This window comes from Bacillus cereus group sp. MG4, from assembly GCF_040460055.1.
Lineage (GTDB): Bacteria > Bacillota > Bacilli > Bacillales > Bacillaceae_G > Bacillus_A > Bacillus_A wiedmannii.
Genome location: NZ_JARVGZ010000001.1, coordinates 3,106,042 through 3,221,384, shown reverse-complemented (window position 1 = coordinate 3,221,384; position 115,343 = coordinate 3,106,042). Strand labels below are relative to the sequence as shown.

Here is a 115,343-nt window from a genome sequence, read left to right as displayed (position 1 = left end):
AGTCTTTTTGCTACGGCAATTAATAGAAGGTCTCCTACCCTATGACCGAGGGTATCATTAATAACCTTAAAGCGGTCTAGGTCGAGAAACATAACAGCAAAAGGCCTTTTTGATATTTCGGATCGAGCAATTGCTTGTTCTACATATTGATGAAATGCACGGCGATTTGCAAGCTCTGTTAAAGTATCATGATATGCTAGAAAATTAATTTGTTCTTGTTGTTGTTTGCTTTCCGTAATATCTTTAATCATTAAATAAACACCAGAAATATGATCCTTTAAAAAGATAGGAACTGCTGTAACATGCAAGTAGTAAATATCCCTATTTTTATGATATGCCCGTACTTCTAAAGAAATAGATTTCCCCTTTTTTACCCGATGAAAGGCACTAATGATTTCTTCCAAATCTTCTTCATACATAAGTGAATAGTAAGGTTGATTTAATAATTCATTCGTTTGATAACCGAGCAAAGTAGTACCAGCGTTATTCACTTTGAGAAAATTACCGTACAAATCTAAGGTGAAGATTGGATCTGGATGATGCTCATATAAAGATTTAAACATCTGTTGGTTATGATATAGTTCATTTTTTTGTTCTACTAAATCTTCTGTACGTAGTTCAATTTGTATTTCGAGTTCCGAGTTGAATTGCATTTGGGCTAGTAATAATATTTTATTTTGTTTTCGAACTAAACTATGGCGTATGAGAACGAAGGAGAAAGTTATTATAAGCCCGATTACTACAATAGGTGCAAAAACATATTCAACTAGTATAAAAACAATAAGCATTACTACAGAAATATAAGGTAATGACAATCTGATCGATTCCCCAAGTTTAGGTGTTAATAGTACTTGCTCTTGTCTTTCAGGTTCTTTTGTATGCAGAATACAGGCGATTGCTACTAGTACTAAAGTTACTTGATAGAGAGGAGTAACTGTAAACATAGAATACTCGGGTGTGAAGTATTTAATATAAGCATAAATCGCATCTGTAGTAGCATATAAAATTAAAGCACTGCCAAGAAGCGCACCAACTTTTTTGGATAATAAGGATAATGGCTTGAATAACAGATTGATTCCTATGAGAAGAAAGAGCAAATCGGCCATTGGATAGGTAAGTTGAACAAATATGTCGATATAGGATGTTGAAGAAACGTGAATGGTGCGTTCAATAAGTAAGTAGTAACTTAAAGTGAATTGTGCTGTAACAATAATACAAATATCACATATCATAAAAAGCTTTTCTAATAAATCGCGGTTATAGATGATTTCATATAGAAAGGCAAATGCAAAGCTAATTAAAAAAAGTAAGTAAAAAAAATCGGACGGATCAACGAATGTATAGTAGTCCTTTAAAATTAAACGTTGATAGGCAACGACCATATCACCAATGAAATAAGAGAGGGTTCCAACAGATAAAATGGTCCAAAATAAACGAGGTAACCCTTCTTTCCTATTTGAAAAATAAAGTATATAACTACAAGCGATAATATCAATGAATAAGGTACTCATTCCAATTAATATTTGAAAAGGAAATGAGTATTCATATAGAAAAGGCATTGCCACGTAATGAATCGCTATAGATAACAATATAATGCTTATCAGAATACTTACATGTGTTTGTTTTTTCATTTATCTCACCCACGGTATATACATATAAATTCCTCTTTTTATTTTTTATTGTTTCTTGAAACATATATATAATTTCTATACTTATTTTACACAGGTTTAGCGAGTTATAAAAATAGATTTTAATAATTCTCGTTTCGGTCCCCAATATATCGACATAGGAATTTGAAGTTTGCTATAATGATTAAAATAGTTGCATTATTTAGAAAAATTTAAAAATAATAATTACTGCAACTAGGACATATTGTTTACTAAGTGAACTTGTTCTTAATTCAGGAGGGAGGGTTTCACAATGGCAAGTGTATATGAAAATAGTTATATGATCGTTTTGATTTTCTTGCTATTAGGTATATTGCTGCCGGTAGTGGCTCTTACATTAGGAAAGATGCTGCGTCCAAACAAACCAAGTGCAGCGAAAGCGACGACGTATGAGAGTGGGATTGAGCCTTTTCATGATGCAAATATTCGGTTTCATGCTCGTTATTATATTTTTGCTTTATTGTTTGTCATCTTTGATGTAGAAACTTTATTTTTATATCCATGGGCTGTTGCATATGACAAGCTCGGTTTATTTGCACTGATTGAAATGCTCATCTTTGTTGTAATGTTGCTAGTTGGATTAGCGTATGCTTGGAAAAAGAAGGTGTTACAATGGTTATAAATTTTGAGGAATTACATCCAAATGAGCGGGCGGAATTAGAACGAAATATCTTTTTTTCTACATTGGAGCAGTTAAAAGGATGGGCACGAAGCAATTCTTTATGGCCGATGACATTCGGACTGGCATGCTGTGCAATTGAAATGATGGGAGTAGGTTCATCACATTACGATTTAGATCGATTTGGGTCATTTTTTCGGACATCGCCAAGGCAATCGGACGTTATGATTGTGTCGGGAACAGTAACGAAGAAGATGGCTCCTATTGTTCGGCGTTTATATGATCAAATGCCCGAACCAAAATGGGTGATTGCAATGGGATCTTGTGCGACAGCAGGTGGCCCATATGTAAATTCATACGCTGTTGTGAAAGGTGTGGATCAAATTGTACCAGTGGATGTGTATATTCCTGGTTGTCCACCCAATCCTGCTGCTTTAATTTATGGAATTAATAAATTGAAAGAAAAAATTCGTTACGAGGCAAAGACGGGAAAGCAGGTGACGAATAAATGAGTGATCCAAATAAAGACCTAGAGGATTTGAAAAGAGAAGCGGCTAGGCATGCGAAAGAAGAGGCGAGAAAGCGTCTCGTTGCGAAACATGATGCGGAAATAAGTAAACTTGAGGAAGAAAATCGAGAAAAAGAGAAAGCGCTACCAAAAAGTAATGGTATGACTGTGGAAGAAGTAAAACGACGTGCAGCAGCCGCCGCAAAAGCAAAAGCGGCAGCGTTAGCGAAGCAAAAAAGAGAAGGAACCGAAGAAGTAACGGAAGAAGAAAAGGCCAAAGCGAAAGCGAAGGCAGCAGCGGCGGCAAAAACAAAAGCGGCAGCATTAGCGAAGCAAAAAAGAGAAGGAACCGAAGAAGTAACGGAAGAAGAAAGGGCCAAAGCGAAGGCGAAGGCAGTAGCGGTGGCAAAAGCAAAAGCGGCAGCATTAGCGAAGCAAAAAAGAGAAGGAACCGAAGAAGTAACGGAAGAAGAAAAGGCCAAAGCGAAAGCGAAGGCAGCAGCGGTGGCAAAAGCAAAAGCGGCAGCATTAGCGAAGCAAAAAAGAGAAGGAACCGAAGAAGTAACGGAAGAAGAAAGGGCCAAAGCGAAGGCGAAGGCAGCCGCCGCCGCAAAAGCAAAAGTGGCAGCATTAGCAAAGCAAAAAAGAGAAGGAACCGAAGAAGTAACGGAAGAAGAAAAGGCAAAAGCGAAGGCGAGGGCCGTGGCGGTAGCAAAGGCAAAGGCAGCGGCTTTAGCGAAGCAGAAGGCCTCGCTAGGTGATGGGAAATCGGGAGATGAAAAGGCGAAGGCAAAAGCGGCAGCAAGGGCGAAGACAAAGGGCGCTGAAGGTAAAGCGGAAGAGGAGCCGAAACAGGGAGAGCCATCCGTGAATCAGCCGTATTTAAATCAGTATGTTGAAGTTATTAAGGGGAAAATTGGAGAGGATACGTTAGTAGATTCCTACATTAATAAACTTTCAAAAGACGTGCCAACTCTTGTGGTGGAGCCCTCAAAATATTATGAAGTAATGGAGTTACTGCGATTCCATGAGGGACTTGCTTTTGATTATATGTCAGAGCTACATGCGACGGATTTTGTGACACATATGGAAGTGTATGTTCATTTATTTTCATATGGAAAGAAACAGTCAGTAGCGGTGAAGGTGAAGTTGGATAGGGAAGCACCAGAAGTAGAGTCGGTTGCAGCGCTTTGGAAAGGAGCGGACTGGCCAGAGCGAGAAGCGTATGATTTGCTCGGCATTGTATTTAAGGGACATCCGAATTTATCACGTATTTTAATGCCTGATGATTGGATAGGGTATCCGCTTCGGAAAGATTATGAACCGTATGATGTGGAGGTGTAGCTTATGATCCGTACGGAAGAAATGCTTTTGAATGTAGGGCCTCAGCATCCGAGTACGCATGGTGTGTTCAGGCTTGTTATTAAGATTGACGGGGAAATTATTAAAGAAGCTACACCAGTTATTGGATATTTGCATCGCGGGACCGAAAAGATTGCCGAGAGCTTACAGTATACGCAAATTATCCCTTATACAGATCGAATGGACTATTTATCGGCCATGACGAATAATTACGTCATTTGCCATGCTGTAGAGACGATGATGGGGCTTGAAATCCCGGAGCGGGCCGAATACTTACGAGTACTTGCAATGGAGCTTGGAAGGATTGCGAGCCACCTCGTTTGGTGGGGGACAAATCTTCTTGATATAGGAGCGGTCAGCCCGTTTTTATACGCTTTTCGTGAACGAGAGATGATTATAAATTTATTAAACGAATTATGCGGTGCCCGTCTTACTTTTAACTATATGAGAGTCGGGGGTGTAAAGTGGGATGCGCCGGACGGTTGGATTGAAAAAGTGGAAGAGTTTGTTCCGTATATGCGAGAACAATTGGCAGGTTATCATGATCTCGTTAGCGGTAATGAGATTTTCTTAAATCGCGTAAAAGGCGTTGGTATATATAGCGCGGAAGAAGCGATTTCGTATTCTTTAAGCGGAGCGAATTTGCGGTGTACCGGAGTAAACTGGGATCTTCGCAAGGATGAACCGTACTCCATTTATGATCGTTTTGATTTCGATATTCCTGTTGGGAGTGTGGGAGATGCTTGGGATCGTTACGTTTGCCGCATGCAAGAGATTGAGGAGTCATTAAAAATTGTTGAGCAAGCTGTCCAGCAGTTCCCGAAAGACGGAGCTGTGCTAGCGAAAGTGCCGAAAATCATTAAGGCGCCTAAAGGGGAAGCGTTCGTCCGTATAGAATCGCCGCGAGGAGAGATTGGTTGCTATATTGCTAGTGATGGAAAGAAAGAGCCGTATCGCTTGAAGTTTCGCAGGCCGTCTTTTTACAATTTGCAAATTTTACCGAAGTTATTGAAAGGTGAAAACATCGCCAATTTAATTACGATTTTAGGTGGAGTTGATATTGTACTTGGGGAGGTTGATGGCTAATGATTGAAACGCTCTTACAATCACCTTCAAGCTGGACGAATTTCTTCATTTTTTTCGGATTAGCGGTGCTTCTATTATTTGCAGTCCTTGGCTTCGTTACATATGGTATTTTGGCAGAACGGAAAGTAATGGGTTTTATGCAAGGGCGGATTGGACCAAACCAAGTTGGGGGCCGGTTCGGTTTACTGCAAACGGTAGCTGATGTTTTAAAACTATTATTGAAAGAAGATAGTATTCCGAAAGCGGCAGATAAAACGTTGTTTATATTAGCGCCTGTCATTGCATTCGCACCGGCATTTATGGTGCTTGCAGTCATCCCGTTTACTGATAAATTTCAGTTCGCGGATATTGGCGTAGGCTTACTGTATTACATTGCTGTTTCTGGCATTACGACGATTGGTGTCGTAACCGGAGGATGGGCATCAAATAATAAATATTCCCTTTTAGGAGGGATGCGTGCGGCGGCGCAAATGATTTCTTATGAAATTCCGCTCGTAATGAGTGTAATTGGTGTCGTTTTGTTAGCTGGTAGCCTGAATTTAAATGAAATTGTAGCGGCACAGGAGAATGTTTGGTACATTTTCGTGCAGCCAATCGGTTTCGTCGTTTTCTTAATCGCGGCGGTAGCAGAGTTAAATAGGACGCCGTTTGATTTACCAGAAGCAGAATCGGAACTTGTTTCTGGATATCATACGGAATACTCAGGGTTTCGATGGGCGTTTTTCATGCTTTCAGAGTACGTATATTTCTTCGGAATGTCATCTTTAATTACAGTGCTCTTTTTAGGCGGATGGAATCCAGTTATGTTCCTTGGATTTATCCCAGGAGCTGTATGGTTTGCTTTGAAATTTAGCAGTGTAGTCTTTCTATTAATTTGGTTCCGCGTTACGTTTCCGCGTATAAGAGGTGACCAGTTAATGGAGTTTGGCTGGAAAGTATTATTGCCAATTGCACTTGCGAATATTTTCTTAACGGCATTGATTAAGGAGTTATTCTTCTAATCTATGAGGGGGGTGCCAGTAAGAGATGAAAGGACTATTTAAAGGATTAAAATATACATTAAGCAATTTGAGTAAGAAGAAGGTGACCTACGATTATCCGAATCAACCGTTGCCGTTGCCAGACCGCTTTCGAGGTATTCAAAAGTTTTATCCGGAAAAGTGTATTGTTTGTAACCAATGCTCCAACATTTGTCCGACAGACTGTATTCAGTTAACAGGAAAAAAACATCCGGATCCTACGAAAAAAGGAAAAATTATTGACACGTACGATATTAATTTTGAAATTTGTATTCTGTGTGATTTATGTACAGAAGTTTGTCCGACAGAGGCGATTGTTATGACAAATAACTTTGAGCTCGCGGAATATTCACGTGATGATTTATTTAAAAATTTGCAGTGGCTTGACGAAAACGACGAAAACGTCAGGAAGGAGAATAAAGCATGAATGGCGAGTTTGTAGCATTCTTTATACTATCCTTGTCTGCAATTATCGGCGGTGTTCTTATGTTGAACTTAACGAAAGTCATGCATATGATGCTAGCTCTCGTTCTGACATTTCTTAGTATCGCAGGTTTGTACTTTCTTTTATCGGCCGAATTTATCGGAGTTGCACAAATTTTACTTTACTCCGGTGCGATTACAATTATTATGATTTTTGGCATTATGTTAACGCAACATAACGCAGAAAATGAATCGCGTCTTACTCTTCGAAAATGGATTATCTTCTTTGCGGTTGTAGCATTTGGGGCAGTTATGTATTTCGCTGTTAACAATATTGATTTTGCAAATGAAAGCACACAAGGAAGTTTACCTCTCCATGAAAAAAACACACTTCAAATCGGTACACTTCTCTATTCGAAATATATTATTCCATTTGAGTTAACCTCAGTCATTTTACTTGTAGCACTTGTTGGCGCGATTATACTTGCGAAGAAGGATGAGAAAGAGGAGGATTCCAATGAGTAGCGTTCCAGCTTCTGCATATTTAACGCTTGCGATTATTTTGTTTTGCATCGGTTTGTTTGGAGCTTTAACGAAGCGAAATACAGTGATTGTATTAGTTTGTATTGAATTAATGCTTAACGCGGCCAATTTAAATTTAGTCGCGTTTAGTAAATTAGGTTTGTTCCCAAATTTAACAGGGCAAATTTTCTCTCTGTTTACGATGGCTGTAGCAGCAGCGGAGGCGGCGGTAGGACTCGCCATTTTAATTGCCTTGTATCGTAATCGTAAGACGGTTCATGTAGATGAAATGGATACGCTCAAAGGATAACATTGTGACCGAAAAGGGGGAAGGAAACAATGATCGATTATGCATGGCTCATACCGCTTTTCCCGCTTGTTTCGTTTTTTTTATTACTTATATTCGGGAAGAAAATTAGAGAAGGAAGCAGTGTACTTAGTATTTTCCTCGTCTTTCTCTCCTTTATATTTGCGGTACTTGTATTAATAGAACGGTTTTCGAAAGTAGGATTGAAGCATAAGTGGGTATGGCTTAGAACGGGAGATATTGATATATCATTTGGCTTTGAAGTGACTGCATTAGGGGCTTTAATGCTGTTTATCGTTACACTTGTGAGTTTACTTGTACATGTGTATTCGAAAGGTTATATGAAAGGTGATGAAAGATTACCAACCTTTTATGCCTATTTAGGGCTCTTCACATTTGCGATGCTCGGGCTCGTTATATCACCGAATTTATTACAGCTTTATATATTTTGGGAGTTAGTCGGCCTTGGTTCATTTTTACTCATCGGTTTTTATTTCTTTAAAGAAGAAGCGAAGGCTGCTGCGAAAAAGGCTTTTATTATGACTCGTATTGGAGATGTCGGTTTATTTATAGGGATGATCTTACTTTTTTGGCACGCGGGTAGTTTTGAATATGACGCAATATTTAGGGCGATTCGTACGGGTGATCTTACCCCTACGATGATTACAATAACAGCGATATTAATTTTTATCGGGGCGATGGGGAAGTCAGGTCAGTTCCCGCTTCATACGTGGTTACCAGATGCGATGGAAGGGCCGACGCCTGTTTCGGCACTTATTCATGCGGCGACGATGGTCGCAGCTGGCGTATATTTAGTGGCGACGATGTTTCCGCTATTTTCAGCAAGTGCGGTGGCGATGCAGACGGTGGCAATCGTTGGAGCTTTCACTGCGATCTTTGCGGCTTCTATCGGTCTTGTACAAACGGACATAAAGAGAGTGCTTGCTTATTCTACGGTTAGCCAGCTAGGTTATATGATGCTCGCATTAGGATCTGCTGGTTATGTAGCTGGTGTTTTCCATTTAACGACACACGCCTTTTTTAAAGCGCTACTATTTTTGGCAGCAGGAAGCGTCATTCATGCAGTGCATACGCAAGACATTAATAAAATGGGTGGTTTACAGAAGAAGATGAAAGTAACGGGTGCACTATTTTTAATCGGTACACTTGCAATTAGTGGGGTTCCGCTCCTTTCTGGTTTCTTTAGTAAAGATGAAATTTTAGCGGTGACTTGGATGAATGGCAATTACGTTTTATTCATATTAGCAGTAATTGCAGCGTTCTTAACAGCATTCTACATGTTCCGGCTCTACTTCCTTGTCTTTACTGGGGAAGCAAAGACAAAGGAAGATGTGCATGAATCGCCCCGCATTATGACGTATCCGATGATCGTTCTCGGGGTCCTTGCAGTAGTGGCAGGTTATATAAATACACCGTGGTTTGGGACGTTTCTCGGGGATTGGCTTACGAAAGATGTAGCATTTAAAGCGCGAGAGGCACATGGACCAGTTTGGATTATGATTGTTGCGACGCTCGTTTCCTTGGCTGGGATTGCTCTTGCATATTTCATATATGGCAAGAAATTTATTTCTAGAGATTGGGCTGGGGGCGATGGAACACCTCTTTATAACCTTTTGAAAGAAAAATATTATGTGGATGAACTATACAATATGACGGTGCTCCCTATTACGAAGGGAATCGCTCATGTGCTTCGCTTATTTGAGGTGTATGTAGTCGAAGGAATTGCCGTTTTAATAGGGAGTCTAGTTAAAGGGATAAGCGGACTCGGTTCTAGACTCCAAAACGGAAATGTACAAGTGTACGGCACTGTAACAGCTGTTTCGCTTGCAGTACTCGTCATTATTTTGCTCTATACGGGAGGGGATTTACGATGAATGATTTGTTATTAACGTTCTTCATTTTTTCCCCGCTTTTAGGAATTCTTTTACTTGTATTAACGCCGAAAAAAGAATCGCGTACTGTGCGAGCGCTTGGTTTATTTGGGACGGCGCTTCCATTTGGAATCGCTATCGTCCTCGCTTGTACATATGCTTCTGGAAAGAGTTTGTCGCTATTTGATGAAAAAGTGAAATGGATTAAATTTGGGGATTTTGCAGCGGTGGATAAAAGATGGTTTTCCATTTATTACGAGCTCGGCATTGATGGTTTATCGCTCGTTATGATGGTGCTGACAGCCCTTCTAGCGATGCTTGCAGCAATTGCGGCATTTACTATTAAAAGAAACTTGAAAGCCTTTTATATGCTGCTACTCATGTTAGAAATAGGGATGCTCGGCGTCTTCGCTGCTCAAAATTTAATGTTGTTCTTTATCTTCTTTGAAATTACGTTGCCGCCAATGTTTTTATTAATTGGAAAGTGGGGGAAATTGTCGAGTGAAAAGGCTGCTTATAGTTATTTAATATATAACGGTATTGGTTCCGCTATTTTACTCATCGTTTTCTCAGTTTTATTTGCAAAAACAGGTACAACAAATATTACAGAGCTTAAAGAAATATTAACGAGCGTAGGTGCTGGGGGAGGAATGGCTGTCTCAAGTAGCTTACAGTTCGGATTGTTTCTTGCCATAATGATTGCCTTTGCGATTAAACTACCCGTTTTCCCGTTACATCGCTGGATGGTCAATGTGCATATTGAAGCGCATCCGGCTGTAGTTATGCTTCACGCGGGCGTTTTACTGAAGATTGGGGCATACGGTATGATTCGTTTCGGAAAGGGGCTATTCCCGGAATACTTTCGCGAGTTTGCAACGCTTATTGCGATTTTAGGAGTCATCAATTTATTGTACGGAGCCTTCTTAGCGCTCATTCAAACGGATTTTCGGAAGGTGCTTGCTTACTCTAGTATTTCGCATATGGGCATCGTATTAATGGGCCTTGCGGCGTTAAATGCACCAGGTATACAAGGGGCACTATTCCAAGTTGTCTCTCACGGTTTAATTGCAGCCTTACTCTTCTTCTTACTGGGCGTTATAGAACAGCGCTTTGGAACGTCGGATATTACAGCGCTTGGCGGACTCGCAAAAAGTGTCCCGGTACTTAGCGGATTCTTCTTAGCAGGAGGAATGGCATCGCTTGGATTGCCAGGAATGTCTGGATTTGTTAGCGAGTTTCTTGCCTTTCTCGGTTTATTCCAAGGGGAGCCAGTCATTGCTGCAGTCGGTGTGCTCGGCATCATTTTAACCGCTGTATACGTATTAAGAGCAACGCTTCAAGTAACTTTTGGTAAGAAAGAGTGGGAGGCGAAAGCTGATATACAGGGATGGGAGTATGTCCCTATATTGCTACTTATCTTCTGCATTATTGCAATTGGAGTAATGCCAGAAATACTAGGGGATCCGCTTCAAAATACATTGAAAACATTGGGGGTGAAGTAGGATGGATATGAATACGTTACTTAGCTTATCATGGCATCTCATGGTGCCAGAATTCATTATTCTCGGAGCAGCCATCCTTCTTTCCATATGTGATTTATTTTTTAAGCTGAACCATAGATATGTAGCGCTTAGTGCAATCGCAGCCGTCATATTAGCAATCGTGTCGTTAATCACGCTATACGGTGAACCGACAGGAGATATTTTAAATGGATCGTTTGTGTTAGATGGGTTTTCAAAAGGGTTTAAAACGTTGTTATTAGGCGGAGCGGCCCTCATCTTATGCACCGCCATGAGCGATGATAAGAAGAATCCAATTGAAGATAAGGGAGAATATTATTACTTATTTTTAATGGCACTTCTTGGGGCTATGTTTATGGCTTCTAGTATCGACTTCATTACACTTTTCGTCGGTTTAGAATTGCTTTCACTTTCTTCATATATTTTAGTAGGAATACGAAAAAGGAACCGTGCGTCAAACGAGGCGGCCATGAAATATGTCATTAACGGAGGTATTGGCACGGCAATTACGCTCTTTGGAATGAGTTATTTATACGGTATTACAGGATCAACTAATATCGTGGATATGCAAAAAGTATTCGCAGGGGAGCTTGCTGGTGGTATTCAGTTATTGTTAGCTCTCGCATTTCTACTATTACTCGTTGGACTCTCGTTTAAAATTGCGACAGTGCCGTTTCATATGTGGGCACCAGATGTGTATGAGGGAGCGGCTACACCTGTTACTGCTTTTCTCGGGACGATTTCTAAAATTGCTGGATTCTTACTCATTATTCGTCTGTTTCTCATGGTTTTTGCAAGTATATCGGTGCAAGGAGACATGCAATCTTTATACGGACGTATGAGCATATACATTGCAGTACTAGCGAGTATTACGATGATTATTGGAAACGTAGTAGCGTTAAAGCAATATAACGTAAAACGCCTATTTGCTTATTCGGGAATCGCACATGCGGGGTATTTACTCGTTCCGCTTGTAGCATTATCACCATTTACGATGGATAGCATGTGGTTTTACATGCTTGCGTATATGCTTATGAATATAGGCGCATTTGCAATTATTCACGGCTTAATCTTACAAAGTAACAAAGAAAACATTACCATTTTTACCGGATTATATAAGCGATCGCCATTTACAGCGATAGTGATGACGATTTTTATATTATCGTTGGCCGGGATACCAGGAACAGCTGGTTTCATCGGGAAAATTAACATCTTTTTAGGTGCAATGCATGTAGAGCCAGCTCATTACGTACTAGCTTCTATTATGATGGGGACGACAGTCATCTCATTCGTATATTATTTCCGTATTCTACAGCAAATGTTTTTCCGGACGGGAGGAGTGGAAGAGAAAATTCGTTTGCCATTAAATATAAAGGTTGTTATGAGCCTTTGTGCAATCTCGATTGTAATACTAGGGATTATGCCGATGATTGGATACAATTTCTTTTATGAATATTTTCCATTAATGAAGGATTTCTTCTTCTTAGGGAACGTGGTACAATAGTGAAAATAAAAGGTGTGGAGTTGTTACTCTGCGCTTTTTATTTTGTGTGAATTACAATTGAAAATGCATGTAGGTATATGTTTTTTGAGAGCAAATTATGATGTGAAATGTAAGATGCTTATTTGTATTTGAAAAAGTGTGGCGCCTACTTATTATGGTATCGTTTTTATAGTATTTCGTAAGTAGTAGCTGGGTAAAAAGGGGTCGATTTTTTGGCACATCTTTTAGGGCAACAAGCACTGATTGCCATTGTTTCGCATTTATTGTTTATTACCATTACGTGGTGGGCCTTACAAGGTGTTCACATTGAGCGTTTAATGAAGTCTGGAAAGGTGATGCAGACGCGAGTGTTACTCATCCTAATTACAATTGCAATTGGGACATCTGTAAGTAACTTTTTCCTTGATTATTTAGGCTATTCAAAGAGTTTAACGTATTTAGTAAAGTAAGTGTATAGAACCTCATATCTCCGTTAACAATGGGGATAGGAGGGGATGAAATTGAAGCTTAAAGCCATTCTTATTGTTGTGATAAGTGTTGTTTTATTTTTGGTTGGATATAGAGAGATGAAACCGATCAGCGATGAACAGAAAATGGAGAGCATGATTGCAACTTTAGAGAAAAATGATGCTAAAGTAGAGAAGTGGTCATGGTTAGCGCGAGAAACAAAAACAATTTCTAATATACATATGTTTCAAAAGTTGTTAAACGATGTGAAGGACAAGGCGAATATTCAAAAGTGGGAATTAGAGCAATCTCCAGATGGATATAAAGCTACATCCTATAAAAAGTTTTCTTCTTATGAAGAACGAGTAGTAGTAACATGGAGTAAGGAAAATACTAAAGAAAACACTTTCATTATTTTTGAAGTAAGCGGGGCGAAATGGGACCCGAAGTACATTCAGAAAACAAATAAAATTTTTAGTGAAAAACCTATAATTTACACTTGTGTTCAAGGTGTACTGAATGATAAGATTGAAGGTGTTTTGCAAAATAAAACCAATCAGTTTTTGAAAGATCTTTCAGCAAGAGCGATCGAACAGATAGAAGAAAGAGCATTTGTATCAGTCTCCGCATACAATAGAAAGTGGGATGACGCTCTTTCAACAAATAGAGAGAAAATAAATGTGCAAATAGCAATACGTTCTACAGACAACAAAGATACAATTGTGGTTGGCACACCGATCATAACTTCTGAGTATTGAGTGAATAGATACTGAAAAAAGGACACGGAGGGGAATAATTTGGAAAAGATCATCGTCCGTGGCGGAAAGCGGTTAAACGGCACAGTGCGTGTTGAGGGCGCAAAAAATGCTGTATTACCTATAATCGCTGCAGCCCTATTAGCGAGTGATGGAAAGAATGTACTATCTGAAGTACCAGTTTTGTCTGATGTATACACAATTAATGAGGTATTACGTCATTTAAATGCTGAAGTCGTATTTGAAAATAACCAAGTAACAATCGATGCTTCTAAAGAACTAAACATTGAAGCACCATTTGAATATGTACGTAAAATGCGTGCATCTGTTCAAGTAATGGGACCATTACTTGCACGTAACGGCCGTGCTCGTATTGCACTTCCTGGTGGATGTGCAATTGGTTCACGTCCAATTGACCAACATTTAAAAGGCTTCGAAGCAATGGGAGCAAAAGTACAGGTTGGTAATGGTTTTGTTGAGGCATACGTTGAGGGAGAACTAAAAGGAGCTAAAATTTATTTAGACTTCCCAAGCGTGGGCGCAACAGAAAACATTATGTCTGCAGCTACATTAGCAAAAGGGACAACAATCCTTGAAAACGCAGCGAAAGAACCAGAAATCGTTGACTTAGCTAACTTCTTAAATGCGATGGGAGCGAAAGTACGCGGAGCTGGAACTGGAACGATTCGTATCGAAGGCGTTGATAAATTATATGGTGGAAACCACTCTATTATTCCTGACCGTATTGAAGCGGGAACATTCATGGTTGCAGCGGCAATTACTGGTGGAGACATCTTAATTGAAAATGCTGTACCTGAACATTTACGCTCAATTACAGCGAAAATGGAAGAAATGGGTGTTAAAGTTATTGAGGAAAATGAAGGTGTACGTGTTATCGGCCCAGATAAGTTAAAAGCGGTTGATATTAAAACTATGCCTCACCCAGGTTTCCCAACAGACATGCAATCACAAATGATGGCATTATTACTACAAGCTGATGGAACAAGTATGATTACAGAAACGGTATTCGAAAACCGCTTTATGCACGTTGAAGAATTCCGTCGTATGAATGCTGATATTAAAATCGAAGGTCGTTCTGTTATTATGAACGGTCCAAATAGCTTACAAGGTGCTGAAGTAGGCGCAACTGACTTACGTGCTGCTGCTGCATTAATCTTAGCTGGTTTAGTATCTGAAGGTTACACTCGTGTAACTGAGTTAAAGCATCTTGACCGTGGTTATGTAGATTTCCATAAGAAATTAGCTGCATTAGGTGCAACTATTGAACGTGTAAACGAAAAAGTAGAAGAAGTGAAAGAACAAGAAGTTTCTGATCTTCACGCTTAATTGAAATAGTCTCTACGTCTTTTGACGTAGGGACTATTTTTTTGGGTTATTACTGTTATAGTCAATAAATTCTATACTTATGCACGTACCAGTAAAAATATTTAGAAAATTTTCGTTTTAGCTGGTTCCCCTTAAGTATGTTCTAAAAGAAAGAGTTGTTCCATAAGAATGAATGGAGTAAAGCTTTTGGATATTGGGGGAAATAAGATGAAATTTTCAAAGCCACTTTTTATCACAGTAGCGCTTCTAATAGCGCTCGTTATCATTGTACCTGCTGCTCTTGTTATTCCGTTTGCGAAAGCAAAAGTAGGAGAAAAAGCAGCTTCTAAAACTCCTCCAGCGATAGAAAGTATACCAGCTCCAGGGAAAGTGGATACAGCGGTTCAAGTTGCTGTATATCGTGATCAGCAAAAGAAGGTAGAAACATTACCTATGGAGGAGTATGTGACCGGTGTAGTAGCTTCTGAGATGAATGCCAGCTTTGAAATAGAGGCGCTAAAGGCGCAGGCATTAGCAGCGAGAACATTTGTGGTACAGCGTATGCTAAGCGGAGGTAAGAAAAACAATGCGGACGTGACCGATACGGTGAAAGATCAAGTGTACAAAAGTAAAGAAGAATTGAAGAAACAATGGGGCAATAACTACGAAAATAATTTGAAGAAAATCGAAGAAGCCGTTTCGAAAACCGCAGGACAAGTTTTAACGTATGATGGAAAACCAATCTCAGCATCCTTCTTCTCAACGAGTAATGGCCGGACAGAAAATGCAGCTGATTATTGGGGAAATGATTATCCGTATTTAAAGAGCGTAGATAGTCCGTGGGATCAAGCCTCTCCAAAATTTACGAGCGAGCAAACCTTTACAGTAGCTGACTTTCAAAAGCGTCTCGGTGTGAAGGTGTTGGCAGACGGGAAGGTTGGGAATATTAAAGATCTTACGGAAGGAAAGCGAGTAAAAGATGTAGCATTTCAAGGGAAAACATTAACAGGAAAGCAAGTTCGTGAAAAGTTAGATTTACGCTCTTCTGACTTCACATGGAAACAAGAAGGGGATAAAATCGTCGTTACAACGAAGGGATTCGGTCACGGCGTTGGCATGAGCCAATACGGAGCAAATGGCATGGCAGCGGAAGGTAAGAAATATACAGATATCGTTGCTCATTATTATAAAGGTGTCGAAATAAAGTCGATGAATGATTATGAAGGAAAGTTAATGGTGAAGAAGTAGGGGAAAAAGAAACCGTTCCAAGAGGTATATTGGGACGGTTTTCTTTTGTTAGTAGATAGGTTCCTTGTCGAATCGTTGATATATTAAAAAAATCGTCAATGTTCAGCGATGACAGAACTCTGTTTAAAGGGCCCATGGATCACTGGAAGCTATTATAAGGATGAACGTACAGAAGAATCAATGAAAGACGGTTGGCTCTATGCAGGAGACATTGTCACGGTTGATTCGGAAGGATGTATTAAGATTGCTGATCGTACGAAAGACTGAATTAAAAGTGGAGGCGAATGGATTTCTTCCGTAGATTTAGAAAATGCCTTAATGTCGCAAGATAAAGTGTTAGAAGCATCTGTTGTGGCGGTGCCGCATGAAAAATTAGAGAAGAAGGCTATCCTTTCATTTGGATAGCCTTCTTTTTATGATACTTCATAAAATATCTAAATCTTCCATTAACTGTTTGGTATAATAGGATAAAAAGTATTTGGGGGAGACAGAATGGCGTTACTCGAGTTGAGACAATTAGGGAAGACGAACCAGTTACCGGCAGTTGAACTGAAGGTTGAGAAGGGACAATGTGTTGTTTTGCAATGTAATAACCATACAGCGAAAGTGTTGCACCGCATTATTATTGGTGAGGAAGAAGCTTCAACTGGCAACGTGCTGTTTGAGGGAGAATCGATTGGAAAGAAAAAGTATTCTCACATCGGTTTTTGTTTTTTGAAAGATGAAGCATACGACCGTTTGAAGGTAAAGGAATACTTTAAGTTCTTAATAGGGCTTTATGAATCAAAAATGAGTACGGAAGAAGTAGTGCAATATGTCGGCCTCTTAGATAAGTTAAACGTTAAAATAGAAAAACTATCATTTTCAGAGAAACGTCGCCTTCATATCGGGCGTGTTATGATTCATAATCCAGACTTAGTTATTTTGGAAGAGCCAGAGCAAAATGTAGATACAGAGAGTACGATTATTATTCGAAAAGCAATCATGAAAATGAAAGAGCAAGGAAAGGCAATCTTTATTACGTCATCTTTCTTATCGGACGCCCTTTCGTTAACAGAAGATGTATACATATTAAACAATGATGGTGTGAAGAAAATAGAAATCGAACAAGAAGAAATTGAAGAGGTGGATGAAGAAAAGGTTGTTCAAATGATTCCGCAAATGAAACTTGAAAGAATTCCAGCGAAAGTGAACGATAAAATCATTTTACTTGATCCGATGGAAATTCATTTTATTGAAACGCAAAACGGAGTGACACATATCCATGTGCGCGAAGGTGATTTCGTATGTGCATTAACATTAAGTGAATTAGAAACGAGATTAACAGGTTTTGGTTTCTTTAGATGTCATCGCTCGTACCTTGTGAATTTACAACGAGTACGAGAAGTGATTACTTGGACTCGTAATAGCTTTAGTTTAATTTTGGATGACGAAAGAAAAAGTTCAATTCCGCTTTCGAAAGGACGAATGGATGAATTAAAAGGTGTAATTGGGCTATAAAATTCGCTCCAATAAGCTCAAAATATGATTCATTCACCGGTAAAAATACTCCTTTTACCGGTATTTTACTGCGTAACCCTTTTGTTTTTCATATGATTGAGTCAAGAAAAGCGAAACAAACAAACGAAAAGCGCTAAAGCGACTTTCATCTATAAAAGAAAAAACAAAGGGGATGACGAGATGACATTGGCAATTGAAATGAAAGATGTAATGAAAAGTTTCAACGAAAAAACGGCACTTCGAAATGTAAATATTGAGGTGAAGCAAGGAGAGATTTTCGGATTCCTCGGACCGAGTGGATCTGGTAAAACAACAACAGTAAAGATTTTAACTTCTCAATTACTTCATAGCGTTGGAACGGTAAGAGTATTAGGGAAAGATATTACAGGGCCAAGCAACATCGATTACAAACGAATTGGTATTTTAACAGACAACAGTGGCTTATATGAAAGACTTAGCATTTATGATAACTTACTATTATTTTGTGACTTATACGATTGTAAAAAGGAACGAATCGATGAAGTGCTAGCGCAAGTGAATCTATTAGATGATAAAAAAACATTAGTAAAGAAATTATCAAAAGGAATGAAGCAGCGCGTCACATTAGCTAGAGCAATTCTTCATAAACCAGATATCCTCTTCTTAGACGAACCAACATCTGCACTTGATCCAGTAAACGTACAAAACATTCATAAAATCTTAAAAGACTTAAATAAAGAAGGAACGACGATTTTCTTAACGACTCACAATATGGAAGAGGCAGAGACACTTTGTAACCGCATAGCCTTTCTGTGCGGCGGAGAAATTGTAGCGCTTGATACACCGGAAAACCTTCGCTTACAATACGCGAAAGATCAAATACAAGTCGTATTAAAAGATAAGCAAAAAGAAGTCGTGCAAAAAGATGAATTAGGTGCAAAACGCATTTCAGAATGGATGAAAAAGGGCGAATTACTATCGATTCATTCACATGAACCAACGCTAGGTGATATCTTTATTGAAGTTACTGGGAGGGGATTATAATGACATTTTCAATGAGACGATTTTCAGCTATTTTTCGGAAAGAGGTACAGGATATTAAAGCAAATGCATCTGTACTCGTAATGGCAGCACTGCCACTTGTATTTTCTTTTGTTTATCAACAGATGGATGGACCGAAAGAACAAATCGCTAATATGGTAACTTTAATGGCCTTAACAATGGTAGGAAGCTTTGTTCAAGCAGCTTTAATTGCGGAAGAAAAAGAAAAGCACACACTACGTGTGATGATGTTGTCACCAGCATCATCGTTAGAAGTATTATTAGGGAAAAGCGCATTAACAGGTCTTATTACATTTGTAATTTGTATTAGTAACTTTGCTATTTTAGGGGTAATGAAGGGGAATATGGTTTTAATCGTTCTATTTTTACTTGCTAGTATATTTTTCTTCCTTATGTTAGGTACGGCGATTGGGTTAATAGCTAAAACAACGGCGTCAACATCAGTAGTAGGTATGCCGATTCTATTTATTTTTCTTCTAGCTCCAATGTTAGGTGGATTTATTAAAAGTGAGTTTGTAAAAAAGGCAATCGATTTTCTTCCAACGAAACATCTTGCAGATGCAATGCCGGAGCTATTGGCTGGAAAAGGTTTTTCAACTGTTAGTGGCGATTTAATAAATATTATAATTTGGTGCGTGCTTTCAATTATTCTTTGCATTGTAGTTTACAAAAAGAAACAAATGGACTAAAAACTGAGCCGAAACGCTCAGTTTTTTCTATTTTCTATCATTTCCTCGGAAATTTTACAATTCCTATACATATTTTTACAGATTTTGTCGAAAAGTAATTGGTTATACGTTGTATAGGATACGTGAATATTGTTCAAAATGATTGCTGAGGTGATGATGGAATGCGAGGAAGAAATAATAAAAAGTCGCAAAAGGTAGTACATTTATTTCAAAAAAGATGGGTGTTTCCGGCACTATACATTGCTTGTGCAGCGGTAATTTTAATGGTTGCGCTATGGTTCCAAGGAGCTAATCCGAAGAAGACTCCGAACCAAGATCAAGCAACACCGTATACACAATCGGAAGATCCAGCAGTACCAGTAACGAAATCTTCAGAAGTAGTGAAAATGCCAGCAGCCGCGAATGCGGAAGTAGTCGTACAGAAGAAATTCTATGAAGATGCAGCAACTGAGGCGGAACAAGAAAAAGCACTTGTCTTTTATAACAACACATATTCCCCGAACAAAGGAATTGACATTGCTGCGAAGAATGGAAAAGAATTCAATGTTACAGCTGCTTTAAGTGGTACAGTAACGAAAGCTGAAAAAGATTCACTTCTTGGTTATGTTGTAACAGTTGATAGTGGAAATGGTGTAGCAGCTTCTTATCAAAGCTTAGGCAGTGTGAAAGTAGAAAAAGGTGCACGAGTTGTACAAGGTGAAGTATTAGGAAAATCCGGTCTAAGTGCAATGAATAAAGAAGCAGGTTCTCACGTTCACTTTGAAGTACGTAAGGACAACGTGGCTGTGAACCCTGAGCGCTACTTAAATAAGTCAGTAGCAGAAATTAAAGCTGATGCAGGTGCTGCAAAGGCAACGAACGCTTCTGGTAAAAAAGCTGAAGACAAATCTCAAAAAGAAGAGAAGTCAACGAGCACGAAACCAGAAAATAAAACAGAAGACAAGTCTCAAAAAGAAGAGAAATCAACAAGCGGTTCGACTAGTGACAAAAAAGAAGAGCCGAAGAAAGAAGAAAAATCAACAAATGGTTCTACAGAATCATCTAACAGTTCTTCTTCACAAGAATAAGAAAGTGAAAAAATCAGTTCTCACTAGGAGAGCTGATTTTTTTACTTTTACCCCGCATTAACGGGCAGTAAGACCCCTATTTCAAAATTCAGTGAAAGCTAAGAAGTTAGGTTAGGGGCAACTGCCCGTTAAAGCCCGATTGGTGAAGGCTAATAATCAGTGGGGGTGTCCCCCACTGATTAAAGTTTCACTTTATATAAAAATACTCAATTTCGAGAAAAAAGTTGCAATAACAAGGAAAAATGACGAGATTCTCGAATATATATTACAAAAGGGAGGGGATACTGTGTCATTTTTGTTTGTTCTGTCGACTGCTATTATTTTATTGTTTGTTTTATTCACTTTATATTATTATATTGCCAGTAAGAAAGAGGTTCCCCACCATCAATTGTTAGAAGAAGAATTGGAACGAGAAGAATGACACCTTATATACAAGGTGTCATTTTTTTTCGTCAAAATAGTCAATGTTAACGTATTTCTCACAAAAAAACGTAATTTTTCTTAACTTAGTCCGCAAAAATAGTGAACATGTAGCATATATCAGTAGTGCGGGCAATACAATGGTATAAACCAAAGCAAAGAGAGTGTTTGAGGTGAGAAATCGTGAATCATTTCATTATAAATCCAAGAATGTTTAACGCTTACAAACAGCACTCACACTTACTTCTTAGTCGTATGCAGCGAGGCTCATTTCACACTTCTCACATCCAATTTAGGGAGGCGAGTGGTGTGCACGATTACATCAAAGAGAGAACTATCAAGATTGGTAAGTATATCGTGGAGACAAGAAAGACAGTGCGTGTCATTGCAAAGGAATTTGGGGTATCAAAGAGTACAGTCCATAAAGATTTAACGGAACGTCTACCAGAAATTAATCCAGAGCTCGCAAATGAAGTGAAAGAAATTCTTGATTATCATAAGTCTATTCGTCATTTAAGAGGCGGAGAAGCAACAAAGCAAAAGTATAGAAAAGAAGATGTAGAAAAGCCGGTCCGTCAATAAATATGCGATCGCAAACATTCCGTTTCAATTCGGTAATATTTTTCAGAAGAATTCTTTTTGCGAATATTACGTTTCTGTTAAATTTATGATAAAATCAGAAATTAGGTGTAAAAGAATTCGGGTGTAACCTGATTTTGAATATCGAGGAGGAAATGACGGGAATGTTTGCGCGAGATATCGGAATTGACCTAGGTACGGCTAATGTATTAATTCATGTTAAAGGCAAAGGTATTGTATTAAATGAGCCATCTGTTGTGGCAATTGATCGTAACACAGGTAAAGTATTAGCAGTAGGTGAAGAAGCAAGAAGTATGGTGGGACGTACACCTGGTAATATTGTAGCAATTCGTCCGCTTAAAGATGGTGTAATCGCAGATTTCGAAATTACAGAAGCAATGTTAAAGTATTTCATTAACAAATTGGACGTGAAAAGCTTCTTTTCAAAACCTCGCATTTTAATTTGCTGTCCAACAAATATCACATCAGTAGAACAAAAAGCAATTCGTGAGGCTGCTGAACGTTCAGGTGGTAAAACAGTATTTTTAGAAGAAGAACCAAAAGTAGCCGCAGTTGGTGCTGGTATGGAAATCTTCCAACCAAGCGGTAACATGGTTGTTGATATTGGTGGAGGTACAACGGATATCGCTGTACTATCTATGGGTGATATTGTTACCTCTTCCTCTATCAAAATGGCTGGCGATAAGTTTGATATGGAGATCTTAAACTACGTTAAACGTAAGTATAAGCTATTAATTGGAGAACGTACTTCAGAAAATATTAAAATTAAAGTTGGTACAGTATTCCCAGGTGCACGTAGCGAAGAGCTTGAAATTCGCGGACGTGACATGGTAACGGGCTTACCACGTACAATTACAGTATGCTCTGAAGAAATTACAGAAGCACTAAAAGAAGACGCGGCTATCATTGTACAAGCTGCAAAAGGCGTACTAGAGCGCACGCCACCAGAACTATCTGCGGACATTATCGACCGCGGTGTTATTCTAACAGGCGGTGGAGCTTTACTACACGGTATCGACATGCTTCTAGCAGAAGAACTAAAAGTACCAGTATTAATTGCTGAAAACCCAATGCAATGTGTTGCGGTTGGTACAGGTATTATGTTAGAGAATATCGATAAATTACCAAAGCGTGCTTTACGATAAAGTGAAACTTTAATAAGTGGGGGCATCCCCCGCTTATTATTAGCTCGCAAAAGGCGGGGAAGATGAGAAGAACTAAGGTATTAACCGTAGTTCTTTTTTGTTTTTTTATTCTTTCATTTTTTTATTTTATTTTGATTTATTGAGAAAATAGAAGAAAAATAAAGAAAAACGAAGGAAATAGGTAAAATATTCATATATATGGTTAAATTTAATATTTCCTTATTTGAAAACGTTTATAATATAATGAGTCGAATACGACATTAAGGCAAATCATGTTCAAATACATATTGCCTTTCCCTAATTTGGGCATACACTCTTTTCTACCTCCGTGTCAGTTGCAAGTATTTGCAGCTATTTTAAGAGAATAGAGTGTGTGCATTTTTTTATATATAAAGCTGAAAAGATATTAAAGTTTCACTTTATAATGACAAACAATAAACAAAATGGGATAATAAACAATATGTCCAAGTGGTAAGACCAATATTACAAAAGGGGCGATTGTTATATGCTAAATATAGAACAAATTAAAGAAATCATTCCTCACCGCTATCCATTTTTACTTGTTGATAAAATATTAGAAGTAGATGAAGGAAAAAGAGCGGTTGGAATTAAAAATGTATCCGCAAACGAAGAATTCTTTAACGGGCACTTCCCTGACTATGCAGTTATGCCCGGTGTACTTATTGTAGAAGCGTTAGCGCAAGTCGGCGCTGTTGCTGTATTAAAGAAAGAAGAAAACCGCGGAAGACTTGCTTTCTTCGCTGGTATCGACAATTGTCGTTTCAAAAAACAAGTACGTCCAGGTGATCAACTTCGTCTAGAAGTAGAAATGACACGTGTACGTGGTCCAATCGGAAAAGGAAAAGCAATTGCAACAGTAGATGGTGAAGTTGCATGTGAAGCTGAAATTACATTTGCGATTGGTGATAAAAAAGAATAACAGAAATAAAAAATCTCCTTGTGAAAATGCAAGGGGATTTTTTTATTTCCACTATATATCGGTATAATCACTAAAATACAAACTAGTCAGAAAATTACTTGTATATGGAAGGTAATTGCCATATAATTACTTTATTGTTTATACGAAAAATAGGATGAATGATAAGGATAGAAAAGAAGTAAAGCCATTGTCATATTGTTAAGGCGTTTATATAAGACAAAGTAGAATGTTAGTGATTATGATGAGATGTAGGGAAATCAGCAATATAAAATATTAATTAGACGTATGAAATCGAGCATAGAGAGAAAAAGGGGAAATGTCGCATTTCAAAAAAGGAGATTATGAATATGTTCGGAAGAAAGAAAAGAAAACCATTACGACAATTAATTACACATAAAGAGCCTAAATCACGTGTTGCAGAACAATACCGCAACATTCGTACAAATATTGAATTTACATCTGTAGATAATCATGTTCGTTCTATTATTGTTACCTCGGCAGATCCAGGTGACGGAAAAACAACAACAATCGCAAACTTAGCAGTTGTTTTCGGCCAACAAGGAAAGAAAGTTTTATTAATCGGAGCTGACTTGCGCAAGCCGACGATTCAAAACTTATTTGCCATTCATGATTCAAATGGGTTAACGAACCTATTATCAGGACAAGCGAAACTAATGCAATGCATTCAAAAAACAGATGTAGAGAATGTATACTTAATGGCAGCAGGTCCAATCCCGCCAAACCCAGCTGAATTACTAGGTAGCCGGGGAATGGACGAGCTATTGCTGGAAGCATATAACATGTTTGATATTATTTTAATCGACACACCACCCGTTCTTGCGGTTACCGATGCACAAATACTAGCGAATAAATGCGATGGAATCGTACTTGTCGTACGCAGTGAAAAAACAGAAAAAGAAAAAATCGTAAAAGCGAAGCAAATATTAGACAAAGCGTCTGGTAAATTACTTGGTGTCGTCCTAAACGATAAAAGAACAGAAAAAGAACAATATGGATATTATTAGAAAATAGTGTATAGAATAATAAATTTACAAGCCGATAAATAATTTTATTGGCTTTTTTGAATTTTTGTAAAATTTAGCATTGCATTATATAAAAAGCATAATATAATGGAAATTTTGGAAAATCGATGGAATGTGTTGTCATATTTAAGATTATTTTGTAAGATTATATGTGCTTGATGTGAATAAATGTAGAACTAAATTATTCAAAATAAAAAATGTAAGATTTATATGTTATAATTTTTCTTATGTGCAAATTTTAGAAAGTTGGAGGAACTTATGGAAGAAACAATTAGTTTGAAAGAGTTATTTCATATTTTAAAAAAACGTTTAGCAATGATCCTCGTAATCGCCTTTGGTGCAGCTATTGTAAGTGCTATCATTAGCTTCTTCTTTATGACACCAATCTATCAATCTTCGACGCAAATTCTTGTTAACCAGAAGAAACAAGAGGGATCGATGTTTCAAGCTGGTGAAGTTCAAACGAATATTCAATTAACGAATACATATAAGGTTATTATTAAAAGTCCAGTAATCTTAGAGCAAGTAAATGAAAAATTAAATTTAAATATGACAGCGCAAGCATTAACGAAGAAGGTTAATGTTGCGAATGAAAAAGATTCACAAGTCATTTCTGTAACAGCTGAGGATAAAGATCCAAAAGTAGCTCGTGATATTGCTAATGCTACTGCAGATGTATTTAAAGGTGAAGTTGCAAAAATTATGAACGTGGATAACGTAACAGTACTATCTAAAGCAGAAGTTGCAGAAAATCAATCTCCAATTAAACCACGTCCAATGTTAAATATAGCAATTGCTTTCGTTGTTGGTTTAATGGCTTCAGTTGGTCTTGCATTCTTACTAGAATATTTAGATAACACAGTGAAAAAAGAAGAAGATGTAGAAAACTTACTTGGTTTACCAGTGTTAGGCATTGTAGCTCGTATGGATGAAGAAACAATGAACGTGAAATCACACGCTCCATCATCAAGAAAAGTGAGGGGACAAACAATTGGCTCTTAATTTATTTAAAAAGAAAAAAAATCATCGTCAACGTCGTCAATTAATTGCTCATCAACAACCGAAATCACCAATTTCAGAACAATATCGTAATATTCGAACGAATGTTGAGTTTGCATCTGTTGATACGAATTTACATTCGTTAATGGTGACGTCTGCGAACCCAAGTGAAGGGAAAACAACGACAACAGCAAATATGGCAGTCGTGTTTGCCCAACAAGGAAAGAAAGTATTATTAATTGATGCAGATATGCGTAAACCAGCGATGCATCAAATGTTTCAAGTCGATAATATTTTCGGATTAACGAACGTATTAACACATAGTGAACGTTTAGAAAAATGTTTACAAACGACTTCAGTTGATAATTTACACTTTTTAGCTTGTGGTCCAATCCCACCAAATCCAGCAGAACTGTTAGGTTCGAAATCAATGCAAGAACTGCTTGCGCAAGCGTATAGTATGTACGATTTGGTTATTTTCGATTTACCACCAATTTTAGCTGTAACTGACGCGCAAATTATGGCGAATGTATGTGATGCTTCTATTCTTGTCGTTCGCAGTGAATCGACAGAGAAGGAAACAGCAGTAAAAGCAAAAGGTTTATTAGAATCGGCAAAAGGTAAATTGTTAGGCGTTGTCTTGAACGATCGTGAACGTGAGCAGGGCTTATATTATTACTACGGTGCAAACTAATTAAAAGAGTGAGATATGACAAGAACATATCTCCTTTTTTCCCTTGAATATGAGATGTCTCATATTCAAGGGAAAAAAGATTTATATGAGAGGGAGGATGAAACAAATGATAGATTTACATTGTCACATTTTACCTGGTATCGATGACGGTGCACAAACAGTAACAGACAGTTTAGCAATGGCACAACAAGCTGTGGCAGAAGGAATACATACGATTGTCGCAACACCGCACCATCAAAATGGAAAATATGTAAATGAGCGTACTTCTATTATTCATCAAGTGAAGCAATTAAATGATGAATTGCAACAATATGAAATCCCACTGAAAGTTTTACCAGGGCAAGAGGTCAGGTTATACGGTGATTTATTAGAAGATTATGAAGCTGGTAAAATTGTTACTTTAAATGAAACAAACAAATACATATTCATTGAATTTCCATCTAATCATGTACCTCGTTATGCAGAACAACTATTTTATGAACTACGTGTAAAAGGAATGATTCCAATTATCGTTCATCCTGAACGTAATGCCGAGTTAATCGAGCGGCCAGATAAGTTATATAACCTTGTCAATAAAGGTGCATTAACGCAAGTAACGGCAAGCAGTTTATTAGGGAAGTTTGGCAAAAAAATCAAAAAGTTTTCCTTGCAGCTTGTGGAACATAATTTAACTCATATGATCGCATCAGATGCACATAACACAACGTCAAGAGGATTTTATCTAGCAGAAAGCTATGAACTAATTGAGAAAGAATTTGGCGTAAGTGTTATGAATGATTTAAGAGAGAATCCGTATTTAATAATTAGCGGAAAAGCAATTTATAAAGAAGATCCAGAACAAATCCGTCGTAAAAAGTTGTTCGGTATTTTTTAAATAAAGAACTGGTGATGTCTCCTAACCGTTATCAACGGAGGCACTCGGTCGTGCTGTGGGTAGAAATTTTTATTTCGAACCTACCTTAGACGCTTGTCGTCGGGAGTATGGCGTGAGGATGGGTTGGATGCCCATAATTTATTTATGATAGAAACTCTACCTATGGAGTTATAAGAATGACTCTATAGGTAGGGTTTTTGTTATTGTTACATACAAATAAAAGGATGTAGGGGGACTACAATTGAAAAAAGTAAGAAAAGCAATTATTCCAGCCGCTGGTCTTGGAACAAGATTTTTACCAGCGACAAAGGCAATGCCGAAAGAAATGTTACCGATCGTCGATAAACCGACAATTCAATACATAATAGAAGAAGCAATAGAATCAGGAATTGAAGATATTATTATTGTTACTGGAAAAGGAAAGCGCGCGATTGAGGATCATTTTGATCATTCATTCGAACTAGAACAAAACCTTTTAGAAAAAGGAAAGTACGAAATGCTTGAAAAGGTACAAGCTTCTTCAAGAATTAATATTCATTATATAAGACAAAAAGAGCCAAAGGGGCTTGGGCATGCAGTATGGTGTGCACGTAAGTTTATTGGAAATGAACCATTTGCGGTATTACTTGGTGATGATATTGTACAAGCAGAAACGCCATGTTTACGTCAATTAATGGATCAATATGAAGGTACACAGTCGTCAGTTATTGGTGTACAAACAGTACCTGAAAATGAAACACATCGTTACGGTATTATCGATCCAGTTGAACAAAATGACCGTCGTTATCAAGTACGTCAATTTGTGGAAAAGCCAGCGCAAGGTACAGCACCATCAAATTTAGCAATTATGGGTCGTTACGTATTAACGCCAGAAATTTTTACATTCCTTGAGAATCAACAAACGGGTGCTGGTGGAGAGATTCAGTTGACAGATGCAATTCAACGTTTAAATGAAATTCAACGTGTATTTGCTTATGATTTTGAAGGAACTCGTTATGATGTAGGGGAGAAATTTGGGTTTATTAAGACTACAATTGAAATGGCTTTAAAGCATGAAGAGTTAAAAGAAGAATTGATGAATTATATGAATGAACTTGTAAAAAAAGAAAAAATGTAGGTATAAAGTGGGGTGGAAAGGTAGTGTCCTTGACTAAAGTATCGAGTGAAAGTGTAGAAAGAAAAGAAATGCTTGGTGATGAAAATATAAATCAAAAATGGTCATATATATTTATGAAGCGTTTAATAGACATAGTCGGTTCATTTTGTGGAATTATTCTCCTGTTACCTGTATTTATTATTGTTGCTATATGTATTAAGTTAGAAGACCCAAAAGGTCCTGTGTTTTTTAAACAAATGCGTGTTGGAAAAGATGAAAAGGGTTTTGGAATGTATAAATTTCGCTCGATGGTAACTGATGCGGAAGAGAAGTTACAGGATTTATTGCAACATAATGAAGTATCGGGTGCCATGTTTAAAATGAAAGATGATCCACGCGTAACAAAGATTGGAAAATTTATTCGTAAAACGAGTATTGATGAATTACCACAATTGATTAATGTTTTAAAGGGAGAAATGAGCCTAGTAGGTCCGAGGCCACCTTTATTAAGAGAAGTTAAAACGTATACTGCTTATGATAAGCAAAGATTGAAAGTTATTCCGGGATGTACGGGACTTTGGCAAGTTAGTGGAAGAAGCAATATTGGATTTAGAGAGATGGTAGAATTAGATTTATACTACATTCAATATAGAAGTATTTTATTTGATTTTAAAATTATTTTAAAAACAGTGTTTGTTCTTTTTGGATCCAAAGATGCATTTTAAAAAAATATAAATTACTTAGACTAGGTGAGAAAATGTCGGTTTATAAAAATACAATGTGGTCATTTCTTAGTATTGTAGGGGTACAAATTATTAATATCCTTACTAATATAATATTGGCGAGGGTGCTAGCTCCAGAATATTTTGGGGTATTAGGGATGGCCATGGTTTTTGCGGGAATTGCCTTTGTTATACAAGAAGCAGGATTAAGCTCCTATCTAATATATAATAAAAGCAACTCTAATAAATTAGTATATTCTACGTTTTGGATGAATGTATTGGTCTCTGCTATTTTAACAGCGCTCATTTGGGGCATGTCTCCCCATATTGCTAATTTATACAAAAGTGATCAAGTAGAAGAAGTATTAAAGTATGTTTGTATAGGTATTGGTTTGGGGGCCATTGGAAGTACCTCAAGAGCGTTATTAATGAAGGAAAATAATTTTAAAAAGATTACTGTAATAGATTTGATAGCTGAAATAGTATCCAGTATATGTGCAGTAATATTTGCTATATACATAGATGGGATATTAGCGGTATCTACTAAGTATATTTTGAGACCAATGATTCAATCTATACTATCCCTTATTTATAAGCCATTATCTATAAAGACCCTCTTTGCGGTAGATCTAAATGAAAGTAAGAAAATTATTTCATATAGTTCTAATGTATTAGGATCTCAGTTATTTATGTATGCCAATAATAATATTGATTATTTTCTGGTAGGTACATACCTTGGGAAGATTCAACTTGGTCTATATACTTTAGCTTTCCAATGGGGATCAATAGCTCGATATTACTTATCAAGTGCTATTATGAGAGTAATGTTTCCAGAAGTCTCGAAGTTGCAGCATAATTTAGTAAAAGTTAAAAATATGTACCTTGATATTATCTCAAAGCTGGCATTAATAACCCTACCATTATGTATAGGTTTAGCGCTTGTCTCATATGAATTTATTTATGTACTATACGGACAAAATTGGTTAGAGACAGTACGTGTTCTACAAGTGTTACTAGTTGCGGGGGGAATTGCTTCAATTACAGTTGTTGGTGGTCCAGTATTAAGAGGCATTGGTAAACCACAAGTTGAGATGAAAATAAGTATATTATCATTCTGTTCTTTTAGTTTGTTATTAATGATATTCATAAGATATGGCTTAGTAGCTGTAGCTTATACTGAACTATTAAGGGTATTAATAGTTGAATCAATAAGAGTATTGGCATTAAAGAAGTACTTGAAAATAGAAATAGGGGAACTAGTGAGAAAGTTAATTCCAACTGTAAAGGCACTATTAATTATGGTACTTGTTATAGTTATATTTGATTACCTCATTGTAATTCCAAATGTTTATATTAGTTTTATCTCTAAGATATTATTAGGAATGATATCTTATGGAGGGGCCATTTATATTTTTAACAAGAATGAAATAGAAGGTTTATTACATAAAATAAAATTCAAAGGTGTTAAGAATGAAAAAAATATTAATTGTTAATAGCTATTATGCACCTAACATCTTAGGTGGTGCGGAGATTTCTACCCAATTATTAGCAGAGGACTTGAAAAAGGAGTATAAGGTATGTATTTTAACAACTGGAGCTCAGAAGTCAGGAATCATTAAAGATGAAAAGAATGGTGTAGAAATTTTCAGGATACCATGCATGAATTTATATTGGCCTGGTGAAAAGAAAAAGAGAGGGAACTTAAAAAAGTTAGGTTGGCATTTTATAAATGCTTTTAATTTATCGCAATATAAACTTTTAGAAAAATTATTAGTTGAAATTCAACCGGATATAATGCACACTCAAAATTTAAATGGGATTGGAACTTACATATGGAGAATTGCTAAACAATTAAATATCCCTACAGTTCATACAACAAGAGATTATGCATTGTTTGAACCTGTGAATAATCAATTCGTTAATAAGGTATTATTACATTTTAATAGAGTGCGAAGTAAGTATGTTGATTGTGTTGTAGGAATATCACAATTTATTTTAGACGAACATAAACAGCGGGGGTTATTTTTAAATTCTGTGGAAAGTACAATTCATAATATTGTTAACGCAAAACGTTATGAAAGAAAATTGAGGAGAGAAGGAGAACCGCTAGTAATTGGTTATTTTGGACAATTAACAAAGGTAAAGGGAATAGATTTATTAGTAAAAGCGGTTAGTTTGCTTCCTGCAGAAGTAGTAAAAGAGTTTGTGGTATGTGGAACCGGAGAATTGGAAGGAATGTTATGGGACATTTCTCAAAGTGACAGTCGAATTATTTTAAAAGGAAAAGTATCTTTAGAAGAAGTAAATAAGCAAATGGCAAATATAGACTTAACCGTTGTTCCATCTATATGGGAAGAGCCTTTTGGTCGAGTAATTATTGAATCTTATAATCAAGGAACTCCTGTACTTGCGAGCAAGGTGGGGGGAATTAAGGAAATAGTTCAAGAGCCAAAATATTTAATTGATCCCATAGATATTACTAATATTATGAATTTAATAATAGAATTTCAGAAGACTAATAAATGTACCATCGAAGAGGAAATAATTTCTAGTTTTAAAATAGCAGAAAACTATAAAAGGAATATTCATTTATATTTAGATCAATATAAAAAATTAATCTAGTACTTTATATTTTATACTAGGAGCGGTTACTTTTGGAATGTAGAAAACTAACAATTTTAGATAGGTATTTTAGAGCCTGGGCTCTTGTTATTCCAGTTACCTCAGTTTTAGTAGTTCCAGGAATTCAAGGGACCATACCAGGGTATATTTTTTCTTTTCTTTTGATATTTGTATTATTAGTATGTAAGTTGGATAGTAGTAAAATCAATACATTTAAAGATATGTTTGTATTTACTTATATTTTTATTATCATGATATTAATTTCACAACTTATAAATGGTACTATAAATATCCCAAGTTTAGAGAGAGTAATCTTAGTAAATAAATTGGATATTAATACAGAAATTTTCAGGGGTTCTCTTTTTACACAATCCCTATATTTAATACCGTGCATAATACTATTTTGCTTTATTAAAAATTATTACAGTAAGGATTGGGATAAGTATATTTTTTGGGGAATTGGAATTTATGCCATATTTGGTCTGTACGAATTTTTTTACTATATTATATTTAATGACTTCGGGGATTTTTTAACAAATAGAAACTTTGGAGAGCATGAGACTATTAGGTTAGGAAATCAATTAATGACAGTTGCAGGTTTTACATTTCAGCGAATAAATGGGCTGGCATTAGAACCGTCAATGTTTGCATTTACGATCTTACCATTTTGGATTTATTCTATACACACTAAGAGAAAAAGGCTGTCTTTGATTCTTTTGGGTTCATTATTATTGACAGCATCAACAACAGCTTTTATAGGGATAATCTTATATTATTGCTATGCAATTTTAAAATCTAATCAATTAAGAAATTTCTTTATTTTTACGTTCGGATTATTGGTTATATTGTTATTTTGGGATTATGTATACGCTATCCTGGATAAGACAATATTCCAAAAAATGTTTATGAAAACTGAATCGGGAATAGACCGAAGTAACTTCTTTATGGAGCATCTATCCTATTTTCAAGACAGTAGCTTTTTAACAAAGCTATTTGGAATCGGGTTTGGATATGTTCGATCTACAGATTTTTTCACTACTATATTGGTTAATAATGGTATAGTGGGATTTTGTTTGTTTAGCCTATTATTTGCATATCCATTATTTACTTTAAAGAACTCTTATAAAAATATGGGTATAAAGATGGCCCTTGTAGTTATTTACACTACTATGATGGTATCTATTCCCGAGTTTTCATTCCTCTCTATTTGGTTATTTTTGGGGATAGCTTACAAAGAAGTATTCAATCAAAACAAGGTATATATAGAATCTAATATTGAGAAAAATAAACGTAATAAAATGGAGGAATTAAAATGAATATCGCAGTTGTAGGTACAGGTTACGTAGGTTTAGTAACAGGTGTTTGTCTATCGGAGATTAATCATCAAGTTATATGTATAGATACAGACGAAGAGAAAATAAAAAAAATGCAATCTGGTATTTCACCAATATATGAACCAGGTTTAGATGAGTTAATGCAAAAAAATATAAAAAAAGGTACTTTGCATTTTACAAATAATCATCAAAGAGGCTTTGCGGATGCTGAAGTTATATTTATTGCTGTAGGTACTCCCCAAATGCCAGATGGTTCTGCTAATTTAGCATTTATTGAGGCTGTTGCCAAATCTATTGCTAAATATGTTAGTCACGATATTATTGTAGTTACAAAAAGTACAGTTCCTGTTGGAACAAATGATTTTGTGAAGAAAATAATTTTAGAGAATTTGCAGCATAATGTAACTGTTAAAGTAGCATCCAATCCTGAGTTTTTACGTGAGGGGTCAGCTATACAAGATACATTTCAAGGGGATCGTATTGTTATTGGGACAGAAGATCAAGAAACTGCAAATATCTTAGAGGATATGTATAAAGGATTTAATTTACCAGTATTTAAAACAGATATTTATAGTTCGGAAATGATTAAATATGCATCTAATGCTTTCTTGGCTACAAAGATTAGTTTTATTAATGAAATTTCCAATATTTGCGAGAAGTTGGGTGCAAATGTTGAAGATGTTGCAAGTGGAATGGGATTTGATCATCGAATTGGACGTGCGTTTTTAAATGCAGGTATAGGATATGGGGGATCATGTTTTCCAAAAGATACTCATGCCTTAGTACAAATTGCTGGTGGAGTAGAACACGATTTCACGTTGTTGAAATCTGTTATAGATGTAAATAATAATCAGCAGAGCTTAATGGTAGAAAAAATTAAATATAGATTAGGAAATTTAAAAGGTCTGAAGATAGCTATGCTAGGTTTAGCGTTTAAGCCAAATACGGATGATATGCGTGAAGCAGCTTCTATTGTGATTTCCAATCATTTGGTAGAAGAAGGGGCTAATATCTATGCATACGATCCAATTGCTATAGAAAAAGCTAAAGCTATCTTACCAAGTAACATAGTATATACAACTTCTCTTGATGAGTGCTTAGAAGCAGTAGATGTAACTGTGATTGTTACGGAATGGGATGAGTTCAAAGCTATGGATTTAAACAAGTTTAAAGGATTAGTTAAAACACCATTGTTATTTGATGGAAGAAATTGCTTTGATTTAGATGAAATGAAAAAAAAAGGTATTGAATATCATTCAGTAGGAAGACCTATAATTCACAATATTAATAATAATAAAGAAAAAAGTTTAGTTTAAAATAATACTCATAGTGTAGAGCTTAGGGACAAGGTATATCAAAATTATTCCTTATCTCTAAGCTTTAAATTTTATTAAAGGTGAGGATTTAATGAGAAAAATATATATCAATGGTAGATTTTTAACCCAAAAGACCACAGGGGTACAGCGAGTTGCAGAAGAGATTGTAAAAGAGATAGATAATTTGTTAGAAGATAAAGAGCTATCAAAGGAATTCAATTTTATTATTTTAACACCTAAAAATGTTATAAAAAATATAAAACTTAAAAGGATTAAAGTTCAACAAGTTGGCTTACTTAAAGGACATCTGTGGGAACAGTTAGAATTACCGATTTATAGCAGAGGGGATATATTAATCAATTTCTGTAATACGGGGCCGCTATTCAAGCGAGAACAAGTGGTATTTATACATGATGCAGCAATTTATTCAAAACCTGAGGGTTTTTCAAAAAAATTTGTTGCGTGGTATAAAATGGTATATAAATTGGTGTCTAAATTTTCGAGGGGAATTATTACAGTTTCTAATTTTTCAAAAGAAGAGTTAATAAGTAATTTACCCAATATCGCTTCTAAAATTCGAGTAATTAAAATAGGTGTTGATCATATTGAGAAGGTCGAAAAAGATGAAGAGATTTTAAAAAAGTTTAATTTAGAAAAAGATAATTTTATGTTGGCTGTAGGGAGTTTGCATCCCAATAAAAACTTCAAGGCTATCTTATCTGCATTGGATCATATGCAGAACTTTACTGGTCAAGTAGTCATTGCTGGTGGAATAGATAAGAAGGTAATTTCAGAAGAGACATCTGGATTTGGTGGGAATATAACATATGTAGGATATGTTACGGATGAAGAGTTATGTGGTTTGTATTCTAATGCAAAAGTTTTTATTTTTCCATCAATCTATGAAGGATTTGGATTACCACCAATAGAGGCAATGAGATTAGGTTGCCCTGTTGTTGCCTCTAATGTAGCTTCAATTCCCGAAGTGTGTAAGGATGGGGCTGTTTACTTTAATCCTATAGAAACTAGTGAATTAGTAGAAAAAATAAAGGTATTTTATAATAATCAAATAGATAAAAATGAATTAACTACTAAAGCTCTAGAAATAGCAAAAGATTATACATGGAAAAAAACTGCTGTAGAATTAATAGATACATTAAGAGAAAAATAATTGATTTGAGGTGTTTTAAGTGAAAATAGCAATAATATCCACTCTAATGTTTGATACATCAATTGGTGGAGTGGAAAACCATTTGCGTTTTATGTCGAAAGAGTTTCAAAAACTAGGGCACGAAATTAAAATATTTAAACCAGTTTGGAAACATGAGTACATTAACAGTAATCGAGTGGTAGATGGAGTTGAAATCGAATATATTAATATGGGAAAAATGCCAGTAGATTTTAGAAAATTTAGTGGTGGAAAAATATTGAAGTATTTGCCGGGTTTCCTAAATAAATCTATGTACATGCTTTCATATAAGAAAGTAGTAACATCTATTTCAAAGTATAGCCCTGATTTAGTGTGGCAGCATGATTTTTCAGCTAATTTACTTTCTACTAAAAGGTTAAGTAAAAAATATCCGACAGTGTTAACGAATCACACAGGGGAGTATTTAATGATTCAAAATAATTCTATACTCTCTAAGACTTTACCTAGGTTGTTAAAGCATTACTCTGCAGTTATTGGGCCTAGCATTGAATTAACGCCTAAAACCCATAAGTTCTCAGCAACAATTCACAATGGAGTGGATACGGAACAATTTTATCCTTTAGCTGTCGAAGAGAAGGATCTTTTAAAAAAGGAAACGCTAAAAGAAGCAGATGGTAAATTTGTTATATTCTGTCCAAGACGTTGGGCCCCAACTAAAGGAATTTATTATTTGGCGGAAGCTATTAGAAGAATTGATAAGCACCCTGATGTAGCTGAAAAAATAGTGGTTGCATTTGCGGGAAGTGATTATGAAGGATACCCTTTATATGCAGATGAAGTTAATGAAGTTTTGAAGCATGTACAAAATGTGCAGATAGAAAAATTAGGTAATGTAGCTGTATATGATATGATTAAATACTATCAAATGAGTGATTTAGTCATTATTCCATCTTTAATGGAAGCAGTGAGTTTATCAGCAGTAGAATCTATGGCGTGTGGGACACCGGTTTTAAGTACAAATGTTGGTGGCATGCCAGAATTAATTAATGATAATATTGATGGCTTTTTAGTTAATGCTAAATCATCAGATGAAATTGCTGATAAGATTCTTGAATTATACAATAATAAAGAAACTTTAAATGAAGTATCAAAAAATTGTTATCAAAAAGTATTAGAAAAGTATGATTGGAGTGCAATTGCAAAGGAAACTGAACATGTTTTAAAGCAGACTCTATAATAAAAGGGTGAGTATGAATGAAGTTAGTGTTACTATCAGGTGGATCTGGAAAGCGCCTTTGGCCATTATCGAACGATTCACGCTCTAAACAATTTTTAAAAGTACTTAAAAGTGAAAAGAATGAAATGCAATCTATGGTTCAAAGGGTATGGGAACAATTAAAAAGCTTAGGGATTGAAAATGATGCAGTTATTGCTACAAGTAAATCTCAAGTAGATATGATCAATAGCCAGCTAGGAAATGATGTACCCATTATCATCGAGCCCGAACGCCGTGATACATTCCCGGCAATCGCTCTTGCTGCTTCATATCTATATTCTAAAGAGCACGTTGATTTGGATGAGGTTGTAGGTGTATTACCTGTAGATCCATACGTAGAAAATAGTTTCTTTGAAAGGCTATTGGATTTAGAAAAGGCACTAAACTCTTCAAACGCAGATCTAGGTTTAATGGGGGTTACTCCTACATATCCGTCTGAAAAATATGGTTATATTGTTCCAAATATAGAGAAAAGTATAGAGGGATTTATTCGGGTAAGTCACTTTAAAGAAAAGCCAGCCACTGCCGAAGCGGAAGAGCTACTAAAACAAAATGCTCTTTGGAACAGCGGTGTATTTGCATTTAAATTAGATAAAATTATTTCCCTATTAGATCAAAAAGGGCTTCCTGTTCAATATGATGTGTTAGTTCAACAATATGCAAGTTTACCAAAGATAAGTTTTGACTATGAAGTAGTAGAGAAAACGGAAAATATTATTGCACTTCCTTATAGTGGTTCGTGGAAAGATCTTGGAACTTGGAATACCCTTACAGAAGAAATGGGGACGAACATCCTCGGTAAGGGAAATATGGGGATTGAATGTGAACAAAACCATATTATTAATGAGCTAGATATCCCAGTTTCTGTATTAGGTCTTTCTAACATAATTGTAGCTGCTAGCCCTGATGGTATTTTAGTTTCAGAAAAAGATGCAAGCCCTCGAGTGAAAGAATTAGTGGGGGATTGGGATCAAAGACCAATGTATGAAGAGCGACGTTGGGGTTGGTACCGTGTACTAGATCACACTAAATATGATGATGGAAACGAAGTATTAACGAAGCGTATTGGTATTACAGCTAGTAAAAATTTAAGCTATCAATATCATAATAATAGAAGTGAAGTTTGGACAGTTGTAAAAGGTGAAGGTATTTTTGTATTAGATGAAGAAATACGAGTTGTTCGCCCTGGGGATGTGTTGGAAATTCAGCCGAGACAGAAACATGCGATTAAAGCTGTTACAGATTTGGAGTTTATCGAGGTGCAATCAGGAAGTGAATTAATTGAGGAAGATATTGTTCGGATTTATATGCAATGGAACGAGATAGAAGAAGCTTGTTATTTAAAAAAGTAAAAATTAGTAGTAAGTGCAACTAGAGGTGGAGTTATTTTGTATAAAGAACCATTATTTTTTCAACCAGTGTTACAGGAACGGATTTGGGGAGGAGAATCTTTAAAAGGATTTAATTATGATTTACCCTCAAAAACGACTGGTGAGTGCTGGGGGGTTTCCGCTCATTCAAACGGACCAAGTGCTGTAAAGAGTGGTAAATATAAAGGTTTAACATTAAAGCAATTATGGGATGAACATAGAACGTTATTCGGGAACTATCAAGCTGAACAGTTCCCTTTATTAACTAAAATTTTGGATGCAAAAAAAGATTTATCTGTACAAGTACATCCTAATGATGAATTTGCAAATATCCACGAAAATGGTGAGTTAGGGAAAACAGAATGTTGGTATATTATTGATTGTAAAAAAAATGCTGAAATGGTGTATGGACATACTGCTCAAACTAAAGAAGAATTTAAAGACATGATTAAAAATAACGAATGGAATCAATTACTACGTCGAATACCAATTAAGTCTGGAGATTTTTTCTATGTACCAAGTGGAACCATCCATGCATTATGTGAAGGTACATTAGTATTGGAGACGCAGCAAAGTTCAGATACGACATATCGTGTGTATGATTATGATCGTGTTGATGGTGATGGGAATCAGCGAGAATTACATGTTGAAAAATCAATTGCTGTATCAATAATTCCTCATGAGGATTATAAAGTCTATCCGGAAATTGAAAAAGAGAATGGTGCTATTGTTACTAAATATGTACAAGAAAAGTATTTTTCAATTTATAAATGGGAAATTCGAATAGAAGCATCTTTTCAACAGAATCAACCATTCCAATTAGCTAGTGTAATTGAAGGTGAAGGGATGTTAAGAACCGCAAATGGAGAATTTAGTATAAAAAAAGGAGACCACTTTATTCTTCCTGCTGGAATTGAAAACTTTGTTATAAAAGGAAATGTGACTTTAATTGTCTCTCATCCGTAGAATAGGTCATATTAATTTTGTGATTTAACTTTATCATTTAGTATTATTGCTATAATATAATGAAGAAGTCTTAGTATTTTATTTGTAATTATAAGCAAAGAGGGTATAGAAATGAAAAAGAAAATTTTATTTTGGATTCTCGGTATAATAGGAGTGCTCATTATTGGTGGTGGAGCGTATGCTTACCATGTTTATTCTAATGTATCTAACACGTTAGATGCAGTTCATAAGCCTCTAGACCGTGATAAATCAGATAAACGTTCAGAAAAAGTTGATGTGGCTGATAAAAAGCCTATTTCTATTCTAATGATGGGTGTAGATCAACGTGATGAAGATCAAGGGCGTTCGGATTCTTTAATGCTATTTACGCTAAATCCAGCTAAAAAATCAATGAAAATTACAAGTATTCCACGTGATTCCTATACAGAGATTGTAGGAAAAGGTAAGAAAGATAAGATTAATCATGCATATGCTTTTGGTGGAATTAATATGTCGGTAAAAACAGTAGAGAACTTTTTGAATGTTCCTGTTGATCATTATATTGAAGTTAATATGGAAGGATTTAAAGATATTGTTGATGCTGTTGGTGGAGTAGATATTAATAATGATATGGACTTTACAATTGACGGTGTTCATTATGCAAAAGGTGATTTGCATTTAAATGGTGAGAAAGCCTTGTTATATTCTAGAATGAGATACCAAGATACTCGCGGTGATTTCGGCCGACAAATGCGCCAACGTCAAGTTATCCAAGCTGTAATTAAAAAAGGTGCAAGTGTATCCTCTTTAGCAAGTTACGGTGATGTGTTAAAAGCGATTGAGAAAAACGTTAAAACAAGTTTAACTCAGGATCAAATGTTTGATATTCAAAAGAACTATAAAGATTGCATGCAGGACAGTGAAGAAATCCAAATCCCAGGTGACGGTCATAAAGCCGCTGATGGTATTTGGTACTACTATGTTCCAGATGCAGCGAAACAAGATATTACGAATAAGTTAAGAGCGCATCTTGAAGTGACTAAGTAATATGTAATAACCCAACTCCTTTGGTAGGAGTTGGGTTTATTTTTGCGTGAATTTATATTAGTATTATATATTGTGAGATTAATAGATGAGGTGAATCGATGAATAAGAAAGCAGTACTTGTCCTAGTTATTTTTGTATTGTTTGTCGCTTCAGTTGTGAGCGGTAAATTGTACTGGAATAAGAAGATTGCGAATGCGACGGGACAGACGAGTGAAGTAACGAAAACGAAGTCTGAAGTGAAAGATAGCGGAGCGAAGAAAGCAGAGAAAAAACAAGATGCGAAGTCATCTTTTAATGAAGCATATGCGAAGAATTTACCAGATGAAGTGAAAGAGAAGTTAAAGAAAGCTGCTGAGGATAAAAAGTCAGTAAATCTTGTTATTGTTGGTGATGAAGCTTCTTCATCTGAAAAAGATGCTTGGGCAGCTAAGTTAACGGCTAATTTAGAAACTGCTTACGGTAAAGGGTTATGGAATGTGACAGTAAAGGAATATAAGGGTGAAAGTACGGACGAGTTAATCACAAATAAACGTGATAAAGAGATTGCGAAAGAAAATCCAGATGTGATTTTATTCGAGCCACCGTTTATTACTGACAATGGTAAAACTGGTAATGGAAACTCTGTTGCGAGTACACAGAAGTTTGTGCAAGCACTTTCTACTAGTGCAAAGGGTGCTACGATTATGATTCAACCACCAAACCCAGTGTATGGTGCGAAGAATTATCCGAAGGCGATTGAGGCGTTAAAGCAATTTGCGACGCAAAATGGTTATACATATGTGGATCATTGGGGAGCATGGCCTGATGCATCAACGAAGGCTATTTTGTCATACTTAACAGAAGAGTTCGGTTTCCCAAGTGCTAAAGGCCATGAAGTTTGGGCACAATATGTAACGGATTATTTCGTTGCTAAGTAATAAAGGTACACAAAAGGTATACGAGCAATCGTATACCTTTTATAATTAAGAGAGTGAATAAGAAATCCTAATATATGTAGGAGGACGACAATGAACTCAATTCTAATCTGCGGCGGAGCTGGTTATATCGGTTCTCACGCTATGAAAAAATTAGTAGACGAAGGTTTATCTGTAGTAGTAGTAGATAACTTACAAACTGGTCATGAGGATGCAATTACGGAAGGTGCGAAGTTTTATAATGGAGATCTTCGTGATAAAGCATTTTTAAGAGATGTTTTTAAACAAGAGAGTATTGAGGCGGTTATGCATTTCGCGGCTGATTCTTTAGTTGGAGTTAGTATGGAGAAGCCTCTTCAATATTACAATAACAATGTGTATGGTGCACTTTGCTTATTAGAGGTAATGGATGAGTTTAAGGTAGATAAGTTTATTTTCTCTTCTACTGCGGCAACGTATGGTGAGGTAGATGTAGACCTTATTACTGAGGAAACGATGACAAATCCAACGAATACGTATGGAGAAACGAAGTTAGCAATCGAGAAGATGCTTCATTGGTATAGCCAAGCTTCTAATTTACGTTATAAGATCTTCAGATACTTTAACGTGGCTGGTGCAACTCCAAATGGTATTATTGGGGAAGATCACCGTCCAGAGACACATTTAATTCCTCTTGTACTGCAAGTGGCGTTAGGTCAACGTGAGAAGATTATGATGTTTGGTGAGGATTATAATACACCAGATGGTACTTGTATCCGTGATTATATTCATGTTGAAGATTTAGTGGCAGCTCACTTCTTAGGACTTAAGGACCTACAGAACGGCGGAGAGAGTGATTTCTATAACTTAGGAAATGGTAATGGTTTCAGCGTGAAAGAAATCGTTGATGCAGTTCGTGAAGTTACAAATCATGAAATTCCAGCTGAAGTAGCGCCACGTCGTGCAGGAGATCCAGCACGTTTAGTTGCTTCTTCTCAGAAAGCGAAAGAGAAGTTAGGATGGGATCCTCAGTATGTAAATGTGAAGACAATCATTGAGCATGCTTGGAATTGGCATCAGAAGAAACCTAATGGGTATGAAAAGTAATAATGTTTTAAACCTCAAAAAGTAGTTTTTAACTACTCTTTGAGGTTTTTTGTTTATGTAAAAATGAACAAATTCCAAACGATAAAATCCCCTAATTCAGAAATTCACTAATATGTTATGATAAATGCACTAAGTTAGTAACATATTGGGTACAAAGGATAGAAGAAACAGGTGAAGCAGATGAATAAAAGGCAACAGGAAGTTTTACAAGTTTTATTATCTGAGTCTAATGAGTATTTGTTAGTGCAGGAGCTTGCTGATAGGATTGGTTGTTCGGAGAAGACGATTCGTAATGACTTTAAGGTGATTGAGGAATATGTAGAGAAGTATTCAGATGCACTTCTTATTCGGAGACCGGGTTTAGGTGTCTGTTTAGAAATTACGGATTATGATAAGTCCAGTTTGTTCAATAAATTGTATGCTGTAAAACAGGATATAGGCTATGCATCAGACGAGGAGAGATTGTTGCAAATTACGTATAGCTTGTTAATGAATATTAAACCAGTTACAGTGCAGGAGCTTGCTGAGCAGTATTTCGTTAATAGAGCTGCAGTTAAGAAAGATTTAGATAGAATTGAAAAGTGGCTTGAGGAACTGGGATTAGAGTTAATTTTAAAGCAGAGGGTAGGCTTAACGGTAGAAGGCGATGAGAGAAATAAGAGAAAAGCATTAGCCAAACTATCAGATTTAATTCATAATCGAGAATTAATGAATCAATTTATTAAAGAGCAGTTTTTGTATCATGAAATTGAATTTGTAATGACTGAATTGAAAGCGTTACAAAAAAGATACGCTATATTTTTTACAGATGATACGTTAGAAAATCTTTTATTACATACGTTAATTATGGTGCGGAGGATGAAGTTAAAACAACCAATTTCAATGTCTACAGATGATTTAAACATTGTGCGAGAGACGAAAGAGTATGGATGGACATTAGACTTTTTAACAAGGTTAGAGTTTGTATTTACGGTTCATTTTTCTGAAGAAGAGATAGCCTATTTAGCCATTCATATTTTAGGTGGGAAATTTCGCTATCAAGATGAATGGGAGAAAAGTAAGCTAAATGTGAGTAGCCCCGTGCTTTCACAAGTTGTATCGCATTTAATAGATAGTATGTCTAAGTTGAATGAAATTGATTTCGATAGGGATACATTTTTAGTAGAGGGATTACAGATGCATCTGTACACGACATTAAATCGTTTGCAATATAATCTTTCTGTTTCAAATCCGATGCTTCATGAAATTAAGCGAATGTATCCGTATATGTTTGATATGTTAATTCATGAGCTGGATGATATTAATCAATCATTAAGTTTACAAATCCCTGAGGAAGAGGCAGCCTATCTTACTTTGCATTTTCAGGCGGCAATGGAGCGTTTGAATGATAAAAAGGTATCAAAAAATGTGATTATTGTTTGTCATATGGGGATAGGGATGTCGCAATTATTACGGACAAAAATTGAAAGGAAATTCCGGCATGTCCATGTGATGGATTGTATCGCAAAGTCCGATTTGGAAGAATACTTAATGAAAAATAAAAAGGTAGAGCTTATTATTTCTACGATAGATCTTCCACAGTTAAAGATTCCTCATTGTGTTGTATCTCCTTTATTAGAGCGGAGTGAAGAAAGTAAGTTAGAGGATTTTATGAAGAAATTAGATGAACTGCCATCTAACGAAAATAAGGACTTTGTGTTATTGGATTACACAACTCCTTTTTTAGTTTTTTTACAAAAGGAAGTAGAGCATCGTTATGAATTAATTGAAAGATTGGCGAAATCTCTTTATGAAAAGGGATATGTAGAGAAAGAGTATATTGAAAGTGCGATTGCTAGAGATAGAATGTCAGCAACGACAATTGGTGCAGGAGTCGCCATCCCGCACGGAAGTCCTAAGTTAATTAAACAATCCGCAATTGCAGTGGCTACGCTTAAGGAGCCGCTAGGCTGGGGAGTAGAGAAGGTATCGCTCGTATTTATGTTAGCAGTTAAAAGTGATGGTAAGGAAGTTACGAAACAGTTATTTCATGAGTTGTCTTTTATAAGTGAACAGCCGGTTTTTGTTCAGAAGCTTATTAAGGAAAAGAATATAATGAAGTTTTTATCTTATTTAAGATATGAATAGGTAAGGCGAGAAGCCTTACTTTTTTATTTGCTTCGGTAAAATAATGTTTTTTCCGGAGGTTACGGTAAAAAAGAAAACTTTTATGAATCAAATATTGATATATAGTATTTGTAGGCGCTTACATAAGGGTTGAGGAGGATTAAAATGAAAGTACTAGCGATTACATCGTGTCCGAATGGGATTGCCCATACATATATGGCTGCAGAAAACTTGCAAAAAGCAGCGGATAAATTAGGAATTCAAATGAAAGTTGAAACACAAGGCGGTATAGGGGTTGAAAATGAACTTACTGAGCAGGAGATTCATGAAGCGGATGGCATCATTATAGCTGCAGATCGTGCTGTAAATAAAGATAGATTCATAGGTAAAAAGTTATTAGTCGTAGGAGTTAAAGATGGTATACGTAAACCAGAGGAGCTCATTCAAAAAGTAGTAGATGGTAATGTTCCTATTTATCATTCAGATGTGAAAGAGGCTGGAGATGACTTACAAGGGAAAAAGCAAAACCCTATATACCGTCATTTAATGAATGGTGTATCATTTATGGTTCCTTTCATTGTTGTAGGAGGATTATTAATTGCAATCGCATTGACACTGGGCGGCGAAAAAACTCCTGGTGGTTTAGTAATACCAGAAGGTTCTTTTTGGAAAACAATTGAGCAGATAGGTGGAGCTTCATTTGCATTTATGGTTCCAATTTTAGCTGGTTATATTGCATACAGTATAGCTGATAAACCTGGGCTTGTTCCTGGTATGATTGGCGGATATATTGCAGCAACGGGAAGTTTTTATGGTAGTGAGAGTGGAGCTGGTTTCCTAGGTGGCATTATCGCAGGTTTCTTAGCTGGTTATGTTGCTTTAGGAATTAAAAAATTAAAGGTACCAAAAGCGATTCAACCAATTATGCCAATTATTATTATTCCGGTATTTACATCACTTATTGTTGGTTTAGCATTTGTATTTATTATCGGTGCTCCTGTAGCACAAGTATTTGAATCATTAACAGCTTGGTTAGCTGGTATGCAAGGTTCAAGTTCAATTCTTTTAGCATTAATCTTAGGTGCAATGATTTCATTTGATATGGGTGGTCCAGTAAATAAAGTGGCATTCTTATTTGGTTCCGCAATGATTGGAGAAGGAAATTATGAAATTATGGGACCGATTGCAGCAGCGATTTGTATTCCACCAATCGGGATGGGACTTGCTACGTTTATAGGAAAGAGAAAGTTCCAAGAAGCTGAAAAGGAAATGGGGAAAGCCTCATTTACGATGGGCTTATTCGGTATTACAGAAGGAGCTATTCCTTTTGCGGCACAGGATCCATTACGTGTTATTCCAAGTATTATGGCGGGGTCTATGACAGGTGCAGTTATTGCAATGATTGGTAACGTAGGAGATAGAGTAGCACATGGTGGACCGATCGTTGCGGTACTAGGAGCGGTAGATAACGTATTTATGTTCTTTGTTGCTATTATTGCAGGTTCTATTGTTACAGCGGTTATTGTAAATGTATTAAAGAAAGATATTTCAAAACCTGAAGAAACACAGGAATTAAAAGAAATGAAAGAAGTGTCAGCAACTAAGGAAGTAACGGAAGTTCAAGAACAAGAAATAGAACAGAAAGCTGAAAAAGTTGAAATTCAGAAGTTAACAGATATAACGAGTTTGGAGCTAATTGATGTTAATTTAGCAGGAGAGACACGTGACGATATTATTGATGAAATGATTGGGAAATTAAATACTGTAGGTGCTTTACATTCTGATTCTGAGTTTAAGCAAGCTATTATGAGTCGCGAAGCAGAGAGTAGTACAGGTATTGGAATGAATATTGCGATTCCTCATGGAAAGTCGGATGCAGTAAAAAAACCGAGTGTTGTATTTGGGATTAAACAATCGGGGGTAGACTGGAACAGTTTAGACGGAACGGATGCAAAGTTAGTATTTATGATTGCAGTTCCAAAAGAGAGTGAAGGAAATGAACACTTGAAGATTCTTCAAATGCTTTCACGAAAACTTATGGATGATAGTTATAGAGAGAGATTAATATCTGTCCAAACGAAAGAAGAAGCACATAAATTATTAGATGACATCGTATAAAATGGAGGATTTTAATCATGACAGAACCGTTATTTTTTGCACCCATTTTTAAAGAAAGAATTTGGGGTGGTACGAAATTAACTTCTTTCGGATATGAAATACCATCAGAACAAACGGGAGAATGTTGGGCTTTTGCTGCGCATCAAAATGGACAAAGTGTAGTTAAAAATGGAAAGTATAAAGGCTTGTCTTTAGGACAATTGTGGAATAATCATCGAGAATTATTCGGGGATATTGAGGGGGATCGCTTCCCTCTTCTTACAAAAATTTTGGATGCAAATCGCGACCTATCTGTTCAAGTGCATCCGAATGATGAATATGCACGTATAAATGAAAATGGTGAGCTAGGAAAGACTGAATGCTGGTATGTCATCGATTGCAAAGAAGGTGCTGAGATTATTTATGGGCATCATGCAAAGACAAAGGATGAACTAGTAAATTTGGTTGAACAAGAAGAGTGGGACAAGCTATTACAACGTGTAAAAGTGAAACCGGGTGATTTCTTCTTTGTTCCAAGCGGCACGGTTCATGCAATTGGTGAAGGTATTTTAATATTAGAAACGCAACAAAACTCCGATACTACTTATCGATTATATGATTATAATAGAAGAGATTCAGAGGGGGAATTGCGTGAACTTCATCTTGAGAAAAGTATGGAAGTAATAGAAACACCATTTGTTTCAAAACAACAAGTTGTACAATATGAAGAAGTAGAAGATTTACATGTAACAAAACTTATTGAGTGCTCTTATTTTTCAGTGAGAAAATGGGAGTTAGACGGGACGGTTAACTTAACACAAAATAGTCCATTTCTTCTCTTAAGTGTAATAAATGGAGAAGGAGAGTTAATACATGGGACTGAAAATTATCAATTTGAACAAGGGGATCACCTCATATTACCAAGTGATTTTGGGGAATATAGAGTTGTAGGGCGTGCTGAATTTATTATTGCGAGCGTGTAAGCGGAAAATATAAGTGGAGAGGGTATCGTCGACAAAATATGTTCGACAATACCCTCTCTTTTTTTGTATGATTTTTGCTATACTAAACTGTACTATAATACGAGATGGAAGGAGGAGAATAATGAAAATACTTGTAGTTGATGATGAATCGAGTATTCGTAATTTGATTCGGATGCAGTTGGAGATGGAAGGATATGAAGTGCTCACGGCGGCTGATGGAAGAGAAGCTTTAGCGAAATGGAATGAAGGGCCGGATGTATTAATTTTGGATGTTATGCTTCCAGATACAGATGGGTATGAGTTGCTTCGCTTGTTCCGTGAGAAGAACAGGGATATTCCAGTGCTCATGTTAACTGCAAAGAGTCAGATGAATGATAAATTGCTTGGTCTGCAGCTTGGTGCGGATGATTATGTGACGAAGCCATTTAATTATGCGGAGCTTATTCTTCGGATTAAGAATATGACGCGGCGTGTGAAGAAGGCAGAGGTAACGGTAAGTCATGAAGTGATTGGGGCAGGAGAGATAACGATTTGTCCTAAGGAAAGAAAGGTACATGTTAGTGGACAAGAAATTCAGTTAACGTACCGAGAGTTTAATTTATGTCAGTTGTTTGTTTCCAATCCGCAGCGTGTATTTATGAGAGATGAGTTACTTGAGAAAGTATGGGGGTTTGAGTATATCGGAAATACGAGAGCGGTTGATATTATGGTGCAAAGACTGCGGAAGAAGCTAGGGAATAGCGGGGAATATATTAAGACAATTTATGGCGTTGGCTATAAACTAGATTGTTAAGTGGTGATGGTATGTCTTTAAAAAGAAATATGGTGTTTGGAATAGTGGGACTGTTAATCCCGATTTTTGTTCTTTTGTACGCAGTTGTTTATATTACGTTAGAAAAGAATATGTATCATAACGCGGCAAATTCTTTAGAAAAGTTAAGTGTAGAAGCACAAATTTATACGATGAATTATTTAGAGAAGGAAGCAGAGGTCGAGACACTCGGTCCGAATTCACTTTTAATTGCTTCGTATTTAGCGAAGCGTATGGATGTCCGTGTACAGATGATTGGAAAGAATGGAGATGTTGTTGCGGATACGCAAAAGGGAGCACTTCTTCATCGGAACATTGATATTGAGAGCTCTTTGAAGGGGAAGAAGTCTTATGTTTTTGAAGAGGGAGATCCAGCTCCAATTCTTTTGTTTTCAAGCCCAGTTTATTATGGAAACGATGTCATCGGAAGTGTTCGTTTTATAAATGAGTTAACGGGTGAGAAGGAAGTTTTAACAAATGTCGGTTGGACGTTCTTAATGACGTCTCTTTGTCTAGTAGCTGCGGGTATTTTCTTTGCAATTCGTTTGGCAAAGTCTCTTCATAAGCCGATTGATCAGTTAAGACAAATGGCAAAGCGGCTTGCGAATGGGGATTATAAAAGCAAGATTGAGCTAAATGAATATGTGGAAATTGCTCAGCTTTCAGCATCTTTTAATGCGATGGCTGATGGAATTGAACTGCATATTAAGCAATTGAAAGAGGAGAAAGAGAAGCAGAAAGATTTCTTAGACCGCATTACGCATGAGCTAAAAACACCGTTAACGGCGATTATTGGCTATGTGGATTTAATTCCGAAGTTAAAGGCGAAGGAAGATGTAAAAGAGAGCCTGCGATATGTGGCTGTAGAGAGTGAGCGTTTATTATCACTTGTGGAGGAATTACTTAAGTCTTCAAAGTACGGGACGAGTACGTTTGAAGTATCACCTACAGTTGTGAACATAAAGGAATTAGCAGAAGAAGCAGTTTCAATTGTGAAACCTCGCCTGCAGAATTTCGAGATTGAAGTGATAAATGAGTTAACAGATGTACATGTTGTTGCAGATTTCGATAAGACGAAACAGATTTTCTTAAACGTGCTTGATAATGCGATAAAATATAGCGATGCTACACAAATTCGTATGAATGTAATTGTAAATGAACGCGAGGCAAAGGTTTTTGTTCATGATGATGGCATTGGTATAGATGAAGGTGTGCTTGCAGAGTGGAATGAAGCACCAGAAGGTAAAGTCCTTCCTTCTAGTTACGGGAATGGTTACGGTTTGTATATTTGCCAGGAGATTATGAATCAGCAGGGCGGAAGTATGCGGATTGAGAGTAGTGAAGAGATTGGTACTACAATATTTATTACATTTTTGCTTCCGAGACGGATGGAAGACATAAAAAACTTGAAAGCGGTTAAATGATACATTTATGAAACAATTATGCGGTATTTTCGAAACAACGTTTTTTTATCTTGGAGGTAGGCAGAAATGAAAAGGCTATCATTTCAAATTCTTATGTTTGTCCTTTGTATAATTGTTTCTCTTATTTTGTTTTATGTGATGGAGAAGCAAATATATAATCGAATCACAATAGTGAATGACAAACAAACTGTTTTACAAAGGGTGAATGAATCCCTGCCTACTGAAATGAAGGTTAGGCATGAAAAGTGGGGAGAAATTGTTATAACGGATGAAGTTCGTTTGCATACGATTGTTTCATTCTTTGACCGAATTCAAATAGAACCGAGAGAAGCTAAGAATCAAGAACAAGTATTTACTGGAGAAGTAACGTACTTGAATGGAAATAAACGTACTTTTGCAGTAGGTGACTTGTTCCAGTACGGGGCTGATATGTACGGAAAGAATGGTACGGATCCAATGATTTCAGCATTTCAAACGTATTTGTTAAGCCTGTATTACACACCAGACCGTATTATTGATTTTTTTGCGTCAGCGCAGGATGTCATAGTACGCCAAGGTGATGTAGAACGTAAGATGAATCTTACGCACATACTTGATTCGATTCGGTACGCAAAGCAAATTACAGATTATGGAGAAATACAGAAATTATTACAATCACAGAATGAACCGATTGCTTATATTACCGCTTATAAAACAGGGAAGCGTATAAAGAATGAGCGGGAAGACATTCTTACTATTTCTGTATATCCATCGTACTTTGTTGTGCAATATCTCGGCGATAATAATGGGAATGTCATGTATATGAAAAGCTCCCTCGCAAATTTATTTGTAAAGGAGAATGTGTCATGAGAAAGATAGCCTTTTTCTTCTTTTTGCTAGTAATTGGAGGAGCGATGTCTAGTTGCTCTCGAGATACAACCTCTATTAAATATAATAAAAGTGGTCTCCCTGTTTTGGATGATCGTCATCTTGTTGCGTATGTAGCAGCTCGTGAGGAAGTTGGTGAAGCTTTGCTTTCATCATTTTGTAAACCACGCGGCTGTACGTATGAATTTATTCGTCTTTCGACAGAAGAGCTTCTTCGGAGGGTAGAAGAGGAAGCTGGAAATCCGAAAGCAGATATTATTATTGGCGGTACGGTAGACGCGCATCAAATGATGAAGCAAAAAAATCTATCTATTCCTGTTATGAGTCAGCATGCGAACCGTATTTCAAAAACTGTTAAAGATAAAGACGGTTATTGGTACGGTTATGAAGTGGAGAAGCTGGCAATTGCGATCAATAAAGAGCGGTGGAATGAAGAAATAGCGCCGCTCGGACTTCCTTATCCATCAAGGTGGCAAGATTTATTAAATCCAGTATATAAGGGAAAGATTGTAATGCCAGATCCAAATGTCTCAGGAACAGCATATACGTTTTTTCAATCACTTATTGATACTGTAGGTGAAGTGGAAGCGAAGGAATATGTGAAGAACCTTGCAGGGCAAGTTGGTGAAGTAACAGTGAATGGTTACATACCAGTGGAACTTGTTGCAAGCGGTGAGTATATGATAGGCATCAATTTCATGGGAGATCAGAGAATGCTTCAAAAACGAGGCTTTCCAATTGTAAGTCTTGTACCTGAGCAAACAGGGTTATCTGTTAATGCGATTTCGAAACTAAAACGTGCACCGAATGGTATTATTGCGGATTTATTTATTGATTATTGTTTATCAGAAGAAGCGGGTCACATTTTAGAAAAAGTTTCGTTTGGCGTACCAACGATGTTTGCGAAGAATGAGAAAGAAATAGAAGGACAGCCGGTTAGAAGAACAAACCAAAATATATCAAATAGCGGAATAATCGAGATATGGAATAGACAGCGTCTCTCTCAGAAGTGAGAAAAGGAGACGAAAGAATATGTTTAAATGGCTTAAGCCAGCACCTGCAATTGAGAGATTGCCAGCAGATATGATTGATCGAGTATACAAATTATTACGTATTCGTGTATTGATGGGAATTTCAGTTGGGTATGCTGCTTATTATTTAGTTCGTAGTAACTTTACGTTATCAAGTACGTATTTAGTACAAGAATATGGATTTAGTACAGCTGAAATTGGACTACTAGGTTCAATCATGGCAATTGTTTATGGATTTAGTAAGTTCTTTATGGGGAACTTGTCAGATAAGGCTTTCGCCCAGCGCTTTATCGCAGTCGGTTTATTCTTATCAGGGCTTGTAAATATTTGTTTCGGTTTTGCATCGTCATTTGGAATGATTGTTACACTACTTGTTCTAAATGGTATTGTACAAGGTATGGGAGCACCACCTTGTAGTATCGTTATGACGAAATGGTTCTCGAAGAAAGAACGTGGTACGAAAACAGGTATTTGGAATATTTCACATAACGTTGGCGGAATGCTTGTGCCACCACTTGTCGGAATTGGTGTAGCTATTTTTGGTGAAAATCATTGGCAAGGCGGCGTGTTTATTTTCCCAGCGATTATCGCAATGGTAATTTCAGTTCTTGTTTGGATTAATGCGAAGGATACACCAGAATCAGAAGGTCTTCCTCCAATTGATGAGTATCGTAATGACTATGAAAATCTTGAAAAAGCAGATAATGCTAACAAGATGTCACCAAAAGAAATTTTAATGAAGTATGTAGTGAAAAATAAATTTGTATGGTTCTTATGTATTGCAAATGCATTTGTGTATTTAATTCGCTTCGGTGTTATTAACTGGGTTCCACTTTATTTAACGACAGTTAAAGGTTTCTCAAAAAATGAAGCACATGCAGCATACGCAATCTTTGAAGGTATGGCAATTCCAAGTTCATTAATCGTTGGTCTTTTAAGTGATAAATTATTTAAAGGAAAACGTATGCCATTATGTATCATTAGTATGGTTGGAGTTGTTATTGGTACGTTTGTATATTGGCAAGCAACTAGCATACTTGTTGTAAGTATTGCAGTTTCTATTATCGGGTGTTTAATTTATGTACCACAGTTCTTAATCGGTTTAAGTGCGATGGAATTAGTACCGAAATTTGCAGTAGGTACGACAGTTGGTATGTGTGGTCTGTTCGGTTATGTAGGAGGAAGTCTTGTAGCAAACGCAGCAATTGGTGTTATTGTTGATCGTTCTGGCTGGGACGGTTGCTTCATCTTACTATTAACAGGTGCAATTTTATCAACAATCTTCTTGTTCATCGTTCAACGTGGACATGAGGGGAAAAAAACTAAAGTAGCGTAATATTTTGTTTGAAAAGCTATCCAATTATCATTTTGGATGGCTTTTTTTATATTAATATAATCTTTCCTTAAATCTATCTTAAAAGACAATATGTCATATTTCTAATCATTGGAATTTTTGTTACAATATAAATGGATGTGTAAAACTTTGTAAAAAGAATGTAATAATATGTAATCTGTTTTCAGAAAGTTTTATACAATTTTTATATTAAACTACTAAGTTATAAAAGGAGCGAGAATATGTTACAAAATACGGTTCGTACTCCAAACAAGAAGAAGAAATGGATTATTATCGGGGTTATTGCACTAATTGTTATTGTAGCGGCAGTTAATATTTTTATTATGCAAGGCAAGAAGAAGGGGGCATCAACAACGGCTGATGCTGTAAGTTTTGAGAAAGTGACAGAGCGTAAGCTGAATAATACGAAGTTAGTTTCTGGTCAGGTTAAGCCTGGGAATATTGAAAGTTTCTATGCGGATCCGGCCAAAGGAAAAGTGAAAGATATTGAGGTAAAAGAGGGACAAGAGGTAGAGAAAGGTACGAAGTTATTCTCTTATGATAATGAAGAGATTAATCTTCAAATGAAGCAAGCTGAGCTTGATCAGAAGATGGCAGATATGCGTTATGATCAAGGGAAAAAGAAGATTGATTCGCTCAAGAAAGAAATTAAGAAGGTGAAAGATAGCGGAGCTGGGAAAGAAGTAACAGATCCGATGGAAGAGCAAGTAAGTGAGTTAGAGATGGCGCAAAAGACAACTGATCTTGAGAAAGAAAAAGGGAAGTTGCAGAAAGAAGAGTTAAGTAAAAAGCAGAAAGAGCTTACAATTTATAGTAATTTTGCTGGTGTTGTTCAAAAGTTAGATAAAGATGCGGCGCAAAGTTCATCTCAAGCGTTAGGTGGACAAGGGAAGGCATTTTTACAAGTTGCTTCTAAAGACCCGTTCCAAGTTCAAGGGACGTTAACTGAGCTTCAAAAGTCACAAATTCAACCAGATCAAAAATTTACTGTAACTGCGAAAGCGAATAATAAGAAGAAGTGGACAGGTAAAATTACAGAGGTAAGTGAATTCCCAACGAGTGTAGAGATGGGTCAAGCTGGTGGTGTAGGTGAAGCAACTCAAAATATGTCCCAATATACATATAAAGCAAGTCTTGATAGTCAAGACGGTTTATCTCCAGGTTACCATGTTTCATTACAAGTAAACTTAGAGAATAAGACGATGATTGCTGTTCCAACTAAGAGCATTGTAGAAAAAGACGATGATGCATTTGTTTATGTTGAGGATAAAGGAAAGCTTCGTAAACAAAATGTGAAAAAAGGTTCTACTGATGGAGACTGGACAGAAATTACTGAAGGCGTAACAGTGGGGCAAAAGGTGGTTAAAAATCCTTCCGACAACGTGTATGACGGAATGGAAGTGAAAGAGAAATGATTACGCTAAATAATATTGCTAAAACGTATTATCAAGGAAAGTTGGCAGTGCCGATTTTGCATGGTATTAGTTTAACGATTCAGAGTGGTGAGTTTGTTTCGATTATGGGGCCTTCTGGTTCTGGTAAGTCAACGCTTATGAACATTATTGGTTGTTTAGATCGTCCAACAGAAGGCGAATATATGCTGAATGATGTGAATATCTTAACAGCAGACGAGTCAAAGCTTGCTTTAATTCGTAATGAATATATCGGCTTTGTGTTCCAGCATTTTAATTTACTACCACGTCTTTCAGCGGTGGAAAATGTTGAACTTCCGCTCGTATATGGTGGCGTGAAGAAAGCAGAACGTCGTAAGCGTGCTTTAGAGGCGTTAGGTAAAGTTGGATTAGCAGACCGCGTACATCATTTACCGAATGAATTATCAGGTGGACAGAAGCAACGTGTAGCGATTGCAAGGGCAATTGCGAATAACCCAACGTTCATTATGGCCGATGAGCCGACTGGTGCACTAGATACGAAGTCTGGTGAGCAAGTTATGGATATTTTTACGAACCTTAATGCAGAAGGTACGACAATTGTTATGGTTACGCATGAAGAGGAAGTAGCGGCTTATTCGTCTCGCCGCATTGTACTGCGAGACGGGAAAGTTACAGAAGATAGAAGGTGTGCAGTATGAGTTTACTAGATAGTATGAAAATTGCCTTATCGTCTATTTTGGCTCATAAACTACGCTCGGCTTTGACGATGCTTGGGATTATTATCGGTGTAGGCTCTATTATTACCGTCGTTGCGATTGGGCAAGGCGGGGAAGCTGCATTGAAATCTCAATTTGTTGGGTCAGGTAATCAAACGGTTCCGATTCATTATAGTGCTGATATGAATGATCCTTTTGGTATGGGGATGGTAGAAGCACCGAAAATAACTGAAGAAGATATTTTTGAAATTAAAAAAATTCCAGAAATCGCACATGTTGTAACAACAAATTCAAGTATGGAACCACTTGATATTGAAGATAAAGTAGAAATGGTGAGTATTACTGGATTAGACAGTGAGTATTTTTCAGTAAATAAAGTAAAGTTGTTAAAGGGACGTTCTTTACAAGAATCAGATGTGGATCAAGGTAATAACGTTGTCATGATTAGTAAACAAATGGAAGGAAAGGTGTTTAAGGATGCCAATCCAGTCGGTAAAATTATTGAAATGAAGGGTCAACCGATGCAAATTATCGGTGTCTACAAATCAGATAACGAGTTTATGGGAATGGGGCCATCAGAAGCACTAATTCCAATTTCATTATGGCCGACACTGTATGGAAAAGATGAGATTCAAAATATTTCTGTTCAAGCAAAAAATGTAGATAACTTAGAAAAAGCAGGTAAAAAAGCTGCAGATGTCTTAAACAGTCGTAAACCGAGTGATGCAACTGGTAAGTACGAAGTTATGAATTTAAAAGAACTTCAAGAAGGTATTTCAAAGATGACCGGTATTATGACAATGATTATCGGCGGTATCGCTGGTATTTCACTAGTCGTTGGTGGTATTGGTGTTATGAACATTATGCTCGTATCTGTAACAGAACGTACGCGCGAAATTGGAGTACGTAAAGCGCTTGGAGCGACGCGTAGTAAAATTTTATTACAGTTTTTAATTGAAGCAGTCATGTTAACGCTTCTAGGTGGCTTAATCGGAATTGGTCTTGGGTATGGCGGGGCATATATCGTTTCCACATTTGCGAAGTGGCCACCGCTCGTTTCATGGGAAGTTGTCGTTGGAGGAGTGCTATTCTCTATGACACTTGGTATTGTTTTCGGATTAATTCCAGCAAACAAAGCTGCGAAATTAGATCCAATTGAAGCATTACGTTATGAGTAATTAATAGTGTAGTAGAACTACACATTACAGTTCTAGTGGGCGGTTCGTAGCCTCTATGTGAGGAAGTGAACCGCCCGTTAGAACGGGTTATATAAATAGAAGGAGGCGTTATAATGGAAGCTAATGTGAATACGCAAAAAGCTGGCGGCGAGAAGCCATCATTGTTCGGAATGATTACTTCTCCTGGTTTACAGTTTGAGAGAATGAAGACGACTGAGAAAGTTTGGGGTATGTTCTTCATAGTGGCGCTATTACAAGGACTTGTGGGTGGTTTAAATTCGTATATTACGTATATATCACCTGAGATGATTGAAATGCAAAAGAAATTAGGTGGTGCACTTGCAGAGCAGGGATCGCTTGTATCAAATGTAATTTCTAGTACGATATGGGGAATAGTAGGTGTTATGATTGCAACATTAGTTGTTGCAGCTATTTATAAAGTGTTTATGATGTTTTACGGGAATGATACTTCTTATAAAAAAATAGTAATGATTATTGTATACGCGGATATTATTGTTATTATTGGTGGACTCATTAATGGTATTATAGCTTTAATTTTAGGTGCTGCACCAACTGCGTATACAAGTTTAGGTCCGTTATTTGAGAAAGGCTCACTTGCATATGGAATCGCTAATTCAATTGAAGTGTTCTATTTATGGAATTTAGTTTTAATTTGGTTAGGATTACAAGTTACAGCAGGATTAAGTAAAGTGAAAGCAGCTATTCCAATTATCGTTTTATTCATTATTAAGGCTGTATTCTTAGCTGCGATTGTTGTATTGATGGCAAAGTTTTTACCAGGTTTGCCGGTATAATATGATTAGACTAAAAGGTGGCTCTCCCGAGAGTCACCTTTTTTATTTTTACCCTTATTTCAAATACGACCAACAGAATTTGAAATTCTACTTCGTGTAATTTCAAATTTCGGCGGTAGTATTTGAAATTACTCACAGTGAAATCGCTTCTTTATTTTTATATTGTGGAGGTACCGGCGGAATAACAAAGAGGTATACCTTTTAGAAGTGGGTACTGTGTGAAACCAGCAACTTTTAAAGAGGCAGTTGTGTTGTATGAAGGAATGATTGTAAACCAAATAAAGAAGTTAGGTATTTATCAAGATCATGAAGAGTATCATCAATGTGGTTTAATTGGTCTTTGGCATGCGTATGAAAGGTATGATGCGGAGAAAGGAAGTTTTCCTGCATATGCAGTTGTAACGGTGCGTGGTTATATATTGGAGAGGTTGAAGAAAGAGTCCGCGCTGCAAGAAAGGAATGTTTACGTAGGTGAATATGAGGAGATTTTTTCGGTTGAAGATGTTGGAATGAGAGCAAAGGATTTTATGAGTGTATTAGATGAGAAGGAGAAGTATATTATTTTCGAACGTTTTTTTGTAGGGAAGACGATGGGGGAGATCGCTAACGAGATGGAAATGACTTATTATCAAGTGAGGTGGGTGTATCGGCAAGCACTTGAGAAAATGCGAAATAGTTTAAGAGAATAAATATGATTATAAGAATGGAAGGCAATGGATATTGCTTTCCATTCTACTTATTCTGTTAAGGTAGTAAATGTAATAAGAGGTTTTTAAATTGTAGTGAATCTTGCATGTTCATACGTGATAATACGTATCCAGCTTTTAATAATTGCTGTTTTAACTTATGGGGACTGATATGTATTGTTGTAATAGTGCCATTTGAGAAATGAATGTTAGCTTTTTTAATCTTTTTGAAAAATTCTATGTCATCTATATGGTTATAAAATAGCCATATACAGTTTGGAGAAGAAGGAGATTCTGTCGGGAAAGCACAAATATATTCTCGATGATTAATTGGAATTGGGACATTTTGTTTAAATTTAAAGTTTGTTTGGACTGCATTACGTCTACCTTGATAAGTAGAGTGAATATTGGTTAGACAAGATTGCTTGATGAGTTGGAGAGCAGTTTGACAGGAGTAAAGATGGTTCCCGCTACTGTCGATAATTTTGGTACGATAATAAGGGTGCTTGTAAGGTTCCAACATCATTGTAGAATTAGAAATAATAATATCATTTTCTTCATTCATAAATTTGATTCCTCCCTTATAAATGATAGTAATACCAAATATAATTATATACGAATTAAGTAAATTAATTATTAATATTCTGTTTCATATTGTAAATTTTGACTATTCGTTTACAATCAATAGATGTTAGTCTTTCTAATTTGCATCGCTTGTACATATATATGAAAATAGAAAAGAGTAGGCGGTGAGATAGTATGAAGAAAAAGTATATTATTATGGCTCTAGTTGTCGTGCTTCTAGTATATTTAGCAAATAGTAATCCGAGTAAAGGTGAATATACAGACTGGGCAGCGAAGCAGTTTATGAAACGTAATGATGTAAGTAAGAAGCTAGACGAAGTTCAAAAGGAAAATGAAGAGGGTCTCCTTGGCGATTTAGCATCGGCTGGTAAGAAGTTGGCGAAAAAATATGTTGAGCCACAAGTTGGATTATTAATCGAGAATTATACAAAGCGAAATGATTATATTTTCTTCTCAACATATACGACCGAGTTTGATATAGGCGGAGAACACTATAAATATGTATGCGTCGGTTTTTCAAAAATCTTTATTCCGATTGAAATGCCGAAGAAAAAAGACGAATCTGCAAAATGATGCAGATTCGTCTTTTTATTTATAAGTTAATTGGAACTTCAGATACATTCTTTTCTACGAGATGGGCTCCTTTTTTTCTGGTATTTTCATTAATTGATGAAAATACAGATGAGGCAAGGATGGTATCCATTACTTGATTTACGACTTGTGCATCGACGGGTGTGATAGGTTTTTCGACAGAAAAAACAACTGTTTTTCCATCTTCTTTCGTGAAAATTAATTCTAGTACTTGCATACGTTATTTCCTCCTTTTTATTTATCGTGTTATATGCGGGTAGGGCGATCGGTGTAATCAGCGGGGGATGCCCGCCACTGATTAAAGTTCCACCTTATAGGGTAGAAAGATCTGATGTGCTAACAAGTTGTATAGCGTGAAGCGGTGATGCTTGTAAAGAAGCAAGAGCACGTGCTACGTTTTGTACTTGCTCTAAGTTTGCGTTTGTTTTAACACGCTTAAATTGTTTTTGCTTAAAAGCTGTTTTTCCGTTCTTATCTAATCCACTGTTTAAGACAAGACGTAAAGTTAAGTCCGTTACGATTGTTTCGACTGCCATGTTTATCACCCCCTTTCACTTTATAAATAGGGTGTGAATGTCATGTTTTGGCGTGAAATTTATTCTTTTTTTTGGTACGCTTAAAAGACTAAGAGAGGGGTTTCGGAAGAATGAATCGTAAATGGTTATTTTGGATTCCTGTTTTACTATGGATGGGGTTGATTTTCTATTCCTCGGCACAACCATATAAAAAGCAGGATATGCGTTCGGATATTGAACAATATGTAAATGTTGAGTTTGTGGAAGAGCATTTTTCGTGGGTATCTATCGATTATGGTGGTGGTACACCTGTTAGCATTGCAAATAAAGGTGTAGGCGGATTTATTGAGTTTTTCCTTCGTAAAGGTGCTCATTTTATGGTGTTCTTTATGCTCGGTTCATTGACGTATTATGCTTTTCATCGATCGGGTTATTCGAGAAAAAGGTGCTTCCTATACGCTCTTCTATTCGTTGCGGGATATGCAACATTTGATGAAATTCATCAATGGACTACGGGAGATCGTACACCGATGTGGCAAGATTCATTACTGGATACGTGCGGCGGATTAACAGGAATTATAATAAGCAATTGGTTTTGGAGTAGAAAAAGGAGCTAATCTTTTGAGATTAGCTCCTTTTGTTTATACACCAAGTAATTCTTTTAGTTCATCTGTAGATAGTTCGGTCATCCAACTATCGGTTGTAATGACGGCATTGTTTAAGGATTGTTTTCTTTCTAACATTTCATCAATTTTCTCTTCGAGTGTCCCCGTTGTAATAAGTTTATGAACGTGAACGAAGCGTTTTTGACCAATACGATATGCGCGGTCTGTTGCTTGGTTTTCTACAGCTGGATTCCACCAACGGTCGTAGTGAATGACATGGTTGGCAGCGGTTAAGTTTAAGCCAGTTCCACCTGCTTTTAACGATAAGATGAAAATGTCATACGTTCCGTTTTGGAACTGCTCGATCATTTTGTCACGTTCCTTCTTCGGTACACTACCGTTTAAGAAGAGGACGCGCTGACCGAAATGTTCTTCTAACACATTTTTTAGCATGTTCCCCATACCGATGTATTGTGTGAAGATTAAACAACTTTCATTTTGATCTTTTATATTTTCAATTAGTTCCATTAGCGTGCTCGTTTTCATGGAACGTTCGATGATGTCTTTTGGTTCTGTTTCTTTTAAATAAAGAGCAGGATGGTTACAAATTTGTTTAAGTTTGTTCAGCATGAGTAATATAAATCCGCGTCTTTCAATCCCGCTTAATCCTTCTACATTTTGCAATGTATCTTGAACAAGTTGTTCATATAAGGAAGCTTGTTCACCAGTAAGTGGACAGTACGCTTTCTGTTCTTGTTTATCAGGCAAGTTTAATGCGACGGTTTGATCTTTCTTCGTACGACGCAGTAAAAACGGCGAGATAAAACGTTGAACTTGTTGGATTTTTCCTTCGTCACGGTCCTTTTCAATTGGTGAGACGAAGCGGCGCTGGAATTGTCCTAAGCTGCCGAGATATCCATGATTAATGAAGTCAAAAATAGACCAAAGCTCGGCAAGTCGGTTTTCCATCGGTGTACCGGTTAAAGCGATTTTGTGATTTGCTGGCAAGTTTCGTACTGCTTTCGACTGTTTCGTATGTGGGTTTTTAATATTTTGTGCTTCATCCAAAATAACAGCATCCCAGCATAACGTACTAAGTTCTTCTTCATCAAGCTGAGCTAATGCATAAGATGTTAATACAACATCTGCTGATTGAAGGAAGTCTTTAAATGATTCGCCTTTCGCTCGGTTACTTCCATAATGTAACTGAACACGTAAATTTGGTGCGAAACGCTCAAATTCTTTTTGCCAATTTCCAAGAACAGATGTCGGTGCCACGATTAAAGCAGGGCCTGTTTGGAGATTGTTCTCTTTTATATATAGTAAGTAAGTGATCGTTTGAATGCTTTTTCCAAGTCCCATGTCGTCAGCTAATAATGCTCCGAATCCAAGCGTTCTTAAATATAATAACCACTCAACGCCATGTTGTTGATACGGACGGAGTGTTGCGTTTAGTGCAGAAGGGACATCTACTTTTGGAATATCTCCAATGTGCAATAGTTTTTGGAATAGCTCTTCATAATATCCATCTAGCTCGATTTCAATATCGGTAAATGGACTATCTTCTTCTACAATTTCTGTTTCAGCAGTGTTTGATAAATGTTGCTGAAGGACATCTTTCATTTCTAGTCCATATTTATCGGCACGGTTCATAAGCTTTCGTACTTCTTCAATAAAGGCTGGATCCAGTCTCATCCATTGACCATTTATATTGAATAACCGTTTGTTTTGTTCAACGAGTTCGAAAAATTCGCTTTCGGATAAATCAATGCCGTTTGTTGAAATGCGCCAGTCAAAGTTAACGAGTGTATTCATGCCGAAGAAAGATTGCGTTTGCGTGGCATTTTGCTTCAGTTGCACACGTAATTTTGGTTTTGTCGCTTTTAAATTTTGCCACCAGGATGGCAGTAAAATCGTAATACCTGCAGCGAGTAATTCGTTACTTGCTTCTGTTAAGAAGTTCCACGCTTCTGTTTCAAGGAGCTCACTTCGGAATGTATCGCCTTCTTTTAACCACGGTACGAGCTTACTGAATCCTTCTTGTGTTTCAAGAATACGTTCTTCATAATCGTGCCATCGTTTTGGCAAAGAATCGATACTTTCATATACATATATGCGATGTGCCCCACGCTTTGGTGTAACAATCGTCTCAAGCTTCCACATTTCAAATTCTTCTTGCGGCTCTTGTAGCCGTAGTCCGATTGTAAAGGGAAGGTCATCTTCAATGTAACCAATTTTTCGAAGCCAATCTTCTTCATGTAGTGCTGCATCCAATTGTCTTTTCGTAAAGTCGTAATGTTCATAAAGTCTCTTGGCATCTTCCCATCCATCGTTTGAACGATTATCTTGTAATATGCTTTCATTTACCGCGGCCGAGAAAAGAGATGCCAATGTGTCATCTTCGATTGGGGTATTTTGCACTTTCCAAGATGGTTGCTGAGACCAACGCTCCATATCAGGTACGAAGCTACCGCTTGTGAAGGCATCCCATAATTCGTTCGCATCTTTCGTAAGTGCTGTAATAGGGCCATTCATTTGAATATGTGCAAAGGAGTTCATCGGTTTATTAGCGATGTATTCAAATGCTTGTGCGTTTGTTAGCATAACACCTTGTTTTCCTTCAAAGGTCGCTTCTTTTAGAAACGTGCCGTAGAAGGAAGTGGAGTGCCACGTAAATGCATTTCGTTTCCAACTTGTTACGGATAATGGAGTACCGCTGTCATTTTCTCCCCAAAGGAACCAACCTTGACTAACGTGCTGGAGCCTAATTGTTACTTCAGTTTGATTGATCATCGATTAATTTTCCTTTCCGTAATTCCTCTTGTAGTGCACGCAGACGTGAATGTAGGTTTGCGATGTGAATAATGAAAGCATCCCATTCATCAGTGCGCTTTAATCGTTTATATAATGTACGTAATTTCTTTAAGTAACGAACTGCACGTCTATATGATTTGCGGTTTCGCTCTTCAATGGCCTCGGTAGCAGCAAGGTGATAAAGAGGAAGGGCTGCTTCTGGTGCTTCCTTTTCAATATCTTTCAGCGGCTCTTTCAAAAGTTCAATTGCTTCAAACCCATGTAAGAGCTGAAGTTCTGCCCATGTACGATATTGCTTTTTCGCGAGTACGTATTGCTCATAGTTTGCAAAACTATATGGTAGTAGCTCTTGCAAAATCATTTCGAGTCCGGCTTGTTCATTTGTATGGGTTGCATACGTTTCATACATGATGACAAATAAGCGAACGATATCTTTTATGAAAATCGTATTTTCGTGCTCATGTATCGTTTTCTTCACTTGTTTATACGTAAAGGAAAGCCAGTTTTTCGCACGATCCCACTGCATTGTATTTAATAGCTCTTCTAACCAATAGAAGTACAGACTTACAACAGAAGCAGGCTGTTTTTTTAGTAAGTCCATCGCTAATAGGTCTTCGTCATTTAAAAAGAGTAGGTGAGAAGATGCTAATGCTTTGGAAAGTGGATTGATTTTCGTATCGATTCGCTTTTCTTCTTGCAGTTTCTCTTTATTGTGTAAGAGTTCACTCCATATGTGACGATAAATAAAAAATCTTTCTTGCGTATAGGCATCGGTGGAGAAGAATACTTCGTGAACGAGACGAGCTGTTTCTTGCAAAATTGCTTCAGACTCTGAAGGAATCGCTTCTGATTGTAAGTCCCGAACGATGGATTCCACTTTATCTACAAATAAGCGAACGACGTTAACAGGCTGGTGATACGAATACGTTTTATTTGCTTCGAAGTCCTGAATTTCTTCTAATAATTTTTGAAAGCAATAAAGCGCTGCGTGTAGCCTGAACAACTCATGTATCGCAACGATACGCGGAGCTTTCCGCTCGAGTTTCGTATAGAAGTCTGTAAAAATACTCATAAGAAAATACATTTGTTTATAAGTAAGCCGAGCTTGTTCTTTTTTAAATGATTCATATTCGTTGTCAAAATACGATTGCCAACTTTTATAATCCGTTTCTTCAAACGCTGATGATTGCAATACTTGTCTTGCAGTTCGAATAGGAGGAAGGGAAGGTTTCGTATTATTTTTAAATAAAGTTAATACATCTCCTACTTGCCCGAAACTAGATGCTGCAGATAGTAAAACAGCGAGCATATGCTCACATTGCGTTGGTGCAAAGCAATCGCAATAGCTTTCAGCGACGTTACGAATCGGGATATGGACGCTATATACGCTGCCTGCAGCATCTACAGTTCCTGATAGCGTATAACCATCAAAGTCAACGTTGTAGACAACACCACTACGATATAGGTGCCGAGCTGTAGCGACATGTTCCTGATCAGCTGTTTGCTGTGGATCTAGTCCTTGAACGAACTCATTCGCAATCATCATAATTTCATCTTTCGTAATTGAGTGTTGCAGCATAATATTCCTCCGTACACATATTTCTTTCCTTTACCATTATAAACAAAAAATGCTCAAAACAGAAAAAATGAAATTTGGATTATCATATTGTAACTGTGAATGGAGATGGAAAGGTGTTTTTCAATATTTTTGAACGGCATCTTTTTTGTAGTTTACTTCTCTTGTCAATCTTTGTCGGTAAATCGATATTTTGTGTCGAACCGTTAATATATTTTTCTCTACTCTTGTTTACGAAGGGAAAATAAAAAGGATATCACTTAGCCGAAAAAATCCGACGAGGTGATATCCTTTTTTACAATTATGAGCGCGTTTCCTTTAATATCGCTTGCACATATGGATCATGTAATATTTGTTCTATAATTGGTAACATGTTTTGTTCGAATGGAATATCGATAGGAAATGGCTTTTGTGAGCCGGGTTTGATTCCATATTGGACAATTTTGTAATGTGTATTTTCTTCAAAGCTGAGCACAATTAATTTATATCGATTGTCATCGCCAGCGAGTGAAAAGTCAATGGAAGTAGCGTCGTATGTTACTTCATCTTTATATATATACGGTTTTGGTGTACCGATCCAGTCTACTTTTGCTTGTACATTCATGAACATAACCTCCTTATAGTTATTATAAAAAAATAAAAGCCAGCTCTCAACAAAGAGAACCGGCTTTAGCAGTCATTGGTTATTTTAAAATTTTCACTTTAACAGTTTTGCGTCCCCATTTTTGAGCAGCGCTATCTGATCCAAGTAGAATGTCGATACGGTTACCTTTAATTGCACCGCCAGTATCTCCAGCGATAGCTTCTCCGTAACCTTCAACCCATACTTTAGATCCTAATGGAATTACTTTCGGGTCAACAGCGATCATTTTCATGTTTGGGTTCGCTGTTAAGTCATGACCCATTGCAGTTAATACACGGCCACCGTATGTGCCACCGTTTTCGCTTGGGTGAGCTGTATATGCTGTAGCTACAACTGTTAACTCACGACCACCAGAAGGTTCGCTAGTCTCAGCAGCTTTCACAGCAGGCTTAGCAGCTGGTTTTGCTTGTGCTGCAGGTGCTTGCGCTTTAGCTGGTGCTACAGTTTTAGCAGGAGCAGGTTGTTCTTGTTTCTCGATAACAGGTGCTGTACCTGTTAAGAAAGGAACGTGAACATAAGCTGTTTTCCCGTTATATTCAAATTGTAACCACTCATTTTGTACTTGGTTCGTTGTTTCGATCATATCGTCTTTCTTCAACGTTCCAAGAATTTCTGAGTTTGTGTTCGCTTCAGCACGTACGTTTAATACGTTAGCTGTTACGTAGTAGATGCTTTTTGTAAACTCTGTACTTACGAATGCGTCTTTACCATCTAAAGTGATTTTTGACCATCCGTTCTCTGTATTTTGAACATCTATTTTATTCCCGTTTAGTAATTTACCGACAACTTTTGATTCCGTAGTAGGGTTTTCGCGTACATTTAGTACGTCTGTTGTTACAACAGTTTCTGCATTAGCAGATGATGTGAAAATCCCAAGACCAAAAACTGCTGCTGTTGCTATTCCAATTAATTTTTTCATGATAGCCTCCATTGCGTTTGTTTTCGTGTCCTCATTATAGCAACAGATTTTTTCGGATTTGAGGAAAACACACAATTACAAACCATTCGTAATCAGTCGTTAACATCCTGTAATATAGCAAAAAATATAAGAAAGCGTTTTTCATTCTATATGATTAGTAGGTTTCTACTTATATTCAAAATATTTAATACAACATATTGTTTTCGGCGTAAATAAAAACATTACAGGAGTATTACATAATGTTTACTAAACAGTTACATTCCTTGAGTATTTTACCGTTTTATGGGTAATATAGTTATATAAACATAAACATTTCGTTTGTGAAACTATAAACACGTGCTATATACTAGCAAAAAAACCGCATAATTGTTACAAACAGAAAGGGTTGCAAGGAAGAAAAATGCCCTTTTTTACATCTGTAACACATCCTTTTTTGGGAAAACACATTCCCATCCGCATTTTTCTCGCACAATTTGACAGCAGTATTTCGATCTTATAGCTCTTGCAGAGTAAAAAGATTATACGGAAGGTAAGGCTGTCCATAAGAATTCTAGTTGGTGAAGGTGAAAGTAAGAAAATCACCGTAAAATTATAGTTTTCTATCCGATTTTACATATCGGAATTTATGTTATTTACAAAAGTGAAACCTACGAAGGGGGATTTGATGAGGAAACTGACAAAAACATTCATCGTTTCATTAACATTATGTATTGCATTTACAATTTGGGGGATTATTCCCGAATCTATTATTGGAAAAGGTAGCCTAGGAAATGTAACGACTGCGATTCAAACGGCATTGGTTAGTAAGTTTGGATGGTTCTATATTATTTCTGTTTCTATTATTTTAGGGGTGTCTATCTTTTTAATTGTTTCGAAATACGGTTCTATTCGTTTAGGTAAAGATGATGATGAACCTGATTATAGTTATATGACATGGTTTGCTATGCTATTTAGCGCTGGTATGGGTATCGGTTTAGTTTTCTGGGGCGTTGCTGAACCATTAAACCATTTGTACGCACCTCCGTTTGGAGAAGGTGCAACTGAGGAAAGTGCACGTCTTGCATTACGTTTTTCATTTTTCCATTGGGGATTACATCCGTGGGGACTATATGCATTTGTAGCGCTGTGTATTGCTTACTTTACTTTTAGAAAAGGAAAAGCAAGTACAATTAGTGCGACAGTAGGCCCGTTATTCAAAAGCGGGGAACATGGACGTATTGCTCATTCATTTGATGTGTTAGCTGTTTTCGCAACTGTGTTTGGTGTCGCAACATCATTAGGTCTTGGTGCGAAACAAATTGCTGGTGGTGTTAGTTATTTAACATCTATCCCAAATTCATTGCCGACACAGTTAGTTATTATTGCAATCGTAACCGTGTTATTTATGTTATCTGCGCAAACAGGTCTTGATAAAGGAATTAAATATTTAAGTAATGCGAATATTATTTTGGCGTTTGCACTTATGATTATTGTATTATTTGCAGGTCCAACAAACTTTATTATGAATTACTTCACTTCAACAATCGGTTCTTATATTCAGGAATTGCCAAGCATGAGCTTCCGCTTAAGTCCATTAGATGAAGGTGGAAACCAATGGATTCAGTCGTGGACAATCTTCTATTGGGCATGGTGGATTGCATGGTCACCATTTGTAGGTACGTTTATTGCCCGTGTTTCACGAGGACGTACGATTCGTGAGTTTGTTATCGGTGTGTTACTCGTACCGACTGTAATCGGTGCGCTTTGGTTCTCTGTTTTCGGCGGGACTGGTATTCATATGGAGCTGTTTGGTGATGCACATATCTTTGAAAAAGTGAAAGAGATGGGAACAGAAGTAGGATTATTTGCTATGTTCGATCAGATGGGAAGCTTTGGATCAGCCTTATCAGTATTAGGTATTCTACTTATTGCAACATTCTTCATTACATCAGCAGATTCTGCGACATTTGTTTTAGGAATGTTAACGACACATGGTAGTTTAAATCCGCCGAACCGCATTAAAATGATTTGGGGTATCGTTTTAGCAGCGATAGCTTCTACTTTATTATATGTTGGTGGATTAGAAGCACTGCAAACGGCAGCTATCATTGCGGCATTCCCATTCGTTTTCGTTATCTTCTTTATGATGGCGGCATTATTTAAAGAGTTACAAAAAGAAGGACGTATGAAGCGTCATTAATAATAGAAGAAAAAAGAGCTGATTATATATCAGCTCTTTTTTATATAGAAGGAATTTTAACTGCAAGTCAGGGAAATAAAATACTTTACTATGTAAGTAGTATGCCTTTTATACGAAGATAAATCGATAAATTTCGACAATGTTCGATATCTTGCGGATTCTATTTGTATTTTTGACAAAAAATTGTCGGAAATGTGTTGTCACGTTTATGTATATGTGCTATATTATTTCCTGTAAGCGATTTCAAATAGTTTTAAAGCGCATTCAAGGGGGACATCTAGAATAATGAAACGTTACGAAAGAAAGTGGAAGCATATTTGTTTGAAACGTGTGGCACATCGTAGTGTCCAAGAAAGCACGGAACCTAAGACTGAAACGCGCAAAGAACAGCAAGAGAAGCAATTGGTTCTACAAAAATAGCAATCACTTTTTCGTATATAAATGAAGGTCAATCGTTCGTTGGGGGATGGACGTGAAATTACTTTCAGCTAAGGGGTATTGTCTGATATATATAATTTATACGGCAATAAATCAGCACAGAGCATACGGCGCTCTGTGCTGATTTTTATTTTGTAAATAAAAATCAGTGGGAGAACTCCCACTGATTAAAGTTTTACTTTTCTTTTTTGAATCGAACTGTTTTATCCCAGCCAATGACTTGTTTCTTGCTCTTTGCACGTAAGTATAAAATTAAGCTGCGAATGAATAAGTACGTAAAGAGCTGTGCGTACGTAAAGTACATGATAACACTAATAAAAATATTAGTTGGTGTAAAGGTTCGTTCCACACTCTGGGCACTAAATAATTGAGAAACATATGTAATATATGCGACATACCACATAAATAGTAGCGGAATGCTATATTGAATTTGGAATATCCCGAGTAACCCAATTACAAACCAAACGTTCGAGATGATTAAGAATAGCCAAAATACAACATACACTAAAACTTGTTGTAAGGAATGGACGAGAAGTTTTCCTTTAAAGAAACTTAAGGAAGAAAACATTTTTTCTAAAATGTACAAGTTCCCTTGGAGCCAACGTGTACGCTGCTTAATAAGGATTTTTAAATGCTCAGGTTCTTGTTCCCATGTAATCGATTCTGGAACGATTGGTAAGAGATAGCCTTTTTGTGTAATTCGTAATGTTAATTCAGCGTCTTCTGCAATTGCATACGGGTCATAACCGCCAAGTTCTTCTAATGCAGAGCGACGAAGAAGCATATTTGTTCCTGTTAGTGAACCTGTTTGGAATAGTAACCAGCGTCCTGATTGCATAAGGAGCTGGAAGATTTGAAATTCTAATGAAATCATTCGTGTTAGCCAGTTTCTGTTTTCATTTACAGTACGAACGTGACCAACAGCTCCAACAGCATCCTCGGTTGTTTCAGCGTGTTCTACAAGCATTCGCAGTGCATGTGGTTCAGGCTGGTTATCTGCATCATACACACAGAAGTATTCACCATCTGAAATACTAAGACCATAGTTTAATACACGCGATTTCCCTTTTGGTTCACCCGCCGGAACACGAATGTGACGGATATGAGCATAAGCTTTGTCAAAATCGTCACCAATTTCAGGTGTCTCATCTTGAGAGTTATCGTTTAATAAATAAACAGTTAGTTTACCTGGATATTCAATCTTTGCCATCGCCTCTAAAGTATCTTTAATAACGACCCCTTCATTGTGGGCTGGTATTAAAATGTCGACGCTTGGATAATGTTCTAGCGTACGATCTTTTCGTTTACTATTTCGGTGAACTAAACCTGCGAGTGTTAAGAAAGAATAGTAAACAAGTAAGGCAGAGAATAGAAAGGCTGTAAAGATAAGTATATACTTAATCGAAAATGTGATGCTAATCCAAAAAACGAGTACGCAAAACAGAAGGAATAAAAGCAGTATAACGAGTGTCATCATAATAACGTCTTTCCTTTGTTCCCAATTTGCTCGCGTGAAATTTGTATATCTTGGATCGCTTCAGCAGCAAGCCATTGCTCCATTTTTGGCTTTAGACGGTTCATTACAATGTCAGCACCGGCTTCATTTGTGTTTTGTAATAAAATAACTAGCTTATTATTATCGTATTCAGCAGCAAGATCAAAGTCATCTCTTATCGTTTCAACTAATAATGAAGCTACACGGTTCATAACACTTTCCTTTGTATATTTACTAAAGGAATTGAAATCAAAGTAAATAATAACACCTGTTTCATTACGACGATTCATTGCAGTGATTAATAATGCTTGTCGTCTTTCGAATTCTTGTCTTGTTAATAATTTTGATTCTCCAATGTATTGTTCTAATATTCTCACACGTTCGGTTAATTCTTTATTTTCATGAATAACCTTCTTTAATAAATGAGTGGAGATATATATGATGAAGAAGTTTGCTGCCATTAGGAAGTGAGTAATAATGTATTCCCATTGTTCCGATGTACTCCATAAGTAAAGCCATGCTTGGTAGAACAGATAGAATACCGAAGTAATGGTTCCTAATATAAAAAGAACAAATGCAGTTTTATCAGTTAATAATAGAAATAGTACATTAACAATTACATATATAATTGTAAAAATGAGAGCATGCTCATATTGCGTTACATGTACAGTTGTAAAATAAAATAAAATTTGTAAAATCCACATAGAGAGGACTTTATAGAAGTTATTTTTCACAAAACTTTCCTCCTTAAAGGTAATTCATGCAAGGATACTTGTAGTATGCACAATTATTAAGAAATAGACCGGATGACTAGGTTATTTTGGAGAGCAACAACAAGTAGTATCTCTATTTTGCAAGAAAAAATAAACAGACTTACTAATTATTGTATCATAATGTTCTTATATTTAAGCATAAAGTATTTAATATATACCAAAAAAATATACAACATATAATAAAAAGTCCCCTCTTTAGAAAGAGGAGACTTTGCGTCATTTTATAGGAACATCATACCTGCAACTGCTGCATTTAAGAAGTTTGCTAATGTACCAGCGATAACTGCTTTAATCCCTAACTGTGCAATTTGTTTACGGCGAGTAGGAGCTAACGTTCCTGTTACACCTAATTGAATTGCGATAGAAGAGAAGTTTGCGAATCCACAGATTGCGAATGTTAAAATTAAATTTGTTTTTGCAGAGAACTCTGCCATGTGTGGTCCTAAGTTTGCGTATGCAACGAATTCGTTGATTGCAAGTTTTTGACCGATAAAGCTTGCTGCTTGTATAGCTTCACCAGGAGAAACACCGATTAAGATTGCAAATGGTGATAGTAAGTAGCCGAAGATTAAATCAAGGCTCAGTTTAATATCGAACCAAGAACCAACCCATCCTAATAAGCCATTTAATAAAGCGATTAATGCGATGAAAGCCATTAACATTGCTGCTACGTTAATAACAAGTTGCATACCTTCAGATGCACCACGTGCCGCTGCGTCAATAACGTTTGCATCTTCACGTTCTGTAGAAAGTTCAACGTTATTATCTACTTTTTCTGTTTCTGGCATAATTAATTTCGCAATTAATAAACTTGATGGAGCTGCCATAATTGCTGCTGCTAATAAGTGTTCTAACGGAATACCCATTGCTGCATAGCCGACAAGAACTGATCCGGCAACAGCTGTCATACCGCTTACCATAATAGTGAAGAATTCACTATTTGTTAAACGTGCTAAGTAAGGTTTAATTAAGATTGGAGCTTCAGTTTGTCCTAAAAATACAGTTGTTACTGAGTTTAAACTTTCTGCTTTAGAAGTTCCAAGAAGTTTACTTAATGCGCCACCAACGACACTAACAAATCTCTGCATAATACCGAAATGATATAAGATTGCAACTAATGAACTAATAAATACGATTGGAAGTAGTGCTTGAATGAAGAAAACAAATCCCCAAGGGCCTTTTGCGTTGACTAAATCCCCAGCAACGAACTTAATTCCCTCGTAAGAAAAATTAATTAATCCTTGAACGCCATCTGCAGCGTATTTTAAACCTGCTTTTCCGGCATCCCATCGTAATACGATAAATGAAAATGACATTTGTAATGCTAGCGCGATTAAAATTGTGCGCCAATTAATAGCTTTGCGGTTGGAAGATAGTAAGAAAGCAATTGCTAATACTCCAATCACGCCGCCAATTCCCCATAAAAGATTCATGCAGTGTATGCTCCTTCCTCATAGTAAAAAAAGTGTATAAACCAGTTGTCTATACGTTTACGAATATAACATCTTAAGTAACTTATCATAATGGACATCGGAGGTCAAACGTCTAACGAAAAGTTTAAATAAAAAGAAAATTCTTTAAAAAAACACATATAAAATGATTAAACATGAAATAGGTTATGTTTTTTATGTAAAAATATACATTATGATAACGTTATGGAGTGTTTTTGTAGAATATAGTGTATGAAATAGGGAAATGGATACATTATTTTTTCGGGGATATAGGTGACATATATTAAAAAGAGCCTTCTAGTAATCTAGAAGGCTCTAAAAATATAACTTAAGGTGCTTTTGTGTATCCTAAGAAATGGCTCTTCCAATAAGAGTTACTTAGTGAAGCGATTGCTACACCTTTATCTCCGGCTTGGATAAATGATCCGCCTCCAAGGTAAATACCCATATGAGAAGGACCTGCTTTATAAGTATCTTTGAAATAAATTAAGTCACCTGGTTGTGGACTTGAAGTTTGTGGTAGGCTACTCCAATATCCTGCAACACTTTGACGACTAATGTTATGACCAAATTTCTTAAATACGTGGTAGATGTAACCACTACAGTCAACACCAGTAGCAGAAGTACCGCCCCAAACGTACGGTACGCCTTGCATTCCTTTTGCATATGCAAGTATGGAAGAACTGTCGCCGCTATTATTGCCTGTATTATTGTTGTTATTGTTTTGATTGTTATTTTGGTTGTTGTTAGGCTTATTATCTACTGCGCCACCAACTGGTGTTTTAGAAAGGTAACGTGTTCCGATGTAACCAGTTTGACCGTTGTAGTTAATTTTGCTCCATCCAGAGTTTTCAGAGATTACTTGAACCTTCTGTCCTTGTGGAAGTGCCCCTATGATTCTATAATTTGTACCTTCGCCGCTACGTACGTTTAAGGCAGAAGCATTAATGTAGTAGTTGCCAATTGCACCTTGATCAGGTTGTTTTGGCTGTTCAGGAGTAGCAGTGCCACCTTTAACGAATTTTACAAACTCGCTACTAACGAAACCTGTTTTTCCTTGATAGTTTACTTTAAACCAACCGTTTTCAGATCCAACTACGTTTAATGTAGTACCATTTAACACGCCACCAATTACACTATGGTAAGCAGCAGGGCCTGTACGAACGCGTAGAGATGTTGCGTTAACAACGTAAGTACCACCAGTTTGAACGGTTACATTATTATTTTGTTCTTGTTTGTTACCTTGTGTAACGTTGTCGCTAGAACCGCCTTTTGTTACGTAGTCTTTGCTTACGTAAGCAGCTTGTCCAGCGTAATTGATTTTGAACCAATCTTGAACTTCGCCAACAACTTGTACGACTTGTCCTTTTGTAACAGACCCTACAGTTGTGTGAGAAGTGCTAGGACCTGTACGAACACGAAGGGAAGATACATTTACTGTATAATTTCCGCTTGCTGGTTTTACAGATTCTTGGTTGTTATTATTCGTATTGTTGTTTGAAGAACCTGCATTAGAAGAAACACCAGATACGAATTCGCCACTTACATAGCCAACTTGTCCATTATGGTTGATTTTCACCCAACCATTTTCTTGACCAATTACGTTTAATGCTTGTCCTTCATATACACGTCCTGAAACAGAACTAGAAGTGTTAGGAGCGGTACGTACACGTAATACATCAGCAGTAACTTTATTTTTTCCACCTGTTGTACTTACATTGGAATTGCTTGCACCATTTTTTGATACAAATTCACCGCTAACAAAGCCTGTTTTTCCATTAATGTTAATTTTGAACCAACCATTTTCTTCGCCAATCACGTTTAGTGATTGACCGTTATAAACGCGAGAGATGATGTCGTGAGAAGTACTTGATCCTGCACGAACATGTAATACGCTAGCATTTACCGTATAAGATGAGCTGTTTGATGCAGAAGCTTGGACAGTTGTAGCAGCTTTTTGTGTATTTTGTTCAGGGGCAGCTTGAACACTATCAAGTGTAGGTGCTGCGCCTCCTGCTACAGACACTGCCGCAAGACCGGCAAGGTATTTTTTCATAATTTGTCGATTCCTTTCTGTCTGTAATGTAGTGAAGAAATATTTACCAACTGTTAAAAATTCTAAAGAGCATGTCGATTACTGTCAAGACTTATGCGGGAATCTGAATATGACAAAAAGATTACAAGAAAAAATCAAGGCATAAATTACACCTTGATTTCCATTTAAATACATATATTGAATGTAGAAAGGTTAGAAATTATTCGTATTTAAGAAGATGACATATTGGATTGTAACAAGCTTTGAGAAAAGGATTTTTGTAGCATTTTTGTGATAGGGCCAACTTGACCATCTTGGATGGCAGTTCCATCAAGGTGAGTCATCGGCAAAATTTCAATCGTCGTTCCTGTAAAGAAACATTCATCCGCTTGATAAACATCGCGAATGCTAAACAGTTCTTCTTTTACCGGAATGCGAAGGGTTTTCGCTAAAGAAAGGACATATTGACGAATGATGCCATTTAAAATAAGGTGATTGGCTGGATGTGTGTAGAGAGTTCCGTTTTTTATGAGAAAGAAATTAGAATAGCTTCCCTCAGTTACAGTACCATTTCGTACGAAAAGAGCCTCTTTACAACCTTTACGTTCAGCTTTCGTAGCGGCTAATACATTGGGTAATAAATTTAATGATTTGATATCACAGCGTAGCCAGCGCGTATCTGGTTCTGATATAGCACGTACACCATATTCAATCCATAACGCTGGTCTTTCTTTCTTCGTAATATAGGCATAGATTGTAGGAGGGACGTCATATGAGAATGTGTGGGTACGAGCTTGTACACCACGAGATACTTGTAAATAAATCGTTCCATCTTCGTAGAAATTATTATTTTCAATTAGTTTGTAAAGTAGGATAATAAGTTCTGCTTTTGAGAAAGGGAGTGATAATTCTATTTCTTCCATGGAGCGATATAATCTTGTGATATGCGGATCTAATAAGTGAAAGTTTCCTTTATATAGGCGAATAACTTCGTAGACACCATCTCCAAACTGCAAGCCTCTTTCTTCAAGTTCTATGTACGTTTTTTGTTTCGTTGTATCAATAACTGCATCATTCCAAAGTACAAATCTTTCATATGCCAATTTCCGTCCCATCCTTTCGTAAGTGCATAAGTAAAGTGAAGCTTTCATTCGGAATAAAAATCACTATAGTAATTTCTATGTGAGTACTTCTTTACATATGACGTATATGTATTTGTAAATGGTAGAGAAGTAGTAGTGATTTACAGCATTTTGTATATACAAATTCGAAAATGAGAAATAAGAATCCTGCTTTTGAATAAAAAAAAGCAACATTCTGATGGAATGCTGCACAAGGAGGGTAGCTATCTTTCATAGGGACATCGTCTTATTGAATGTTTTGTGTATGGAAACAAAACATAGTGAAAGACAATTATAAGAAAGTAGAAATAAACGATTCATATATTTCTTTAAGGGATCTTATTACAGATGAGAGATAAGAAATATATAGAACCTCGCTTACATATTTTATTATAGGGATGTTTCATTAATCCTATGTGAATATTTGGTAAAGGTTATGTAATGTTAAAGTTAATGAATATAAGTGATTGTATAGAGAAATATAAAAAAAAAGAGGCTGAGATTACTCAGCGCTCTTCTTTTCTTCTTTAATAGCTGTCTTTACTTCACCAGTTTTGGTCTTGTTGCTTTCAGAGAAGCGAAGTAAGTCACCTTCAATGATTTTGTCAGACATGTTCAACTCATTTTGGGCACGATCAATGAGTGGTTGAGATTCTTCTTTTGGTAATTGTACAACTTCGCCAGTAGTACGGTCGTAGAATGTACTGTTCGTGTACATGTACTTATCTGTAACGAAGCTACCGTCACGAAGAACAACAAATCCTTTATTTTCTGGTGAGAATACATCATGACCAAATTGAACTTGATTCGTAGAATCTACACCAAGTAAGTTTAGAATTGTTGGTTTAATGTCAATTTCACCAGTTGGTTTTGAAATTGTTTTACCTTCTTTTTGACCTGGAACGTGAATAAACATCGGTGTTTTTTGTAAGTTCATATGGTCAAATGCAGTGATTTCTTCTTTTCCTAAGAACTGTGCCATTGCACGGTTATGGTTTTCAGAAATACCGTAGTGATCACCGTAGAATACGATAACTGAGTTGTCGTAAATACCTTCTGCTTTTAGACGTTCAATAAAGTGTTTCATTGCTTCGTCTAAATAGCGAGCAGTTACCATGTAACGGTCAAATACGCCATCACCAGAATTGTATTCATCGATTAATTTCGTGCTGTCATCATAAGTGAATGGGTAATGGTTTGTTAAAGTAAGGAAGCGAGTGTAGAACGGTTGCTTCACTTCTTTTAACATATCGACAGATTGATCGAAGTATTCGATATCTTTTAATCCCCAATTTAATTTGGTTTCTGGCGTAATCTTGTAGTCAAGTTCGTTGTAGTAACGATCATAACCAAGTGCCGGATACATAATGTTACGGTTCCAGAATGTTGCGTTGTTCGCGTGGAATACTGATGTGTGATATCCTTGCTCACGTAAAATTTCTGGAGTTGCTGTATATTCGTTATTACCGTGTGTGAAGAATACAGCACCACGGTCTAGCGGATACATGGAAGTATCTACTAAGAATTCAGCATCTGATGTTTTTCCTTGCCCAGTTTGATGGAAGAAGTTATCAAAGTAATAACTTTCTTTCGTAAATTGGTTTAAGAATGGTGTAACTTCTTGTCCGTTAACTGTTGCACCAATTAAGAATGTTTGTAATGACTCAAGAGAGACAACAATTACGTTTTTCCCTTTTGCCGTACCAAACATATTTGGATCTGGTTTGCTTTGCGTTGTTTTTACGTAGTTCTCTGTTTCCTGTAATTTGCTACCGTCAGCAAAAGCTTTTTGTGAACTTGATTTTGCTTGTAAGCCAAGATCATACACTTGGTGTACATATAAACCTAAGTTTTTAACAAGCATAACGCGGTCGAATGAACGTGTTAATAGTTCAGGACGCTCAGCTTCTGCAAGTCCTAAGTTTGCGAAGAAAATAGCAACTGTTGACACGAAGTATAGGGAACGCATTGGGCGTGCTACACGTTCTGTCGGTGCAAAATTCTTCATCTTCTTCAATAAAATGAAGAATACAATAATATCAGCAAATGCAAGGATAATTTTGTAGTTAAACAATTCTTTCACACTAGAACCTAAACTTCCAAAGTTAGATGTTTGTCCTAGTACTGGTAAAGTAACGAAGTCATTGTAGAATCCGTAGAACATTACGTTACCAACAAGAACGATTGTTAAAACAAAATTAATTCCAAGTGCTATATAGTTACGTTTTTTCCCTTTTGCAAATAATGCAAGACCAACAAGCAGTAATGATGCTGCTAATGGGCTAAGGAATAAAATGAATTCTTGCATGAAAGATTCAAGTTTTAAATCAAAGCTTGTGCGTGTAATAAGATACGTCTTCAGCCATAAAGCTAAAGCTACGAATACAGTGAAACGCACATTTTGAAATTGTGATTTCAAGGTTTCTTTCATTCATTTCCACCCTTTCTCTATCAGGCTTGGTCGATTTTGGAGCGAAAAATGCTAAAATAAAAAATACATAGTTTTCTTGGCCATAATTAGAGGTTCTATATTCACCCATATACGACTATAACTATGCATACCCTTTTGGTTTCTTGTGCTGCTCATAAGCATAACGTCATTTCTGTATTATACAACAAAATTCATTTCTGAGAAACACTATAACATTTTACATTTTTTGTATAAGATTTGTCACTACCAGAGAAAACTTTAACATTCGTTTATATGTCCGTCAACTAGAAAATATAACAAAGGTAGAGCAGAATGTTAAGTGAAAGTGAAAATTTTCTTGTTGAGAAATAAGAAATGACAATGGGTGAGTGGTTATCTAGAAACCTATTATATGAAGGGAAGTATGTAAAAATTAACGAACACTTGTTCTTTTTTCGTTTGTTTGTTACAATGAAAGTTCATTGATAGATTATGTGTAATTTTGATGAACTTTTACTGATAACATATTGTAGCTTATTTCTTTAAAAAAATAGGGAGGCTTTTACATGGAACAAAAATTTTCAGTTGAAGCGTTTTGGAAGAAAGCAAAACATGTTGCAAAGCAAGCGGGACAGTCGGTCATTTATGCAAGTTTATTATTGTTTTATGTTTTGCAAAGACCTGATGTTCCAAAGCGAGTGAAAATTATTGTGATTGGAGCACTTGCTTATTTTATTGCACCAATTGATGCCATCCCAGATTTCATTGCTGGAGTTGGTTATACAGATGATTTAGGGGCGTTAATGGCTGCTCTATTACAAGCGTCGTTATACGTCAATGAAGAGGTGAAAGATAGGGCACGAGTGAAGTTGGCAGAATGGTTTGGTTCGGATATAGACACATCCTTTATCGATCAGAAATTAGATCAATAGGTGAGAACTGTCATATGGTGACAGGGCGAACGTAAGCGAGGAAGTGCATTATGCCATCAGGAAGAACGCATACGAAAATAAACTTAATATCCCTTCCGGTTGTTTTGTTTCTGCTCTTTTCGTATGGATTAACAAACTTGGATTTTTTATTAACTTTTGCAATTGGCTTTTTAGTAGGTACTTCATTTTTAACGCCGGATTTAGATACATATAGTAATGCGTATAATAAATGGGGGTTCCTACGTATATTTTGGTATCCGTATAAGAAGGTCATGCCGCATCGATCCTTCTTTACACATACAATTATACTTGGTGATGTGATTCGTATTGCATACATGTTAATTGTGTTTTCTCCGTTTTTATTCCTATTAAATGTAATCGCGCTTGATGGGAATTTAATAGAAATTGCGAAGGAACATGAAGTTGAAATTGTAACGTTCATAATGGGAATTGTTGTGGCAAGTATGCTTCACATTATAGCGGATAAAGTGAATACGCGCCGCAAGAAAATGATGAGAAAAAAGAAGAAACGCAGAAGATAAAAAACCGTCCCAAAATACCTTTTGGGACGGTTTTTCTTTTTAATCAAACGTTTGTTTAAAAAGAGATTAAGCTTTCAGTACTTTAATACCTTTCACGATGTTCCAAATAAAGTAGTATAAGCTAATGATTCCGCAAATACATAAGACAATCATTGTACCGATGCCCAGTGTTACATCCGGTTGATCAGATCCAAGACCCATAATTCCTAAAATAGTTACGCCAATGAATGTAGCGATACTTGGGATAATGTGTGTCCATAGAGCACGTTTTGCATGTGGTTTCGTTTCCGCATCGCCCACAATCCACACAATAATAGGGAATAAGATAGGGGCAAATAATACACTAAAGTATGATAAAGCTGCTAATATTTTGTTTCCGTTCATATATATCACCTCATAAATAATGTCCGTTGTTATACTATTATTATGCAATAGTTTTGGCAAGCTTTCTATCGATGAACATTACAAGAACATGACGATTTTGTAAGATTTTTTCGTTAAATAATAAAATTTTCAAAAAAATCTTTTTAAATAGAAATTGTTATGGTACAGTATAAATGAAAGTTGTTGAAAACGTTTTCTTAAACGTTTTTTTTATTTTTAGGCTGAAAGGTATGATGACCTGATAGTCTATTGATGAGGTTATTTTATTTAAAAGGGGATTCTTTAGGGGGAGAGAACAATGAACACATGGACACAAGTTTATGATCCGTTCGGAAACATTTGGATTTCGGCAGCGGTCGCGCTTATTCCGATTATCTTTTTTTTCTTAGCTTTAGCAGTTTTCCGCATGAAGGGGTATGTGGCAGGATTAATTACAGTTGTACTTACAATTTTAGTTGCGTTATTCGCTTATAAGATGCCATTCACGATGGCGATGGCAGCGACGGGATATGGTTTCTTATACGGACTATGGCCAATTGCTTGGATTATCATTATGTCGGTATTTTTATATAAAATATCTGTGAAAACAGGTCAATTCGATGTGATTCGTGCATCTGTATTATCCATTACGAATGACCATCGTTTACTCGTTATTTTAATCGGTTTTTCATTTGGAGCATTTTTGGAAGGGGCAGCAGGATTTGGTGCACCAGTAGCGATTACGGCCGCACTTCTTGCAGGTCTTGGGTTAAATCCTTTATATGCAGCGGGTCTTTGTTTAATCGCAAATACGGCACCCGTAGCGTTCGGAGCGATGGGAATTCCGATTACAGTTGCTGGACAAGTAACAGGTATTGATCCACATAAAATTGGACAAATGGCTGGACATCAATTACCGTTCTTATCATTATTTGTTCCATTCTTTATCGTATTTTTAATGGACGGGTTGAAAGGGGTAAGACAAACGTGGCCTGCTTTACTTGTAGCAGGTAGCTCATTTGCAATTACGCAGTTCATAACAGCGACATTCTTAGGACCAGAACTTCCGGATATTACGTCAGCACTAGTAAGTTTAGTGAGTTTATCGCTATTCTTAAAAGTTTGGCAGCCGAAAGAAATCTATCAGTCTAAAGAAGCAAATAGTGAAGTAGCAGCAACGGCGATATCTATGCCGAAACTAACGGTAGGAAAAGTAGTAAAAGCATGGTCTCCATTCATTATTTTAACTGTGATGGTAGTCATTTGGAGCCAAAGTTTCTTTAAAGCGTTATTTGCTCCAGGCGGTGCTTTGGAAAGCCTTGTGTTAAAGTTTGAAGTTCCAGGCTTACACAATTTAGTAATGAAAGCAGAGCCAATTGTAAATAAACCGACGCCTTATGAAGCAATCTTGAAATTAGATATTTTATCAGCGACGGGAACAGCAATTTTAATTGCTTGTATCATTTCTATCTTTATTTTGAAAATGAGTGCAAAAGATGCAGTAGTAACATTTAAAGAAACGCTAAATGAGCTTAAGATGCCAATCCTATCTATCGGATTTGTATTAGGATTCGCATTTATCGCAAACTATTCTGGTTTATCTTCTACATTAGCGTTAGCACTTGCAGGAACTGGCGGACTATTCCCGTTTTTCTCACCATTCCTGGGCTGGATCGGTGTATTTTTAACAGGATCTGATACGTCAGCGAATGCACTGTTCTCGAATTTACAAGCGATTACAGCGCAGCAAGTCGGTGTATCTGAAGTACTTCTCGTTGCAGCAAATACAACGGGCGGTGTAACAGGAAAAATGATTTCTCCGCAATCGATTGCAATTGCTTGTGCGGCAGTTGGACTTGCTGGAAAAGAATCAGATTTATTCCGCTTTACAGTGAAGCATAGTTTATTCTTCGTAATTATTGTTGGTATTATGACGTATGTACAGGCATATTATTTAACGTGGATGATTCCATAAACAACAAAAGAAATAAACTTTGCATTTTTCAGATTATCGTGTATGATGGGAAAGTATTGAAAATTAAATCAGTGATAAACTAGGGGTGCCTAACGTATGCGTAGGCTGAGAGAGAAGCGCGTGATCTTCTTAACCCTTTGGACCTGATCTGGCTCGTACCAGCGTAGGGAAGTTAACGGCTTTACATAATGATGTCTTTATGAGCCAGGTCCTTATTTTTTTATGGACCTGGCTCTTTTTATTTTGGCATACGCTGGCCATATCTCGTCCTTGTCACGTACAGGGGGGCAACAAAGGTTATGAAACAGTCTGTTTCAGCTGAGCAAATTGAATTGAAATCGAGTTTACCAGGAAGTAAGAAAGTGTATGTTGATGGACCACGTGAAGGTATGAAAGTGCCGATGCGCGAGATTGAACAAAGTGAAACGAACGGCATTCCGAATCCGCCAATTCGTGTATATGATACGAGCGGTCCTTATACAGATCCTGCGCATAAAGTGGAGCTGGAAAAGGGGTTGCAGGCGCCGCGCCAATCTTGGATCCTGCAGCGCGGAGATGTAGAAGCGTACGAAGGGCGCGAAGTGAAACCAGAGGATGACGGTGTGAAAGTGGCTTCGAAACATACACCTGTTTTTCCGCAAATGGATCGCCAGCCGCTTAGAGCAAAGCAAGGGGCAAACGTTACGCAAATGCATTATGCGCGTAATGGCATCATTACATCTGAGATGGAATATGTTGCGATTCGTGAAGGAGTAGAGCCGGAGTTTGTTCGTAAGGAAATCGCAGAAGGTCGTGCCATTTTACCAGCGAATATTAACCATCCGGAAGCAGAACCGATGATTATCGGCCGTAACTTTCACGTGAAGGTCAATGCAAATATCGGAAACTCTGCTGTATCTTCTTCAATTGCAGAAGAAGTAGAGAAGATGACATGGGCAACGCGCTGGGGTGCGGATACGATTATGGATTTATCTACAGGTAAAAATATTCATACGACGCGTGAGTGGATTATTCGTAACGCGCCTGTACCAGTTGGGACTGTACCGATCTATCAAGCGCTGGAAAAAGTAAACGGAATTGCAGAAGATTTAACGTGGGAAGTGTATCGTGATACGTTAATTGAGCAGGCGGAGCAAGGTGTGGATTACTTTACGATTCACGCGGGCGTATTACTTCGTTACATTCCGATTACTGCAAAGCGTACGACAGGTATCGTTTCACGTGGTGGTTCAATTATGGCACAGTGGTGCTTATTCCATCATAAAGAAAACTTCTTATACACTCATTTTGAAGAAATATGTGAAATTATGAAGCAGTACGACGTTTCGTTCTCTCTTGGAGATGGATTACGTCCAGGTTCGATTGCAGATGCAAATGACGAAGCACAGTTTTCGGAGCTTGAAACACTTGGTGAATTAACGAAGATTGCTTGGAAACATGATGTGCAAGTGATGATTGAAGGACCTGGGCATGTACCGATGCATTTAATTAAAGAGAATATGGAGAAAGAACTTGATATTTGTCAAGGCGCGCCGTTCTATACACTTGGGCCGTTAACGACAGATATTGCACCAGGTTATGACCATATTACATCCGCAATTGGAGCTGCGATGATTGGCTGGTTTGGAACGGCGATGCTTTGTTATGTAACGCCGAAAGAACATTTAGGTTTACCAAATAAAGATGATGTTCGCACGGGGGTTATTACGTACAAAATTGCTGCACATGCAGCTGATCTTGCGAAAGGGCACAAAACGGCTCATCAGCGTGATGATGCACTTTCAAAAGCACGATTTGAATTCCGTTGGCGCGATCAATTTAACTTATCTTTAGATCCTGAGCGCGCGATGGAGTACCATGATGAAACATTGCCAGCAGAAGGCGCGAAAACGGCTCATTTCTGTTCCATGTGTGGACCGAAGTTTTGTAGTATGAGAATCTCACATGATATTCGTGAATACGCGAAAGAAAATGATTTAGAAACGACAGAAGCAATTGAAAAAGGGATGAAAGAGAAAGCGAAAGAATTTAAAGACACTGGTAGTCATTTATACCAATAACACGTTACACCCTCTTTACTTGATTGATCACAATGTAGTACCTAACTTAAATATAGAAGAAGCCCCCTTTGCTAAGACGGTAGCAAAAGGGGGCTTCTGTCGTTTATAAGGCGAAGAAGAGGTGTACCCAGTAGTATAAGAGGAATAATGTGACGACTGTTGTGAGAGGAATAACGATAAGGGATACACTTAAATAGTCTTTCCATTTTACTTTAATTTTGTTTTGTTTCAGTATATACATCCAAATGAGGGAAGCTAGCGTACCGATTGGTAATAATAGTGAACCGATGTCACTACCAATAATATTTGCGAGGTAGATAGTTTTTAATGTGACTGGGTCTAGTCCCATTTCTGTTAATGTGATGGTACCAATCATAAGTGCAGGATGGTTATTGAAGACGTTAGAGAGGAGGGAAACGAGTCCGCCCATCGCAAAGCTAGCATAGAGTAGATGCTGACTTACAACTGGTTCGAGCCAACTTACAAGCGCCGCTGTTAACCCTGCATTGTGAAGCCCGTAAATAATTACATACATAGAGAATGCGAAAATTAAAATGTGCCACGGTGTCTTTTTCAAAATATCGACTGGGTTTGTTCGTAAGTAGTACCATCTCCAGATGAGAAGAACGAGTGAACCGAGTACAGCAACAATTTCGATTGGAATGGATAAGAAGGATGCAACGAATAGAAGACAGCGCATAAGGAAGACGAAGCCTAATACTTTTAACATGAATTTTGTCCGTTTTTGTTTCGTATCAACAGAATTTTTTCCTTTTAACGGATGGAAGTTTTTCGTGAAAAACATTTCTTCGATATCATATGAAGAAACAGGTAATTTCTCTGGTAGTTTTTTCTTTAAAACTGTGTACATAAGCCATGACATAAATAATAATCCTAATGTTGCAGGTACAAACATCATAGCAGTATGCATATAAAGAGTCATATTCACAATATTTAATGCGATTAAGTTTACGATATTACTTACACCGATGGGGGCACTAGAAGCAGTGGCGATTAAAGCACCGCTTAATAAATAAGGGATTTGTTGATGAGGTTTTAATTTAAGGTTTCTCAGTAATAAAATTAAGATTGGAGTTGTAATTAAAATACTGCCGTCGTTATTAAATAAAAGAGTCATAAGAAAACATAATAATTGAATATACCAGTATAAACGGCGACCGGATCCTTTTGCTAAATTTGCAAGTTTAGCTGCGGACCAGTGAAAGAAGCCGAAGCTTTCTAATATAACCGCCATAACGATGGTCGCTAATATTGTTATGGAGGCACCGCCAATTTTACTGATAATGTCCATGACGTCTGGCTTTGATACAAGTCCAGTAACCAGGATAATGCCAGCACCAATTGCTGCCGGCCACGCCTCATTTAAACCACGAGGTCGCCAAAAGACAACAATCATTGTTAAGAAGAATACAATAATAGTAATCCATATTTCAATACTCATATTTTACCTACCTTTCTACTTTTCCTTAAACCAATGTAGCTTGTCTCAAGGTCTGTATTGGTAGTATATTCAGCAAAAAATAAGAAGAACTAGGCATATAATGGAATGAAGTGAATATGTGTTTTTCAAGCTAAAGGACAAGTGTCACTACTAGTGAAATAACTATTGGGAGAGGCGTCTATAAATTGTGGGGGCAGTAAGATAGTAAATGAAATTTATATGGGCGATTATGGAGATATATCGGCGCAACTTAAAATATATCAGCGCAACTCAAAATATATTAGCGATTTTTAAAATATATCGACTTATCGACAAAATATGACAAAAGGAGTCTGTTCCAAAAGGCATTTTGGAACAGACTCCCCCGAATATATTATTTTTCCTTCAAAAAAGTTCGATCTTTCAAGAATAAATTCCAGAAGAAAATAAATCCTGGTAGTAAAATTGCGATTCCAATTGCGTATAGAATAAGCAATGCATAGAATGTTTCTGTCGTTGTAAAGCTTGTAAATACAGTTACATCAGGATAAATAATATATGGTAAATGCGCGACACCGTAAGCGTAACTTGCAAATGCATATTGAGCGACGACTGCTAAAACGGCAATGCGAGGGTATCCTAGTGTGTCATACTTCTTGTTTGTCCACCAAAGAGAAGAGTACCCAATAACGAATAAAACGATAGAAACTGTAAACCATGGGAATTGCTTTATTAGTCCTTGCATAAGCCAGTGTGTTTCCGGATCCATTACAACGAGGGCGATAATCGCCGTAACGAGTGTTGCAGGACCGAGGATGATGGCGTTTCTTCTATAAATTTTATATGCATCTTCTGAACCTTGTTCTCTCGCAAAATCAGCAAGAAAGAGAGAAGATAGAAATAGTTCCGAAGTTAGTCCAAAGAGCATATAACAATAAATAACAGGACTAGAAAGAAGTTTTCCATACAGGAGTACTTCTTTTCCTTCAGACATTGTAATATAGGCACCTTCTGTAACGGGTAAAACGGTAATTAATAGGGCTGGAATTAAGAGCCCTGTAATACCTGAAATAATACGAAGAAGGTGTTGGTACTTCGGCAGAGAATAAGCAAATACCATAAATGTACTGCGAATTGCCACGAGTACTAAAATTAACATAACGGGTACGAACATTACTGTCGCAAGGGTAAAGGCTGCTTTAGGAAAGAAGCCAAGAAATGCGACAACGACAAAGACGAGAAATGTATTTGTTACTTCCCAAGTTGGTGATAAGTATCGGTTGGCAAGCTTGGCAGCGAGCGTTGGATGTTTTGCGTATACCATGCCCCAGAAACCTGCCCCAAAATCGATGGACCCTAATATACTGTATACGAAAATAAGGGCCCATAAGATGATGATTGCAATACTTTCCTCATGCACGAGAATCGCCTCCTTCGTGATGTAAATCATTTGTAAGCGGATGTTTCTTAAAGAATGTCCGTAGCACAAAGACTGTTAAAATACCGAGTCCAATATATAAAATGATGAATAGAATAAATAAAGGACCGACGAAATCGGCGCGTGTAGAAGCATCAACTGTACGTTGCATACCATAAATGGTCCACGGTTGACGACCGCTACAGCTGAAAATCCACCCGAATTCAATACCGAGCAACATAACTGGTCCACATGCGGCAGCTCCCCAAAGAAGCCACTTCGGTAATTCTGCTCCTTTTTTTCGGTAAACAAAGTACCAATATAAGAGAGCGATTGCTGCAACTGCAAAGGTAAAGGCAGCGGTGCCGACCATTAAATTGAATAGTGTATGAGTGTAAAATGGTGGCCATGTTTCTTGTGGGAATTCCTTTAGTCCTTTTACGACAGTGTTAGGGTCCAGTCCCACTAGTAGGCTAAGCATGTTCGGAATTTCTAGTGCATAGTTTAGTTCAAGTGTGTTAGGATCTACAACTCCGCCAATTGATAACGGTGCATGTGATGTCGTTTCAAATAAAGCTTCAGCAGATGCAAGTTTTTCAGGGGAATGCTTATGTAAGGCAATCGCTGATTCGTGTCCCGAAAGCCACATCGTAGCACCAGTAATAAATGTCACGACGAGTCCTAACAGTAGTCCTTTTTTATGATACGCCACTTCACGTTCACTTAAATTCTTCTTTAATAATTTAAATCCAGCGATAGAGGCAATGACAGCTGCTCCAGTTGCGTAGGCAGTAATAACAACATGGAATGCGCTTGTGCCAAAACTCGGATTAAAGAAAGCTTTCCACGGATCAACGTTAAAAACTGATCCATCTGGCCCCATTGAAAAGCCCGCGGGTGTATTCATCCATGTATTTGCTGATGTAATAAGCACGGCAGATGCCGTGGCACCAATCATGACGAAGAATAGCGAGATTAATCTCATGAATGGAGGTAGTTTGTCAGCGGCATATACATAAATGGACATGAACAAAGCCTCTAAAAAGAAGGCGAAAATCTCAATTTGAAAGGGAACAGAAATAACCTGACCAACAATTTTGGCAAAACCAGGCCAAAGAAGTGAGATTTGCACACCAACGATTGTTCCAGTTGGAATTGCTACACCGAGAAGGATGGCAAAAGCCTTCGTCCATCTTTTCGCCATAATGGCGTAATCGGAATCTTTCTTCCAGTGATAGAGTATTTCACTTATAAAAATCATCAATGAAAGCCCGACACCAAGTGTTGCAAAGATAATGTGAAATGCTAATGAAGAACCAAAAAATGCTCTTGCTAATGTTACCGTATCCATATGTAAACTCCTCTTCTTTTTGCCATTATTTTCTGATTGAATTGGAAGATTTATTCAGAAAAACTACCAAAAATATATATGTATTTAAAAAGTGGATATGGTAATATAATGTTTGAATATTCCAAATAGAAAGAAGTTAATGTTTAATAATATTTTGTTTGTTTTTTAGTAAGGAATATTTTATAATCTTTTATGCGAACATAAGTTCTGTTTTTCAAGGTGAAGAAGTTTATGTGAAATGGAGAGGATGTTTTATGTATCCTGAAGTCATTAAAAAGATGGCATTTTCAAAAGAGCATAGGGATTTATTATTGAAGTTGTATAATAAAGAGATTACGCGTCGGGAGTATGATCGACTCGTGGAATCGCTATATAGACCTTCTAAAGAGGCTTGTGAGAGATAGAGGCACGGGAGACAATCTAATAGATTGTCTTTTTTAATTTTACGTATGTTCTGGTAAAATTAAGGCTAGCCTTATTAGGGAGGTGAAAAGATTGCGGAAACGTTTATATATAGGGATTGGAGTTATTCTCTTAATCGCTTTAGGTGGAATTGTATTTTGGTCAGCTTTGCAAGGAAACCGTACGGAACATTTTATTTTAAGACATATGGTAAATGAAAATGGGACGCTTGCTACATATCGTTTAGGGGATACAAAGGCAGGTACGGGTGAAGCGAAGGGCCGTGAAGCTTTATCAGAATCGGCAGGACTGTGGCTACAATATACATTGGATAAAGACGATCAAGCGTTATTCGATGAACAAGTTAAGGTTATTCAAAATAACTTTGTACATAAGGACCAAATTGTTTTATGGAAAATCTCTGAAAAGGGAGAAATGCAGTCAGCTACAAATGCACTTATAGATGATCTTCGTATTATAGAACAATTATATCGCGCTTATGAAATGTACAAGGAAGAGCGTTATAAAAACTTGGCAGATCAATTGAGTGACGCTGTAATTCGTTATAATAAGAAAGATAATTATTACGTTGATTATTATGATGCAGATGCAGGGAAACAAAATAATTTTGCAACAACATCATACTTAAATCCGCACGCATTCTCGTATATGAAAAAGTACGGGAAAGTTTCTGATCAGCAATATCAGGACGTGGTTCAATTTTTAGCGGATTACCCAAGGCATGGCTGGGCATTCCCGAAAGAGTATAAAGAAGATGGTACTTTTACGTACGATAAAGAAGTGAATCTTATTGACCAATCATACGTTGCATATCATCGTAGTTTAGGTGGTCTTTCATCAGATGCTTACATGGAATTTATAAAGAAAAAATTCCAGGAGGATGGAAAGCTATACGGTCGTTACAATTTAGAAACGGGAAAACAAACTGTGAATTATGAATCGCCAGCTGCATACGGACTAACGATCTTGTACGTACTACAAACAGGTGATACAAAGTTTGCAAAGGAATTATATGATCATATGGCCACATTCCGAAATGACAATATATTTAGTAGATATTACGGTGGATACGTAACAGGCGAAAATAATAATACGCACATTTTCGATAACGTATTGCCACTTTTAGCGGAAATGGAATTGGAGAAGAGTAAGAAATAGAAGGTGCTATCCTCTGGAGGTGGCACCTTTTATTTCTTACTAAGTCGATATAATTTTACGTCCTAATATTGGAGAAGTAATCAATCACAAATTTACGAAATTGCTGAGCAGTTTTCGATAAGTAGCGTTTCTTCGACCAACTTAAGCCGATGGTTCGCTTACAATTTGGTTCAATAATACGTAACTTATTTAATGCTAAAGTAGAGTTTTTTAATAAAGTTAAACTTGGGACAAAGGCGATGCCGAGACCTTGCTTAATAAGGTCGCTAATCACGGTTGGTTCATCTACTTCAAAAGCGATATGTGGAGTGAAGCCAGCTTCTTTACAAAATTTATCCGTTAAGTGCCGAAATCCGTAACCAGTGTTCATACTAATAAACGGTTCGTCCTTTACTTCATGCAGATATACACTTTCACGTCCTGATAAACGGTGGCCTGAAGGGACGACTAAGAAAATTTCTTCTGTAATAAGTGGCTCCCACATAATTTCCTCGCCTTCAATTGGCACAGAAGAAATGCAAAAGTCAATTTCTATATTATCTAGTTGTCGTTTCATAGAAGGAGTAGATGCGAGAAACTGTTGGAATCGAACGTTAGGATGTTCTAGTAAAAAAGAGCCGAGTAGTTCTGGTAATATTCTCGGGATAGAAACTGCCAGTGTAATAGAGCTTTGTTGTAATTCAGCTAAATCTTTAATTTCTCTTTCGCCTTCACTTAATTCATGAAAAATGCACTCTACTCGTTTTAAAAATACTTTTCCAAAAGAGTTTAATGTAATCTGTCGACCTTGGCGATCAAATAACGGGACGCCTAAGTCCTTTTCTAATCTAGCAATTGTTTTGCTGAGCGAAGGTTGTGCGATATGCAATTCTTCAGCGGCTTTTGTCATATGTTCTAATCGTGCGACTGCCTGAAAGTATTTTAATTGGAGCAGTTCCATTTTGAACCTCTTTTCTATAGACCAGAAGGAATGAATTAATAATTAAAGATGTATTATACAGTATGGAAAGTGACGTGTATAGTAAATCTGTTAAACCATTCGAAGGGTGTTAAATTAGAAGAGGAGTATGTTTCATGAAAGGAATTCAACTTATATTTAAAGATTGGAAAGCGATGTGGCACCATAAACATGGACGTATCGCTTTAATTTTTTTATTAATCGTTCCGTTAATTTATTCAGGATTCTTTTTAGCTGGATATTGGGATCCGTACGGACGATTAGATAAATTACCTGTTGCGGTTGTGAATCTAGATAAGGGTGCTGCAATGAATGAAAAAACAATTCATGCAGGAGACGATTTTGTTAAAAATTTAAAAGAGAATAAGGAACTGGCTTTTCATTTCGTATCAGAAAAAAATGCTGATGAAGGGTTAAAAGAAGATAAGTATTATATGGTCGTTACGATTCCAGAGGATTTCTCTAAAAAGGTAAGTACACTTATGGATGAGAAACCAGAGCCAGCGCAGCTTCAGTACAAAGTAAATCCAGGTAAAAACTTTGTAGCAGCTCAAATTGGAACGACAGCTGTTGAAAATATGAAAACAAAAATTTCAAATAGTATTACGAAATCTTATACAGAAGGTGTCTTTTCAAAGTTTCAAGATTTGGCACAAGGATTGAGTGATGCAAGTAATGGTGCTGAGAAGCTGCATGAAGGAACGACAGATGCAAAAAATGGGACGAATCAGCTTGCAGAGGGTATTCATCGTTTAAGTGACGGGGCATCAAAAGTGAAAGAGGGAAGTGAAAAACTTGCTTCTAGCCAATCTGCCTTAAGTGGCGGTGCAAATGAGCTGAGTGAAGGGGCAACCTCACTTCATAGTGGTATGGAGTTATTAGCTCAAGGTGAAAAAACTTTACAATCAGGGGTTAGTGAATTAAGTGTTGGTACAAATGAATGGGTGAACGGAAGTGAGAAACTTGCTGAAGGGCAAGTGAAAGCGGACAATGCAGCTAATAGTGTAAAACAACAATTAGAAGAGTACGTGAAAAGTCATCCGGAAGTGCAGCAAGACCCTGCTTTTCAAAAGATCATTGCTACTTCTAATGGATTAGCTAAAGCAACAAACGCTTTAAATGGTGGCCAACAACAATTGACACAAGGTGCGAAGAAGCTTGCTGACGGTCAGAATAAGATTGAAGAAGGTATGAATACATTCGGAGTTAAGTTAAGCGAAGCTACTGCTGGAACGAAAAAGATAGCAGATGGTGCTGCGAATGTAGCTGGCGGATTTACGAAATGGGGAAATGGATTTACATCATTACAAGAAGGCGTAAATCACCTTGTGAGTGGCGGAACAGAGCTGAATCATGGTGCTGATAAGTTAACGAACGGACTTGTTAAACTTGACGATGGTGCGAAAGAACTTTCTACGAAATTGGGAGAGGGCGCAGAGAAGATAGCGGATGTTCGTAATGATGATGCACGCAATACGATGTTCTCAGAGCCAGTTCAATTAGTGAAGTCGACAGTTTCTGATGTGCCTAACTACGGTTCAGGCATTGCACCATACTTTTTATCACTGGCATTTTATGTTGGCGGAATTATGGCATCGAATATTTTACCGCTTGGTCGTAGACAAAATATGAAAGTAAGCGGAACGGTACACTTTATTAATAAACTAGGATTGGTATATTTAATTGGACTTATTCAAGCGTTACTAGTGGATGTGGCTGTGCTAGGAGTTATGAAATTAGAAGTTGCAAGTGTGCCACTCTTTGTTTTATCAAGTATCGTTATTTCCTTTACGTTCATGACATTTATTCTTATGCTAGTAACGGTATTTGGTCTTGTTGGAAAGTTCTTAGCAGTAACGCTTCTCGTCCTGCAATTAGCAACGAGCGGGGGGACTTTCCCAGGAGAATTAAATATAGCTGCTCTTAGCAAAATTGGACAGTTTCTCCCAATGTCCCATTCTCTTAGAGGATTACAAGATGTTATCTCTTTAGGAGATTGGTCGCAATTACAAATGCAAATTTTAATATTGTTATGTTACCTCGTTGTTGCCGGCGGAATTGCTTGGATCACGAGTCATATACAACATAGGGAAACGAGGGCAGAACAAGTTTCTTAAATTGAAAGAAGCTATCCGATTTTTTCGGATAGCTTCTTTTTTATTTTCGCTCCATTACCGCAAAGTAATTGTTTTCATGATCAGCAAAGTTAAATGCTCTACCAGTAGGTAAATCTACAACTTGTCCAACTGTAACACCTTTCTCAGAAAGATCTTTATACAGTTGATCTAAGTTATTAGCGAAGAACATAAGTGAAGGAGTACCTAAGTTTAATTCAGGTTGCATCTTCGCAATTAACGCTTTATCGTGAAGGACGATGCTTGTTTCTGCTTCTTTTGCTGGCGCAATTTCAATCCAGCGAAACCCTTGTCCGTTATTTTCTTCCGCAATAATTTGGAATCCTACTGTCTCAGTCCAAAATTGTACTGCTTCATCTTGATTACTTACATATAACATAATTTGTCCAATTTGATTAATCATAGGTGTATCCTACTTTCTTTTCTTGTATGGAATTCTATTATATCAAAGATACGGTTTGCATACTTTTTTGTGATGTTTCCGAATTACGATCTTCGCCCATTTTATATTTGTTGTAGGAGAAGGTCCTGTAATCCATGTATGAAGTGGTAGTGTACTGCAAATGACCATTGCTGAAATTGAGATTGTGGCCGTTATTGTAAATAATAATAGGCTATATAATATTGTGTTTTCCTGCAGTGTGAATAAAGAGAGAAATTTTGTACATAGTTGCAAGAAGAAAAAATGAGCTAAATAAGCACCATACGTGTAATTCCCGATAAATCGTAAAGCTTTATATAAGAAACCGCGTCGCTGTACGATTGTAATAGACAGCACGTAAAGTATAATAATTTCGCATACGATATATAAAAACATAGATGGTTTTAAATAAGTCGAAACGGTTAAATGAATAGAGTTTGCTCCGTAAAAACTAAATAACTCATAATTGATGAATAAAAATAAGATGAAAAATAATATTGTGATAAGCGGGATATGTTTCATGACAAATAAACGCCACGTTTTTAGTGCTACAGCAGCGATTCCCCCCATGACGAAGTAGAATGAGTAGAAGAAGAAGGAACGATCTGTATAATGTAAAATGGTTGAGCTAGTCAATTTCTCTCCATTAAAAATGTAGTGAGAAGAAAACCACATTAATAAGAAATATAGACACGCAAACATGGTCATATATTTATATATGTCTTTTTTATTTTCGGTTCGTTTTTGAAACCAATAAAATAGTGTGCACAGTAAAGGGAACAATAAATGAATTTGGAACATCATAATCACATACCAAAGATGGGGTGCGGCTGTTCCGAGTAATAAACTTTTTATTCCGCTTTGTAGTGTAATCATATCGTTTGTTGTTAATAAGTAAAGAATAGACCAGAAGAAATAAGGAATGAGTAAATGTGCGGCTTTTTCGGAAATATACTCTTTGTATACGAGTTGTTTTGTGTAGTGACGAATTAAATGAAATCCGACGATAAATATGAATGCAGGTGCTGAAAATTTTGCAAGGTTGAATAGCATGCCCATAATGAGGGATTGCTCAAGTAAGACATTTCCTTGATTCATTGTATATAATAAGGAACTTTGCAAAACGACAGCAAGGAATGCAATGCTTTGCAAAACTTTAAATTCTGGTGCGCTTTGTGTCATTGTGTCCATCTCCTTTTCCATACATGATTATAGTACGGAAAATGGATAATGAATGTGGAATGTTTGTGAAGATTTTAACAAATTTGTGGCGGGATTAGATATCAACGATTTTTCGGATGTATCTGTTATAACTTCAAATATATCAACGATTTTTCGGATATATCTATTATAACTTCAAATATATCAACGATTTTTTCAATATATCGACTTATTAATAAATAGAAAGAGGATGCTCCAAATGAGCATCCTCTTTCTATTTATTAAGCAAATTTGTTTTTGATCCAGTTCTTACCTTCTACAAGGCGAGCTGTCATTACGGCACAAGCGTTATCTCCTGTTACGTTTAACACTGTTGCAGGAGGATCAATGATTGTACTAATTGCTGCGATAATTGGCAATGCTTCTGGCGGGAAGCCGTATAGAGAAACGATTAACATTTCACCAATCATACCACCACCTGGAATAGCTCCCATTACTGTTCCTACTAATAGAGAAACAACAAGTGCAATTGCTAATGTTTTCGGTCCTTCGAATTCCATGTTGAAAATACCGAATAAGAAAGCAATTTTTAATACGCCACCTAAAACAGATCCGTCTTTATGAAGTGTAGATCCAAGAAGGACAACTGTTTCACGAACGTCAGAAGAGATCCCCATTTTCTTCGTTGCTTCCAAGTTCGCTGGAATACTAGCAGCACTACTACAAGTTGCTAGTGATGTAACTGTAGGAGATACCATGTTCTTCCAAAATATTTGTACGCCTTGTTTGCGACCCGCAAGGTATGCATAGAACGTGAAGAATACAAAGAAGTAAATTAGAGATGCTGGATAGTATACCATTGCTGCTCGGAAGTAAGTTCCAAGAAGTTGTGGTCCGAATTCACCAACTAATGCCGCGAAGTAAGCAGCAAGTCCGATTGGAGCGTAGTACATAATGAAAGATACAACTTTCATTGAAATTTCTGCACCAGCTTGTAAGAATGTAGCGAATGGCTTTCCTTTTTCACCAACTGCTGAAGTTGCAACCCCCATTAAAATAGAGAAGAAAATAAGAGCTAACATATTTTCACGAGATAGTAACTTCGAGAAATCAGATACTGTTATAATACCAACAATTTGATCTGCAACACTAACTGCTTTTTCAGCTTTATCGGGCTGCGTTAGTTCTAATACAACACCTTGTGCTGGCGGGAATACTTTCACGACAATAATCATAAAAATAGCAGCTAAAATACTTGTAAATAAGAAAGTCCCACCCATACTAGACATAATTTTACCGAAACGTTTTAATCCATCCATATTAGCAATAGATGATGCGATGCTAAAGAACACTAAAGGTACAACAATCGTAAACATTAAGTTTAAGAAAATGTCACCAAGCGGCTTTAAAGCAACTGCATCGGCACCCATGAAATAACCAATGAAACCACCAATTAGGATAGAAGATAATAAAATAAGTGGAAAGCGATATGCCTTCATAAATATATCCTCCTATCAATTAAAAAAATCATACTGAATTATTATAGCGAGTTAGAGTCCTCTTTACTAGGAGAATAATGATAGATGGAATAGCGTGAAAACCGAGAAATTTTTGTTTTTAAGCTCGGCATACAGCAGGAAATCTAGACATATATATTTGTAACCTAGTGGTGGCAAAGGATGCACTGTAACTTAGGTTTGGAAAAGGGGGAGGGGAGAGAGATGAATATTTTACTTTGCTGTGCAGCGGGAATGTCTTCCAGTTTGATTGTTACAAAAATGGAGAAAGCAGCAGAGGCAAAAGGGATAGAGGTAAAGATTTGGGCTGTATCAGGTTCTGAAGTAAATAGTCACATAGATGAAGCTGATGTACTTTTGCTTGGACCACAAGTACGTTATTTATTACCGAAAATGAAAGAATTATGTAAGGAGAAGGGAATACCTGTTGATGTCATTCAATCTGTCCATTACGGACTTTGTAATGGAGAGGCTATCTTACAAGCAGCTTTGTCCATGAAACCATGAGGAGAGTGGGATAGATGATACGGTTTTTAGAGAAATATGTAATGCCAGTAGCAGGGAAGGTTGCAGAGCAGAGGCATTTGCAAGCAGTTCGTGATGGGATTATTTTGACGATGCCGTTCTTAATTATTGGATCATTTTTTCTTATTATTAGTGCTTTACCAATACCAGGATACAATGATTTTATGGCAGGTTTGTTTGGGGAGAATTGGCAGAGGGCTTTGGGGTATCCAGTTAGTGCAACTTTTAATATAATGGCTTTAATAGCTGTTTTTGGAATCGCTTACAGGCTGGGGGAGTATTATAAAGTGGATGCTTTAGCATCTGGGGCATTGTCGCTTGTGACGTTTTTACTTGCGACACCATTTCAAGTCGCATATATTATACCAAGTACAAAAGAGAGTGTACTTGTAGAAGGTGCTATCCCAGCAGCATTAATGGGAAGCCAAGGGTTGTTTGTAGCAATGATTATTGCACTTATATCTACTGAACTTTACCGGTTTATTGTACAAAAAAAGATAATTATAAAGATGCCAGAGACAGTTCCACCAGCTGTGACGCGTTCATTTGCGGCACTTGTTCCAGGATTTATTGTTGTAACGGTTATTTGGATTTTACGCTTAATTATAGAAAATACTTCTTTTGGCAGCATCCATAATATTGTAGGGCAAATTTTACAGGAACCACTTAGTGTACTTGGTGCTAGTCTTTGGGGCGCAATAATAGCAGTTATTCTCGTTCATGTTCTTTGGTCGTGTGGAATTCATGGTGCTACCATTGTTGGTGGTGTAATGAGCCCCGTTTGGTTATCGTTAATGGATCAAAATCGAGTTGCTTTTCAAGCAGGGCAAGATGTACCAAATACGATTACCGCACAGTTTTTTGATTTATGGATTTATATGGGCGGTTCCGGTGCAACACTTGCTTTAGTTGTAGGAATGTTACTATTCGCGCGAAGTCAGCAATTAAAAAGTTTAGGGAGATTGTCAATTGCTCCTGGCATATTTAATATTAATGAGATGGTAACTTTTGGTATGCCGATTGTAATGAACCCAATTTTATTAATTCCATTTATATTGGTTCCAGTTGTGTTAACAATTGTTTCTTACTTTGCAATGGAATGGGGATTAGTTGCTCGCCCGAGTGGAGCTGCTGTACCTTGGACGACACCAATTCTATTTAGTGGATATTTAGGATCAGGCGGGAAAATTTCAGGCGTTGTTTTACAACTTGTTAACTTTGCGCTTGCATTCTTCATTTATTTACCGTTCTTAAAAATATGGGATAAACAAAAGGTAGCGGAAGAAAAGGGGGAGTAAAGAACTAAAATGGATACGATAGAGACGAAAGCTTTTCATTTAATTTTGCATGGGGGAAATGCGAGAAGTTGTTCAATGGAAGCAATTGATTGTGCAAAGCGTGGAGAGTTTACAGAAGCAGAAGCTAAATTACAAGAAGCGTTAGAGGAATTAAAAGAGGCGCACCGTGTACAAACGGAGCTCATACAGAAAGAAGCTGGTGGTGAAAAGACCGAAGTTACTCTTCTAATGGTGCACGCGCAAGATCATTTAATGAACGCGATTACGGTGAAGGAATTAGCGAGTGAATTTGTAGAATTATATAGGAAAATGTCAGCGACTGAATGAACCTTGCGTATGCAAGGTTTTTTTATGTATGTGTCTGTACCATCAGTGGAGTGTTCGTTCCACTGATGGTATTTGCAATCCTCCTTTTTACAAATGAGTAAGAGTGATATTTAATCGGTATTTACAATCTCCCCTATACCACGAATTAGTTTTTTTATATGCATCTCATTTGGTTTTAATATATTTACGATATAATCAATCGCTATTTGCGGTTCAACGGTTGTACCGCACGTATAACAGTCAATGGCTGCAAAGTTTTTTTCTGGATAAGTGTGAATAGAAAGGTGGCTTTCTGATAGTAAAACTAAAATAGTAACACCATGCGGGTCAAATTCTTTTGTACTTACGTTTAAAACATGGGCACCAGATTGATCAGCAGCGGTAACTAAATGATGTTCTAAAAAGTGAACATCATCTAATAAAGAAAAGTCCACTCCCCATAAATCTACTATTATATGCTTACCGAAAGTAGAGTATTCCATAAGGTAGCACTCCTCACTATAGTATCGTCAAAACTCCATTTCCTTTTTGTAACATTGATGTAGGATAAGATTCGATTCTGAGTTTAGAAGAGCGAGATTACGTTGTTCTAAATGTTCTTCTTTAAATTGAAATAAAGGAGAAAGAAGAGAAGGTAATGTTCGAGGAGTTGGTACTACGTATAATTGCTCAATTTGATTGAGTACATTGGCAGAATTAGCGGCAATATGAAATCCCCAGTCAGTTCCGAAAGAAGGAACGATTGTATGATAACTTTTCACAGTTAATCCCGCATGTTCAATTGTGTTACCAATACTCCAATATACTAGTGGTGCATCAGCAGGTGAATTAGATTGGCAGACGAATGCTCCACCTTCTGTTAAGAATGTAGCTATACGAGCAAAAAGTTCGCTTGTATATAAAGTACTTAACAACTCTGTAGCTGGGTCTGGAAAATCAATAATGATGACATCGTATAAAGAGGAAGGAGAGTTTAAAAATTCTTTTGCATCACATACGTGTGTATTTATACGATTATCAAAAAATGCACTTTTGTTCAAAGAAACTAATTCAGGAACATTACGAGCCATATCAATCATCGATCCATCTAAGTCAACAAGGTCTACATGTAGTACAGTTTCATATTTTAAAACTTCTCGCAAGGCAAGACCATCGCCACCACCTAATATGAGAACACGTTTTGGATCAATTACCTTTGACATAATTGGATGAACAAGTGCTTCATGATAAATTTGCTCATCGACGGAACTAAATTGTAATTGCTTGTCCAAATATAAACGGACATCGCTTACTTGTAACAAAGTAATATTTTGATAATCACTTTGTTCTGCAAATAAATTTGTATGCTCACCAGCTTGTATTTCTTTTAGAGAAATTTCATCCCATATATCTAAGTTGTGTGAATTTGTGGGTACTATGATTACATTTTCCGATTGCTCTTGTTTATCCTGCTTATCTTGTTTGTTTTGCTTATCTTGTTTATTTTCTATTTCCTGTTGTTCTAGTTCAAATTTGTCAGAGTTTAATTCAGAACGCTTGTCTTTTTTATAGCTTGTTATTCTATAAATCTTTATTTTGCTTTGTTTTCTATGTTTTGGCATAGGAATCCCCTTTCGAATTGTGTTATTTTATTCTATTCTATGTAATTTAGTAGAGTTTGCTTGGACAATAGATAGAAGAGTGTGTTCAAGAGAGTTTTATTTTTTTACTAGATTTTCACGCGTAAAAAATTTTTTTAGTGTTTTTTTGTTTTAAATACAACTAGACAACTAAACACTAATCTATTTTCATACAGTTATGTGTTAAAAGCGTGTTGTTTTATAACACACTGTGTATTTTTTGGGTGACACACTAATTGAAAGCGTTAACACACAAAGAAAATAGTCGAAAAAGTGCTGATTTTAGTGGTTTTAAAAAGTTGGCACGCTAATTGCATTAATAAATAGCGTAAAGAAAAATAAATAAACATAAATTTTTTATACTACACAAGGGGGATTTTCAAATGAATATTTTATTATGTTGCTCAGCAGGGATGTCTACAAGTTTACTAGTTACAAAAATGGAAGCGGCTGCAAAAGCTCGCGGTCTAGAAGGAAAGATTTGGGCTGTATCTGGGGATGCAGTAAAAAACAATATCGATCAAGCAGATGTATTATTACTAGGACCACAAGTTCGTTACATGCTTTCTTCAATGAAAACGCTTGCTGATGAGAAGAACGTTGGAATCGACGTTATCAATCCAATGCACTACGGCATGATGAATGGAGAGGCAGTTTTAGATCACGCATTAACACTTAAAAAATAATTAGGGGGGAAGCGAAATGCAAAAATTTATTGCATTTATGGAGAAATATATTGTTCCTGTCGCTGGTAAAATCGGGTCGCAACGTCATTTAGCTGCGATCCGTGACGGATTTATCGCAGTTATGCCACTTATTTTAGTTGGTGCACTGGCATCACTAATTAATGGTTTTCCATCTGAGGCTTTCCAAGATTTCATGAAAGGTTTGTTTGGTGAAACGTGGAAACAAGTTGGCGGTGGAATGTGGACTGGTTCTTTCGCGATTCTAGCACTAATCATAGCATTTACAACAAGTTATAACTTAGCAAAATCTTACGGCGTTGATGGTTTGTCAGCAGGTATTATTTCATTTGGTGCGTTAATTATTCTTACGCCAACAACACCGAAAGAAGGCGGATTGAACTTAGCTTGGACAGGTGCACAAGGGTTATTCGTAGCAATTATTGTAGCACTCCTTGTTACTGAAGTATTCCGTTTCTTCGTACAAAGAAACATTACTTTTAAAATGCCTGATGGAGTACCACCAGCAGTTTTAAGATCTTTCGCAGCTATAGTTCCAGCATTTGTTATTTTAACAGTAGTTGCAGGTATTCAATTAGCAGTAAAATTAGCCGGTACAAGTGTTCATGAATTTATCTTTAATACGATTCAATCGCCACTGCAAAGTTTAGCAGGGACATTACCAAGTGCCATTGTCATTGTACTCCTTGTTCATCTTCTTTGGTTCTTCGGTTTACATGGTCCAAATATCGTTGGTGGTATTATTGAGCCGTTATACTTACCAGCATTAGAGAAAAATATGCAGTTATTCAAAGGTGGTACATCTGCATTTGATGTTCCAAACATTGTTACAAAACCATTCTTTGATACTTTCGTATATCTTGGTGGTTCTGGTGCAACATTAGCGTTCTTAGTGGTCGTATTACTTGTAGCAAAAAGTGCACAATTACGCGGTGTCTCTCGCTTATCAATTGGACCAGGTGCATTCAATATTAACGAACCAGTAATCTTTGGTACACCAATTATTTTAAATCCAATTTTATTCTTACCGTTTATCATAACACCAATTGTATTAGTAATTACTTCTTATACAGCTATATCTATTGGTTGGGTACCAAAAACAGTTGTGATGATTCCATGGGCAACACCACCAATTATTAGTGGTTATCTTGTAACAGGTGGACATCTTTCAGGTGCACTTCTACAGTTATTCAACTTTGTAATTGCGATGGCAATCTACTATCCATTCGTAGTATTATGCGACCGTTCTGTTGTTCGTACTGAAAAAGCAGCAGCACAAGGAAATAACAACTCTGTACCTATGTAACATAGTAATTGTTCTCACAGGTAACATTATCTGTGAGAACAATCACCTTTATATCATGTTCAAAAAGATGAGACCCATCTTCAAGAACACCAAACTATCATTCATAAAATAATAATTTAATAGAAATGTTCAAACTGAAGGGGTATTTAAATCGGTTGAACCATAATAGAGAGGGCGGTAATTATGATGACTACAGCAGAACAAATTCCATTCCAATTAATTTTAAATAGTGGTAATGCACGAAGCTTTGCGATGGAGGCACTTCAATTTGCCAAACAGGGGAAAATGGCAGAGGCTGATGAAGCGATGCTAAAGGCGAAAGAAGCGATTAATGAAGCGCATCATTTCCAAACAGAGCTCATACAATCAGAAGCAAGAGGAGAAAAAACAGAGATTAGTGTTCTTTTAATTCACGCACAAGATCATTTAATGAATGCGATTACAGTAAAAGAATTAGCAGCAGAATTTATTGACCTTTATAAAAAGTTAGAAGCGAAAGGGGAATAAAGCATGACTGGAATTAAAATTGCTACAATCGGCGGTGGATCTAGTTATACACCAGAGTTAATTGAAGGATTTATTAAACGATATGATGAGCTTCCTGTTCGTGAAATTTGGTTAGTAGACATTGAGGCAGGAAAAGAAAAGTTAGAAATCGTTGGCAACTTAGCGAAACGTATGGTGAAAAAATCTGGTTTACCAATCGAGGTACATTTAACACTTGATCGCCGCGAGGCATTAAAGGATGCTGATTTCGTAACAACGCAGCTTCGCGTAGGTTTATTAGAAGCACGTGCAAAAGACGAAGCAATCCCGTTAAAATATGATGTAATCGGTCAGGAAACGAATGGTCCTGGTGGTTTATTCAAAGCACTGAGAACGATTCCTGTTATTTTAGATATTTGTAAGGATATGGAGGAGCTTTGTCCGAATGCATGGTTAATTAACTTCGCAAACCCAGCTGGTATGGTAACAGAAGCTGTGCTTCGTTATACAAATATTCAAAGAGTAGTTGGTCTATGTAACGTTCCAATCGGAATCCGTATGGGTCTTGCAAGATTACTTGAAGTAGATGCAAGTCGTGTCCACGTTGACTTCGCAGGTTTAAATCATATGGTATACGGACTAGACGTATATTTAGATGGCGTAAGTGTAATGGATCGTGTGTTAGAGCTTGTAACAGATCCAGAAAAGCAAATTACGATGGAAAATATCGCAGCGCTTAACTGGGAGCCAGACTTTATTCGCGGCCTTCGTGCAATTCCATGTCCATACCACCGTTATTACTACAAAACACGTGAAATGTTAGAAGAAGAGAAAGAAGCTTCGATTGAAAAAGGTACACGTGCAGAGGTAGTAAAACAGTTAGAAGATGATTTATTCGAGCTATATAAAGACCCGAACTTAGATATTAAACCACCACAATTAGAAAAACGTGGCGGTGCTTATTATAGTGACGCAGCATGTAGCTTAATTACGTCTATTTACAATAATAAAGGTGATATCCAGCCTGTTAATACACGAAACAACGGAACAATTGCAAGCTTACCACATGATTCTGCTGTTGAAGTGAACTGTATTATTACGAAAGAAGGTCCAAAACCAATTGCGGTCGGAGATCTTCCTGTACCAGTTCGCGGTTTAGTACAACAAATTAAATCATTTGAGCGCACAACAATTGAAGCTGCTGTTACAGGAGATTATCATAAAGCGCTGCTTGCTATGACAATTAATCCACTTGTACCATCAGATAAAGTTGCAAAACAAATTTTAGATGAAATGTTGGAAGCACATAAAGAATATCTTCCGCAGTTCTTCAAAAAGGTAGAGAAATAAAGCGGCGCTATTTAGCCCGCTTTTTTTATTCTATTAGGAGGTATTACGATGATTAAGTTAATTGTAAATGCAGATGATTTCGGTCTTACAGAAGGTACAAATTACGGCATTATTGATGGACATATAAATGGACTTGTAAACTCAACGACAATGATGATGAATATGCCAGGAACAGAGCATGCGGTACGTTTAGCGAAAGAGTATAACCTACTCGGAGTAGGCGTACATCTCGTATTAACGGCAGGGGAACCGCTTCTTGGAGACGTACCATCACTTGTAAATAGCGATGGATTGTTTCATAAACAAAGCGTCGTATGGGAAGGGAAGGTAAATGCAGAAGAAGTTGAGAGAGAATGGACTGCTCAAATTGAGAAATTCCTATCTTACGGATTAAAACCAACTCATTTAGATAGTCATCATCACGTGCATGGATTGCCAATTTTGCACGATGTTCTTGAAAGGTTAGCTGTTAAATATAATGTTTCAATTCGTCGTTGTGAAGAAGAGCGAGCGGTGCGTCCATTTTCTGACGTGTTTTATAGTGACTTTTATGCAGATGGTGTGACGGAAGATTACTTCTTGAAGTTAAAAGAGAGAGTACAAGGTGAGCAAACGGTAGAAATTATGGTTCATCCAGCTTATATTGATCCAGAGCTTGTGAAGCGTTCTTCTTACGTAATGGATCGTGTGAAAGAATTGCGTATTTTAACAGAGAGCGAGTTGCCTGACGGAATAGAGCTTGTGAAGTTTTAATAGAAAAACGACGGCTACATAATGCCGTCGTTTTTTGTATTTACAAAATCGATAGGATATATCCGCCAAAGGCTCCGAGTATAACGATAACCCAAGGTGGTGTTTTCCAAAAAGCGAGCAAGCAAAATAGAAGAGATGCAAAAACAAAATCTCCAGCGTTCATAATTGTGCTCGTCCAAATAGGATCATAAAAAGCCGCTAATAAAATACCGACAACAGCTGCATTGACTCCAAGTAGTGCACCTTGTATGTAAGAGATTTTTCTCACACTGTCCCAAAATGGTAAAACACCAATAACGAGCAAGAAAGCAGGAAGAAAGATCGCAATTGTTGCGAGTATTGCCCCAAGCGTCCCGTTTAACATAGCTCCTATATAAGAAGCGAATGTAAATAGTGGACCTGGTACGGCTTGTGTTAATCCGTATCCAGCTAGGAACTGTTCTTTCGTCATCATTCCGTTTTGTACGAACTCACCTTCAAGAAGGGGTAGCACGACGTGTCCGCCTCCAAATACAAGTGCGCCAGAGCGATAGAAACTATCAAATAAAGCGATGTAATATGAGAACGGTCTTAATATTGGTAGCAACAGTAATAGTCCGAAGAATAAGATGAGACAAGAAATTGCTATCGTTTTTGAAATAGGTACTTTTATATTTTGAGATTGGCTAATTGGTTGGTTGCGATATAAAAACCAGCCGATAAAGCCAGATATTATAATGAGAATGACTTGTGTCCAGCTGTTTGGCCATAGTAAGGCGATTGCGGCAGTTACAATAGCAATCGTCGCACGATTTCGGTCTGGCGTTAATTTTTGTGCCATTCCCCATATGGCATGAGCAACAATGGCGACTGCTACAAGTTTTAGTCCATGAATCCAGCCAGCACTTCCAAGGTCGAATTGATTAAGGAATGAGGTGAAGAAAACTAAAACAAGCACAGACGGTAAAGTGAATCCAATCCATGAAATAATAGCTCCTAATACCCCGCCTCTTAATAATCCAACCCCCATACCGACTTGACTGCTAGCAGGACCAGGAAGGAATTGACATAGTGCTACTAAGTCTCCATAGCTTCGTTCATCCATCCATTTTCTTTTTTGTATGTATTCATGGTGGAAATAGCCGAGATGGGCGACAGGGCCCCCGAATGAAGTAAGTCCTAATTTAAATGAGACGAGAAAAATCTCTAATAATGTGTGAAAAGTGTATTTGTTATTTTTCAAAACGACCTCCTAGAATGCTTTTCTACGTGCATTATACAAGAGGTAGTAAAGAAAAAGGAACGATTCTAATGTAAAGATTGTGTGAATCTTTTCTTCGTAATTAAAACTTGAAAAAGTCATAAATGATTATGTATAAACCATAAAGTAGTAGAAGTAGTGCTGGGAAATTTATATAAGGAGAATGCCCGTATGACAACACATTTCTTTGCGAGGTTAACAGGGAAGAGGGAAATACCTCCTGTAAATACAGAAGCTTATGGTGTAACAGAGTTTATATTTAGTGATGATTTAAAGAAATTACAATATCGGATCATATTGAAAAACATCGAAAAAGTTACATCATGCCAAATTCATTTAGGAAAAGCGGATCAAATCGGTCCAGTGGTTTTAAATTTGTTTGGTCCAATAAAGCAAGGTATTAGTGTAAATGAAGGAGTCGTGACCGGTGTAGTCAATGTGGAAGATTTTGAAGGGCCTTTACAGGGGAGAGCGTTTGATAGCTTACTTCAAGAAATCATTCAGGCGAATGTATATGTAAATGTTTATACGAAGTCTAATAAGAAGGGCGAAATCAGGGGGAGAATCAGAAAAGTAAAGAAGTAGAAAAAAGGCTGTCCATATTTTGGAACAGCCTTTTTTCTATAAGGTGCAAATTTTAATGGTTATTTTCGGTAAATCGATATATTTAAAAAACTGCTTCGATTAATTTTTTACAGGCTGATTTTTAATGAAGAAGTCCATGATATAAAACACTTCATCATCAGGTATTTGTATTTCAAATGTATTTTCAATTGGTTGTAATGCTTTTTTCACTTTCATATACATCCAGTACTCATCTTGTCTTCGTTTCTCTTTATCTGGATGAGGGAGGAGGCTTTCTCCTTTTTGAAGACGGTCAACCATACAGCTCATATGCAGAATCACACCCATTAAGCTGTCAGGAGTTAGCTGTAAGGAAATTAATTCTTGAATTGTATTTAATGCGTAACGAATTGTTTTAATAAGTAATGCTCCGTCGTTCCGCTGCATTTGTTGTTCCAGAATATCAGCCATTTTTGCATATGTTTCTTCATACGTAATTAATTCTTGAATTGGCTGAATCGCTGTGTAGTTTACAATGTCTTGGAAATGGTATGTTAAGCATGGCACCTGCACATCGAAATTTGTGACGATACAAATGATATTCCGCTCTTTTTTATGTTCTCAATCATTTTCGTTAAATCTTTTTCATGGACGATACTAATCGGAATAATTTCAATTAAGTCTTTGTCAAATCGCAAATAGTTCTCTAACATTTTTTGAATAGCTAAAGCACTGCCTTCCCCAGTTAAACAAGCTGTTAAAATAACAGACTTCATTGGTGATAGTGGCTTTTTCTTTTCTTCTTGTACGTTTAAGTAAAACGGTGTTAAGTTCTTCACTGTTTCATATAATGCATCTAACGAGTAGCCAAGTTGAGCTTTTCGAGCTGCTTCTAGTGCATGTGGAGTGCTTGTCATGGAAAGAACACGTACCGGAATTTTGAACTCAGTTTCTAATATATCACCAATATAAGCGAGCGAGCCCATATCGACGAGTAAGAGAAGTCCATTTACATTTTGGAGTGTTTTCATATACACTTTCACACGCTCTAAGAAATCTTTCGGCGATTCATGTAACGGCATATCGATACCGGTTACTTCCTCAATGCCGAGCAGTTCGTTTGCGACGTTTGCCATTTCTGTTGCGATGCCGTTGCCATGCGCTAATATTAATACTTTTACTTCTGTTTGTGAGGCAGGAATTGGATCAACAACGAAGAACATTGTTAAAAATCCTGCTTCATCAATAGGCATTGTTATTTGTAATTCGTCCTCCAGTAGTTGAATGCATTGCATAGCTACGGAAAAAGCGTCTTTATATTTCGTACGAATTTGATTTAATTGTGGGTGATGAATTTGTTTCCCAGTTTGCAAACGTTGTAGAGTTGTCTGTACATGTAAGCTTAAAGCGAGAAATACTTTTTCATCAAACGTCTTAGATAAATGCTTTTCAGCTAGTTCCGCAATTTTTTCACATACGGAAACGATATTACGATCCACAATTTTAAAAACATTTTCATGACTTGTTTTTTTAGAAATTTGGTTAAAATATTGTACGAAAAAGCTTTGAAGATCATTTTCTATTAGTAATTCTAATTCGTCCTCTTCAATACCGCGAGCTTGAAGTTCTTCATATTTATAATCAATATAATCGTAAATAGAAGACTGTTTTTCATTTTCTGTTTTATGATTACTCCAACCTTCATCACCTGTAAATACAAATGTTTCATTTGGTATTTGGTATAGATGACGGCTCTTTCTTTCAATGAATAACCCTTCTTTCATATACCAAGGTAAATCTGTACTTGAAACATAGACAGAGTCACGTTTTTTTGTCACAAGGTCAGAATAGGCTTTCGCACAGGCAATTTGTACATCCGTTTTTAATTGCCCGATGTTATTGGGACAATTGTAAAAGACGAAAGCACGCATTGCATTCGGGCTAACGTGAATTTCTTTTCGCAGGCGGATTGCTTCATTTGTGAAAAATAGTTGCAGTAAAGCAAATCGTTCTTTATGTGTACGCTCACGAAGTGGTGGCAGCGTAACAGTCATTGGTATACGTCTTGTAAATGTTTTTAATAAAAATGAATTTGGTTCTTCTGTTGTTGCAGTAATGATTAATACTTGTGCTTTACGCTCGTTTTCTGTTTCTCCAAGGCGGCGGTATACCCCGCGGTCAATAAAGGTGAAAAGCATTTCTTGTCCCTCTGGAGGAAGGCGATGTACTTCATCTAAGAAAAGGATCCCTTCATGTGCTTTTTCAATTAACCCTTTTTGATCACTTGCCCCTGTATAAGCTCCTTTTTTAATCCCAAATAACTGCCCGAGTAGTAGCTGTGGATTATTTGCGTAATCGGCACAGTTAAAGACGATAAATGGTGCATTTTTAGGAAGCTGTTCAACTTCAATTGCATATTCGTGCATTAAAGAAGCGAACATAGATTTTCCGACTCCTGTTTCTCCTAGCAGTAAAGTATGCATACCGTTTGGAGGATAGAGAATAGAAGCTTTCGCTTTTTCAATTGCGATTTTAAGGCTCGTATTTTCAATTGCAAATGTATCTAATGAAGTCATTTCCTTTGAATGCGTTTCCAACGAAGCGTTCGTTTCTATATAAAAACGAACAGGGCGCGTATTTGTTTTTAATAAACGTTTATCTTTTACAAGTTTGTTTAAGTCGCTACTTACATTGGCGCGATCTAGTTGCATAAGGGTAGCGAGTTCTGATGCGGTTACACCTTCTATATAATTGCCTTCTTGTATTGCGTTAAAAATGAGATCTATTCGTTTCATTTCTATTCACCTCGAAACTTCATCACTATTTAAAATTTTACACAAAAATGGGAAGGGTGGGAAGAGAAAAATAAAACAGCTTTAGTACATAGGCACTAAAGCTGTTACAATCTTGTGTCTTTCCAAAAGTTTACTTCAAGGTGGGAAGATGGATTATAGGGAAGAAGTTTGTATCCTTGTGACTGTAAGTAATCAATTACTTGTGGCAGTATTTGTACGGTTACACTCGAATCATGCATTAAAATCACTTCGACTTGTTCATCGCTCTGATTACGTACTCTTTCTAGTATGGCAGAAGGATTGTCATAGCTTTTCCAGTCATATGTATCGATTGTCCAATCCCACATTTTATACTGGGCGGATACAAGTGCATCACGGTAATTCTTTTTTAAGTAAGGCATGCTACCATACGGGACACGAACGAGATGTGTATTTAATTTTGTAACTTGCTGAACAATATTTTGTGTTTGTTCCATTTCTGTAATTAAAGTGGATGGATCACCAGTGTAAAGGCGTTTTACATCGTGTGACATACTGTGAAGTCCGATATAATGCCCCTCTTTAATTAATCGTTGCATTGTTTTTTTATAATGTGGCACTTTTCCGCCAATAACAAAGAAAGTTGCTTTTCCGTTCTTTTCCTTTAAGATGTTTAAAATTTGCGTAGTATATTTGTTTGGTCCGTCATCAAATGTTAAGTACGCGATTTTTTGGATAGGAGAGGTAGTTTCAGTATTTGGATGATGTTCAGCAGGGGGCATTGTAGTTGCTCCTGCATGAGATGACGCGTACATAGTAATTGTTAAAAATAAAATAACGTATTGAAATACTCGCTTGATCATAACATTCACCCTCAGTTTGACAATCAAGATGTAAAAAAGAAAATATAATCCTTTTCTTATTATGTATATCTTTCTCCAATAGTGGAGCTCTCAAACAATCTATATTTTGGAAATATAAAATGATGAATAAAAAATAGCATCCTCTTATAAGAAAGAGGATGCTATTTGAATATTCCATAATTGTAAAGGCTATACTACAATTAGTCTTCGCGTTTTTTTACTTTTTTATAAAAGGAAATAAGTGGTTTGTAACGGTCGTGTACAAGACCGATTACTTCAGCGACTATTTCAGTAAAGAAAATTAAAGCAAACAGAAGAATCATTGATATCCATAGCGTCGCTTTAGTGAAAAAAATAGCATTTACACTAAAAAAAATACCAAATGCATAAATGATGAGCACCGTCGTACGATGAGAGAATCCCATTGCTAGGAGACGGTGATGTAAATGAGATTTATCTGGTGCTGAAATTGGTTTTTTATTTACAATACGACGAATAATCGCAAAAGTTGTATCAAATATAGGTACACCTAAAATGATAATTGGAACAAGGAAACTAAATAGCGTTACACTTTTGTATAATCCCAATAAAGATAGGATGGAAATACAATAACCTAAAAATAGGGCGCCGGTATCTCCCATGAAAATCTTTGCTGGATGGAAATTATAGAATAAAAATCCAAGCGTACTTGCAAGTGCGATAAGTGCTAATGGCAAGATAATAACTGCACCAGTACCCATAGGGCTGGTGAGGGCCATGTAAGCCAATGTTGCTAGAACGATTGATGAAATTCCAGCGGATAATCCATCTAAACCATCAATTAAGTTGATGGCATTTGTAATGCCTACAATCCAAAAAACTGTAATTGGATATGCGAGCCATCCAAGTTCAGTATCCCCGATAATTGGTATATATAGTACCTGTACTAATAATCCACTTTTTACAATTAATATAGCAACTAATAGCTGGCCACCAAATTTTACTTTTGCTGATAATTCATACATATCATCTAAAATCCCAATGATAATGATGATGATAGCGCCTAAGCTTATTGATAACATTCTTTGTTCGTATAACCCACCAACAACAAAACCTACAGCTACACCGATAAAAATTGCTAATCCGCCAAGACGGGGCATGATTTTTTGGTGTACTTTACGCGCGTTTGGTTTATCTGTTGCTCCTATCTTAAATGCTAATTTAATAACGAAAGGAGTAACGCCGAGTACAGTGATAAAGGATGCCAAAATGGCATAAATCACCTGTGAGTCCATTAATACCCCACCTTTTATATTTAAACGTAATTTTTAGATGTTTTTTCTGAAAATTTAGATGATTATTTACAGGCTCATAACATATGGTATCACAAAAAGATTAGAATTCAATCTTTTTTTCTTTGTGTGGTAAATGGAAGCGGATAGAATATATGACAATTGTATACAGAATGTTGAATCATTTGAGAAGGTTAATCGTATTGGGCTTTGGAATATGACATTTTCTCTTTTTCTTCGATAGTGAATACTTTTATTTCAGTATTATAAGTGTTACACGTAGAAATGAGTAAGTTCCGTGTTAAAATGTGGGAATTTATCCGCATGAACGGGCAGTAAGGTTCGCACCTCAAAATTCAGTTGGAGAAAAGAAGTTAGGTGGGGATCTTAATTCCTGTAAAAGCCTGATTGGTTTAACTAATAATTAGTCGATGACGGATGACCCTTACTGAATAAAGTTTCATTTTATATTCTTACATGTAATTTTACAAAAACTTAAAAAAGAATGGAAAAAGTAATTCATATAATAAAGAAGTAAAAGAGTTTTCTCATTTTTAATGTGAGAGGGGGAAGCACAGGGAGAATTCTATGTATTCGTATATTTTCTATTGTATATTCCTGTGCGAAAAGGAAATGAAAATTACGATAATAGGCACCGGATACGTTGGATTAATTACAGGAGTAGGACTGGCAATGTTAGGCCATTCAGTCACATGTTTTGATATAAATGATGAGAAAATTGAACGGATAAAGCAAGGAGATCTGCCTATTTATGAAGCGGGTTTATATGAATTAATAAATGATGCATGTGAGAATGATTGTTTAACTTTTACAACAAGTAGAGTAAAAGCATTTTACGATGCAGAATTTATATTTATTGCAGTTGGAACGCCGTCTTTATTAGATGGGACAGCGGATTTAACATATATTCGAAGTGCTTGTGACGATATTGGAACATATGCGACGAATGACATTATTGTCGTTACGAAAAGTACGGTTCCTGTAGGTACAAATGATGTTATGAGGGGATGGATTGAGGAGAAATTACAAAATAGATATGAATTACATATCGTATCGAATCCGGAATTTTTACGGGAAGGTTCAGGGATTTACGATTTTTTTCAGGGAGATCGTATTGTAATTGGAGCAGATAATGAGGAAGCGGCACGAAAAGTGGAGAATTTGTATAGTGAATTACGCTTAAAAACGTATGTTACAAATATAAAAAGTGCAGAGATGATTAAATATGCATCGAATGCTTTTTTAGCGACAAAAATTAGTTTTATCAATGAAATTTCAAATATATGTGAGAAGGTAGGAGCCAATGTATTAGACGTTGCACAAGGGATGGGAATGGATAAGAGAATTGGGGCGTCTTTTTTAAATGCGGGCATTGGTTATGGGGGTTCGTGTTTTCCGAAAGATACGAAAGCGCTTGTGCAAATTGCAGGGAATGTTTCTCATGATTTTCGTTTGTTGAAAGCGGTTATTGAAGTGAATAATAAACAACAGTTGTTACTGGTTGAAAAAGCAAAGAAAATAATAGATATGAATAAAAAGCAGATTGCAGTTCTTGGCGCAGCGTTTAAACCGAATACTGACGATATAAGAGAAGCGCCGTCCCTTGTTATAATAGAAGAATTAATTAATATGGATGCAGATGTGATTCTATATGACCCGCAGGCTATTCAAAATGTAAAAGGTGTGTTTGGAGAGACTATACGCTACACCGGGTGCATAGATGAAGCGATTAGAGGAGCGAGTGCGGCTTTTATCATGACAGAATGGGAGGCTATCCGAGCTTATCCGTTAGAAAAGTACGCACAACTTATGAGAGAGCCTATTTTATTAGATGGAAGAAATTGTTATACTATTGAGGATGTCAAGAAGCAAGAGATAGATTATTATTCGGTTGGAAGAGAAAGTATTTGTAAGAGGGACTTTTCCGTTATTCGTTAAAAAGGCATGTATTCATGTATATTCTTATATGTCATAATAGAAGTTGTAACTAGTGAAAGAAAAGAGGCAATGAAATGACTGAACGTTTAAAAGTAATGACAATTTTCGGGACACGTCCAGAAGCAATTAAAATGGCACCTCTTGTGTTAGAGTTGCAAAAACATCCAGAAAAAATTGAGTCGATTGTGACTGTAACAGCGCAACATCGTCAAATGTTAGACCAAGTATTAAGTATCTTTGGAATTACGCCAGATTTCGATTTGAATATTATGAAAGACCGCCAAACTTTAATTGATATTACAACGCGTGGTTTAGAAGGTTTGGATAAAGTAATGAAAGAAGCAAAGCCGGATATTGTACTTGTACATGGTGATACAACAACAACATTTATTGCAAGTTTAGCTGCTTTCTACAATCAAATTCCAGTAGGTCATGTTGAAGCAGGACTTCGTACATGGGATAAATATTCTCCATACCCAGAAGAGATGAATCGCCAATTAACAGGCGTCATGGCAGATCTTCATTTCTCACCTACAACAAAATCAGCAACGAACTTACAGAAAGAAAATAAAGATGAGTCACGCATTTTCATAACAGGAAATACAGCGATTGACGCACTAAAAACGACTGTAAAAGAAACATATAGTCATCCTGTACTAGAGAAACTTGGAAACGATCGTCTTGTACTTATGACAGCTCACCGCCGTGAAAACTTAGGAGAGCCAATGCGTAATATGTTCCGTGCAATTAAACGTCTTGTTGATAAGCATGAAGACGTACAAGTTGTGTATCCGGTTCATATGAACCCAGTTGTTCGTGAAACAGCGAATGATATTTTAGGCGATCATAGCCGCATTCATTTAATTGAGCCGCTAGATGTAATTGATTTCCACAATGTTGCAGCTCGTTCATACTTAATGTTAACTGATTCTGGTGGTGTACAAGAGGAAGCGCCGTCACTTGGTGTACCGGTTCTTGTTCTTCGTGATACAACAGAGCGCCCAGAAGGTATTGAAGCAGGTACATTGAAATTAGCTGGAACAGACGAAGAGACAATCTTTAGTCTTGCTGATGAGTTATTATCAGATAAAGAAGCTCATGATAAGATGTCAAAAGCATCTAATCCTTACGGTGATGGCCGTGCATCAGAGCGCATTGTTGAAGCGATTTTACAACACTTTAATAAGTAAATAAAAAAGAGCCAAATCATATGCGATTTGGCTCTTTTTGTTATTGCTGATTTCTCATAATCCACTCTGCATGAGCGTTTGTGGATGGAGGGGGCTCAGTTGGTGTTTTGTTCTGATTTTGGTTCTGATTCGTTTCTTTCTTCGCTTTTTCGTTAGAATTAGCATTTGAAGAAGGATTTGATTCAGTTTTTGTCGTTGAATTGTCTTGCGTGTTTGCTGTTTCTCCTAATTCTTTTTTAATTTCGTTACGTACCGTCTCTACACCGATTGGATCTGGAAGGAAGTAATAAATACCACCTATTTTTTTGTCTTCTCCTTCAAGCTTGAACGTTTGTATTGTAGAAGGATCAAACCCAGATAGTTTATTGTAAAGTGCAAGTCCGTCAGAAATAGGAATGTCAGTTTTTATATATTTTCCAACGACTGCTGTTAAATCTTTAATTTTAAATACGGTAGAGGCTGAATTTAGTTTTTGAGCAACAGCGGCTAGTAATTGTCTTTGTCTAGCGGCCCGACCATAATCGCCGTTTGGATCCTGCTTTCGCATACGTACGTATGCGAGTGCTTCTTCCCCATTTAAGTCTTGTTGTCCTTGCTTAAATTCGATTTTTTTGTAGTAATCCACGTCTGAACGCTCCCAAAAATCGAATGGGACATCAACAGTAACACCGCCAACAGCATCAACAATTCCTTTAAAGCCTTGGAAATCAATTTTAATATAATGGTCTACAGGAACTTTTAGAAAACCTTCGATAGTTTTGATTGCCATTTCTTCTCCGCCGTAAGCGTGCGCAGCGTTAATTTTGTCCTCTTTGTTCTTACCAACAATTGGAACGCGACTATCACGAGGGATACTCATAAGTGAAATCTTTTTAGTTTTAGGATTGACGGTCGCAAACATTAATGAATCTGTACGACCGTTTTGACCGTCCGTTGCATAATCTTCTATACCCATAATGAGGAGTGTAAAAGGCTCCTTTGTAATTTCTACATCTTCGGTTCTCAAGTCCGATTTTTGACGAGTAAAACCACTATACATCCCCATGAGAGAAGAGTAGGAATTTAATATATAAAGTCCTACACCACCAAATAAAAATACGAAAATAAGGAAGTAGAAAAACTTTCTTCTTCGTTTCTTTTTTATTCTGCTATTTTGGAGATGATAATAACGTTCTTCCATATATAATCTCCTTAGTTCATTTGTAGGAAAGTAATTTACTACATTAATCTTTAAAGGTGAGGATGTAGTTATTCTTAGATAACATCTTGTTCTAAGTACAACATATCTCCTTCTGTAATTGTACATTTCCCATTTGTTAACTCAATCATCCAATCTGTGAATGCTTGTTTTCCGTCTTCTTCTACATACGTATCAAATGTGACATTTTCGAGATAATGTATATCTTTAATGGCATATTTCGAATTACGTAATTCATTTTCAATTTTGCCAAGTAATGTGTAATCAATTTCGGTCTGCATAACACGCATTAGTTTTCGCTGAACAACACCGACATGATTAATGCCTTCGCTTGTACATTTTCCATATGCGCGAA

Annotated in this window: 102 protein-coding genes, 2 pseudogenes and 1 riboswitch (2 of these 105 only partly in view); of the genes and pseudogenes, 74 read left to right on the top strand and 30 right to left on the bottom strand. The window is 36.8% G+C overall.

The window, feature by feature from the left end:
- Nucleotides 1-1,631 carry the 5' portion of a putative bifunctional diguanylate cyclase/phosphodiesterase gene (locus QCI41_RS17015; RefSeq protein ID WP_353837026.1) on the bottom strand. The gene continues 1,096 nt to the left of window position 1, outside the view, so the window shows 1,631 of its 2,727 coding nt (coding positions 1-1,631); it begins with the start codon at nt 1,629-1,631; its stop codon lies off the left edge, out of view.
- Nucleotides 1,632-1,920: 289 nt separating this feature from the next.
- Here QCI41_RS17015 and nuoA point away from each other — a divergent pair, with 289 nt between their 5' ends.
- From nuoA to QCI41_RS16745, 54 genes and pseudogenes are all read left to right on the top strand, one after another.
- On the top strand, nt 1,921-2,289 hold the full coding sequence (gene nuoA / locus QCI41_RS17010; RefSeq protein ID WP_000179270.1) for an NADH-quinone oxidoreductase subunit NuoA: 369 nt from the start codon (nt 1,921-1,923) through the stop codon (nt 2,287-2,289).
- Complete coding sequence (nuoB, locus tag QCI41_RS17005) at nt 2,280-2,798, top strand: NADH-quinone oxidoreductase subunit NuoB (RefSeq protein ID WP_000236331.1); 519 nt, start codon at nt 2,280-2,282, stop codon at nt 2,796-2,798. The genes nuoA and nuoB overlap by 10 nt, the downstream gene beginning before the upstream one ends.
- Entirely contained in the window at nt 2,795-4,138 is a 1,344-nt protein-coding gene (locus QCI41_RS17000; protein ID WP_353837027.1) for an NADH-quinone oxidoreductase subunit C, read from the top strand. The genes nuoB and QCI41_RS17000 overlap by 4 nt, the downstream gene beginning before the upstream one ends.
- A gap of 3 nt (nt 4,139-4,141) precedes the next feature.
- On the top strand, nt 4,142-5,242 hold the full coding sequence (nuoD, locus tag QCI41_RS16995) for an NADH-quinone oxidoreductase subunit NuoD (protein ID WP_000621434.1): 1,101 nt from the start codon (nt 4,142-4,144) through the stop codon (nt 5,240-5,242).
- Nucleotides 5,242-6,243 (top strand): NADH-quinone oxidoreductase subunit NuoH, encoded by a 1,002-nt coding sequence (gene nuoH / locus QCI41_RS16990; protein ID WP_353837028.1) that lies wholly within the window; start codon nt 5,242-5,244, stop codon nt 6,241-6,243. The genes nuoD and nuoH overlap by 1 nt, the downstream gene beginning before the upstream one ends.
- 25 nt (nt 6,244-6,268) lie before the next feature.
- Entirely contained in the window at nt 6,269-6,688 is a 420-nt protein-coding gene (nuoI, locus tag QCI41_RS16985; RefSeq protein WP_000677191.1) for an NADH-quinone oxidoreductase subunit NuoI, read from the top strand.
- Nucleotides 6,685-7,209, top strand: coding sequence for an NADH-quinone oxidoreductase subunit J (locus tag QCI41_RS16980; protein ID WP_001012824.1), 525 nt, complete (start codon nt 6,685-6,687; stop codon nt 7,207-7,209). Before nuoI ends, QCI41_RS16980 begins: the two co-directional genes overlap by 4 nt.
- Nucleotides 7,202-7,516, top strand: coding sequence for an NADH-quinone oxidoreductase subunit NuoK (nuoK, locus tag QCI41_RS16975; RefSeq protein WP_353837029.1), 315 nt, complete (start codon nt 7,202-7,204; stop codon nt 7,514-7,516). The genes QCI41_RS16980 and nuoK overlap by 8 nt, the downstream gene beginning before the upstream one ends.
- 29 nt (nt 7,517-7,545) lie before the next feature.
- On the top strand, nt 7,546-9,408 hold the full coding sequence (gene nuoL, locus QCI41_RS16970) for an NADH-quinone oxidoreductase subunit L (protein ID WP_353837030.1): 1,863 nt from the start codon (nt 7,546-7,548) through the stop codon (nt 9,406-9,408).
- Nucleotides 9,405-10,907: an NADH-quinone oxidoreductase subunit M gene (locus QCI41_RS16965; protein ID WP_353837031.1), complete on the top strand. Its 1,503-nt coding sequence runs from the start codon at nt 9,405-9,407 to the stop codon at nt 10,905-10,907. The genes nuoL and QCI41_RS16965 overlap by 4 nt, the downstream gene beginning before the upstream one ends.
- 7 nt (nt 10,908-10,914) lie before the next feature.
- Nucleotides 10,915-12,429 (top strand): NADH-quinone oxidoreductase subunit NuoN, encoded by a 1,515-nt coding sequence (gene nuoN, locus QCI41_RS16960; protein ID WP_353838819.1) that lies wholly within the window; start codon nt 10,915-10,917, stop codon nt 12,427-12,429.
- Between the two features lie 212 nt (nt 12,430-12,641).
- The gene (locus QCI41_RS16955; protein ID WP_000940744.1) at nt 12,642-12,878 is read left to right on the top strand and encodes a DUF1146 family protein; all 237 of its coding nucleotides are present in this window, start codon (nt 12,642-12,644) and stop codon (nt 12,876-12,878) included.
- 51 nt (nt 12,879-12,929) lie between these two features.
- Nucleotides 12,930-13,634: a YwmB family TATA-box binding protein gene (locus QCI41_RS16950; protein ID WP_412678005.1), complete on the top strand. Its 705-nt coding sequence runs from the start codon at nt 12,930-12,932 to the stop codon at nt 13,632-13,634.
- Between the two features lie 39 nt (nt 13,635-13,673).
- Complete coding sequence (murA, locus tag QCI41_RS16945) at nt 13,674-14,978, top strand: UDP-N-acetylglucosamine 1-carboxyvinyltransferase (protein ID WP_000411269.1); 1,305 nt, start codon at nt 13,674-13,676, stop codon at nt 14,976-14,978.
- A gap of 207 nt (nt 14,979-15,185) precedes the next feature.
- Complete coding sequence (gene spoIID, locus QCI41_RS16940) at nt 15,186-16,205, top strand: stage II sporulation protein D (protein ID WP_353837032.1); 1,020 nt, start codon at nt 15,186-15,188, stop codon at nt 16,203-16,205.
- Nucleotides 16,206-16,313: 108 nt separating this feature from the next.
- Nucleotides 16,314-16,595 (top strand): annotated as a pseudogene (locus QCI41_RS16935) (fatty-acid--CoA ligase); the annotation flags it as partial.
- Between the two features lie 102 nt (nt 16,596-16,697).
- Complete coding sequence (locus QCI41_RS16930; RefSeq protein ID WP_046960130.1) at nt 16,698-17,705, top strand: LytTR family transcriptional regulator DNA-binding domain-containing protein; 1,008 nt, start codon at nt 16,698-16,700, stop codon at nt 17,703-17,705.
- Between the two features lie 180 nt (nt 17,706-17,885).
- Nucleotides 17,886-18,728: an ABC transporter ATP-binding protein gene (locus QCI41_RS16925; protein WP_046960129.1), complete on the top strand. Its 843-nt coding sequence runs from the start codon at nt 17,886-17,888 to the stop codon at nt 18,726-18,728.
- The gene (locus QCI41_RS16920) at nt 18,728-19,435 is read left to right on the top strand and encodes an ABC transporter permease (protein WP_353837033.1); all 708 of its coding nucleotides are present in this window, start codon (nt 18,728-18,730) and stop codon (nt 19,433-19,435) included. Before QCI41_RS16925 ends, QCI41_RS16920 begins: the two co-directional genes overlap by 1 nt.
- Nucleotides 19,436-19,596: 161 nt before the next feature.
- Nucleotides 19,597-20,502: a stage II sporulation protein SpoIIQ gene (gene spoIIQ, locus QCI41_RS16915; protein ID WP_064470676.1), complete on the top strand. Its 906-nt coding sequence runs from the start codon at nt 19,597-19,599 to the stop codon at nt 20,500-20,502.
- Between the two features lie 286 nt (nt 20,503-20,788).
- Nucleotides 20,789-20,923 carry a hypothetical protein gene (locus tag QCI41_RS16910; protein WP_000008907.1) on the top strand — a complete coding sequence of 45 codons (135 nt, stop codon included), beginning with the start codon at nt 20,789-20,791 and terminating at the stop codon, nt 20,921-20,923.
- 308 nt (nt 20,924-21,231) lie between these two features.
- Entirely contained in the window at nt 21,232-21,504 is a 273-nt protein-coding gene (gene spoIIID, locus QCI41_RS16905) for a sporulation transcriptional regulator SpoIIID (RefSeq protein ID WP_000544012.1), read from the top strand.
- Nucleotides 21,505-21,665: 161 nt separating this feature from the next.
- Entirely contained in the window at nt 21,666-22,667 is a 1,002-nt protein-coding gene (gene mreB, locus QCI41_RS16900; RefSeq protein ID WP_000457990.1) for a rod shape-determining protein, read from the top strand.
- Nucleotides 22,668-23,172: 505 nt separating this feature from the next.
- Nucleotides 23,173-23,607 (top strand): 3-hydroxyacyl-ACP dehydratase FabZ, encoded by a 435-nt coding sequence (fabZ, locus tag QCI41_RS16895; protein ID WP_000931959.1) that lies wholly within the window; start codon nt 23,173-23,175, stop codon nt 23,605-23,607.
- A 347-nt stretch (nt 23,608-23,954) separates the two neighbouring features.
- Nucleotides 23,955-24,632 (top strand): CpsD/CapB family tyrosine-protein kinase, encoded by a 678-nt coding sequence (locus tag QCI41_RS16890; RefSeq protein WP_353837034.1) that lies wholly within the window; start codon nt 23,955-23,957, stop codon nt 24,630-24,632.
- Nucleotides 24,633-24,908: 276 nt separating this feature from the next.
- On the top strand, nt 24,909-25,652 hold the full coding sequence (locus QCI41_RS16885; RefSeq protein ID WP_353837035.1) for a YveK family protein: 744 nt from the start codon (nt 24,909-24,911) through the stop codon (nt 25,650-25,652).
- Entirely contained in the window at nt 25,642-26,343 is a 702-nt protein-coding gene (locus QCI41_RS16880) for a CpsD/CapB family tyrosine-protein kinase (RefSeq protein ID WP_353837036.1), read from the top strand. Before QCI41_RS16885 ends, QCI41_RS16880 begins: the two co-directional genes overlap by 11 nt.
- Before the next feature lie 106 nt (nt 26,344-26,449).
- Complete coding sequence (locus QCI41_RS16875; RefSeq protein ID WP_353837037.1) at nt 26,450-27,217, top strand: tyrosine-protein phosphatase; 768 nt, start codon at nt 26,450-26,452, stop codon at nt 27,215-27,217.
- 241 nt (nt 27,218-27,458) lie between these two features.
- Nucleotides 27,459-28,334: a UTP--glucose-1-phosphate uridylyltransferase BpsC gene (gene bpsC, locus QCI41_RS16870; RefSeq protein WP_353837038.1), complete on the top strand. Its 876-nt coding sequence runs from the start codon at nt 27,459-27,461 to the stop codon at nt 28,332-28,334.
- A gap of 23 nt (nt 28,335-28,357) precedes the next feature.
- Nucleotides 28,358-29,038: a sugar transferase gene (locus QCI41_RS16865; RefSeq protein ID WP_353837039.1), complete on the top strand. Its 681-nt coding sequence runs from the start codon at nt 28,358-28,360 to the stop codon at nt 29,036-29,038.
- A 32-nt stretch (nt 29,039-29,070) separates the two neighbouring features.
- The gene (locus QCI41_RS16860; RefSeq protein ID WP_353837040.1) at nt 29,071-30,528 is read left to right on the top strand and encodes a lipopolysaccharide biosynthesis protein; all 1,458 of its coding nucleotides are present in this window, start codon (nt 29,071-29,073) and stop codon (nt 30,526-30,528) included.
- Complete coding sequence (locus QCI41_RS16855; protein ID WP_353837041.1) at nt 30,506-31,657, top strand: glycosyltransferase family 4 protein; 1,152 nt, start codon at nt 30,506-30,508, stop codon at nt 31,655-31,657. The genes QCI41_RS16860 and QCI41_RS16855 overlap by 23 nt, the downstream gene beginning before the upstream one ends.
- A gap of 32 nt (nt 31,658-31,689) precedes the next feature.
- Complete coding sequence (locus tag QCI41_RS16850) at nt 31,690-32,973, top strand: hypothetical protein (protein WP_353837042.1); 1,284 nt, start codon at nt 31,690-31,692, stop codon at nt 32,971-32,973.
- Complete coding sequence (locus tag QCI41_RS16845; protein WP_353837043.1) at nt 32,970-34,307, top strand: UDP-glucose dehydrogenase family protein; 1,338 nt, start codon at nt 32,970-32,972, stop codon at nt 34,305-34,307. Before QCI41_RS16850 ends, QCI41_RS16845 begins: the two co-directional genes overlap by 4 nt.
- A gap of 91 nt (nt 34,308-34,398) precedes the next feature.
- Nucleotides 34,399-35,478: a glycosyltransferase family 4 protein gene (locus tag QCI41_RS16840; protein WP_353837044.1), complete on the top strand. Its 1,080-nt coding sequence runs from the start codon at nt 34,399-34,401 to the stop codon at nt 35,476-35,478.
- 19 nt (nt 35,479-35,497) lie between these two features.
- Nucleotides 35,498-36,694: a glycosyltransferase family 4 protein gene (locus tag QCI41_RS16835; RefSeq protein WP_353837045.1), complete on the top strand. Its 1,197-nt coding sequence runs from the start codon at nt 35,498-35,500 to the stop codon at nt 36,692-36,694.
- A 17-nt stretch (nt 36,695-36,711) separates the two neighbouring features.
- Nucleotides 36,712-38,085: a sugar phosphate nucleotidyltransferase gene (locus QCI41_RS16830; protein WP_353837046.1), complete on the top strand. Its 1,374-nt coding sequence runs from the start codon at nt 36,712-36,714 to the stop codon at nt 38,083-38,085.
- 36 nt (nt 38,086-38,121) lie between these two features.
- A complete protein-coding gene (manA, locus tag QCI41_RS16825) occupies nt 38,122-39,069 on the top strand; it encodes a mannose-6-phosphate isomerase, class I (RefSeq protein WP_106074676.1) in 948 nt (315 codons plus the stop codon).
- Between the two features lie 111 nt (nt 39,070-39,180).
- On the top strand, nt 39,181-40,095 hold the full coding sequence (gene tagU, locus QCI41_RS16820) for a polyisoprenyl-teichoic acid--peptidoglycan teichoic acid transferase TagU (RefSeq protein WP_353837047.1): 915 nt from the start codon (nt 39,181-39,183) through the stop codon (nt 40,093-40,095).
- 98 nt (nt 40,096-40,193) lie between these two features.
- Nucleotides 40,194-41,012 carry an SGNH/GDSL hydrolase family protein gene (locus QCI41_RS16815; RefSeq protein ID WP_353837048.1) on the top strand — a complete coding sequence of 273 codons (819 nt, stop codon included), beginning with the start codon at nt 40,194-40,196 and terminating at the stop codon, nt 41,010-41,012.
- 90 nt (nt 41,013-41,102) lie between these two features.
- Entirely contained in the window at nt 41,103-42,095 is a 993-nt protein-coding gene (galE, locus tag QCI41_RS16810) for a UDP-glucose 4-epimerase GalE (RefSeq protein ID WP_353837049.1), read from the top strand.
- A gap of 180 nt (nt 42,096-42,275) precedes the next feature.
- Nucleotides 42,276-44,222, top strand: a complete 1,947-nt coding sequence (locus QCI41_RS16805) for a BglG family transcription antiterminator (protein ID WP_353837050.1) — start codon at nt 42,276-42,278, stop codon at nt 44,220-44,222.
- Nucleotides 44,223-44,366: 144 nt separating this feature from the next.
- Nucleotides 44,367-46,319, top strand: coding sequence for a PTS fructose transporter subunit IIABC (locus QCI41_RS16800; RefSeq protein ID WP_353837051.1), 1,953 nt, complete (start codon nt 44,367-44,369; stop codon nt 46,317-46,319).
- Between the two features lie 17 nt (nt 46,320-46,336).
- Nucleotides 46,337-47,281 (top strand): mannose-6-phosphate isomerase, class I, encoded by a 945-nt coding sequence (gene manA, locus QCI41_RS16795; protein ID WP_353837052.1) that lies wholly within the window; start codon nt 46,337-46,339, stop codon nt 47,279-47,281.
- Nucleotides 47,282-47,402: 121 nt separating this feature from the next.
- Nucleotides 47,403-48,074 carry a response regulator transcription factor gene (locus tag QCI41_RS16790; RefSeq protein ID WP_000699561.1) on the top strand — a complete coding sequence of 224 codons (672 nt, stop codon included), beginning with the start codon at nt 47,403-47,405 and terminating at the stop codon, nt 48,072-48,074.
- 11 nt (nt 48,075-48,085) lie between these two features.
- Entirely contained in the window at nt 48,086-49,516 is a 1,431-nt protein-coding gene (locus QCI41_RS16785) for a HAMP domain-containing sensor histidine kinase (RefSeq protein WP_353837053.1), read from the top strand.
- Between the two features lie 66 nt (nt 49,517-49,582).
- Entirely contained in the window at nt 49,583-50,365 is a 783-nt protein-coding gene (locus QCI41_RS16780; protein ID WP_353837054.1) for a DUF3919 family protein, read from the top strand.
- Nucleotides 50,362-51,396 (top strand): ABC transporter substrate-binding protein, encoded by a 1,035-nt coding sequence (locus tag QCI41_RS16775; RefSeq protein ID WP_353837055.1) that lies wholly within the window; start codon nt 50,362-50,364, stop codon nt 51,394-51,396. The genes QCI41_RS16780 and QCI41_RS16775 overlap by 4 nt, the downstream gene beginning before the upstream one ends.
- 19 nt (nt 51,397-51,415) lie before the next feature.
- A complete protein-coding gene (pgtP, locus tag QCI41_RS16770; protein WP_046955541.1) occupies nt 51,416-52,750 on the top strand; it encodes an MFS transporter in 1,335 nt (444 codons plus the stop codon).
- Nucleotides 52,751-52,989: 239 nt separating this feature from the next.
- The gene (locus tag QCI41_RS16765; protein WP_353837056.1) at nt 52,990-54,183 is read left to right on the top strand and encodes an efflux RND transporter periplasmic adaptor subunit; all 1,194 of its coding nucleotides are present in this window, start codon (nt 52,990-52,992) and stop codon (nt 54,181-54,183) included.
- Nucleotides 54,180-54,860, top strand: coding sequence for an ABC transporter ATP-binding protein (locus QCI41_RS16760; RefSeq protein ID WP_353837057.1), 681 nt, complete (start codon nt 54,180-54,182; stop codon nt 54,858-54,860). Before QCI41_RS16765 ends, QCI41_RS16760 begins: the two co-directional genes overlap by 4 nt.
- Nucleotides 54,857-56,056: an ABC transporter permease gene (locus tag QCI41_RS16755; protein WP_353837058.1), complete on the top strand. Its 1,200-nt coding sequence runs from the start codon at nt 54,857-54,859 to the stop codon at nt 56,054-56,056. Before QCI41_RS16760 ends, QCI41_RS16755 begins: the two co-directional genes overlap by 4 nt.
- Before the next feature lie 113 nt (nt 56,057-56,169).
- Nucleotides 56,170-56,871, top strand: coding sequence for a YknW family membrane protein (gene yknW, locus QCI41_RS16750; RefSeq protein WP_046960109.1), 702 nt, complete (start codon nt 56,170-56,172; stop codon nt 56,869-56,871).
- Between the two features lie 218 nt (nt 56,872-57,089).
- Nucleotides 57,090-57,560 carry a sigma-70 family RNA polymerase sigma factor gene (locus tag QCI41_RS16745; RefSeq protein ID WP_353837059.1) on the top strand — a complete coding sequence of 157 codons (471 nt, stop codon included), beginning with the start codon at nt 57,090-57,092 and terminating at the stop codon, nt 57,558-57,560.
- 55 nt (nt 57,561-57,615) lie between these two features.
- On the opposite strand, the gene QCI41_RS16740 is transcribed toward QCI41_RS16745, so the two are convergent.
- Entirely contained in the window at nt 57,616-58,122 is a 507-nt protein-coding gene (locus QCI41_RS16740) for a competence protein ComK (protein ID WP_353837060.1), read from the bottom strand.
- Nucleotides 58,123-58,316: 194 nt separating this feature from the next.
- Here QCI41_RS16740 and QCI41_RS16735 point away from each other — a divergent pair, with 194 nt between their 5' ends.
- Nucleotides 58,317-58,715: a DUF4359 domain-containing protein gene (locus QCI41_RS16735; RefSeq protein ID WP_000731403.1), complete on the top strand. Its 399-nt coding sequence runs from the start codon at nt 58,317-58,319 to the stop codon at nt 58,713-58,715.
- Nucleotides 58,716-58,734: 19 nt separating this feature from the next.
- On the opposite strand, the gene QCI41_RS16730 is transcribed toward QCI41_RS16735, so the two are convergent.
- Together QCI41_RS16730 and QCI41_RS16725 are read right to left on the bottom strand one after the other, a co-directional pair.
- Nucleotides 58,735-58,950 carry a DUF2922 domain-containing protein gene (locus QCI41_RS16730; protein WP_353837061.1) on the bottom strand — a complete coding sequence of 72 codons (216 nt, stop codon included), beginning with the start codon at nt 58,948-58,950 and terminating at the stop codon, nt 58,735-58,737.
- A gap of 94 nt (nt 58,951-59,044) precedes the next feature.
- The gene (locus QCI41_RS16725) at nt 59,045-59,269 is read right to left on the bottom strand and encodes a DUF1659 domain-containing protein (RefSeq protein ID WP_000257711.1); all 225 of its coding nucleotides are present in this window, start codon (nt 59,267-59,269) and stop codon (nt 59,045-59,047) included.
- Nucleotides 59,270-59,379: 110 nt separating this feature from the next.
- On the opposite strand from QCI41_RS16725, the gene QCI41_RS16720 reads away from it, so the two are divergent.
- Nucleotides 59,380-59,865, top strand: coding sequence for a VanZ family protein (locus QCI41_RS16720; protein WP_001080700.1), 486 nt, complete (start codon nt 59,380-59,382; stop codon nt 59,863-59,865).
- Between the two features lie 24 nt (nt 59,866-59,889).
- Here the strand turns inward: QCI41_RS16720 and QCI41_RS16715 are convergent, their stop codons facing one another.
- From QCI41_RS16715 to QCI41_RS16700, 4 genes are all read right to left on the bottom strand, one after another.
- On the bottom strand, nt 59,890-62,646 hold the full coding sequence (locus QCI41_RS16715) for a DEAD/DEAH box helicase (protein WP_353837062.1): 2,757 nt from the start codon (nt 62,644-62,646) through the stop codon (nt 59,890-59,892).
- Nucleotides 62,630-64,246 (bottom strand): SWIM zinc finger family protein, encoded by a 1,617-nt coding sequence (locus QCI41_RS16710; protein WP_353837063.1) that lies wholly within the window; start codon nt 64,244-64,246, stop codon nt 62,630-62,632. The genes QCI41_RS16715 and QCI41_RS16710 overlap by 17 nt, the downstream gene beginning before the upstream one ends.
- A gap of 298 nt (nt 64,247-64,544) precedes the next feature.
- Nucleotides 64,545-64,847: a DUF3910 family protein gene (locus QCI41_RS16705; RefSeq protein WP_046955548.1), complete on the bottom strand. Its 303-nt coding sequence runs from the start codon at nt 64,845-64,847 to the stop codon at nt 64,545-64,547.
- Between the two features lie 79 nt (nt 64,848-64,926).
- A complete protein-coding gene (locus QCI41_RS16700) occupies nt 64,927-65,805 on the bottom strand; it encodes a cell wall-binding protein EntA (protein ID WP_353837064.1) in 879 nt (292 codons plus the stop codon).
- Nucleotides 65,806-66,469: 664 nt separating this feature from the next.
- Here QCI41_RS16700 and opuD point away from each other — a divergent pair.
- Nucleotides 66,470-67,984, top strand: coding sequence for a glycine betaine transporter OpuD (opuD, locus tag QCI41_RS16695; protein ID WP_353837065.1), 1,515 nt, complete (start codon nt 66,470-66,472; stop codon nt 67,982-67,984).
- Between the two features lie 613 nt (nt 67,985-68,597).
- Here opuD and QCI41_RS16690 read toward each other — a convergent pair.
- From QCI41_RS16690 to QCI41_RS16665, 6 genes are all read right to left on the bottom strand, one after another.
- Nucleotides 68,598-69,899 carry a glycosyltransferase family 2 protein gene (locus tag QCI41_RS16690; protein WP_000988744.1) on the bottom strand — a complete coding sequence of 434 codons (1,302 nt, stop codon included), beginning with the start codon at nt 69,897-69,899 and terminating at the stop codon, nt 68,598-68,600.
- Nucleotides 69,896-70,651: a GGDEF domain-containing protein gene (locus tag QCI41_RS16685; RefSeq protein ID WP_353837066.1), complete on the bottom strand. Its 756-nt coding sequence runs from the start codon at nt 70,649-70,651 to the stop codon at nt 69,896-69,898. Before QCI41_RS16685 ends, QCI41_RS16690 begins: the two co-directional genes overlap by 4 nt.
- A 260-nt stretch (nt 70,652-70,911) precedes the next feature.
- A complete protein-coding gene (locus tag QCI41_RS16680; RefSeq protein ID WP_001051033.1) occupies nt 70,912-72,123 on the bottom strand; it encodes a NupC/NupG family nucleoside CNT transporter in 1,212 nt (403 codons plus the stop codon).
- Nucleotides 72,124-72,469: 346 nt separating this feature from the next.
- The gene (locus tag QCI41_RS16675; protein WP_088082106.1) at nt 72,470-74,197 is read right to left on the bottom strand and encodes a C40 family peptidase; all 1,728 of its coding nucleotides are present in this window, start codon (nt 74,195-74,197) and stop codon (nt 72,470-72,472) included.
- A gap of 209 nt (nt 74,198-74,406) precedes the next feature.
- Nucleotides 74,407-75,291 carry a D-amino-acid transaminase gene (locus QCI41_RS16670; RefSeq protein WP_353837067.1) on the bottom strand — a complete coding sequence of 295 codons (885 nt, stop codon included), beginning with the start codon at nt 75,289-75,291 and terminating at the stop codon, nt 74,407-74,409.
- A gap of 508 nt (nt 75,292-75,799) precedes the next feature.
- On the bottom strand, nt 75,800-77,728 hold the full coding sequence (locus tag QCI41_RS16665) for an LTA synthase family protein (protein ID WP_353837068.1): 1,929 nt from the start codon (nt 77,726-77,728) through the stop codon (nt 75,800-75,802).
- Nucleotides 77,729-78,273: 545 nt separating this feature from the next.
- Between QCI41_RS16665 and QCI41_RS16660 the strand changes: the two genes are divergently transcribed.
- Both QCI41_RS16660 and QCI41_RS16655 read left to right on the top strand, forming a co-directional pair.
- Nucleotides 78,274-78,639, top strand: coding sequence for a YkvA family protein (locus tag QCI41_RS16660; RefSeq protein WP_144615044.1), 366 nt, complete (start codon nt 78,274-78,276; stop codon nt 78,637-78,639).
- Between the two features lie 50 nt (nt 78,640-78,689).
- Nucleotides 78,690-79,181: a metal-binding protein gene (locus QCI41_RS16655; RefSeq protein WP_353837069.1), complete on the top strand. Its 492-nt coding sequence runs from the start codon at nt 78,690-78,692 to the stop codon at nt 79,179-79,181.
- Between the two features lie 66 nt (nt 79,182-79,247).
- On the opposite strand, the gene QCI41_RS16650 is transcribed toward QCI41_RS16655, so the two are convergent.
- Nucleotides 79,248-79,565, bottom strand: a complete 318-nt coding sequence (locus QCI41_RS16650) for a magnetosome magnetite crystal formation protein family (RefSeq protein ID WP_001014100.1) — start codon at nt 79,563-79,565, stop codon at nt 79,248-79,250.
- Nucleotides 79,566-79,863: 298 nt separating this feature from the next.
- Here QCI41_RS16650 and lldP point away from each other — a divergent pair, with 298 nt between their 5' ends.
- Both lldP and thiC read left to right on the top strand, forming a co-directional pair.
- Nucleotides 79,864-81,519: an L-lactate permease gene (gene lldP / locus QCI41_RS16645; protein ID WP_353837070.1), complete on the top strand. Its 1,656-nt coding sequence runs from the start codon at nt 79,864-79,866 to the stop codon at nt 81,517-81,519.
- Nucleotides 81,520-81,590: 71 nt separating this feature from the next.
- Nucleotides 81,591-81,706, top strand: a riboswitch (TPP riboswitch).
- Between the two features lie 112 nt (nt 81,707-81,818).
- Nucleotides 81,819-83,579: a phosphomethylpyrimidine synthase ThiC gene (gene thiC, locus QCI41_RS16640; protein ID WP_353837071.1), complete on the top strand. Its 1,761-nt coding sequence runs from the start codon at nt 81,819-81,821 to the stop codon at nt 83,577-83,579.
- A gap of 103 nt (nt 83,580-83,682) precedes the next feature.
- Here the strand turns inward: thiC and QCI41_RS16635 are convergent, their stop codons facing one another.
- The 3 genes from QCI41_RS16635 to cydA form a co-directional block, all read right to left on the bottom strand.
- Complete coding sequence (locus QCI41_RS16635) at nt 83,683-85,041, bottom strand: arsenic transporter (protein ID WP_353837072.1); 1,359 nt, start codon at nt 85,039-85,041, stop codon at nt 83,683-83,685.
- A gap of 373 nt (nt 85,042-85,414) precedes the next feature.
- Nucleotides 85,415-86,440: a cytochrome d ubiquinol oxidase subunit II gene (locus QCI41_RS16630; RefSeq protein WP_098557032.1), complete on the bottom strand. Its 1,026-nt coding sequence runs from the start codon at nt 86,438-86,440 to the stop codon at nt 85,415-85,417.
- The gene (gene cydA, locus QCI41_RS16625; RefSeq protein WP_353837073.1) at nt 86,433-87,788 is read right to left on the bottom strand and encodes a cytochrome ubiquinol oxidase subunit I; all 1,356 of its coding nucleotides are present in this window, start codon (nt 87,786-87,788) and stop codon (nt 86,433-86,435) included. The genes QCI41_RS16630 and cydA overlap by 8 nt, the downstream gene beginning before the upstream one ends.
- A 495-nt stretch (nt 87,789-88,283) precedes the next feature.
- On the opposite strand from cydA, the gene QCI41_RS16620 reads away from it, so the two are divergent.
- Nucleotides 88,284-89,369, top strand: coding sequence for a hypothetical protein (locus QCI41_RS16620; protein WP_001231687.1), 1,086 nt, complete (start codon nt 88,284-88,286; stop codon nt 89,367-89,369).
- A gap of 55 nt (nt 89,370-89,424) precedes the next feature.
- Here the strand turns inward: QCI41_RS16620 and QCI41_RS16615 are convergent, their stop codons facing one another.
- Nucleotides 89,425-90,309 carry a LysR family transcriptional regulator gene (locus QCI41_RS16615; RefSeq protein WP_353837074.1) on the bottom strand — a complete coding sequence of 295 codons (885 nt, stop codon included), beginning with the start codon at nt 90,307-90,309 and terminating at the stop codon, nt 89,425-89,427.
- A 134-nt stretch (nt 90,310-90,443) separates the two neighbouring features.
- Between QCI41_RS16615 and QCI41_RS16610 the strand changes: the two genes are divergently transcribed.
- Nucleotides 90,444-92,444 (top strand): YhgE/Pip family protein, encoded by a 2,001-nt coding sequence (locus tag QCI41_RS16610; protein ID WP_353837075.1) that lies wholly within the window; start codon nt 90,444-90,446, stop codon nt 92,442-92,444.
- Nucleotides 92,445-92,484: 40 nt separating this feature from the next.
- On the opposite strand, the gene QCI41_RS16605 is transcribed toward QCI41_RS16610, so the two are convergent.
- The 3 genes from QCI41_RS16605 to QCI41_RS16595 all read right to left on the bottom strand — a co-directional run bounded on the left by QCI41_RS16605 (nt 92,485) and on the right by QCI41_RS16595 (nt 95,543).
- Entirely contained in the window at nt 92,485-92,865 is a 381-nt protein-coding gene (locus QCI41_RS16605; RefSeq protein ID WP_353837076.1) for a VOC family protein, read from the bottom strand.
- Nucleotides 92,866-92,907: 42 nt separating this feature from the next.
- Nucleotides 92,908-94,065, bottom strand: coding sequence for an acyltransferase (locus QCI41_RS16600; protein ID WP_060488024.1), 1,158 nt, complete (start codon nt 94,063-94,065; stop codon nt 92,908-92,910).
- Nucleotides 94,066-94,325: 260 nt separating this feature from the next.
- On the bottom strand, nt 94,326-95,543 hold the full coding sequence (locus QCI41_RS16595; protein WP_353837077.1) for a dicarboxylate/amino acid:cation symporter: 1,218 nt from the start codon (nt 95,541-95,543) through the stop codon (nt 94,326-94,328).
- Nucleotides 95,544-95,765: 222 nt separating this feature from the next.
- On the opposite strand from QCI41_RS16595, the gene QCI41_RS16590 reads away from it, so the two are divergent.
- From QCI41_RS16590 to QCI41_RS16580, 3 genes are read left to right on the top strand one after another with little or no spacing between them, the layout of a single operon-like run.
- Nucleotides 95,766-96,068: a PTS sugar transporter subunit IIB gene (locus QCI41_RS16590; RefSeq protein WP_087983962.1), complete on the top strand. Its 303-nt coding sequence runs from the start codon at nt 95,766-95,768 to the stop codon at nt 96,066-96,068.
- A 14-nt stretch (nt 96,069-96,082) separates the two neighbouring features.
- Nucleotides 96,083-97,384, top strand: a complete 1,302-nt coding sequence (gene celB, locus QCI41_RS16585) for a PTS cellobiose transporter subunit IIC (protein WP_353837078.1) — start codon at nt 96,083-96,085, stop codon at nt 97,382-97,384.
- A 9-nt stretch (nt 97,385-97,393) separates the two neighbouring features.
- A complete protein-coding gene (locus tag QCI41_RS16580) occupies nt 97,394-97,711 on the top strand; it encodes a PTS sugar transporter subunit IIA (protein ID WP_000379644.1) in 318 nt (105 codons plus the stop codon).
- Nucleotides 97,712-97,821: 110 nt separating this feature from the next.
- Here the strand turns inward: QCI41_RS16580 and speD are convergent, their stop codons facing one another.
- Nucleotides 97,822-98,193 carry an adenosylmethionine decarboxylase gene (gene speD, locus QCI41_RS16575; RefSeq protein WP_060488027.1) on the bottom strand — a complete coding sequence of 124 codons (372 nt, stop codon included), beginning with the start codon at nt 98,191-98,193 and terminating at the stop codon, nt 97,822-97,824.
- Between the two features lie 27 nt (nt 98,194-98,220).
- Nucleotides 98,221-99,312 carry a polyamine aminopropyltransferase gene (locus QCI41_RS16570; protein ID WP_353837079.1) on the bottom strand — a complete coding sequence of 364 codons (1,092 nt, stop codon included), beginning with the start codon at nt 99,310-99,312 and terminating at the stop codon, nt 98,221-98,223.
- A gap of 401 nt (nt 99,313-99,713) precedes the next feature.
- On the opposite strand from QCI41_RS16570, the gene QCI41_RS16565 reads away from it, so the two are divergent.
- The 5 genes from QCI41_RS16565 (at nt 99,714) to chbG (ending at nt 103,929) form a co-directional block, all read left to right on the top strand.
- A complete protein-coding gene (locus tag QCI41_RS16565; protein ID WP_001023563.1) occupies nt 99,714-100,016 on the top strand; it encodes a PTS sugar transporter subunit IIB in 303 nt (100 codons plus the stop codon).
- A 16-nt stretch (nt 100,017-100,032) separates the two neighbouring features.
- Entirely contained in the window at nt 100,033-101,340 is a 1,308-nt protein-coding gene (gene celB / locus QCI41_RS16560) for a PTS cellobiose transporter subunit IIC (protein WP_046960090.1), read from the top strand.
- A gap of 183 nt (nt 101,341-101,523) precedes the next feature.
- A complete protein-coding gene (locus tag QCI41_RS16555; RefSeq protein WP_353837080.1) occupies nt 101,524-101,847 on the top strand; it encodes a PTS lactose/cellobiose transporter subunit IIA in 324 nt (107 codons plus the stop codon).
- Nucleotides 101,848-101,850: 3 nt separating this feature from the next.
- Entirely contained in the window at nt 101,851-103,176 is a 1,326-nt protein-coding gene (gene celF / locus QCI41_RS16550; protein WP_000145754.1) for a 6-phospho-beta-glucosidase, read from the top strand.
- A gap of 48 nt (nt 103,177-103,224) precedes the next feature.
- Nucleotides 103,225-103,929, top strand: a complete 705-nt coding sequence (gene chbG, locus QCI41_RS16545) for a chitin disaccharide deacetylase (protein ID WP_353837081.1) — start codon at nt 103,225-103,227, stop codon at nt 103,927-103,929.
- Nucleotides 103,930-103,969: 40 nt separating this feature from the next.
- On the opposite strand, the gene QCI41_RS16540 is transcribed toward chbG, so the two are convergent.
- Entirely contained in the window at nt 103,970-105,151 is a 1,182-nt protein-coding gene (locus tag QCI41_RS16540) for a chromate transporter (RefSeq protein ID WP_353837082.1), read from the bottom strand.
- 189 nt (nt 105,152-105,340) lie between these two features.
- On the opposite strand from QCI41_RS16540, the gene exsM reads away from it, so the two are divergent.
- Nucleotides 105,341-105,754 carry an exosporium regulatory protein ExsM gene (gene exsM, locus QCI41_RS16535; RefSeq protein ID WP_000207035.1) on the top strand — a complete coding sequence of 138 codons (414 nt, stop codon included), beginning with the start codon at nt 105,341-105,343 and terminating at the stop codon, nt 105,752-105,754.
- A 99-nt stretch (nt 105,755-105,853) separates the two neighbouring features.
- Here exsM and QCI41_RS16530 read toward each other — a convergent pair.
- From QCI41_RS16530 to QCI41_RS16520, 3 genes and pseudogenes are all read right to left on the bottom strand, one after another.
- Nucleotides 105,854-108,528, bottom strand: a pseudogene (locus tag QCI41_RS16530) (sigma-54-dependent transcriptional regulator).
- A gap of 104 nt (nt 108,529-108,632) precedes the next feature.
- Nucleotides 108,633-109,370 (bottom strand): polysaccharide deacetylase family protein, encoded by a 738-nt coding sequence (locus tag QCI41_RS16525; protein ID WP_353837083.1) that lies wholly within the window; start codon nt 109,368-109,370, stop codon nt 108,633-108,635.
- 200 nt (nt 109,371-109,570) lie between these two features.
- On the bottom strand, nt 109,571-110,644 hold the full coding sequence (locus QCI41_RS16520) for a glycosyltransferase family 4 protein (RefSeq protein WP_000378302.1): 1,074 nt from the start codon (nt 110,642-110,644) through the stop codon (nt 109,571-109,573).
- A 585-nt stretch (nt 110,645-111,229) separates the two neighbouring features.
- On the opposite strand from QCI41_RS16520, the gene QCI41_RS16515 reads away from it, so the two are divergent.
- Together QCI41_RS16515 and wecB are read left to right on the top strand one after the other, a co-directional pair.
- Nucleotides 111,230-112,600 (top strand): UDP-glucose dehydrogenase family protein, encoded by a 1,371-nt coding sequence (locus tag QCI41_RS16515; RefSeq protein ID WP_353837084.1) that lies wholly within the window; start codon nt 111,230-111,232, stop codon nt 112,598-112,600.
- 74 nt (nt 112,601-112,674) lie between these two features.
- On the top strand, nt 112,675-113,790 hold the full coding sequence (gene wecB, locus QCI41_RS16510) for a non-hydrolyzing UDP-N-acetylglucosamine 2-epimerase (RefSeq protein ID WP_215562387.1): 1,116 nt from the start codon (nt 112,675-112,677) through the stop codon (nt 113,788-113,790).
- Between the two features lie 40 nt (nt 113,791-113,830).
- Here wecB and QCI41_RS16505 read toward each other — a convergent pair whose 3' ends face one another.
- The gene (locus QCI41_RS16505) at nt 113,831-114,970 is read right to left on the bottom strand and encodes an LCP family protein (RefSeq protein ID WP_097857064.1); all 1,140 of its coding nucleotides are present in this window, start codon (nt 114,968-114,970) and stop codon (nt 113,831-113,833) included.
- A gap of 74 nt (nt 114,971-115,044) precedes the next feature.
- Nucleotides 115,045-115,343: the 3' end of a YigZ family protein gene (locus tag QCI41_RS16500; protein WP_000926678.1), read on the bottom strand. The gene runs 337 nt beyond the window's last position; the window shows 299 of its 636 coding nt (coding positions 338-636); its start codon lies beyond the right edge, outside the window; the stop codon is at nt 115,045-115,047.

Excerpts from the sequence above, each read along its gene's own strand:
- nuoA (WP_000179270.1), top strand. The coding sequence starts at position 1,921 with ATGGCAAGTGTATATGAAAATAGTTATATGATCGTTTTGATTTTCTTG.
- nuoB (WP_000236331.1), top strand. The coding sequence starts at position 2,280 with ATGGTTATAAATTTTGAGGAATTACATCCAAATGAGCGGGCGGAATTA.
- QCI41_RS17000 (WP_353837027.1), top strand. The coding sequence starts at position 2,795 with ATGAGTGATCCAAATAAAGACCTAGAGGATTTGAAAAGAGAAGCGGCT.
- nuoD (WP_000621434.1), top strand. The coding sequence starts at position 4,142 with ATGATCCGTACGGAAGAAATGCTTTTGAATGTAGGGCCTCAGCATCCG.
- nuoH (WP_353837028.1), top strand. The coding sequence starts at position 5,242 with ATGATTGAAACGCTCTTACAATCACCTTCAAGCTGGACGAATTTCTTC.
- nuoI (WP_000677191.1), top strand. The coding sequence starts at position 6,269 with ATGAAAGGACTATTTAAAGGATTAAAATATACATTAAGCAATTTGAGT.
- QCI41_RS16980 (WP_001012824.1), top strand. The coding sequence starts at position 6,685 with ATGAATGGCGAGTTTGTAGCATTCTTTATACTATCCTTGTCTGCAATT.
- nuoK (WP_353837029.1), top strand. The coding sequence starts at position 7,202 with ATGAGTAGCGTTCCAGCTTCTGCATATTTAACGCTTGCGATTATTTTG.
- nuoL (WP_353837030.1), top strand. The coding sequence starts at position 7,546 with ATGATCGATTATGCATGGCTCATACCGCTTTTCCCGCTTGTTTCGTTT.
- QCI41_RS16965 (WP_353837031.1), top strand. The coding sequence starts at position 9,405 with ATGAATGATTTGTTATTAACGTTCTTCATTTTTTCCCCGCTTTTAGGA.
- nuoN (WP_353838819.1), top strand. The coding sequence starts at position 10,915 with ATGAATACGTTACTTAGCTTATCATGGCATCTCATGGTGCCAGAATTC.
- spoIID (WP_353837032.1), top strand. The coding sequence starts at position 15,186 with ATGAAATTTTCAAAGCCACTTTTTATCACAGTAGCGCTTCTAATAGCG.
- QCI41_RS16930 (WP_046960130.1), top strand. The coding sequence starts at position 16,698 with ATGGCGTTACTCGAGTTGAGACAATTAGGGAAGACGAACCAGTTACCG.
- QCI41_RS16925 (WP_046960129.1), top strand. The coding sequence starts at position 17,886 with ATGACATTGGCAATTGAAATGAAAGATGTAATGAAAAGTTTCAACGAA.
- QCI41_RS16920 (WP_353837033.1), top strand. The coding sequence starts at position 18,728 with ATGACATTTTCAATGAGACGATTTTCAGCTATTTTTCGGAAAGAGGTA.
- spoIIQ (WP_064470676.1), top strand. The coding sequence starts at position 19,597 with ATGCGAGGAAGAAATAATAAAAAGTCGCAAAAGGTAGTACATTTATTT.
- mreB (WP_000457990.1), top strand. The coding sequence starts at position 21,666 with ATGTTTGCGCGAGATATCGGAATTGACCTAGGTACGGCTAATGTATTA.
- fabZ (WP_000931959.1), top strand. The coding sequence starts at position 23,173 with ATGCTAAATATAGAACAAATTAAAGAAATCATTCCTCACCGCTATCCA.
- QCI41_RS16890 (WP_353837034.1), top strand. The coding sequence starts at position 23,955 with ATGTTCGGAAGAAAGAAAAGAAAACCATTACGACAATTAATTACACAT.
- QCI41_RS16885 (WP_353837035.1), top strand. The coding sequence starts at position 24,909 with ATGGAAGAAACAATTAGTTTGAAAGAGTTATTTCATATTTTAAAAAAA.
- QCI41_RS16875 (WP_353837037.1), top strand. The coding sequence starts at position 26,450 with ATGATAGATTTACATTGTCACATTTTACCTGGTATCGATGACGGTGCA.
- QCI41_RS16860 (WP_353837040.1), top strand. The coding sequence starts at position 29,071 with ATGTCGGTTTATAAAAATACAATGTGGTCATTTCTTAGTATTGTAGGG.
- QCI41_RS16855 (WP_353837041.1), top strand. The coding sequence starts at position 30,506 with ATGAAAAAAATATTAATTGTTAATAGCTATTATGCACCTAACATCTTA.
- QCI41_RS16845 (WP_353837043.1), top strand. The coding sequence starts at position 32,970 with ATGAATATCGCAGTTGTAGGTACAGGTTACGTAGGTTTAGTAACAGGT.
- QCI41_RS16840 (WP_353837044.1), top strand. The coding sequence starts at position 34,399 with ATGAGAAAAATATATATCAATGGTAGATTTTTAACCCAAAAGACCACA.
- QCI41_RS16830 (WP_353837046.1), top strand. The coding sequence starts at position 36,712 with ATGAAGTTAGTGTTACTATCAGGTGGATCTGGAAAGCGCCTTTGGCCA.
- tagU (WP_353837047.1), top strand. The coding sequence starts at position 39,181 with ATGAAAAAGAAAATTTTATTTTGGATTCTCGGTATAATAGGAGTGCTC.
- QCI41_RS16815 (WP_353837048.1), top strand. The coding sequence starts at position 40,194 with ATGAATAAGAAAGCAGTACTTGTCCTAGTTATTTTTGTATTGTTTGTC.
- galE (WP_353837049.1), top strand. The coding sequence starts at position 41,103 with ATGAACTCAATTCTAATCTGCGGCGGAGCTGGTTATATCGGTTCTCAC.
- QCI41_RS16805 (WP_353837050.1), top strand. The coding sequence starts at position 42,276 with ATGAATAAAAGGCAACAGGAAGTTTTACAAGTTTTATTATCTGAGTCT.
- QCI41_RS16800 (WP_353837051.1), top strand. The coding sequence starts at position 44,367 with ATGAAAGTACTAGCGATTACATCGTGTCCGAATGGGATTGCCCATACA.
- manA (WP_353837052.1), top strand. The coding sequence starts at position 46,337 with ATGACAGAACCGTTATTTTTTGCACCCATTTTTAAAGAAAGAATTTGG.
- QCI41_RS16790 (WP_000699561.1), top strand. The coding sequence starts at position 47,403 with ATGAAAATACTTGTAGTTGATGATGAATCGAGTATTCGTAATTTGATT.
- QCI41_RS16785 (WP_353837053.1), top strand. The coding sequence starts at position 48,086 with ATGTCTTTAAAAAGAAATATGGTGTTTGGAATAGTGGGACTGTTAATC.
- QCI41_RS16780 (WP_353837054.1), top strand. The coding sequence starts at position 49,583 with ATGAAAAGGCTATCATTTCAAATTCTTATGTTTGTCCTTTGTATAATT.
- QCI41_RS16775 (WP_353837055.1), top strand. The coding sequence starts at position 50,362 with ATGAGAAAGATAGCCTTTTTCTTCTTTTTGCTAGTAATTGGAGGAGCG.
- pgtP (WP_046955541.1), top strand. The coding sequence starts at position 51,416 with ATGTTTAAATGGCTTAAGCCAGCACCTGCAATTGAGAGATTGCCAGCA.
- QCI41_RS16765 (WP_353837056.1), top strand. The coding sequence starts at position 52,990 with ATGTTACAAAATACGGTTCGTACTCCAAACAAGAAGAAGAAATGGATT.
- QCI41_RS16760 (WP_353837057.1), top strand. The coding sequence starts at position 54,180 with ATGATTACGCTAAATAATATTGCTAAAACGTATTATCAAGGAAAGTTG.
- QCI41_RS16755 (WP_353837058.1), top strand. The coding sequence starts at position 54,857 with ATGAGTTTACTAGATAGTATGAAAATTGCCTTATCGTCTATTTTGGCT.
- yknW (WP_046960109.1), top strand. The coding sequence starts at position 56,170 with ATGGAAGCTAATGTGAATACGCAAAAAGCTGGCGGCGAGAAGCCATCA.
- QCI41_RS16740 (WP_353837060.1), bottom strand. The coding sequence starts at position 58,122 with ATGAATGAAGAAAATGATATTATTATTTCTAATTCTACAATGATGTTG.
- QCI41_RS16735 (WP_000731403.1), top strand. The coding sequence starts at position 58,317 with ATGAAGAAAAAGTATATTATTATGGCTCTAGTTGTCGTGCTTCTAGTA.
- QCI41_RS16730 (WP_353837061.1), bottom strand. The coding sequence starts at position 58,950 with ATGCAAGTACTAGAATTAATTTTCACGAAAGAAGATGGAAAAACAGTT.
- QCI41_RS16725 (WP_000257711.1), bottom strand. The coding sequence starts at position 59,269 with ATGGCAGTCGAAACAATCGTAACGGACTTAACTTTACGTCTTGTCTTA.
- QCI41_RS16720 (WP_001080700.1), top strand. The coding sequence starts at position 59,380 with ATGAATCGTAAATGGTTATTTTGGATTCCTGTTTTACTATGGATGGGG.
- QCI41_RS16715 (WP_353837062.1), bottom strand. The coding sequence starts at position 62,646 with ATGATCAATCAAACTGAAGTAACAATTAGGCTCCAGCACGTTAGTCAA.
- QCI41_RS16710 (WP_353837063.1), bottom strand. The coding sequence starts at position 64,246 with ATGCTGCAACACTCAATTACGAAAGATGAAATTATGATGATTGCGAAT.
- QCI41_RS16705 (WP_046955548.1), bottom strand. The coding sequence starts at position 64,847 with ATGAATGTACAAGCAAAAGTAGACTGGATCGGTACACCAAAACCGTAT.
- QCI41_RS16700 (WP_353837064.1), bottom strand. The coding sequence starts at position 65,805 with ATGAAAAAATTAATTGGAATAGCAACAGCAGCAGTTTTTGGTCTTGGG.
- opuD (WP_353837065.1), top strand. The coding sequence starts at position 66,470 with ATGAGGAAACTGACAAAAACATTCATCGTTTCATTAACATTATGTATT.
- QCI41_RS16690 (WP_000988744.1), bottom strand. The coding sequence starts at position 69,899 with ATGATGACACTCGTTATACTGCTTTTATTCCTTCTGTTTTGCGTACTC.
- QCI41_RS16680 (WP_001051033.1), bottom strand. The coding sequence starts at position 72,123 with ATGAATCTTTTATGGGGAATTGGCGGCGTGATTGGAGTATTAGCAATT.
- QCI41_RS16675 (WP_088082106.1), bottom strand. The coding sequence starts at position 74,197 with ATGAAAAAATACCTTGCCGGTCTTGCGGCAGTGTCTGTAGCAGGAGGC.
- QCI41_RS16670 (WP_353837067.1), bottom strand. The coding sequence starts at position 75,291 with ATGGGACGGAAATTGGCATATGAAAGATTTGTACTTTGGAATGATGCA.
- QCI41_RS16665 (WP_353837068.1), bottom strand. The coding sequence starts at position 77,728 with ATGAAAGAAACCTTGAAATCACAATTTCAAAATGTGCGTTTCACTGTA.
- QCI41_RS16660 (WP_144615044.1), top strand. The coding sequence starts at position 78,274 with ATGGAACAAAAATTTTCAGTTGAAGCGTTTTGGAAGAAAGCAAAACAT.
- QCI41_RS16655 (WP_353837069.1), top strand. The coding sequence starts at position 78,690 with ATGCCATCAGGAAGAACGCATACGAAAATAAACTTAATATCCCTTCCG.
- QCI41_RS16650 (WP_001014100.1), bottom strand. The coding sequence starts at position 79,565 with ATGAACGGAAACAAAATATTAGCAGCTTTATCATACTTTAGTGTATTA.
- lldP (WP_353837070.1), top strand. The coding sequence starts at position 79,864 with ATGAACACATGGACACAAGTTTATGATCCGTTCGGAAACATTTGGATT.
- thiC (WP_353837071.1), top strand. The coding sequence starts at position 81,819 with ATGAAACAGTCTGTTTCAGCTGAGCAAATTGAATTGAAATCGAGTTTA.
- QCI41_RS16635 (WP_353837072.1), bottom strand. The coding sequence starts at position 85,041 with ATGAGTATTGAAATATGGATTACTATTATTGTATTCTTCTTAACAATG.
- cydA (WP_353837073.1), bottom strand. The coding sequence starts at position 87,788 with ATGGATACGGTAACATTAGCAAGAGCATTTTTTGGTTCTTCATTAGCA.
- QCI41_RS16615 (WP_353837074.1), bottom strand. The coding sequence starts at position 90,309 with ATGGAACTGCTCCAATTAAAATACTTTCAGGCAGTCGCACGATTAGAA.
- QCI41_RS16610 (WP_353837075.1), top strand. The coding sequence starts at position 90,444 with ATGAAAGGAATTCAACTTATATTTAAAGATTGGAAAGCGATGTGGCAC.
- QCI41_RS16605 (WP_353837076.1), bottom strand. The coding sequence starts at position 92,865 with ATGATTAATCAAATTGGACAAATTATGTTATATGTAAGTAATCAAGAT.
- QCI41_RS16600 (WP_060488024.1), bottom strand. The coding sequence starts at position 94,065 with ATGACACAAAGCGCACCAGAATTTAAAGTTTTGCAAAGCATTGCATTC.
- QCI41_RS16595 (WP_353837077.1), bottom strand. The coding sequence starts at position 95,543 with ATGAAGGCATATCGCTTTCCACTTATTTTATTATCTTCTATCCTAATT.
- QCI41_RS16590 (WP_087983962.1), top strand. The coding sequence starts at position 95,766 with ATGAATATTTTACTTTGCTGTGCAGCGGGAATGTCTTCCAGTTTGATT.
- celB (WP_353837078.1), top strand. The coding sequence starts at position 96,083 with ATGATACGGTTTTTAGAGAAATATGTAATGCCAGTAGCAGGGAAGGTT.
- QCI41_RS16580 (WP_000379644.1), top strand. The coding sequence starts at position 97,394 with ATGGATACGATAGAGACGAAAGCTTTTCATTTAATTTTGCATGGGGGA.
- speD (WP_060488027.1), bottom strand. The coding sequence starts at position 98,193 with ATGGAATACTCTACTTTCGGTAAGCATATAATAGTAGATTTATGGGGA.
- QCI41_RS16570 (WP_353837079.1), bottom strand. The coding sequence starts at position 99,312 with ATGCCAAAACATAGAAAACAAAGCAAAATAAAGATTTATAGAATAACA.
- QCI41_RS16565 (WP_001023563.1), top strand. The coding sequence starts at position 99,714 with ATGAATATTTTATTATGTTGCTCAGCAGGGATGTCTACAAGTTTACTA.
- celB (WP_046960090.1), top strand. The coding sequence starts at position 100,033 with ATGCAAAAATTTATTGCATTTATGGAGAAATATATTGTTCCTGTCGCT.
- QCI41_RS16555 (WP_353837080.1), top strand. The coding sequence starts at position 101,524 with ATGATGACTACAGCAGAACAAATTCCATTCCAATTAATTTTAAATAGT.
- celF (WP_000145754.1), top strand. The coding sequence starts at position 101,851 with ATGACTGGAATTAAAATTGCTACAATCGGCGGTGGATCTAGTTATACA.
- chbG (WP_353837081.1), top strand. The coding sequence starts at position 103,225 with ATGATTAAGTTAATTGTAAATGCAGATGATTTCGGTCTTACAGAAGGT.
- exsM (WP_000207035.1), top strand. The coding sequence starts at position 105,341 with ATGACAACACATTTCTTTGCGAGGTTAACAGGGAAGAGGGAAATACCT.
- QCI41_RS16525 (WP_353837083.1), bottom strand. The coding sequence starts at position 109,370 with ATGATCAAGCGAGTATTTCAATACGTTATTTTATTTTTAACAATTACT.
- QCI41_RS16520 (WP_000378302.1), bottom strand. The coding sequence starts at position 110,644 with ATGGACTCACAGGTGATTTATGCCATTTTGGCATCCTTTATCACTGTA.
- QCI41_RS16515 (WP_353837084.1), top strand. The coding sequence starts at position 111,230 with ATGTATTCGTATATTTTCTATTGTATATTCCTGTGCGAAAAGGAAATG.
- wecB (WP_215562387.1), top strand. The coding sequence starts at position 112,675 with ATGACTGAACGTTTAAAAGTAATGACAATTTTCGGGACACGTCCAGAA.
- QCI41_RS16505 (WP_097857064.1), bottom strand. The coding sequence starts at position 114,970 with ATGGAAGAACGTTATTATCATCTCCAAAATAGCAGAATAAAAAAGAAA.